Here is a 115,343-nt window from a genome sequence, read left to right as displayed (position 1 = left end):
TCCCGGATCTGGCGCGTCGCGCTCGGGAAGCTCTTCCCGGCGTACGACTGGACAACCTGTACGGCCCGACGGAGGCCGCGATCGACGTGACCGCGTACACCGTCGCCGACGTGGACCCCCGGTCCTCGGTCCCGATCGGAACGCCGTTGCACAACACAGGTATTCGCATTCTGGACTCCCACCTTCGGCCGGTTCCTCTCGGCGTGGCGGGAGATCTGTACATCGCCGGGATACAACTCGCGCAGGGATATCACCGTCGCCCGTCCCTCACCGCATCGCGATTCGTCGCCGACCCACACGGGTCGCCGGGAGATCGCCTCTACCGCACGGGTGACATCGCCCGGTGGCGGCGCAACGGGGACATCGAATTTCTCGGGCGAGCCGACGACCAGATCAAGATTCGCGGCCAGCGGGTGGAGCTCGGCGAGGTTGCCGCCGCCATCACCGACGAATGCCCCGACATCGAGTCCGCGGTAGCCGTGGTGCGCGACGGTTCGATCGTCGCGTACGTGGTAGCTCGCGTATCCGGCTCTCTGCCTGTCGATATCGACGATCGACTCCGGCAACGTCTGCCCGAGCACATGGTTCCGGCAGCGATCGTCCCGCTCGGTGCGATACCCGTCACCGTCAACGGCAAGCTCGACCGCCGCGCGCTTCCGGAGCCGGCCGTCGAAGCTCGTGATCATCGCGCACCCGATACCGATGCCGAACGCGCACTGCTGCACATTGCCGAGAACGATCTGGGCCTGCGTGTCGGCCTCGACGACGACTTCTTCCGATCGGGCGGAGACAGCATCAGCGCGGTTCTGCTCGCCGCCAAAGCAACTCGAACGGGTCTGACGTTCACCGTCCGCGATGTGTTCGAACTCCGCACCTTGGCCGACATCGCCCGGCGCAGTGCTGCATCCGCGCAGTACCGCTCCCCCGCACGCACAACGACGGCAGCGCCGGGTACCCCGGTGCCACTGCCCACCGGGGTACGCGCAGCGAAGAACGCCGGGATCGTCGAACACGTGCACACCGTCAGCACGCCCGTTGCCCGCCCGCTGTCCGCCGACGACCTCGTCGAGATCGAACGGTCGCTTCGGGAACGCAACGAAGGGCTGCGGTTGGCGATCGACACACGTCGAAAGACGTTGTGGCGCGCCCGTATCGTGCCGCCGGACGGACCATCGGCCGAACCTCTCGACACGTCCTCGGGACGGGGATACCGCATCGACTCGGTGGCCTCGTCCGACGGCCCACACGTCGAGGTGACGGTCCACGCACTGATCGGCGACGACACCACAGCGCGCGACCTCGCCGCGGCCGTGGCGGCTGTTGCCGCCGGCCGGTCGCCCGAGGACATCCGCTCGCACCACCGCCCGACCTCCGACGAAGGAGCTCAACTCCGTGCATGACACCACCTACGCAGCTCGTTCGGTCGGCACGACACTGTCCGCCGCACAAACGGACATGTGGATTGCGCACCAGGCCGACCCGACCAGCGCCGCATTCAACATCGGCTTCGAGATCTCCTTCCCCTCGGACCTCGACGTCGACAGACTGCTCACGTCCATCGATTCGGTCCTCGACCGATACCGAGGCGGACGGTCCCGCTTCACCACCGATCACGACGGCAGGCCCGTCCGCATCTCGTCCGACGCTCGAATTGTCACCACGCTGGTCGACGGACGTGGACAGGATGCAGTAGCGACGACGGCGGTCCTCGCCGCGAAGGATCTGAGCACCCCGCTCGATCTCGAATTCGATCAGCTGATGAGCTCGGTACTGGTGTCGAGCGACAACGGTCACGTGTGGTATTTCCGCGCACACCACATCGTTCTCGACGCTGCGGGTGCGGTGCTGCTCGCGACCGCTGTCACCGACACGTACGTCCACGGCGACACGGACCGCAGCCCCTGGCTCGCCGACAGTGCGGTGGCCGAGGATGTTTCGTACCGGGAGTCCGAGCAGTTCCTGTGCGACCGCGAGTTCTGGCGCACGCGGCTCGCAGCGGCCGCACCTCCGATCACGTTGCTACCGATGCCTGCAGCCCCCACCGGGTCGGTGTACGAGAGAAGGACGGACCTGTCCGCCGACCTGGTCGGTGCGCTGGGCGGCCTCGCCGAATCCGCTGGGGTACGGCCGGCGCACGTCTATCTCGCCGTCTACGCGGCGTTCGTGCACCGCTGGTCGGGAGAACGAGACGTGACCCTGACGTTGCCCACCGCTGCACGGACCACGGACCTGTTGCGCTCCGAACCGTGCACCGTCTCGACGACTCATCCGTTGACGGTGCGTATCGAGCCGCTCGACAGCGTCGCCGACGTCGCAAGAAAGATCAGGAGTTCGCTGGCCGAATCGCATCCCCACCGCCGCTACCGCGGCGAGGACATGATCCGCGATCGCGCGCTCGGACAGCGGAGCACAGCCGGACGCTCGTTCGGTCCTGGCGCGAACATCATTGTCGGGGAGGTCGATTCGCACGGTATCGGCTGGTCGGGACAGGCACTGAGCGTAGGGCCGTTCAACGACCTCGAGTTCGTTCTGACCTGCATCGGGCCGTCCGCGCCCGTCACGGTTCAGATGCGAGGGGACCGCGCCAGTGCCTCCGATATCGACACGCGCTTCGACGCACTGGCCGTTCTGCTGGCCGCGATCGGCACCGCACCCGATCGGCCGATCAGCGAACTGACGTTGGTCGACGAACCGACCGGATCACGGATCGTCCACGCCTTCAACGACACCGACTCCGTGATCGACCGCACCCCGGTACCCGACATGTTCGCCGAGCGCGCGCGTGATCGTCCCGGCAGCATCGCCATCGTCGACGGTACGCGCCACATCACCTACGAGCGTGCCGCCACGATGGTCGCGCAGCTGGCGTCCACGCTCGTCGCGAACGGCCTTCGCGCCGAGGACGTCGTGGCCCTGAGCATGCCGCGCTCGGCGGAAATGGTGATCTCTCTGCTGGCCGTCCTGCGGGCAGGCGGCGCGTTCGTACCGTTGGACCCGTCCTGGCCACGGGACCGACGAGAACGAGTACTCACCGATTCCGGCACGCGAGTCGTTCTCTCGCATCCTGATTCGGCGCACCTCGACGATTCCTCCGTCGTGCCGAACGAGACGGTCGTGAACCTCGACGACTGGCAGTTCGATCACCCGGCGGTCCGCTGCGAATTCGAGACCATCTCGGCCGATCGGCTGGCCTACGTCATCTTCACGTCGGGATCCACCGGCCGACCCAAGGGTGCCATGATTCGACACGGTGCGATCTCCGAGCGCCTGAACTGGCAGCGGACGGACATCCTCGGTTTCGGCGCGGACGACGCCGCACTGTTCAAGGCACCGTTGGCATTCGACATCTCGATCAACGAGATCCTGCTGCCGCTGGTGTGCGGTGGCCGCGTCGTCGTCGCGAAGGACGGCGGCGAGCGGGACCCGTTCTATCTCCTCGACACCATCGCCCGCGAACGCGTGACGTTCGTCTACCTGGTGTCGTCGATGCTCGAGTCACTGCTGCACCTCGACACCGACAACGCCCTGTCCGGGTTGCGGCACGTCTGGTGCGGCGGAGAGGTTCTCACCCCTGACCTGTTCTCCCGCTTTCGGGATCGACTGGACACGACCCTCTACCACGGGTACGGGCCGGCCGAGGCGACCATCGGTGTCTCCCATGTGATCTACCACGACGCGGACGACCGAATCGCCACATCCATCGGTCGGCCGAACCCCAACACGCAACTCTACGTTCTCGATTCACGACTTCGCCCGGTCCCGATCGGATGCGGCGGCGAACTCTACGCAGCAGGGTCGCTGCTCGGACGCGGATACCGCAACGCGTCGGCGCTGACCGCGGCACGATTCGTGGGCAACCCGTTCGCAGCCGACGGCTCGGCGATGTACCGGACCGGCGACCTCGCGCGGTGGCGGTCGGACGGCTCACTCGACTTCCTCGGTCGGGCCGACAACCAGGTCAAGATTCGCGGCATGCGGTTGGAATTGGAAGACATCGAATCGGCACTGTCCGACCACCCCTCGGTGCGCTACGCCGCGGTCACCGTCCTGCACCGAGAGTCGGGAGACGTGCTGAGTGCGTACGCGATCCCGACGGATCGCGACGGCATCGATCGCGAACAGCTGCAGACGGTCCTGACGTCGTGGTTGCAGAGCAAGCTCCCCGAGTACATGGTCCCCACGTACATGACCATCCTCGACGACGTCCCCGTCACCGCGAACGGCAAGCTCGACCGCAGAGCGCTCCCGGAACCGACAGCGAACCCCGCGGGTCGCGACGCTCCTCGCACCGAGATCGAGAAGCGTCTGTGCCGGGTCTTCGCGGCGGTGCTGTCCGTGCCGAACATCGGTGTTTCCGACGACTTCTTCTCTCTCGGCGGTCATTCGCTGATGGCGCTACGCCTGGCGGTTGCACTGCACGCCGAGTTCGGTGTCCGCGTCGGTTTGCCCGTGTTGTTCGATCATCGAACGGTCGCCTCACTCGGCGCAGCAATCGATTTCACTGCAGGTGCTCAGGTCGGCAGGCCAGGTGACCATTCGGACGCCGACGGGGCACCCGTGTCGTTCGGGCAGGAACAACTACTGTTCCTGGAGAGCCTGTCCGGCCCGTCCACGGCGTATCTGCTCACGCTCGATCTCGAACCGGACGAGCCTCTCGACCCCGTCGCCCTGCACCGAGCCGGCGTGGAACTCGTTGCGCAACATCCCATTCTGCGCACGGTGTATCCGGCCGGTTCGGGCGACTGGACCCAACACGTTCTGTCGGTCGACGAGGCAGCCGACATGTTCCGCGTCGAACCGACAGTCACGGTGCCGACACCCATCGATCTGCAGTCCGAGCTGCCGATTCGGCTGTCCTGCGACGCGACCCGATTACGCATCACGCTGCACCACATCGCGTGCGATCAGGAGTCGGTGAAGATTCTGGTCGACGAGCTCGCCGCGGCGTACGGGCGCTCTCTCGGCAACGCCGCAGACCCACTGCCGTCGACGACGCACACCGCCGCGACGTACGCGCAGTTCGCGCGGTGGCAGCGTGAGACCGCAACCGATCGGTCCGACCTCGACTTCTGGGTCGAGCGGCTCGGCCACGTTCCGCCGGTCACTGCGCTCCCGCGCGACTTCGAGCGCAGGGCCGACGCCGGCGGCACCGGAGAACTGGTGACCGTCCCGTTGTCCGACGAACTGTCGGACGCCATCGATCGATCCACGAGCGAAAATGCGGTCACCCCACTCGTACTGCTGCACACTGCTGTCGCAATGGTGTTGCGAGCCAGAGGTTCCGGTGACATCGTCCCGATCGGCACCGCGGTGGACAGTCGCAATGATGCGCAGTTGGCAAGCACGGTGGGCTTTTTCGTCAATACGGTCGTCCTCTCGGCGTCGGTCGACGACGCACTGACGTTCACCGAGTTGGTCGATCGAGTGCGCTCGAGCGATCTGGAGGCGTACGACCACCGCGACGTGCCGTTCGAGGCAGTCGTCGCGACCCTCGACCCGCCGCGGATACCGGGTGTCAACCCGTTGTTCCAAGTCATGATCGCGGACGTCGACGATCGCCCGATCCGTCCGAACTTCGGAGACGTCGGCACCCGTTCGGCTTTCGGGGGCGGATCGCTGGCGGCGAAGTTCGACCTGACGTTCGGAATCGGGTTCACCGCCGACGGCCGACGCTCGCTCACCCTCGTGTACGACCGCGACCTCTTCACCGAGACGACCGCGCGGACGCTGCTCTCCGGGGTCCATGCCGTCCTCGTGCAGGGCACTCGTCATCCGCGACTCGTGGTGGCCGAGATCGCTGTACCGACCACCCCGGGATCGTCCGGCACCGCCCGGCTCGCACCGGCGCAGCTGAGGATGCTCGATGCCGGAATCTCGGACGACGCCTGTGTCGAATGGACGGTGCCGGGCGGGTCGCCGGCCACCGCCTACCGTCTGATGGCGGAATTCGACGCTCTGCGGATGACCCTCGTTCGCGACGGCGACGGTGGGCGGCACATCGCGATCGCCTCGGTGGACGATGCCATCGCACGCCCGCTCGATGGGACCGTCGACGTCGGCTCGAGACCGGTCACCGCAACCGAATCCGAGTCCGGCACCGTACTACGCGCCCATCCGTTGTTCGTCGATGGCGAGTCGTGGCCACCCGTCGCGGTGGACTCGACGCTCGATTTCGCGGACTACCTGCGCGAGTTGGATTCTCGTGCGACGGATCTCGGGATCGTCGAGCATGCAGAAGCCTGGCTGGACTTCGGCGACGACGTGCTGGCAACCACCGTCACCGAGTTCGCGGCCGGAGAACCTGGAACGGCCGATGCAGACGTGTGGGACACCGCGGATGCGCTGGACACCGCGGATGCGCTCGATACCGACCGCACCCGCGCTGCCGCCCTGATCGCCTTGGCGCGCACTCTCACCGATCTCGGTGCCGGCGAGGCGTGGCTGGTCGAGATCGACGAACCCGACCGGGATGGACACGCTCGTACGATCGGGCATCTGCGCAGAAGATATCCGTTCTCTCTGAGTTCGGCGGATGCTCAGAGGAGCATCGACGAATTCCTGAATGCGCACAGGGACGATCCGGACCCGTCGACCTACGACGTGGCCGCATACACGAGCGAACACACGGTCGGTGTGTTCGAGGAGATGCCACGAGCAACCGTCGTTCTCGTCATCGGCCGATCTCCACAGTTCACGGAGATGCGCAGCTCTGCACCGACGTTCGCGTTGACGACGGGCTCGTCGATCCGCGCTCGTGTGACGGCGGCAGACCGGGCTCTCGGCGGCCTACCGGTAGCGGATGCCGCTCGAACCTGGGCCCGACACTTGCGGACCGCGCTCACCGATGCGCGGCGCAACGGGGATTCGGCGGACCTCGTTCCACTGCTGTCGGACGTGGATGCGGCTCGGTTGCGGCGGAGTTTCGGAGCGGTGCGGCACGTGTGGCCGCTCTCGCCCCTCCAGACCGGCCTGTTGTTTCACCTGCTCGCCGGGAGCGAGGGCGAGGCGGACGTCTACGTCTCGCAGACCGTGGTCGAGCTGTCGGGACACATCGATCGAGACCGCCTCGCCGCGGCAGCAAGGGCATCGATCGACAAATTCCCCAACGTTGCAGTGGGTTTCGCCGAGATCGGTGATCGCGCGGTGCAGGTGGTTCCGGAGACGTTCGATGTTCCGTGGACGTACCGCACCGGCAGTGATGTCGACGGGTTCGCCCGCCAACAGGCGTCGATACCGTTCGACGCCTCGAACCCGCCGCTTCTTCGCTTCGGTCTTCTGTCCGACGGACCGACCCATCATCATCTCGTCTTCACGGCGGAGCACATTCTGCTCGACGGGTGGTCGATCTGGCGATTCCTGATGTCCGTCCTCGACAGCTACACCGACGAGGAGGTCGAACGCAGCAGATCCACAGCATCTTTCGGCACTTACCTGGCGTGGCTCTCTCGACAGGACCTGCCCGCCGCCGAGAGAGAATGGCAGAGATATCTCGGAGGGATAGACGAGCCCACCCTCGTCGCTCCGCGCCGCCGATCGCTCGGTGCGACGTCGTCGTCGAACTCTCGGGACCTACGCGTGACCGTGGATCCCGTGGTGTCCCAGGGTCTGCTCGAGGTCGCTGCCACCGCGGGCGTCACCCTCTCGACGGTGTTCGAGGCGGCGTGGGGAATGACACTGCGTCGCATTCTGGGCACCGACGACGTGCTCTTCGGATCGGTGGTGTCGGGACGCCCACCCGAGATCGACGGAATCGACACCACGATCGGGTTGCTGTTCAACACTCTTCCCACACGATTCACCTCGAACCCGTCGCACACGGTGACCGAGATGCTGCAGAAAGCCCAGCAGGACAAGCTACTTCATCTGACGCACCCGTACGTCACCCTGTCGGCGCTGCTGCAGATGTCGGGACACCGCGCACTGTTCGACACACTGTTCGTCTTCCAGAACACCCCGGTGATCTCACCGGAAACACCGTTCGGTCCGCCGGGCAGCCGGGTGCGCGTCGAGAACGTGACGCTGCGCGACGCGACGCACTACCCGCTGTCGATAGTCGTCGACCCGGACGCCGGGTCCACCTCGGCCCCGACTGCCGGGCTGCGGGTGATGTTCCAGGAGGACGTCGTCGACGAAGCGACGGTACGCGAGTGGATCGACACCTTCACCCGGACGCTCGACGCGATCACGAAGAACGTCGACGGTCTCGTCGCACGCTGCGACCCACTCACCGACGCGCAACGCGACCTGCTGGTGCACCGTTTCAACGACACGGCGCGTGCTGTCCCGGAGTTGTCCGTCTACGACCTTCTGCTGCGCCAGGCCGAGAGTTCTGCATCGTTTCCCGCGGTTCGTGCAGGCGACACCGTTCTGACCTATGCAGAGCTGGTCGAGCGAGCGAACCGAACCGCCCGGGTCCTGCTGTCGCTCGGAGCGGGGCCGGACCGTCGGGTCGCGTTGTTGCTCCCCCGATCCGAGGACATGGTGGTCGCGTTGTTCGCGGTGTTCGCGGCACACAGTGCGTACGTGCCGATCGACCCCGAACACCCGCAGGACCGGATCGGTCACATGCTCGCGGTGTCCGAACCCGCGGTGATCCTGACGGATTCGTCTCTCGTCGATCGGCTTCCCGAGCATCTTCGGACTGCGCCGAGCACGGTGCTGCTGGATCTGTCGCGTGAGGCGATCGACGACGCATCCGGCGCGGCCGTGACCGACGACGATCGCGGCGCACACACCGATCTCGACCAACTCGCCTACGTCATCTTCACGTCCGGCTCCACCGGGCGCCCCAAGGGTGTGGCCGTGCCGTACCGAGGTCTGACGAACATGTTCTACAACCACGAGGCCGCCATCTTCGAGCCGGTTCTTCTCCGTCAGGGCGGCCGACGGATCAGGATTGCGCACACCACGTCGTTCTCGTTCGACGCCTCCTGGGAGCAGCTGCTGTGGCTGCTCGCGGGCCACGAGGTGCACGTGATCGACGAGGATCTGCGACGCGACCCGGAACAACTGCTCGAGTACTACGACGAGCACCGGATCGATGCATTCGACGTGACGCCCACGTACGGAGAGCATCTCGTCGATCAAGGACTGCTGGACCGCGAGCGTTGCCGGGATTCGGCATCCGGGTCGGTCGATTCCGGAGCGACGGGCGTGGTGTTCGTCTCGCTCGGCGGGGAGGCCGTCGGAGACGGGCTGTGGGATGCGTTGCGCTCCGCCCGCGGTGTGGACGGCTACAACCTCTACGGGCCGACCGAATACACGATCAACGCACTCGGTGCCGATGTCGCCGACACCGCGCGGCCGAGCCTCGGGCGACCGATCGCGAACACCGCGGCGTACGTACTCGATTCCACACTGTCACCGGCACCCATCGGCGCTGTCGGCGAATTGTATTTGGCCGGAGCGGGATTGGCACGGGGATACTTCGCGATGCCGTCCATGACCTCGGACCGTTTCGTCGCCTGCCCGTTCGGTGCACCTGGTGCACGGATGTACCGGACCGGTGACCTGACGAGGCGTCGCCCCGACGGCACACTCGACTACCTCGGGCGAGCCGACGACCAGGTCAAGATTCGCGGTCATCGCATCGAGCCGGCCGAGATCGCGAACGTCTTGACCGCGCAGGATCGTGTCGCTCGCGCCGCGGTCGTCACCGTGACCGGATCGGCCGGAGATCGCGCACTGGCCGCGTACATCGTCCCCGAGAAGGGTGCCGCGATCGACGTTGCGATCGTCAAAGCCGCTCTGCGTCAGCAGCTTCCCGCGTACATGGTTCCGTCCGCCATCACGGTGGTCGACGATGTACCACTGACCGTCAACGGCAAGTTGGATACCCGTGCACTGCCTGCACCGGAGTGGGATGCCGCGGCGGCAGATTCGGCCGACGCGGAAAACGCACTCGAACAAGCGGTCGCAGACATCTTCGTCGAGATTCTCGGAACCACGCGGGTAGGCCGTGACGACGACTTCTTCGCGCTCGGCGGGCACTCGCTGCTCGTCGTCCGCCTGACGCGTCGACTCGAGTCCGTGCTCGGCCGATCCGTCGGAGTTCGAGACGTCTACGCCCGGCCGACGCCTGCCGCACTCGCCGAAACCGCCGCGTCGGGATCGGAATCCGGAACGATGCTCGATCCGGTGTTGCGGCTGCGCGACGCAGGGCCGAACACAGTGTTCTGCTTCCAGCCCGCAGGTGGCCTGGCGTGGTCGTACATGGGCCTGGTGCGTTTCCTTCCCGCTCCCACTTCGGTAGTGGCACTGCAGGATCCGTACCTGTCCGATGGCGAGATCGAACTCGACACGTTCGACGCCCTGGTCGACGACCAGTACCGCCGAATGCGCGAGGTGTCGCCCTCCGGCCCCTATCATCTGCTCGGGTGGTCGTTCGGCGGCCAGATCGCCCACGAGGTGGCCGCACGGCTCCACGCTGCGGGTGAGACCGTTGCGTCGCTCGTGCTGCTGGATTCGTTCATCGTTCCGTCCGACGCACCGGCGCAGGAGCAGCTGGAGTCCCAGCGCGAGGACATCGCGGCCTACGTACGCAGCGACTCGCTCCTCGGTGCGCTCGACGACACCACCAGAGAGCGACTCGTGTCGGCTCACGTACGCCACCTCCGGTTGACGGCCTCGGCAGACCCCGCACCGTTCGACGGCGACGCCCTCCTCGTGTCCGCCACCGAAGGGCTCGATCCCGACTTCGGTGCGCAACGAGAGACGTTGTGGCGGGAGCGAATCCGCGGTGAACTTCGGGTGGATCCCTATGATCTGCCGCACCTCGCACTCGGGCAGGCACGCGGATGGAATGCCATCGGCCCTGCCGTCGCCCAGTACATCCTCGAGAGGAGTAGATGACCCCCTTCGACACGTTCCACCATCCACTATCGACTACGAAAGCAGACACATGATCGACTCCCGAGCCCACACTTCGAGCAGATTCCGATCCGCACCCCGCGCCCTCACAGGAGGTATCGCGGTTCTCGTGCTCGCCGCTGCCGCTGCGTGCAGCAGTGGCACCGCCGACACCGACGATGCCGGCACCCAGGTCGTCGACCTGAATGCGAACCCGGCCGCGTGCAGCGAGAACGACCGCGTCGACTCAGTCGACCGAGCGTCCGGACCGTTCACGTACACCGACGGCCGCGGACGGACCATTTCGCTCGATTCACAACCGAGCAGAATCATCGCCGACGAGGAATCGGCCGCAGCGCTGATGTCGTACGGAATCAAGCCCATCGCCATCTGGTCGACGACTCCGATGAGCACCAGCCCCATTCTGAGCTGCTCCGATCTCACCGGCATCGAATCGGTCGGCGAGAGCTGGGGCACATTCGATTTCGAGAAAGCCGCCAGCCTCGAACCGGATCTGGTCATCGGTGAGTTCAACCCACGATTCGGCCAATTCGGCAAGCTGACCACCACGGCCGACTCGTCCAAGGCCGACACGATCGATCAGCTCGCTCCGACCCTCGGGGTCACCTTGGACACGACATCGACCGCCAAGACCATCGAGAACTACGCCGGACTCGCGTCCTCGCTCGGCGTCGACCTCGACACCCCGCAACTGGCAGACATCAAGGCCGACTACGACGCTGCCGTCGACAACTTCAAAAAGGTTGCCTCCGAACGCCAGGACCTCACCGGAGTCGGAGTCTGGCCCCTCGATGTCGCGTACGTCCTCGATCCGTCTGCGGATCCGGACTTCAGCGACTACGAAAGCTGGGGCTTGAAGATGTACACCCCTGACGGCACCGACGACGGATACTGGAAGAAGGTGTCCTGGGAGAACGTATCGAGTGTCGATGCCGATGTCGCATTCGTCTACCACGACGTTGCCAACGCAGCTGATGTGAAGCTTGCCGACATTCCGAGCCGCTACCCCGGTTTCGACACCATCGCCGCCGTCGACAAGCAACAGATGGTGCTGTGGGACTACGGCGCCAACAAGAGCTACAGCCGCTACACCAACACGATCAACGTCTACGCGGACGCACTGTCCAAGGCACAGAAGGTCACTGCCGAGTAATTCGGCGGACCGTGAGCTACGGGGTCACCGGCAGACATCTGCCGGTGACCCCGTACTTCGTCGAGGCGGCCTCTACAGCGCCGCTGCGATCTCTCCGGCCTGCCGGTCCAGTTCGGCTCGTTGCGGCGACGACGGCCGAGCACGGAGGCCGAAGCCGTCGCCGATCATGCGTGGGATGACGTGCAGGTGCACGTGGAAGATTTCCTGACCGGCCACCGTGCCGTCGGCGAGAAAGAAGTTGACGCCGGCGACACGCGGATTGCTGGCACGCACAGCGGCGGCCACCTTCTGCCCCACCACGAACAGGTGCGCGCCGATCTCCGGCGGCAACTCCGCCAGCGTCCGATACTGCTCCTTGGGCACCACCAACACATGTCCGCTGGTGAGCGGCCTGATGTCCATGAACGCAATCGCTGTCTCGTCCTCGTGGACGCGAGAAGCCTCGGCCGTCCCGGCAATGATCTCGGCGAAAATCGTGTAGGGGTTCACAGCCACCGAGCGTAGGCGCTCGATGCTCTGACGCTGCGGGGCCCGGACCCGGAGACTACTGTTTGCCGATGAGCATCGGCGGGGTTCTCTTCGACATCGACGGCGTCCTGGTGTCGTCGTGGCAGGCGGTGCCAGGGGCAGCGGCCACTCTGAAGTACCTGGACAGCAAGGACATTGCGCGCGCGTTCCTGACCAATACGACGTCGAAGACGCGTGAGCAGATCGCTACGGCACTGCGCGACGTGGGGCTGGACGTGCATTCGGACGAGATCGTCACGGCCGCGTCACTCACCGCCGATCATCTCCGGGAGAACTATCCGGATGCGCGAGTGGTCTTGATCAACAACGGCGAGATCGCAGGCGACATGCCGGGAATCGAGTTCGTCGACGAGACGTCCGAGGATCCCGATGTCGTGGTCGTCGGCGGAGCAGGCCCCGACTTCACCCACGAGCGACTCAGCCGCGTCTACGACTGGCTGTGCCGGGGCATACCCGTCGTCGCGATGCATCGCTCGCTGATGTGGAGCACCGGAGCCGGACTGCGCATCGACACGGGCATGTACCTCGGCGGCATGGAGCAGGCGTCGGGACACACCGCGAAGGCCATCGGCAAGCCGGCTCCGCTGGGATTCCGGACGGCGTCCGAGCGGATGGGTGTCGACCCGGACGACGTCGTCATGGTCGGCGACGACCTCGACAACGACGTCCTCGCCGCCCAGGTCGTCGGCATGACGGGAGTGCTCGTCCGCACCGGGAAGTTCCGTCAGGACGTGCTCGATCGACGCAGCACCGACGAGTTCGCGATGGAACCCGACCACGTGATCGACTCGGTCGCCGACCTGCCCGACGTCCTCGGCGACTAGAGAATCGGCGACGGCGTGTACGACGCTCCGGCCGGGAATTTCGCGATCAGACGCTCCACGGCCGAGACGACCGCAGCGACCTGAGCGTCGGCGGCACCGACGAAGGCCGTCTTGTCCGCCAGCGCCGCGTCGAGAGCGGCGCGATCGAGGGGAAGACGATCGTCGGCGGCCAGGCGGTCGAGCAGGTCCGGTTCGAGGCCTTGCTCACGCATTGCCAGCGCGACGGCGACGGCGTGTTCCTTGATCGCCTCGTGCGCCGTCTCACGTCCGACGCCCGCGCGCACGGCGGCCATCAGCACCTTGGTCGTCGCGAGGAACGGCAGGTATCGGTCGAGTTCCTTGGCGATGACGGCCGGGTAGGCACCGAATTCGTCGAGCACGGTCAGGAAGGTCTCGATGAGTCCGTCGATGGCGAAGAAGGCGTCGGGCAGCGCGACGCGACGCACGACGGAACAGAAGACGTCGCCCTCGTTCCACTGCGCTCCGGCGAGCTCGGCAGCCATCGAGCCGTAGCCGCGGAGTACCACCTGAAGGCCGTTGACGCGCTCGCACGAGCGGGTGTTCATCTTGTGCGGCATCGCCGACGAGCCGACCTGGCCCGCCTGGAAGCCCTCGGTGACGAGTTCGTGGCCGGCCATCAGGCGGACGGTGTGCGCGAACGACGACGGTCCGGCACCGATCTGGACCAGCGCGGAGACGACCTCGTGATCGAGCGAACGGGGATACACCTGGCCGACGCTGGTGAGTGTGTGCCGAAAACCGAGGTGATCGGCCACGATGCGCTCGAGCGCGACGAGCTTGGCGGAGTCGCCGCCGAACAGGTCGAGCATGTCCTGCGAGGTGCCCATCGGGCCCTTGATTCCGCGCAACGGGTAGCGGGCGATCAGTTCCTGCACCCTCGACAGCGCCAACAGCAGCTCGTCAGCGGCAGAGGCGAAACGCTTGCCCAGTGTGGTGGCCTGAGCTGCGACGTTGTGGCTGCGACCGGCCATGACCAGCGAGGAGTACTCGGCGGCGCGCTCGGCCAACCGCTTCGCGACGGCGACGCCGTGCGCGTGAACGTGTTCGAGTGAGCGCAGGATCTGCAGCTGCTCGACGTTCTCGGTGAGGTCGCGACTGGTGAGTCCCTTGTGGATGTGCTCGTGGCCGGCGAGGGCGTTGAACTCCTCGATGCGCGCCTTGACGTCGTGGCGGGTGACGCGCTCACGCTCGGCGATCGACGCGAGATCGACCTGGTCGACGACGGCTTCGTAGTCCGCGATGGCCGCGTTGGGGACGTCGACTCCGAGGGAGGACTGCGCACGCAGCACGGCGATCCACAGTTGACGTTCGAGGGCGATCTTGTGCTCCGGAGACCACAGCTCCACCAGTTCGGGGCTTGCGTAACGGGTGGCCAGGACATTCGGGATGCTCACGAGCGTCCAGCTTACGGGGCGCCGTTGTCGGTCTCGGAAGACGACTGCACTGTTTCGAGAGCGGACTGCACCACCGACCTCCCGCGTGCCGGCCCGCCGCGTGGAATAACCGCGGCGCATTCCGATGTTGCAGCCGCCGTGAGCCGAACAGTGAAGGTCGACATCTGGTCCGATATTGCGTGCCCGTGGTGCTTCGTCGGCAAGCGTCGTTTCGAGGCAGGCGCCGCGGAGTTCACCGCCGGGGGCGGAACTCTGGAGGTGGAGTTCCACTCGTTCGAGCTGGCACCCGACACACCTGTCGACTTCGACGGCAGCGAGGTCGACTTTCTCGTCTCTCACAAAGGAATGCCGGCCGCCCAGGTCACGCAGATGTTGGGGCAGATGACCGAGCTGGCTGCAGGCGAGGGGCTCGCATACGACTTCGACGCCGTGCAGCACACCAACACCGTCAAGGCGCACGAGCTCCTGCACTTCGCCAAGTCGAAGGGCAAGCAGGTCGAGATGAAGGAACGACTCCTGGCGGCCTATTTCGAGGAGGGCCGCCACGTCGGCCGCACCGATGACCTCGCCGACCTGGCCGCGGAGGTCGGCCTCGACCGTGACGAGGTGGTCGAGGCACTGAAGTCCGAGCAGTTCCTGCCGGCAGTGCGCGCGGACAAGGAACAGGCCATCGCCTACGGGATCAGCGGTGTGCCGTTCTTCGTGATCGACGGACGGCTCGGTGTGTCGGGCGCGCAGGCCCCGTCGGTATTCGCCGACGTCCTGCAGAAGGCCGCTGCCGACTCATGAGCGGTCCATTGGAGATGGTCGGCGACGACCACGGCCCCGTCTGCGAGGACGGTGTGTGCGAGGTGCCGCCGATCCGAGACGCAGAGTCCGGCGAGAACGACTAGCAGTCAGTCGGCCGGCACCTGTTCCGCCGGTGCCACTATGTCGATGACGGCCAAGAGCATGCTTCGGGCCATGTGGCGCGGGTCGGGGTCCACTTCGCTGAGCGCTCCGACGACGGCCCCGTCGACCACTGCCACGAGTCGTCTGAGTTGCTCTTCCTGCACGGTTCGGCCCGATCTGCGAAGCACGTCGGTGAGCAGGTCGTCGATCTGGGCGCGCAGCCGCAGTTGCACTTCTCGCAGTTCGGGATGCCGGGCCGAGGCGATGAAGCGTTCGTATCTCGCGATCAGCTGCTCGTGGCCGTCCTGGGGCCCGATGAGCAGGTCGACGATGAGATCGACCGTCGACTCCATTTCGTTCGAGCACTTTCCCTCGTCGTCGATGCGACCGCGCATCACGTCGATCTCGCGAGTCCCGACGACGTCGACCGCCGCGGCTACCAGGTCTCCGAGGGACTCGAAATAGTAGGTGGTCGACGCCAGCGGCAACCCCGCTCGTGCGGCCACCGATCGGTGCCGCACCGCGTCGAATCCGCCCTCGACGAGAAGGTCCGCAGCGGCCGACGCCAATGCCTGGCGGCGGCGCACCCCCTTCGGAGTCGCACCCGACACCTTGTGCTGCGACTCGGTCGGACCTGCGGACATTCAAGTCATCGTGCCAGCTCGAGGCCATTCGTCGGACTGCTTTCGCGCTATGGAATTGTCGTCACTCGTGGCACATCGAACGATCGACCTTCGCTCCGACACCATCACCCGACCCGATTCGGTCATGCGAAAAGCCATGGCCGACGCCGAAGTGGGCGACGACGTCCTCGATCACGATCCGACGATGGCGGCGCTGGAAGAAGCAGTGGCAGGGTTGCTCGGGTTCGAGTCGGCACTGTGGGTGCCGTCGGGCTCGATGGGCAACATCATCGCGCTGATGCTGCATCTGCAACGCGGCGATCGCTTCCTGGCACCCGAGCATGCGCACGTGCTGGGTTCCGAGCTCGGCACCGCCGCATGGCTGGCAGGCGGGATGCCCGACGCCCTCCCCCACGACGGCGGCCCCGGACGCCCCCTCGCGTCGACGGTGCGCGCCAAGGCCGGCGGCGCAGGGCCGTACTTCTCGCTGCGGACCACGCTGCTGTCGCTCGAGAACACCCACAACTTTGCCGGCGGTGCCGTGTTCGGCCCGGACGAATGGTCCGAACTCGTTGCCGCCGCCCGTGACTCGGGTCTGAAGATTCACCTGGACGGTGCGCGACTGTGGAATGCCGCTGTGGCCCTGGATGTTCCGATCGCGTCGTTGACTGCCGGTGCCGACACGGTGCAGGTTTGCCTGAGCAAGGGCCTCGGTGCACCCGTCGGCTCGATGTTGGTCTCGGACTCCGCACGTATCCACGAGGCGCGACGTGTCCGAAAGATGTTGGGCGGCGGCGTCCGTCAGGGTGGAGTGTTGGCCGCCGCCGGGCTCGTCGCATTGGGTCGCATCGGTGACCTGGCCGAGGATCACGCCAACGCGTCCGCACTCGCGTCCGGCCTGCGCGAGCGAGGCTGGGAGTTGGCGGAACCGGAGACGAACATCGTCCTCGCAACGGTTCCCGACCCGGCGACGACGGTCACCGAGCTGGCCGAGCTGGGCATCGCCGCGGTGACCGTCGCGGGCAAGGTGCGCTTCGTGACCCACCGCGACGTCGACGCCGCCGATATCTCCGAGGTACTGGAGCGGCTGCGCCGCACGTGAACGCAACTTCGTAGCCTGCTACGAGGCAGGAGTGGAGCCTGCGGAACGACCCCAAGGCACCTCACTCACATGCGACGAAGTCGCTCCAACGCCTCCTCGACGTCGGCGGTCGTGCCTGCGAACGAGAATCGCACCGTGTGGTTCCCGCGGACGGTGTCGAAGTCGACCCCGGGTGCCAACGCGACACCGGTCTCGGCCAGCACTCGGGCGCACCAACCACGCGAGTCGTCGGTGAGGTGCGCGATGTCGGCGTAGACGTAGAAGGCACCATCGGCCGGAGCCAGATCGGTGATACCCAACGCGGGCAAACCGTCGAGCAGAATTCGGCGGTTGACGGCATAGCGCTCGACGTGTGAATCCAGCTCTCGGCGTGATTCTTCGGTGAACGCCGCGATGGCGGCAACCTGAGAGATCGCCGGTGGGCAGACCGTCATGTTCGACGCCAATCGTTCGACGGCCCTGCGCAATCGGGTCGGCAGCAGCATCCACCCCAGCCGCCATCCCGTCATCGAGAAGTACTTCGACACCGATCCGATGGCGACGGATTCCGTGGAGGTCTCCCAGGCGCTCGACGTGCGCGCGTCCCCGTAGGCGATGCCGTGGTAGATCTCGTCGGAGATCAACAGGGTTCCGTGCTCGTCGCACCAGCGCGCGATCGCGGCCAGTTCGTCGGGGTCGATGATCGTGCCGGTGGGGTTGGCGGGGCTGGCGATGATCAGACCCGCGGGCGGCTCGGGTAGTTCGTCGAGCATGGCGACAGTCGGTTGGAACCGCGCCTCTTCCACGCAGTCCAGTTCGACGACGCGGCAGCCCAACGCGGCCAACGTGTTTCGATACGCCGGATAGCCAGGGCTCGCCATGACGACGGTGTCGCCGGCGTCGAACGCAGCGAGGAACAGCAACGTGAACGCGCCCGACGAGCCGGTGGTGATCACCACGTCCGCGGCGTCGACGGTGATGCCGTACCGCGCGCTGTGGTACTCGGCGATCGCGCGACGCAGCGGCAGAATCCCGAGCGTCTCGGTGTACCCGAGCAGGTGCGCATCCAGGGCCTCGCGGGTAGCGCGCAAGACCGGCTCGGGTGCCCGGGTGGAGGGTTGACCTGCAGCAAGTGAGAGCACGTCGCCGTGAGTGCGCGCCCGCTCGGCCGCCGCGGCGAACACATCCATCACATGGAACGGCTCGACCTTCGATCGCTGCGATTCACTGTGCATTGTTTCGACCCTACCGACGTCGATTCGCTCGGTACCTCGAGCCGTAGCAAACGCGCGCGCATTTGCCATGTGCGCGCAAAACCGCGTCGTTTCGGAGGCGATTCTGCGCGCATCCGACGAATTCGCGCGCGTTTGCCCCCGACGACCGGCCTCGACAAACCCGGCCGACGCAGCGCACCTAAAGCGCGATTCGACCCTCCACCGCAGCCAGGCCGATGTCCGTGCGAAAGTGGCTGCCCGGCAATCGGATTCCCGCGATACGGGAGTAGGCATCGTCTCGGGCGGCGGTGAGGTCGAATCCGGTGCCGACCACGCTCAGCACGCGTCCGCCCGCGGAGACGACCGCGCCGTCCTTCACGGCGGTGCCGGCATGCAGGACGCCTGCGCCCTCGGAGCCGAGGATTTCGTCACCGGTGCGCGGTCGACCGGGATAGTTCTCGGCGGCGATGACGACGGTGACGGCAGCACCGTCCTTCCAACGCAAAGGCGGAAGTGACGCAAGCGTGCCGGTTGCGGTCGCGTTCAACACCTCACCGATGGGTGAGTCGAGCAGCGCGAGCACCGCCTGGGTCTCGGGATCGCCGAAGCGGCAGTTGAATTCGACGACCGCCGGGCCGTCGGCACCCATCGCCAAACCGGCGTACAGCAGACCGGAGAACGGCACGCCGCGCTGCACCATCTCGACTGCAACGGGCTTCACGACATCGCGGACGATCTCCTCGACGGCACCCTCGGGCAACCACGGCAGCGGGGTGTACGCACCCATGCCACCGGTGTTGGGTCCGGTGTCCCCGTCGCCGACGCGTTTGTGGTCCTGCGCGGGCAGCAGCGGCACCACGGACTCGCCGTCGACGAGGCAGAACAGGGACACCTCGGGGCCGTCGAGGAACGACTCGAGCAGAACCGGGTGGCCGTTCTCGAGGAGCTCCGCCGCGTGATCGCGAGCGACGAGGCGATCGGTGGTGACGACGACGCCCTTGCCTGCGGCCAGGCCGTCGTCCTTGACCACCCAGTTGGGGCCGAAACGGTCGAGGGCTGCGTCGAGCAGGGCGGGCGAGTCGACGATTTCACTGTGCGCGGTCCGCACACCGGCCGCGGCCATGACGTCCTTGGCGAATGCCTTGGACCCTTCGATGCGGGCGGCCTCGGCGGAGGGACCGAACACGGCGATGCCGGCCTGACGGAGGGCGTCGGCCACGCCGAGGACCAGCGGAACCTCCGGTCCGATGACGACGAGATCGGCTTCGATCTTCTTTGCCAACGCGGTCACCGCCTCACCGGAGGCGACATCGACCGCGTGCTGCTCGGCGAGCTTCGCGGTACCTGCGTTGCCGGGAGCCACGAAGAGCTTCTCGACCGACGGATCGGCCTTCAACGCAAGAAGGAGGGCGTGCTCACGAGCACCGGAACCTATGACTAGTACGCGCACAGTGCATCAGACTATCTGCTCGACGCGAAAGCGCCCCGCACCTGTCACGGCGCGGGGCTCTTTCGTGGTGGTCCGGTGTTACTGGGTGAGGTCGTAGAACGTCACGTTGTCGACCGTGGTCGCGGTGAAGTTCTCGGTGACCCAGGCGGAAATTTCCGCCGAGGTACCCGACTCCATGCCCGGCATGCCGCCGCCTCCGATGAAGTAGTGGATCTCTCCGTCGGCGACGTACTGCTGGAATTGGGCGAGGGTCGGCGAGGGGTCGGTGCCGTTGAATCCACCGATCGGCATGACGGGATCCTCGGTGGCCAGTTGGTAGCCCGCCGCGGTGTTGGCTCCGATGGCCGCTGCCACCCAGGTGTAGGAGTCGGCGTCCTGCTCGAGCATCTCGGTGATGGCCGCAGTCGGTGCACTGCCTTCGAGCAGACCACCCATACCGCCGCCCATACCCCGAGCCGTCCCGCCCATCTCGGCCCCGCCGTCGCCGCCGGCAGCCCCCGCCTGACCCGGGAAACCCGCAGGCGGTTGCATTCCGGCAGGCAACTGAACCCCGGCAGGCAGCTGTATACCGCCGGGCATTCCGCCCGGGCCGCCCCGACCTTCGCCCATACCGCCGAATCCGCGCATACCGGTGTTCGGACCGGCCGAGACGATGGCACCGGTGTGCGGAGTATCGATCGTGTCGACCGCGTAGGCCGTCGGCCCGGCGAGTCCGGCGAACATCACCGCCAGGATCGACGCCGCAGCCAGCCTGCCGCGGGTCAGCGCGGGAACGAGCAGTGCTACCGCTGCCACAGCTCCGACGACGAGAATCGCCCACTTCAGCCACGGCACGAAACTTTCACTGCGACCGAGCAACACCCACGCCGTCACGACGGTCGACGCCACCGCGACGGCCATCGCGATGCGTACCCAGTACGTGTCGCGTCGACGCCACAGCACCACACTGCCGATGCCGATCAGCGCGGCGACGGCGGGTGCGAGCGCAACGGTGTAGTACGCGTGGAAGATTCCGGCCATGAAGCTGAACGTCAGACCGGTGACGAGAAGCCAGGATCCCCAGACGATCAGCGACGCGCGTTGCCCGTCGGTTCGAGGTGACCTGCCGCGCAACACGAGTCCGACGACGAGCAGGATCAACGCAGCCGGGATCAGCCAGGCGATCTGGCCACCCTGGGAGGAGTCGAACATGCGGAAGATTCCGGTTTCTCCCCAGATCCCACCGGGCATCCCGCCCGCCATTCCGCCGGGCATGTCCGCGCCCATACCGCCGCGCCCGGGGGTGACACTTCCGGTCTCGTCGCCACTGAGGCGACCGAATCCGTTGTACCCGAGCGTGAGTTCCAGAATCGAATTGTTCTGCGAGCCACCGACCCACGGCCGGGAGGACGCCGGCCAGAATTCCACGATCAGAATCCACCATCCCGCCGAGACGAGCATCGCGCCCAGCGCGCCGAAGAGCTGCCACAGCCGGGTGAGGAACTTCGGCGGCCCGGCGATCAGGTAGGTCAGAGCCAGCGGCGGTACGACGAGCATCACCTGGAGTTGCTTGGTGAGGAAGCCGAATCCGACGAACATGCCGGTGATCAACAGCCACTTGGTCTTTCCGGTCTCGACGCCTCGCAGCAACGCCCAGACCGAGGCGATCATCAGCAGCACCAGCAACGCGTCGGGATTGTTGAACCGGAACATCAGTGCGGCAACCGGAGTCACGGCCAGTACCAGGCCGGCGAGCAGACCGGCCGATCCGCCGAAGCGCCGCTTGACGGTCGCTCGCAGCAGTGCCACGGAGGCGACACCGAGGAGCGCCTGCGGCACCAGCATCGCCCAGGTGTTGAGTCCGAAGATGCGCACCGACAACGACATCAACCACAGCGACATCGGGGGCTTGTCGACGGTGATCGAATTGGCCGCGTCGGAGGAGCCGAAGAAGAAGGCCTTCCACGACACCGAACCCGCCTGTATCGCAGCGGAATAGAAGGAGTTGGCCCAGCCCGACGCGCCGAGTCCCCAGATGTAGGCAACGCCGGTTCCGAAGAGCAGAGCCACCAGCCCGATCAGTTCCCAACGTGGGGACGTCACCGGTGTGGAATCGGCAGCCGCGGAGGGCCGCTCGATCGTCGTCGTCACAGGCTCTTCTCCGAAATCGCGGACTCCGAGCCTGCGTCGGAGGAGCTACGGAAGACCCACCGCAGGGCGACGAATCGGCACACGGTGGCAACGAGATTGGCGACGATGAGGACGGCGAGTTCGACGTGCCGGGACACATCGGGTGCCCACGAGTGCAGTACCGCGAGCGATCCACTGGTGACGAGCAGGGCGAAGCCGAAGATGGCCAGTCCCTGCAGTTGGTGCTTGCCTGCGCCGTCCGATCCTCGGACGCCGAAGGTGAAGGCGCGGTTGGCCGCGGTGTTGAGCACCGCGGTGATCAGCAGTCCGAAGAAGTTCGCGGCCTGCGCGCCGATCAACGAGTGCAGCACGAGATACAGCAGCGCGTAGGCGATGGTGCTGGCGATGCCGATGATGCCGAATCGCACCATCTGGCTGATCATTCCGTGCGGTACTCCGGGCACGAGCGGCTCCCGTCCCAGGCTTCGACGCAGTTCGGCGACGGGCAACACTCCGGTGGCCAGGGCGCGGCCGACGCGCCAGCATCCCTGCAGGTCCTTGACGGCGGTATCGACGATGTTGACGCTGCTGTTCGGATCGTCGACCCAGTCCACCGGGACCTCGTGGATACGCAGGCCGACTTTCTCGGCGATGACGAGCAGTTCGGTGTCGAAGAACCATCCGGTGTCTTCGACGAGCGGCAGCAGTTGCCGGGCCACATCGGTTCGCATGGCCTTGAAGCCACACTGCGCATCGGAGAATCGTGCTCGCAGCGAGGTCCGCAGAATGAGATTGTAACTGCGCGAGATGAATTCACGCTTCGCACCGCGGACCACCCGGGACGATCGGTTGAGCCGAGATCCGATGGCGAGGTCCGAGTGACCGGACATCAGCGGCGCGATCAAGGGCATCAGAGCGTTGAGGTCGGTGGAGAGGTCGACGTCCATGTAGGCCACGACATCGGCGTCCGATGCCAGCCAGACGGCCTTGAGTGCTCGTCCGCGACCCTTCTCGTCCAGGTGATGGACCTGAACTCCCTCGATCTCGTCGGCGAGCCGATGTGCCACCGCGAGGGTGCTGTCGGTACTGGCGTTGTCGGCGATGGTGATTCGCGACCGGAACGGGATCCGCTCTTCCAGATGCTCGTGCAGACGACGAATGCACTGTTCGAGATCCGCCTCTTCGTTGTATACCGGAATGACCACCTCGAGAGTGGCCGTGGCGTTCGAGCCGGGCCGCTGGCCTGCTGCTCGTGCGAGGGAATTCGTTGTCATGACGACAACGATCGGGCCCGGACCTTGAATCGCCCTGCGACCGACCTGGCAATTACCTGGGAGCCACGACCACTGGTACGGCCCCGGTCGAGTCGGGTAGGGCATCCTGTTCCCATGGCTTCCATTTTCAGCAAGATCATCGCCGGTGAGATTCCCGGACGTTTCGTCTGGCAGGACGACGACGTGGTTGCGTTTCTGACGATCGCGCCGGTCACGCAGGGGCACACGCTGGTGGTTCCGCGTGAGGCGATCGACCAGTGGCAGGACGTCGACGGTGCCGCGTTCGCCAAGATCACCGCCGTCGCGCAGATCATCGGCCAGGCCGTCCGGACCGCGTTCGACGCACCGCGCGCCGGTCTGCTGATCGCCGGGCTGGAGGTTCCGCACCTGCACCTGCACGTGTTCCCGGCGTACGACATGGGGAACTTCGACATTTCGGGTGCCGATCCGAATCCGTCGGCGGAGTCGCAGGACGAGGCCGCGGCCAAGCTCCGAGCAGCGTTACGCCACCTCGGGCACGAGGCTCACGTCCCGAACTGAACCATCTCGCTCACCGCAGCGGCACCAACAGCCGTCGACGCGTCCTGAGCTGCATGGACACGTCGTCCGATCGGGTGTCGGGATCGTAACCAGGGCCGATGTCGGTGTCGATGTCGTGCGGTCCCGGCGCGAGTCCGCATTCGGGGCACATCCCCAGTAGTCCGAGGTCGGTACCGCAGGGCGCGTGGATGAATCGTCGACGCTTCCCTGCGGGTTTCGCGGTCTGTTCCTCACCCCAGTAGCTCAGGGCGAAGACGGCGGGCCAGAGTCCTTCGAGGGCGGCGGTCGGAACGTAGTTCTCGCGTCCGCCCTCCGATACACGAAGTCGTTCGAGCAACCCGGCGTCGACCAATGCGCCGAGTCGCTGAGCGAGGACGGCCTTGGAGATGTCGAGGTGGACCTGGAAATCACCGAAGCGTCGAACGCCGAAGAAGCAGTCGCGAACGATGAGCATGGTCCATCGCTCGCCGACGAGTTCGAGGGCACGGGCCAGGGAGCAGTCCTGGCGGGCGTAGTCGATTCCGAGTGCCATGCCGCGATAGTACAGTCTGTTGACCGAACCAAGTCGGGCGTTTACAGTTCGATCACCAGACCACAAGGACAACGATGACCGATACTGCCCCCTCGCCCGCCGGCACTGCGAACAGCACCCGTGCACTCACCATCGCAGCGCTCGGCACCCTGCTGACTCTGATGGCGTTCACCGCACCGCTCGCGACCATCAACAGCACCGCGGCAGACCTGATGTCCGACGCCGCAGGACGCACCTGGATTCTCAGCTCCATGAGCATCGGCCTCGCCGCGGCCCTGCTCACCACCGGCACCGTCGCCGACGACTTCGGCCGTCGACGCACGTTCGCAGTCGGTGCAGCCGTCCTCGCCGTCGGCGCGATCGCTTGCGCAGTCTCGCCGAACACGCTGATCTTCGTCGTGGCGCGCATCGTGCAGGGCCTCGGCGGCGCGGCCGTCATCGCGTCGAGTCTCGGCATCATCGCCCACACCCACCCGGCCGGTCCGGTGCGCGCGAAGGCCAGCGGCGTGTGGGGCGCGAGCGTGGGTGCCGGAATCGCTCTCGGGCCCTTGCTCGCCGCAGTATTGGATCGCTGGGCAAGTTGGCGTGAGGCCTACGTGGTGCTCACGATCGCCACGCTCGCGCTGGCCGTCGCCGCACACCTGCTCGTCGAAGAATCCAGGTCCGACGCCCCGCGTGGCCTCGATCCGATCGGCGCGCTGCTGTTGGCGACGGGCATCGCCGCGTTGCTGGCCGCGCTGGTCGAGGGCAGGCAGGGCTGGACAGCCGTCACTCCGATCGTTCTGTTCGTCCTCGCGGCCCTGTTGCTGGCCGCTTTTGTGGTCCTCGAATTACGCAGCGCAACAGCGATGCTGGATCTCGCCCTCTTCCGACACCCCCCGTTTCTGGCCGCCACGGTCGCCGCGCTGGCCACCGGCGGCGGAATCATCGCTCTGATGTCGTACATGCCCGGATTTCTCGGAACCGTACTGGGAATCGATGCGCTCGGTGCCGCTCTGCTGCTGTTCGGCTGGTCTGCCACGTCCGTCGTCACCGCTCTGCTTGCCCGCAGGCTGCCGGCGTCGCTGAGCGGTCGAGCGCAACTCGCCGTCGGTCTGGTGGGCGTCGCGATCGGCATGGTGATGCTCACGGGGTTGTCCGAGACCGCATCCTGGCCGCGACTGTTGCCGGGACTGCTGGTGGCAGGCGTTGCCAGTGGGGTACTCAACGCCGCTCTCGGACGCGAGGCCGTGGCCAGTGTTCCCGCCGGGCGCGGCGGCATGGGCAGCGGGGCGAACAACACTGCGCGCTACGTCGGATCCGCCATCGGGGTCACCGTCGTTGCGGTGGTTGCCGTTCCGGCCGGGAGTGGAGCCCGCGGAATGACCCAATCGATGAGCGACCACAGCGCGACTGCTCTGACCCAAGGCTGGAACACGGCCGCTCTGGTCACTGCTTCGATCTCGGTTCTCGGGGCCGTGGTCGTGGCGGCCTCACGCTCCCGGCGGTAGCGAGTACTCCTGCTCCGGCCTCCCGGTCGATCCGTAGCGCAGCTGCATGCGCAGTCGCCCCTTGGACACCAGGGTTGCCAGATAGCGCTGGGCCGTCGCGCGTGAAATGCCGATGGCCGCAGCAACTTCACCCGCGGACATCGGCTCGGCCGTCGTGCGCACCGCGTCGAGCACCAGATCACGGGTGACGGACTGCGAGGACGGCAGCGGTGCCGCAGCGCGCGGACGGAGCGCATCGAGTCCGCTGTCGATGTCGGCCTGGCTCAGCTCGTCCGAACGGTCGAGTGCGCCGCGGTACGTCAGGTATCCGGTGAGGCGATCGACCAATGCCGAGCGCGGAAACGGTTTGATCAGATACGTCCAGGCACCCGCGGTCATCGCCGAGCGAACCGTCTGCTGATCCGCCGCAGCAGAGAGCACCACTGCGTCGCACTCGAGTTCGCGCACCAGGTCGATTCCCGATCCGTCGGGCAGATAGACATCGACCAGCGCCAGATCGAACGACTGCGTCGATGCCAGCTCCCGAGCCTGGGCGATACTCGTCGCCACCGCGGCCACCTCGTAGTTGTCGAGCGAATTCACCAGTGCGGCATGCAGATCCGCGACCCGGAAATCGTCGTCCACGACCAGTACTCTCATTGCGACACCTCGTCAGTCAGTAGTGCATCCGGGATCGACGCGATGAACACTGCGCCTCCTCGTTCGTTCTCCTCGGTGATCTGCCCACCGACATCGGCCAGCGTCACGTCGCCACCGCGGGTGCGCGCGATCTGCCGGCTCAGCGCCAGTCCCACTCCCCGACCGCCGGGCGAGTCGGCCGTCGACTTGGTCGAGACTCCCTCCACGAACACCTGATCGAGCTCCAGATTCACCCCGTCGCCGGAATCGACGACCACGATGTGCAGGGTCGAACCGTCCTGCACCAGTTCCACTTCCACCTCGGCCGGCCGCCTGACTCCCAGCCTGGCAGCGTCGATCGCGTTGTCGACGAGATTGCCCAGCACAGTCGTCACGTCGACCGGAACGGCCACCTCTCTCCCGACCCAGGTGTTCTCGCCCAACACCATTCGGACTCCGCTCTCGCGGGCGTGCGCGGCTTTGGCCGTCAGGAACGACCGCAGATAGGCGTCGGCCACGGCATCGATACCCTCGACGGTTTCCGATCTCGGCCCCACCCCGAGAATCTCGTCGATGTATTGCGACGCACGGTCCGGGTGACCTTCGTGCAGCAGTCCGCTGACCAGGTGCATCCGGTTCGCGAACTCGTGGCGTTGGGCCCGCAGCACCGCCGACATGGACTGCACCGCGTCGAGCTGACGCGTCAGTGTCTCCACGTCGGTCCGGTCACGCACGGTCAGCACCGTGCCCAGATTGCGATTGTCACGCAGCACTTTTCGGGCGGAGGCGATGACGACCACCTCGTCCACGGCGGCGAGTACCGGCTCGGACGTCGGGGATTCGATGACTTCGAGCAGCCTCGGGGTCAGGCCGATGTCCTCGATGCGCATCCCCGGCTTACCATCGATCGAGAGCAGGGTGCGCGCCTCGTCGTTGACGACCGTGACGACTCCGTCGGGGTCGATGGCGACCACACCCTCGCCGATGCCGTGCAGCACCGCTTCCTGTTCACGGACCAGTTCGGCGAGCTCCTCCGGCTCGAGCCCCAGCGTCAGCCGCTTCCACCTGCGCGCAAGCAGAGTCGAGCCGATCAGCCCGAGCAGCAGCACGGCACCGGTCACCAACGCGCCGTTGATCAGATCCTTCACCAGCTCGGTGCGCACGGCCGTGGTCGAGATACCGACACTCACTTCGCCGATCACCAGGTCGGTCGAACCGAGCGCCAGCACAGGCACTTTCGCGCGTACGGAGTCGCCCAGGGTGCCGCGCTCCTGTTCGACCACCTCGTTGCCGGCCAACGCCCCCGACGGATCGGTGCTCACCCGCTGACCGAGCACCGTCGGATCGGGGTGCGCCAACCGCAGACCCCGATCATCGGTGATGACGACGAACAGCGCGTCGGTGCGATTTCGGGCTCCCTCGGCCGCACGCTGCAATGCCCCGCCGGCCAACACTCCCGCGGGCGCGGCATCGGTGCCCGCGGTGTCGACCGCCGAGAACTGCTCGACGAGCGAGCGCACCTCCGGGTCCGACGCCACCGTCCGGGCGACCGCGAGCGCACGTTCGCCGTACTCCTCGCTCGCCTGCCTGCCACTGCTGATCGCGAACACCCCGAACGCCACTGCCAGGGCCACCGCCACCAGCGCTGCCTGCAACAACAGCACCTGGGTCCTCAATCGCACCCACCCAGGCTATGCGTCGGGCGGGCTCGAGCACAATGCGCAAAAGGCTCTTTACGTTGCTTGCGCGGGTAGTGCGCACAACAGCGACCCTGTGATGCCGGTTACGTAACTTCAGTCACACACGCAGTCCAACCGGACCCACCTCACACATTCGAGAAGGAGTGCACGATGTTGGTGATACTCGGCTTCCTCATGGTAGCCGCCTTCATGTTCTTGATCTTGACCAAGAGAGCCACGCCCGTCGTCGCACTCACCCTCGTACCCGTCATCTTCGGCCTGCTGGCAGGCGCTGGGCTCGGCATCGGTGACATGATCACCGACGGCATCAAGTCCCTGGCCCCCACCGCGGCGCTGCTGTTCTTCGCCATCATCTTCTTCGGAATCATGATCGACGTCGGACTGTTCGACCCACTGGTGCGCGGCATTCTGCGCCTGGTACGCAACGACCCGATGAAACTCGTTGTCGGAACTGCCATTCTGGCCATGGTCGTCTCGCTGGACGGCGACGGCTCCACGACGTTCATCATCGTGACGTCCGCCCTGCTGCCGCTCTATCTCAAACTCGGTGTCAGCCCGGTGATCCTGACGGTCGTTGCCGGTCTCGCCAACGGCACGATGAACATCATTCCGTGGGGCGGCCCGACGGTTCGCGCTGCTTCCGCTCTCGGCATCTCCCCCTCCGACGTCTTCGTTCCCATGGTCCCCTCGATGATCGTCGGCCTGATCATCGTGCTCCTGTTCGCCGTTCACCTGGGCATCATGGAGCGCCGTCGTATCGGCAAGCTGATCTACGAACCCGAACTGGTGGCCTCCGGTGGCGGCGGCAGTATCCGTAAGGGCGGCAAGGGCGGCAATGGCTCCGGCACCGGCGGATCGAACGACTCCGGCGAATCGGGTCAGTTCTTCGACGGCCTCGACCCCAATCGCGACACCCTGCGTCCGAAGTTGCTGTGGTTCAACGCTGCTCTGACGGTCATCCTGCTCGTCATCCTCGTCATGGACATCCTGCCCATCCCGGTGCTGTTCATGATCGCCGCCTCCATCGCGCTGACGGTCAACTTCCCCAAGGTCAAGGAGCAGGGCGACGCGATCGCCCGGCACTCGTCCTCCATCGTCTCGGTGGTCGCCATGGTGCTCGCCGCGGCAATTCTGACGGGCGTGTTCCAGGGCACCGGCATGGTCGAGGCCATGGCCGAGTGGCTGCTCAACGTCATCCCGTCCGGCATGGGCCCGTACCTGGCCGTCATCACCGGCATCCTGAGCATTCCGCTGACGTTCTTCATGACCAACGACGCCTTCTACTTCGGCATCCTCCCGGTGTTGACCGAGACGGCGAGCAAGTACGGCATCGACCCGGTCGAGATGGCCCGTGCATCGATCACCGGTCAGCCCGTCCACCTGCAGAGCCCGCTGGTTCCGGCCATCCTGCTGCTCGTCACCCTCGCCGGAGTGTCGCTGGCCGATCACCACAAGAAGGTCCTGTGGCGAGCGGTGGTCGTCTCCCTCGCGATGCTGGCCGTCGGCATCGTCCTCGGCCAGATCCCGTTCGGCTGATCCCCCACCCCACCTCGCGTAGGAGAAATCGTCATGACTGTCGGCGTACTGCACAACAATTCACCCGAGGGCCGCGCAGCACTGGCGGCCGCCGTTCGAGAAGCACGCATTCGTGAGACGGACCTCGTCGTCCTGCACGCGCTGTCGGGATCGGCCGAACCGTCCGCCGAGGCGGCCGAGACGCAGGCAGTATCCACGTCGGTGGAGACCGCTCTGGCCGACATCGACCATGCCGACACCGTCAGCTGGACCGTGGCGGTGGGCAGGCCCGATCCCGATGCCGTCAACACCCTGCTGACACTGGTCGAGGAGCAGAAGTCCGAGATCCTGGTCGTCGGGTCGCGCCACCGTTCGGCCGTCGGCAAGTTCCTGATGGGACAGACGATTCAGCGTCTGCTGCTCGAGATCCCGGTCCCGGTTCTGCTCGTCAAGTCCGGGGCGTGAGCGTCTCCGACCGAGCTACGACAGTGTTGCGGCACAGCCTCCGATGGATCGGCCTCGCGGCCGTATCTGTCGGGGGCTGGGCCCTTTTCGCGTCGCTGGGACTCACGGCACCGTCACTGTTCGCGGCTCTCGTCGTCGCCGTGATCTTCGCGCTCACCGGCCTCGGACCCGCGGCCGTCCCCCGTCCGTTGTCGATGGCTGCGCAGGGGACCCTGGCGGTGACGATCGGTCTGATGCTCGACACCGAAACACTCGGTGCGTTGGGCGAGAACTGGATTCCCGCCGTTCTCGTCGGCGCGGGGACGCTGGTCGTCAGCGCCGGCTGTGGTGCTCTGCTGGCTCTTCATCGCGATGTCGACCCGGTCACCGGAGCCTTGTCCCTGATCGCCGGTGGCGCAACGGGTCTGGTCTCCATCGCCCGTGAACTCGGCGGCGACGAGCGGATCGTCGCAGTGGTCCAATACCTGCGTGTCGCACTCGTGGTGGTCACGATGCCCCTGATCGTCACGTTCGCCTTCCACACCGACACCGGCGGTGCGACCGACTCGACGGAGCAATCGACGACGCCGTGGTATCTCGGTACGGCATTTCTGCTCGGAGCCGTTGTCGTCGGAATCGTGCTCGCGCGTCTGATCAGACTCCCGGCACCGGCGACACTCGGACCGCTGATCGTGGCGGGCGCATGCGAACTGCTCGGGTGGCCCGTGGACATCTCGGTGCCCACGGTCCTGCTGCCGGTGGCGTTCATCGTCATCGGATGGCAAGCGGGACTTGCCTTCACGACCGCGAGCCTGCGCGCGATCGGTCGCATCTTTCCGTGGGCGGCGCTGTTGGTTCTCTCGATCGGCCTGGTGTGCGCGCTGTTCGGTTGGGCGCTCTCCGCCATCACCGGCGTGAGCATGCTGACCGGTTACCTGGCCACAACACCCGGCGGGCTGGCCGCCGTGCTCGCGGTGTCTGCGACAACCGGATCGGACGTCACCTTCGTGGCCTGCGTTCAGGTGATTCGGCTCGTGTCGATGCTCGTCGCCGCTCCACTCGCGGCAGCCGCGTACACGAAGCTGGCCGAACGCAAGAAGGCCAGGACGACCAGTGAATCAACCGTCGGAGCGGGGTAATTCGACCCGGAAGGTCGCGCCCTGCCCGGGGACGCTCTGCACGCGTACGGTGCCGCGGTGAGCAGCGACCAGCGCCGCGACGATCGACAGGCCGAGTCCGCTGCCGCCGCTCTCTCTGGTCCGCGAGGAATCGGCTCGATAGAAGCGCTCGAAGACGTGCGCAGCCTCCTCCTCTCGCAGACCCGGTCCGGTGTCCTGCACCTCGAGCAGCACCGAAGACTGGGTGGTCCCGACACACACGGTGATCGACGCGGATTCGGGCGTGTGCCGAACTGCGTTTCCGACGAGGTTCGCGAGTACCTGCCGCAGCCGGGCATCGTCACCGTCGACCTCGGGAATCCCCGGTCCCGCCAACACTTTCAACGAGATGTCTCGCTGGGGTGAGACCGCCTTCGCGTCGTGCACGGCATCGGCGGCGATGGTGAGCAGATCGACTCGGCGGACCTCGAGGGGTCGTTGGGCGTCGAGGCGCGCGAGCATCAGCAGGTCTTCGACGAGCAGTCCCATGCGCGCCGACTCGCCCTCGATTCGGTTCATCAGCAAGGCGATGTCGCTCATCGCACCTTGTCGGTACAGCTCGGCGAACCCGCGGATGGTCGTCAGCGGCGTCCGTAGTTCGTGACTGGCGTCGGCGACGAAGCGGCGCATCCGATCCTCGGACGCACGTGCCGCCTCCTCCGAGGCCGCGGTTGCGGCGAAGGCCCGCTGGATCTGCGAGAGCATGCCGTTCAGGGCCGCCGACAGTCGGCCCACCTCGGTCTTCTCACTCCATTCGGGCACTCGGCGATGCAGATCCCCGGCAGCGATGGCCGCAGCAGTCGTCTCCACCTCCCGCAACGGTCGCAGACTGCGCCGCACCACGAAGTAGGCGATCACGGCCAGGGCGAGCAAGACCGCCGCGCCGATGTAGAACTGAAGTACCACGAGCCTGCTGACGGTCTGCTGGTTGGCGTTGAGCGACATTCCCACGGTGGTGGAGCCCTCGTTGTTGGTCACCGTGATCACCCGCCACTCCTTCGCCGGGTCACCCTCGGAACCGACGGTCGTCGGGACTGCCGACGGAGTACCCGACAGATCCGGAACATCCTCGGCCACATCGTTGATCGGGCCGCGGACGGTACCGTCGTTGGCCACCGAGCGAACGAAGAAGTTGGACGGCGGACGACCGGGGTTCGGCTCGTCCACGGGTGGGAGCGGGCGGGCGTCGGGTTGCGCCCAACCACGGGACGCCTCGATCAGTTGACTGTCCAGGCGACGCATCAGTGACGTCTCGAGCGACGACGTCACCGCCACTCCCGACGCCAACAGACCCAGCCCGACCAGGAGCAGCAACGCTGCCACCAAGGTGAAACGCAGCGGCAGACTTCGAATCCGACCTCGAATGGCCGTCACCGCGGCTGGCGCATCACGTAGCCGACTCCCCGCAGCGTGTGGATCAACCGGGTGTCACCCGTGTCGACCTTGCGACGCAGATACGACACGTACGACTCCACCACTCCCACTTCACCGCCGAAGTCGTAGTGCCACACGTGATCGAGAATGCGCGGCTTGCTCAGCACGGTGCCCGCATTGACCATGAAGTACCGCAGCAACGTGAATTCGGTGGGCGAGAGCGAGACCGGCTCGCCCGCCTTCCACACCTCGTGAGTGTCGTCGTCGAGTTCGATGTCCGCGAACGCAACTCGTGACGGCTGCATGTCCTCGCTCTTGCCCGATCGACGCAGGATGACCCGGAGCCGGGCCACCACCTCTTCGAGCGAGAACGGCTTGGTGACGTAGTCGTCCGCACCGAGGGTCAGTCCGGTCACCTTGTCCTCCACCGAGTCTCGCGCGGTCAGGAACAGGGCGGGCGCATCGATTCCGTCCGCCCGCAGCCGGCGAAGCAGACCGAAGCCGTCCATGCCGGGCATCATCACGTCGAGGATGAGAGCCTCGGGCCTGAAGTTGCGCGCCTTGTCGAGTGCCTCGGGACCGGACGACGCCGTCGCCACCTCGAATCCCTGGTACCTCAGGCTGACCGACAACAGCTCGACGATGGTCGGTTCGTCGTCGACGATCAGGACTCGGGCCTCGGGTGTCTCGCTCACGGTGTCCATCATCGCGCGAAAGGCTGCTCGATCGCTGCACTCTCGCTGTGAGGTTGCTGTGAGCCACCGATGAGGGGGCATGATGGCAGAGATGCTCGACGCGAAGACGGACGGCCGAATCAGGACTCGGCCTCCGGTGTCATCCATGCACGTATTCGCAACTCTGCTCGTGTTGGGCATCGTCTTCGGCGCCGACGTCGCCCGGTGGGTCGACTCGTCCCCCGCCCTGCAGACCGGAGCGACGGTGTTCACCGGGATCTTCGTGCAGGCCACACCGTTCCTGGTGCTCGGTGTACTCGTCAGCGGAAGTATCGCCGCGTTCGTCTCGCCCGGTGTGCTGCGGAAGTTGGTGCCGAAGAACGCCACCGCTGCTGTCGGAGTGAGCGGTCTCGCGGGAATGGCGTTGCCCGGTTGTGAGTGCGGTGCCGTTCCCGTCTCGCGGCGGCTGATGGATCAGGGTGTTCCGACGTCGGCAGCTCTGGCGTTTCTGTTGTCTGCACCGGCGATCAACCCCGTCGTCCTGGTGTCCACCGCTGTGGCCTTTCCCGGTGAACCGGCGATGGTTCTCGCACGGTTCATCGGCTCGCTCGCCACCGCCCTGGTGATGGGCTGGCTGTGGACCAGGTTCGGCAAGGCCGAGTGGATCACCGCTCGACTCGTCGATCGCGGACACGACCATGGTCACTCGAAGTGGGTGACGTTCCGCGAATCGGCGCGTGCGGACCTGCTCCAGGCCGGTGCCTTCCTCGTGTTCGGTGCCGCGGCCGCCGCGCTGCTGCACCTGGTGGTTCCCGACTGGGTGTTCGCCCATCTCGCCGGGCAGTTGCTGCTGTCGATCCTGGTGATGGCCGTCCTCGCGGTGATCCTGGCACTGTGCTCGGAGGCCGACGCATTCGTCGCGGCGAGCATGTCGATGCTGCCGCTGCTGCCGCGGTTGGTCTTCCTGGTGGTCGGACCTGCCGTCGACGTGAAGCTGATGGCGATGCAGGCGGGCAGTTTCGGACGCGGGTTCGTCGCACGCTTCGCCCCGCTGACCTTCGTCGTCGCGATCGTGTGCGCCTCGGTGAGCGGCTACGTGTTCCTGGGTGCGCGATGAAGCGCGAGGTGCAGAATCTGCTGCTACTCCTCCTCGGCGGAGCCATGGTCAAGATCTCGTGGGACGGCAGCTTTGTGCGATACGTCAAACCGTCGCTGCATCCCTATCTACTGACCGCCGGGGTGCTGATCGTCGCCCTGGCGATCGCGTCGATCGTTGCCGACATCCGCCGCGGTGGGCCCGGCGACGACGGTCATGATCACGATTCGCGTCCGTACTGGCTGCTCTTGGTCCCGCTCGCGGTCATCCTGTTCGTCGCACCGCCCGCGCTTGGGGTCTCGGCAGTGGGCGATCGTTCCGTCACGTCGGCGGCCGATCGTCAGAGGACAGCGTTTCCACCCCTGCCGGACGAGCGCGCGCCCGAGGTTCCACTGCTCGATGTCGTACAACGCGCGGTCAGGGACACCGAAGGCAGCCTCGACGGGCGGGAGATTCGCGTCACCGGATTCGCGGTCGCCACCGCGAACGGAGGCTCGCCGCGGGCCGACGGCACGAGAGACGGCCTCGACCTCGCCCGCATTCTGATCATCTGTTGCGCGGCCGACGCCAGGTCCGTCCGAATCCATCTCGACGCAGGTAGCGCAGTTCTCGACGACATTCCGGACGGCACGTGGCTGCAGATCTCGGGAACCGTCGATGCTGCCACGGCGACCGAGGACACCGCATTCACACCCACGATGACCGTGTCGACGGTCGAGCGAATCGAGGCACCGGCGAACACGTACGCCTACTGACAAACCCGAAACCCGTGGCCACCACCGGCCGAAATTGGTACGATCGTACAAGTCACTTCCGACAATCGGACGAGCGCACCGTACCCGAACAGCGACAAGACGGTGCAAGGAGCGATCTCTCATGGCTTGGCTCATTCTCGTCGTCTCCGGCGTCCTCGAAGCGGTCTGGGCGACAGCGCTCGGTAAGTCCGAGGGCTTCACCAAACTCGGACCGTCCGTCGTCTTCGGAGTCACGGTGGTGCTCAGCATGATCGGACTCGCGATCGCGATGCGATCGCTGCCCACCGGCACCGCCTACGCCGTCTGGGTGGGAATCGGCGCCACCCTCACCGTCACGTACGCCATGATCACCGGGGCCGAATCCGCCTCGCTGCTCAAGGTTGCGCTTCTGGTCGGCATCGTCGGATGCGTCGTCGGACTGAAGGTTCTTCACTGATTTTCCGAGCTACGAGCAGTTACAGTAAAACGATGAACTGGGTGTCAGCGATCACACTGCCTGCGCGCGCCGGAATTGCCATCGCCGAGCAGGCGATCGGCGTGGCGGAGGTCGCGTTGGCGACCACCAGGATGGCGTTGGCCACCGGCGCGTCCGGCACCGCAGGTGTCGCCTCGCTCGCCAACCCGCGCGGCGGAACGATGCAACTGCTCACCCAGCTCGGCCAGCTCACCTCCGACGACCGCGCCCTGGGCAACGCACTCAAGGAAGGCGGTCCGCTCGATCGCCTGCTCGCCCAGGGAGGCGTCGTCGATCGCCTCACGTCCGAGGACGGCACTCTCGAGCGACTGCTGTCCCCGGGCGGGCCGGTCGAGCGCATCCTGGCTCCCGGCGGGCCGTTGGACCGACTACTCGCCGAGGACGGCCCGCTCGAACGACTGCTCGCCGAAGGTGGTCTGCTGGACCGCATCACCGCCACCAACGGACCGCTCGAACGACTGACGGCCAAGGACGGTCCGCTCGAGGTGCTCACGCGTCAGGACGGACTCATCGAGCGGGCCATCGCCGAGGAGGGCATCCTCGAAACACTTCTCGCCGAGGACGGTGCCATCGAGCGACTGACGGCCAAGGGCGGTCCGCTCGATCAGTTGGTCAAGCTGTCGGAAACGCTGACGTCGGTGGCACCGAACATCGAGCGGATGAGCATCTCGATCGACATTCTGCAGGATTCCGTCGAGATCCTCTCGGCTGCGGTTCACCCGCTGGGAGAGTTGGTCGGACGGCTTCCGAGTCGTTGGCTCAAGAGCGGTAAGCAGTCGGTTCACGAACTGCACTGACGTCCCCGCCGGTCCTCCGAGATCGCGCCCTCTCGGGCTCGTGGAGGCGCCGCATTGTTAGCGCTCACACTGGTGAGCGGGGTTGCGGAAAATAATCTTTGACATTGCCGATGTTATCGCTCACACTTTCGTCTTGATGTGATGTGAGGCACAGACGAGGTCTCTCTCCACCACTTTCGAGATCTGATTTCACCGAGCAGGGAGAAACGATGAAGTTTCGACATCTACCCATGGCCGCGGCCGCGGTGGCACTGGCCATCACGGTCACCGCATGCGGATCGAGCACCAAGACTGCAGACGTCGAGCCGGCAGACGGAGGGAGCACGGCGGGCGCGCTGATCGGCGTGACGATGCCGACGAAGTCCTCGGCTCGATGGATCGCCGACGGCGACAACCTCAAGAGCGCGCTCGAGGGCCAGGGTTACAAGGTCGACCTGCAGTACGCAGAGAACGACATCCCCACTCAGGTCAACCAGATCGAGAACCAGATCACCCAGGGCGCAAAGCTTCTCATCGTGGCCTCGGTGGACGGCACGGCCATCACCACGCAGTTGCAGGAAGCCAAGGACAACGGCATCGGCGTCATCGCGTACGACCGCCTCATCCGTAACTCGCCCAACGTCGACTACTACGCGACGTTCGACAACTACAAGGTCGGCGTCGATCAGGCCACGTCGCTTCTCGTCGGTCTCGGCCTCAAGAACGAGGACGGCACCGACAAGGCCGACGCCCCCGCGGGCCCGCTGAACATCGAGGTCTTCGCCGGTTCGCCGGACGACAACAACGCCACCTTCTTCTTCGACGGTGCCATGGAAACCCTGAAGCCGTACCTGGACAAGGGAACTCTGAAGATCGGCAGTGGCGAGTCCGATTTCGAGACGGCTGCAACACTGCGCTGGGATCCGGCTACCGCCCAGAAGCGCATGGAGGACCTGCTCACCAAGACGTACTCCTCGGGCCAGAAGGTGCAGGGCGTGCTCTCGCCGTACGACGGCCTGTCGATCGGAATCCTCTCCGCGCTCAAGAGCAACGGCTACGGAACGGCCGGTCAGCCCTACCCGATCGTCACCGGCCAGGACGCCGAGGTGCCCTCGGTGAAGTCCATCATCGCCGACGAGCAGTACTCCACGATCTACAAGGACACCCGTGAGCTGGCCGCAGTCACGATCTCGATGGCTCAGTCCATGCTCGACGGTCAGACGCCGGAGACGAACAACACGACGGACTACGACAACGGCGAGAAGGTCGTTCCCGCGTACCTACTGCAGCCGGAGATCGTCAACAAGGGCAACTACGAGCAGCTGCTGGTCGAAGGCGGCTACTACACCGACGATCAATTGAAGTGAGTTCTGCGATGACGAGCCAGATTCTGGAGATGCACGGCATCACCAAGACGTTTCCCGGAGTGAAGGCGCTCCAGGACGTCACGCTCACGGTGGAGCGCGGCGAGATCCATGCGATCTGCGGTGAGAACGGCGCTGGAAAGTCGACTCTCATGAAGGTGCTGTCGGGTGTGTATCCGCACGGAACTTTCGACGGAGAGATCGTGTTCGACGGTCAGCCGTGCGCGTTCTCCGATATCAGGAGCAGCGAATCCAAGGGCATCGTCATCATTCACCAGGAACTCGCGCTGAGTCCGCATCTGTCCATCGCCGAGAACATCTTCCTCGGCAACGAGCGGTCCAGGCGCGGGTTCATCGACTGGAACCGCACCAACTCCGAGGCCGCAGCCCTACTGAACCGGGTAGGGCTGCGGGAGAACCCCGTCTCCGTCGTGGGCGATCTCGGCGTCGGCAAGCAGCAACTCGTCGAGATCGCGAAGGCACTGTCGAAAGACGTGACGCTGCTGATCCTCGACGAACCGACTGCGGCACTGAACGATTCGGACTCGTCTCATCTTCTCGACCTGCTACGCGGTCTTCGAGACGAGGGAATCACGTGCGTGATCATCTCGCACAAGCTCAACGAGATCGCGGCCATCGCAGACCGGACGACGATCATTCGCGACGGCCGAACCATCGAGACGTTGGACATGCGCAACCCGGAGGTCACCGAGGATCGCATCATCTCACTGATGGTCGGCCGCGATCTCGAGCACAGGTTCCCGCCCCACGAATCCACTGTGGGAGAGGAAGTTCTACGCATCGAGGACTGGACCGTACACAGCCCGACCCAGCACGGCCGGACCGTGGTGGACGGGGCGAATCTGACGCTGCGCCGTGGTGAGATCGTCGGGCTGGCGGGCCTGATGGGTGCCGGACGCACCGAGTTGGCCATGAGTGTCTTCGGACGCAGTTACGGCATCGACATCTCGGGGCGTCTGTACAAGTACGGCAAGGAAATTCACGTCAAGTCCGTCAGCGATGCCATCCATCACGGGATCGCGTATGCGACCGAGGACCGAAAGCGGTACGGCCTCAACCTGATCGACGACATCAAGCGCAACATCTCCACTGCGGCCCTCGACAAACTGGTGACCGGCGGTTTCGTCGACGACAACCAGGAATACAAGGTTGCCGAGGGCTTCCGGAAGAGCATGAACATCAAGGCACCGAACGTCTCCGCCGTGGTCGGCAAGCTCTCCGGCGGCAATCAGCAGAAAGTCGTGCTGAGCAAGTGGATCTTCAGTGATCCCGATGTGCTAATTCTCGACGAACCGACGCGCGGTATCGACGTCGGCGCGAAGTTCGAAATCTATTCGATCATCAACGGTCTCGCCGACGCGGGCAAGGCAGTTCTGGTGATCTCCTCCGAGCTACCGGAACTGCTCGGGCTGTGCGACCGGATCTACGCGCTGTCCGCAGGCCGGATCACCGGCGAGGTGACTCGCGAGGACGCGACACAGGAATCCCTCATGCACCTCATGACCCGTGGAACAGGAGTACTTCGATGAATCAGCTGTCGACCGTCCGGGGGCTGCTCACGCGAAACCTCCGCCAGAGCGGGATATTCATCGCGTTCGCGTTGATCATCCTGCTGTTCACCGTTCTGACCGGCGGCCAACTGTTGGTCCCCCAGAACATCAGCAACATGGTGGTCCAGAACTCGTACATCCTCATCCTGGCCATCGGCATGGTCGTGATCATCATCGCGGGCCACATCGACCTGTCCGTCGGATCGGTCGTCGCGGCAACAGGAGCGATCTCCGGTGTGCTGATGGTCCAGCAGAACGTGCCGTGGCCGCTCGCGGTGCTCATCACGCTGATCATCGGCGGTCTGATCGGAGCGTGGCAGGGCTATTGGGTTGCGTACTTCGGCATTCCGGCGTTCATCGTGACCCTGGCAGGCATGCTCATCTTCCGCGCCGTCACCCTCATCGTTCTCGGTAACCAGGGCATCGGACCGTTCCCCGGGCCCGTACGTACTCTCTCCAACGGCTTCCTCCCGGGCTTCATGGGCAACGTGGGCCTCGGGCCGCTCGGCGGCGCGGACATCTTCACCCTGCTCGTCGCGATCCTCGCCGTTGCCGGAATCGTGTTCACTCAGTGGCGTTCTCGGACGGGTCGGCAGAAGTACGGGCAGACCGTCGACGCGATGCCACTGTTTCTGACCAAGATGATTCTGGCCGGCGGCCTGGTTCTCGCCATCGCCGTACAGCTGGCGCGCTTCAAGAACCTGCCGTACGTGCTGATCCTTCTCGCCGTACTGGTGATGGGCTATTCGACGCTGGCAGGCCGGACGGTGTTCGGTCGGCACGTGTACGCCATCGGCGGAAACATCCACGCCGCATCGCTGTCCGGCATCAAGGTCAAGCCGGTCACCTTCTGGATCTTCGTGAACATGGGCGTGCTGTCCGCCCTCGCCGGAATCATCTTCGCCGGCCGCCTCAATCAGGCGGGCCCCACCGCAGGCAACGGCTTCGAGCTCGACGCGATCGCGGCGGCATTCATCGGCGGTGCAGCAGTGCAGGGCGGCGTCGGCCGCATCGTCGGCGCGCTCACCGGTGGACTCATCATCGCCGTGATCAACAGCGGAATGTCCCTCATCGGTTCGCCCAGCGAGCGCGTTCAGCTGGTCAAGGGCCTGGTACTCCTCGCCGCGGTGGCGTTCGACATCTGGACCAAGCGCCGAGCAGCGAGCGGCAAGGGCAACAAGGGTGACAAGGCTGCGCCTCCGAGCAGCTATCTGGGGGTGCCCGTGCCTGCCGAGATGTTCTCCGGTGCCGAGCCCGGTAAGCCTGCGCCCACCACGACCGGTTCTGCGGTGACCACACCCACGTAATCGACACGGTCGCGGGCACCGCAGGACCGGGCATGCTGTGATTGTCTTCGACCAGGAAGGGAGGCTCGGCAAAGATGACACCGACTCGCGGACCCGCCATGACCGACGTCGCCCGGCTCGCAGGCGTGTCTCATCAAACCGTCTCCCGCGTCATCAACGGTCATCCCAACGTGACCGAAGCGACGAGAAACAAGGTGGCTCAGGCGATCTCGGAGCTCGGGTACCGACCGAACACTGCTGCACGCGCTCTGGTCACCGGCCGCAGCAAGACCATCGGAATCGTGGGGACCGGAAACGCTCTCTACGGTCCGGTGTCGACGCTCTACAGCGTCGAGTACGCAGCCCGTCACGCCGGCTACTCCGTGGTGGTCGGCGTGCCCACCTCGTTCGACGAGTCGGCGATCATCACCTGTGTGCGCCGGTTGCAGAAGCAGGGTGTCGACGGCGTCGTCGTCATCGCGCCTCTGCGAACCGACGGCGGTGACATAGCCGATCTGGCCGGAGAGCTCCCGCTGGTCGCCGTCGAGGGCTCGCCTGCCGGTGATCTGGCCGTCGTCTCGGTGGACCAGATCGCCGGAGCCAGAGCCGCAACCGAACATCTGCTCTCGCTCGGACACAGCGCCGTGTGGCACGTTGCCGGCCCACTGGGGTGGTACGAGGCAGCCGACCGCGTCACCGGATGGCGGATGGCCCACGAGGATGCCGGCGTGGAACCACCGGCCACCCTCAGCGGCGACTGGACCGCAAAATCGGGCTTTCTGGCCGGCAGCGAACTGGCCCGGAACGCCGACGTCACCGCAGTGTTCGCAGGCAACGACTCCATGGCGCTCGGGGTGCTACGCGCACTGAACGTCCACGGAAAGCGAGTGCCGCAGGACGTCAGCGTGGTCGGCTTCGACGATGTTCCCGACGCGGAATTCTTCTCGCCGCCCCTGACCACCATCCGCCAGGAGTTCACCGACGTCGGCGTGCGAAGCGTCGAAATTCTGCTCGACCAGATCGACACCGGAAACCGAAGCACGAGGCGTTCGAGCATCGAACCGACCCTGGTGATCCGAGCGAGCACCGGCGGCGCTCACATACGCAGCTGAATCTCGACGAGGAGACGTGCGTCGGAATCGGTGAGATCGAGATCGAGAATCTGCTCGACGCGTCGAATGCGGTAGCGCAGGGTGTTCGGGTGAATGTGCAGTCGCTCGGCGGCAGCCCGAACGTCGCCGAAGCACGCCAGATACGACTCGAGACTCTCGCGCATTCTGGAGTCGTTGGTGGCGTCGTAGCGGTCGAGGGCGGTGATGCGTGGGTCTCGCAGCTGGTCGTGATTGGTGATCAGTTCCAGGATTTCTCCCAGCAACACCGAGGTTCTCGACTCTTCCAGCGTCGTGACGCGCACCTCGCCGGTGGTGCCGTCGAGCACTCGGTCCACCTCGAATCTGGCCACGGCCACCCCGTCGAGATCGGCGATCGGCGCAGCGACCGCGGCGCGCAGCGCCAGCGAGGTACGCGCCTCGATCCGCCCGACGGCATCGGCGGTCCACGCCGCGATCCCCGTGCCCGACGCCACCCCGGGAAACAGTGCGTAGATTCTCTCACCGATGATGGTGACCAACGAGTCTCGTCGAAAAGCGCTGGCATGCAATCGAATGGACGGTGCCAGGGCGCTGATCTCGAATTCTCCGCAGGCAGCGAATCCGACGACCGCCGCGGATCCCGAGGTGGGTATCGACAGCGCCGACGCCAGCGACGGGACGTCGACACCGCCGCCCCTGGCCCCGAGCAGGCGCTGAATCTGCAGGGCCTCGTTGGTCGGGGCGTTCGCGATGCGGGTGATCAGTCGGGCAGCGACGGCCGAGGCACCGCGAAGTACCGCGTCGGCGTCGGCGGCGAGTGGGGCGGAGCCCTCCTGTATCCAGATCGTCCCGAGAGTCGTTGCGCTGCCTGAGCTTCGGCGTATACCGACGGCGAGCCGTCTACGAATGCCCAGTTCGGCATCGGCCGGTACGTCGATCACGTCGTCGGTGCGGCGGAGTCGATCGAACACCCCTCGCTCGTGCAGTCTGCGCAGGTAGTCGGCCGGACCTTCACGTCCGAGGATAGACAGGGTCCGCAGTTCGTCGGCCGCGTCGTCGGATGCCGAGTAGGCCAACACATGTGAGCGCTCGTCCTCGATGCTCACCATGCCCTTCGTCAGTGACGCCACCGTCTGCGCGAGTTCGTAGAGGTCGGTGTCGGCTCCGAACAATCCGTCGTTGGGGCTCTGGGCGCGCACCTGGTCCAGGACTCCGCGCATCATCGACAGCAGGAGCTCCCACCGTGTCTGCTGGTGCACCGCGACCAATGCGATACCCGTCTCCCGCGCACCGTGGGACAGCGCAGTCGAGGTGGCGACTTTGGTCAGCACCGCGAGCGGTCGGTCTGCGACGGGGCGCAACGCGAGATCGTCGAACCACCGCACCACATCGGCCTCGGTCACGCCGACCAGCAGCGTCAGGTCGGACGCAGTTCCCGGAGGCAGCCGCAGGTCGTCGCCATCGAGCAGCGCGACGGACTCGACCGCCATGTCCGTTCCCGCGGGCGCGAGGACGAGTTCGACGACGGCGCTGTGCAGAGAGGTCAGCATCGAACGCAGCGACACCGTATTGGCCATACGGACAAGTAGATCACGAATTCTTTGGCCGACGGGCTGATTGAACGGCGAGCCGATCGGACTTCAATGAGCAGCACACGCCGAAGACGAGGAGCAGCCATGGACGCCGTCACATCCGTACCGACCCCCACCAACGAACCGGTCAACACCTACGCCCCGGGTAGCCCGGAACGGGCCCGCTTGCACAGCCGCCTGAGCGAACTCCGTTCCTCCCCCGTGGAGATCCGTCAGGTCATCGGCGGGGTTCACCGCCGGGCCGACGGCCCGGTCGAGAACGTCGTCGAACCGCACAAGCACTCGTCGATCATCGGCAGCTTCACCGGGGCCACCCCCCAGGATGTGCGCGACGCCATCGACGCCGCGACGACGGCAGCCCCCGCATGGCGCGATCTCCCCTTCGACGAGCGCGCCGCGGTGTTCCTGCGGGCCGCGGATCTGCTGTCCGGTCCGTGGCGCGAAAGAATCGCTGCTGCAACGATGCTCGGTCAGTCCAAGTCGGCCTACCAGGCTGAGATCGACGCACCCTGCGAGCTGATCGACTTCTGGCGGTTCAACGTCACGTTCGCCCGGCAGATTCTCGCCGAGCAGCCCGTATCGGCACCGGGAGTGTGGAATCGCGTCGAATACCGTCCACTCGAGGGCTTCGTCTACGCCATCACCCCGTTCAACTTCACCGCCATCGCAGGCAACCTACCCACCGCGCCCGCGCTGATGGGCAACACCGTGCTGTGGAAGCCCTCGCCCACCCAGGCAGTGGCCGCGTATCTGACGCTCCAGTTGCTCGAAGCCGCAGGTCTGCCACCGGGGGTCATCAACCTCGTCCTCGGCGACGGGCCGATGGTGTCCGACGTGGCCCTCGCCGATCCGCGTCTGGCCGGAATCCATTTCACCGGGTCCACCGCGACGTTCCAGACGCTCTGGCGCGAGGTGGGCAACAACATCTCGAACTACCACTCGTATCCACGGCTCGTCGGCGAGACCGGCGGCAAGGACTTCATCGTCGCGCACAGCTCTGCCGATCCGGATGTGCTGACCACCGCCATGATTCGCGGTGCGTTCGACTTCCAGGGACAGAAGTGCTCGGCAGCGTCCCGGGCGTTCGTACCGAAATCTCTGTGGGCCTCGATGGGCGATACGTTCATCGAGCAGGTCTCGGCGTTGAAGTACGGTGACGTGACCGACCTGTCCAACTACGGCGGAGCCGTCATCGACCGAAAGGCGTTCGACCGCAACGCAGCTGCTCTCGACCGAGCCAAGTCCGTCTCGAGCCTGACCATCGCCGCCGGCGGTAGCTGCGACGACACGGAGGGGTACTTCGTCTCCCCCACGGTGCTTCTCGGCGACGACCCCACCGACGAGGCCTTCACCACCGAGTACTTCGGCCCGATCCTCGCCGTGCACGTCTACGACGACGCCAGGCCCGACGCCTATGCCGAGACACTGCGCGCCGTCGACTCCGGATCGAAGTACGCGCTGACCGGAGCCGTCATCGCCACCGACCGCACCGCCGTCGAACAGGCCCATGCGGCACTGCGATTCGCCGCAGGCAACTTCTACGTCAACGACAAACCCACCGGCGCAGTGGTGGGACAGCAGCCGTTCGGCGGAGCCCGCGCGTCGGGAACCAACGACAAGGCCGGCTCGCCGCAGAACCTGCTGCGGTGGACCTCGGCCCGCACCGTGAAGGAAACGTTCGTTCCGCCGACCACCCACGGCTACCCACACCAGGAAGGCGAGGGCACGCGATGACCACGCTACTGAGCAATCCGCTGCGGCCTGCCCTGCTGGCGGCGGCACGTTCACCGAAACTGCAGGCGACGGTGACGCGGCTACGCGCCACCCGATCCCTCGTCGACCGTTTCGTGGCAGGCGAATCCGAGCCTGCGGCCGTCACTGCAGTGGACGCCCTGCTGGCGTCGGGCCGGTTCGTCTCGGTGGACTACCTCGGTGAGGACACCACCGACCGAGGCCAGGCGAGGGCAACCGTGGACGCGTACCTCTCCCTGATACAACGCTTTTCGACTCGCCGGGCCGATGCGACAGCACTGGAGATCTCGCTCAAGCTGTCCGCGCTCGGCCAAGGAATCGACCGAACCCTGGCGCTGGAGAACGCACGAACGATCTGCACCGCTGCCACTGCGGCCGGGGTGTGGGTGACGGTGGATGCCGAGGACCACACCACCACCGATTCGACCCTGTCGATCGTCCGCGAACTGCGCGTGGACTTTCCGGATCTGGGCACGGTGCTGCAGGCATACCTGCGGCGCACCGAAGCGGACTGCCAGGACCTGTCCGGGCCGCGATCTCGAATCCGACTGTGCAAAGGTGCGTACAACGAACCGTCGTCGGTGGCGTTTCAGGGTGCACGGGAGGTCTCCGACTCCTACCTCCGGTGCCTGACGATCCTGATGAACGGCCGCGGTTACCCCATGGTGGCCTCGCACGACCCGGAGATGATCGAGGCGGCAGACAGGTTGGCGGCGGCCGCAGGACGGTCGTCCGAGGAGTTCGAGTTCCAGATGCTCTACGGAATCCGTGATCCCGAGCAGCGTCGACTCGTGGACGCCGGGCGCAACGTACGCGTGTACGTCCCGTACGGATCGCAGTGGTACGGCTACTTCATGCGCAGACTGGCCGAGCGTCCGGCGAATCTGATGTTCTTCGCGCGATCGGTGCTCTCGCGTACGTAGCGGGTTCACCGAAGTACTCGATTCCCGCACCCAGGAGTCGGCCGCCGCTTCCTCTCGGCGTTCTGGCGTGGATTAGGTTCTGCGACATCGGGGCACCCTGGCTGCATGGCAAATTACAGAGTTATCGATCCGCACGGAACCGTTGTCGAGACCAAGGACATCTCCAGTTCCGAGGACGCGCACGCCTGGTTCAAGGACAGCCGCGCCGACAACGAGGAGTTGGGGTGGCGACTCGAGGTCGAGCACGACGGCGAGTGGGCGTTCTTCAGCGACTCCGAAGGAACCAAGGACTAGTTCGCCTGAGCCGAAACACTTTCGGACGATCCTGAGCCACGGCCATACCGTCGAGCAGGGTCGTCCGTTGTGGAATCGGGGTTCGAACGAACAGTGGGCAGCCCCGGTACCGGAGCTGCCCACCTCTTGTCGCGGCGATGAACGCCGGGGTACTACTGGTCGTTCGTAGGACGAGCCGTCGGAATCGTGGACTCGAGATCGGCGACCTGGAGCAGACGCGAAACAGAGCGTCCGGCGACGATCGACCATGATGCGCCGATGCCGGCCGTGTAGTCACGGACTGCATCGAAGACTGTGAGACCTGCGATGCCGAAGAATTCGACATTGTGCAGATCGAGGGTGACATGCCGTTTGCTGGACACGCGGCTGCAGACGAAATCGGAGAACATCGGCGCGCTGCGCATGTCGATGTCGCCGTGGACGGCGACGACGAGTGAGCCGTCGGGGCCGTCGTGCGCAGTGAAGATTGCTCCGGTTGCTGCGACGGACACGGACTTCTCCGCGACTGTCACCGGGGTGGTTCGAACTTTGTTGCCTGAAGATTCAACACTCATGGCAGATCCCATCGATCGGTCGAACTGAGGGGGAAACCGATTGACGCAGCGGGAGCAGAATGTTGCCTGACCCGGACGCCGACTTCGCTGCGTTTCCCCGTGACCGGCTGTTAGCTCAACCAGGGCCAACCCTACGTCACAGGCAGCCTCAGCGTCCAGCATCGGTTCTGCACAGGCCGCCCACCAGCAGTTCGAACACCGCGCCGCGCAGGCACCTTACGCGCGACCGCTGTTTCCCAGGTCGGCATGGTGTTCTCGCATGGCTCCGATGAGCGCTTCGAACACCCGATGCGCGGCGGCGAGATCATCATCGGGCAGGTCTGCCAACGCGGTGCTCGTGCGCTTGCCGAGGGGGCCGAAGAACCCGCGAGCGACCTCCATCCCGTGCTCGTCGTATCGCAGAATGACTTTGCGTCGATCGGATGCGTCGGATTCGCGGCGGATGTGACCGGAGGTGATCATCCGCTCGACGAGGTAGGTCATCGCCGCCGACGACAGCCCCAACATCGTGCCCAGTTCCCCCGCCGTCAGCGGCGCACCCTCGACGTCGGCGACCATGACGTGAAGAAGCGCACGAAAGTCGTTGGGCCGCAGGCTGTGTAGAGCACCGAACACTTGGCCGATCTGTTCGGAGACCGACGACAGCGCTCGTAGATCCGCGGAAATCGCGGATTCGAGGTGGTTTCGGTCGGCCATGTCGGTGGTAACTCCTTCGCTGCGGTCATCGTCAGACTACTGCCCGCAAGAGATTCAGTTGCTTAATATCTAAGTAAATGAGATTGTTTGACCGTGGACAGCACTCGAACCGAGAACAAGACCGTCTGGGACCGTGTCGCGGACGCAGCCACCGGGCGTAGATCCGGTGCCTTGGCGGCAGCGATCGTCATCCTCGCGGTCGCCGTGATGGGATTGGTCGGCAGCAACGATTCCGCCGACCAATCGCCGAACTCGTTGCCGACGTCGGCCGAGTCCTTCCAGGTGGACGAGCTGCTCTCCCAGTTCTCGGACTCCGACACCGCACCCGTGATCCTGGTTCTGAGCCGCGCCGATGGCGGCGACCTGACACCAACCGACATCGAGAGCGCAGCTGCCGCGCAGAGCAGGCTCCTCGCCGTCGATCGCTCGGTGCCGGACGAGCCCGGCCCGCCCCCGATCGTCGCACCCGACGGCAAAGCTGCGATTGCGCTGGTCCAGGTCGATTCCGAGTTGTCGGGCTTCACGCTCAACGAACTGATCACCGAACTGCGGTCCGCTGCGAGCGACGGCCTGTCACCCGATCTCGATGCTCAGGTCACCGGCGGACCCGCCTTCGGTGCCGACATCGCGAACTCGTTCTCCGGTGCCAACTTCACACTTCTCGCCGTCACCGCACTCGTGGTGGCCGTCCTCCTCATCGTCACCTATAGATCGCCCATCCTCTGGCTGGTGCCGTTGGCCGTCATCGGTTTCGCCGACCGATTCGCCACCACCGTCGGCACCGTGCTCGCCCAGGCCACCGGCCTCTCCTTCGACGGTTCGACCTCCGGAATCACCAGTGTGCTGGTGTTCGGCGCAGGCACGAACTACGCACTGCTGCTCATCTCTCGATACCGCGAGGAGCTGCGTCGCGAGCCCGATCATCGCCTCGCCCTGCACCGCGCTGTTCGCCAGGCCGGGCCCGCCATCCTCGCCAGCAACGCAACCGTCGTGCTGGCACTGCTGACCTTGCTCCTCGCGATGCTGCCGAGCACCCGCAGCCTGGGGGCGCTGGCCGCGGCCGGCCTCGTCGTCGCAGCAGTGTTCGTGCTGTTCGTACTGCCGCCCCTGCTGAAACTGTGCGGTCCGAAGCTGTTCTGGCCCTTCGTTCCCAAGGAATCGGACCGGGACACCACCACGGAAGGCGTCTGGCACTCGATCGCCGCAGGCGTTGCCCGACGCCCCGTCGCCACCGCCTCGGTCACGATCGTTGCGCTGCTGGCCTGCTGCGGCGCATTGTTCGGGACTCAGATCGGACTCTCACAAACCGAGCAGTTCCGCGTCACCGCCGAATCCGTCGAAGGCTTCGACACTCTCTCCCAGCACTTCCCGGCCGGATCAGCCGATCCGATGACGGTCCTCGCTCCCACCGCAGACATCGACGGAGTCATCAGCACCGCCGAGGGCATCGACGGCGTCGTCTCGGTCGATCGCGTCGCGGATTCCGACACCGGACTCACCCGGCTCTCGGTCGTCACCGATGCGGCCCCCGCATCCGACGAGTCGTTCGCCGTCGTCGGCGATCTCCGCGCCGCACTCACCGGTGTGGACCGTGCATTGGTGGGCGGCAGCGACGCCAAAGCACTCGACACCAGCGACGCAGCGGCCCGCGATCGCCTCGTGGTCATTCCCGCGATCCTTGCGGTCGTGCTCGCCGTGCTCCTGGTACTGCTGCGCGCCCTCGTTGCACCCGTGATCCTGGTTGCCACAACGGTATTGAGCGCCGTGGCCGCCATCGGAGTCGGCAGCTGGGTGAGCCTGCACGTCTTCGGATTCCCCGCCCTCGACGACAACACTCCGCTGTTCGCGTTCCTGTTCCTGGTCGCGCTCGGAGTGGACTACACCATCTTCCTGGTCACTCGCACCCGCGAGGAGACGCCTCGGCACGGCACCAGGTCTGCCATCGTGCGGGCGGTCTCGGCTACCGGAGGTGTCATCACGAGCGCCGGAATCGTTCTGGCAGCAGTCTTCTGCGTGCTCGGCGTCCTACCGCTGATCACCCTGACCCAACTCGGCATCATCGTCGGACTCGGCATTCTGCTCGATACCTTCGTGGTACGCACCGTGGTGATTCCCGCCCTGTTCACCCTCATCGGCCCGGGGATCTGGTGGCCGAACAGGATCGACTCGAGCACGACCACAACCGCAACTCAAGGAGCGAACACATGAAGATCCGCAACGCATTCGGCCGCACCGCACTCGTCGGTGCCCTCGCCGCGGGTGCACTGCTGACCGCGGCCCCGGCTCAGGCACAGCCGGTCGGACCGCTGGGATCGGTCGGCCTCGAGCCACTGGCTCCGATCCCGTCGCTCGATGTCGAGCGTTACCTGGGCACCTGGAACCAGGTTGCCGCGGTACCGCAGCCGTTCAACCTGATCTGCGCCCGAGACACCCAGGCGAACTACCAGATGATCGACGCGTCCAACATTCGCGTCGAGAACACCTGCACCACCTGGACGGGCCAGGAGAACCGCATCGTCGGCAACGCACGAGTCAACGACACCGTCACCAATGCCCAACTGCACGTGAGCTTCCCGGGCGTCCCCACACAGGAGAGCCAGGAGGGGCCGACCAACTACATCGTGGCCTACATCGCCGACGACTACTCGTGGGCGTTCGTCGGAAGCCCCACCCGCACGTCCGGATTTGTGCTCAAGCGCACGCCCGACGTCAGCGTCGAGCAGTTCCGTGAGATCCGCAGCGTCGTCGAAACGCTGGGTTACGACTCGAACTTCATCACCACGACGCCCACCCCGGGCGGCGCGACGACGATTCAGCAGCTCTCGACGGTGTAACTGCGGCGGAGCCGCAGTGGCGCGGTTGAGTGCCCCAGGGGGGACTCAACCGCGCCACTGTGCGGACCGCACTCAGCTCGCGGACAGGATCGAGATCGCAAAGATCAAGCTGTCGCCCGGCTCGATTCCAGCTGCCGGATTGCCGCTCGCATAGCCGTCGGCCGAGGTGACCGCCACGGCGACGGTCGAGCCGACGGTCTGTCCGGCGATGGCCTTCTGGAAGCCGGCGACGACTCCGTCGAGTGGGAATTCGACCGGCGCGCCCCGCTCGAAGCTGCTGTCGAACGTTTCGCCGGTGCGTCCGTTGACGCCCATGTAGCAGACGGACACCTCGGCGTCGGCTGCGATGACCGGCCCGTCCCCCGCCGTCAGAGTTTCGACCTGCGTCTCGGCGACGGTGAACGGCGTCTCGACGGTGACCGCGGGCGCGGCCGTGTCGGTTGATCCGACGACGGCGATGCTGCCGGAGTCCCCGGCCAGCGTCCATCCGGGGGTGGCTGCGGCGTCGGGTGTCGCCGTGGGGCAGGTGCTCGAGGCGGCCGCGGCACCGGCGTCGGACGACGCCGAGGAGGTGGAGGTCGCCGCGGACGAGGTGTCGGAGTCCGAGCTGCACGCACCCGTCAGCAGGGCGAGCGAGACGGAGGCGGCCAGGAACACGGTGCGGGTGTAGGAGTGATTCACCGCGCCCACGCTACAAGTACCGCCCCCGGTGCCCGTCACACAGCGGCGCGGAGTACGTCTGCGACCGGGGTGGATGCACGACCGATCAGGGTTTGCAGGTCTCCGGAATCGGTATCCAGCTCGCCACGAGCGATTCCTGCGTCCGCGCTGGCCAACATGGTTGCCACGAAGTCGGGCAGTCCCGCGCCCTGAAGAATTGCGGCGTACTCGGACTCGGTGACGTCCTTGTAGACGATCGACTTGCCGGAGAGCTCGCCGATGACGGCCGCAAGCTCGGCGTAGGTGAGGCGTTCGTCGCCGCCGAGCTCGTAGATCTTTCCACCTTGATCGTCGAGTGTCAGTACGGCTGCGGCCGCGGCGGCGAAGTCGACGCGAGACGCGGCGGCGAGCTTGCCGTTGCCTGCCGCGCCGAGGAGCACCCCGCCCTCGATGGTCTGTGCGAGCGAACCGAGGTAGTTCTCCCAGTACCAGCCGTTGCGGAGAAATACCGCCGGAATGTCGGACGCGGCGAGGCGTTCCTCGGTGGCCTTGTGCTCGGGCGCGAGGCTCACTCCCGACGTGTCGGCGGCGAGCAGGCTGGTGTAGGCGATGAGGCCCACTCCGGCGGCCTCCGCTGCCTCGATCACGTTGATGTGCTGCGCAATTCGCTGGCCTACCTCCGAGCCCGAGACGAGCAGCAGCTTGTCGACGCCCGCGAGAGCCGCCGTCATCGCGGCGGAATCGGAGTAGTCGGCGACCCGAACCACGACGCCGCGCTCGGCCAGCGACGAGGCCTTGTCTGCGTTTCGGACGACCGCCACGATGTCGGCGGGTGCGACGCCACGCTCGATGAGTGCGTCGACGACGAGTCCGCCGAGGTTGCCCGTTGCTCCGGTTACCGCTGTGGTCATGATCGAACTCCTGAGGTTGAGGTTTCAAGTACTCACTCACTATGCACTTACCTTTCGTGCAGTGCAACCCTTCACATCATCACTCACTCTTTTGCATGCGCTAGCATGGCGATATGCCAGAGCCCACGGAATCACTCGAAGCATCCGTCTTCGCGCGTGACTGTGCGTCGAGGCAGACATTGCAGAACGCCACCAGCAGGTGGGGTGTGCTCGCGCTCGCCGCCCTCACCGAGGGCGACTACCGATTCAATGCGTTACGCCGACGGGTCGACGGCGTCAGCGAGCGCATGCTCTCGCAGACCCTGCAGACCCTCGAGCGGGACGGCCTCGTGGTGCGCACCGTGCAGGGAACCATCCCACCGAAGGTGGAGTACAGCCTCACTCCGCTGGGCCGCGACGTCGGCACCCGATTGACCGGTCTCATCGAACTCATCGAGGGCAACATGCCTGCCGTTCTCGAATCACGCGCCGAACACGACGCCCGCTGATCGGCCGGGCTCACGCGGGAGGCGTCACCAGGCACCACTCGTTGCCTTCGGGGTCGTGGAGCACCTGAAAGGTTCCCGCCGCGTCGGAGTGTCGGTCGCCGAGCACCCTCGCGCCCAGTGCCACAGCCTGCCCGACGGCACGGTCGATATCCGATACATCGACGTCGAGATGGAGCCGGTTCTTGCCGGCCTTGCCCTCCGGGACTCGCTGAAATGCCAACCGAGTGAACCCTGGGACGTCGACGAAATGCCACGACTCGTCGCGCACCCTCGGCTCTCGGCAGTCGAAAACGACCTCGTCGATGCGTCCGATCATGGCCTCATCGTAGGGACCGAGAACATCACCCGGTTGCGTTATCTCAGCGTTACTTTACCGAGACGCTTTCGAGATCCTGATGAACCCGCGCCGCGCCCGGGCAGGTCGAGACTCGAAGCCAGGACGTGCGGGCCGTCCGCAACCTCGGCCCGGCGACCGACACGCTCGGCACACCGGTGCCGACGCACTGATCTGGGGAGGCATTCACCATGTTCCACACCAAGAGGATTGTCGGCGGAGCGGCAGCATTCGGATTCGCCTGCGCGTTCGCAGCACTGGTACCCGGCACCGCATCCGCAGCACCGGTCGCCTGCACCACCGCACCCGGAGGGGCCGACGTCGCTGCGCTCGTCGGAGGATCGCAGTGCGACAGCTCCGCGGACGTCGCAAGTGCTGCGGCCGGCCTCGGCCTCGAGGGGTGGGGTTCGGCCGAGGCGATGAACAACGCAGCCGCCCTGGCACTCGGACTGAACGGTGGAACCGCAGTCAGCAACGGCAGTTTCGGTGGTGCGCCTGCAGCGATCGCCTTCGGCCCCGGTGCCGTCGCGCAGAACACCGCAGCCGGCCTCGGGCTCTCCATCGCGGTGGCAGCACCGGGCTCCACCATCACCCTCACCCCGACCGGCGCGGTGTGCGACGGTGCCGGAATTGCCGGCAGCTTCACCACTCTGCAGGGCTGCATCGGCTGACGCGCGCTACGGGGGGGCTCCGCGCAACGGAGTGCGCCGAGTGGGCGATATGGGTGTCACCGAAGGCCGCGTGATCTACAGTCTCAATGACCTACAGTCTCGGTCACCCACAGTCTCGGAACGCGGGCCGGCAACGACCCGCTGAACAAGGAGTTCGACGGCAATGATGTCCTACCTGCTCTACGACGTTCTGCTCCCCCAACTCGGCCACGACGTCGCGTCGTACTGGGCGCACCTGCTCGTTGTCGCCCCGGTCTGAGTTCTGAGGCCGGACACGACAAAGGCATCCCCGCTCGGCCACGCAGGCCGGGCGGGGATGCCTCGTTCGAAACCGGAATCGAATCAGACCGGTTGGGGCAACAGTCGGGTCAGCACATCGGAGAGAGTCACGACGCCGACGCTGCGCGCCGGATCGTCCGCCGCCGCCGAACCGTCGACCACCAGGGCCAGATGATGCCGGGTCTCGCGCATCGACTGCAGGGCAACGTATACCGGCGTCGTCGCCTCGAGCGTGTATGCCGGACGCGTGATCTCGGCGAGAGTCTGCGGAGCGGTCAACGTATCGCGCACGTGCACCACTCCCTTGACCACGTCGGCGTCGCTGACCAGGATCCGCAGATGCCCCGAGCGACGCGAGGCTTCGCGCACGTCGTCGATGGTGGCCGTCGACGGTACCGACGTGGGCTTGCCGAACTGGCGCACCAGGTCGCCGACGGTCAGTTCCTGCAGTTCGAGCGCACTCGAGATCTGCGCCTGGTAGCTGGCGTCGAGAGCACCGACGTTCACCGAATGCTCCACCAGCTGACGTAGATCGTCGGCGTTCTGGCCGGTACCCACGGTGTCGGCCGGCTCGACGCCGACCCGCCGCAGGCACCAGTTCGCCATGTTGTTCAGTGCCGTCAGAACCGGACGGGTGAGAAACATGAACCCGCGCATCGGGATTGCGAGCATCGTCGCCGACTTCTCCGGATGGGCGATGGCCCAGGACTTCGGAGCCATCTCACCGACCACCAGGTGCAGGAAGGTGACGACGATCAGCGCGAGCACGAAGCCGAGAACGTCGGCGAACCAGTACGGCAGGCCGCCGCTCTCGAACAGCGGAGTGAGCCAGTAGTGCACGGCCGGCTTCGTCGTTGCGCCGAGGCCGAGGGTGCAGACCGTGATGCCGAGTTGTGAGCCGGCGAGCAGGACGGTCAGCTCGGACGAGCTGCGCAGCGCGGCACGCGCAGAGCGCGAATTGGGAGCCGCGTCTTCGAGCCGATGCCGCTTGGCGGCCAACAGCGCGAACTCGACGGCCACGAAGAACGCACTGGCAGCGATGAGGCCGATCGTGACGGCCAGGAAGACCCAGATGTTGCTCATCGGTGCACACTTTCCTTCGTCTCGGCCGACTCGTCGTCGTGCTCGGGGTCACGCTCGCCGAGCGTCAGAGTCAGCAGGGACGGGACGTGGCTGTCGATCTCCTCGATCTCGAGGATCACGAAGCGAACGGGACTCTCCTCGTCGTTCGCCAGATCGGCGTTGTCCGGTGGTAGGTCCACTTCGATCCGTTCCCCGACGTCGGGGAGAGATCCGTTGTGCGCGATGGCAAAACCGGCGATGGTCTCGTAATCGCCCTCGGGCAGATCGATACCGATGGCGCGTTCGACCTCGTCGACGTGCACCTCACCGGCCATGGTCCAGCTGCCGTCGTCGGCACTGACCGGGCTCGGGTCGGACAGGTCGTCGTCGTGCTCGTCGGTGATCTCGCCGACCAGTTCCTCGGCCAGGTCCTCGATCGTGATGACGCCGGTCAGACCGCCGTATTCGTCGATCACACAAGCCAATTGGTTCCTCGTCGAGCGCAACTCGCGCATCGCGTCGGGCAGGCTCTGGATCTCCGGGAGGATCAGCGCGTCACGCGTGAGCTCGGAGATCGGCGTGGAACCCGGCACCGTCGCGGACAGGACGTCCGCGAGATGCACGACGCCGACGATGCCGTCGTCCTCGTCGAGCACCGGGTACCGGGAATGCTCCTGACCCATCAGTGCCGCGACCTCGGCGAGAGTGTCGGTGTCTCGGACCGTGGCCGAACGCGAGCGCGGGATCATCGCGTGTTCGACTGTGCGCGTGGGGAAGTCGAGGATGCGGTCGAGCAGTGTCGACAGCTCGTCGGGCAGATCACCGGTCTCGCGCGAGTCCGAGACGATGTGCTCGAGGTCGCGCAGGCTGGCCGAATGCTCCACATCGTGCACCGGTTCGATCTTGAGCGCCTTGAGCAACAGGTTCGACGACTGGTCGAAAATGGTGATCAACCAGCCGAAGAGCTTGAGATAGATGGTCGTCGACAGCGACAACCATCGAGCCACCGGCTCGGGCCGGGCGATGGCGAAGTTCTTCGGGAACAGTTCACCGAAGAGCATCTGCACGAACGTCGCGAACGTGATCGCCAGAACGGCACCCAGGCCGACACCGACGGCCGTCGGCACTCCGACGCCGCCCAGTATCGCGCCGAACGACTGACCGATCAGCGGTTCGGCGACGTAGCCGACCAGCAGGCCGGTGACCGTGATGCCCAGCTGAGCACCGGACAGCATGAACGACGTGCGTTTGGTGACGGTCAACGTACGAGCTGCGACGGCGTCACCGGCCTCGGCGCGAGCCTTGAGCCGGGACCGGTCGACGGTCATGTACGCGAATTCCTGGGCTACGAAGTAGCCGGTCGCGACGGTGATGAGGAAAACGACGAGCAGGCCGAGCAGAAGAGTGAGCAGAACGCTCATTCGCCGGACACCGCCTCGCACGTAGTAGCTGTGGTGCGGGGGGCCGTGTCCGGCCCGGGTTTATCGCTGTCCATGATTCCTCGGGGTCGTATGGAGTGAAGTTTGTCCGATACTACCGGGTCACGGCGCCTTCACGACGAGTACGGGAACCGGGCAGTCCAGGAGCACCCGCTGCACGGTGCTGCCCATCAGAAACTTGCCCACCGCGGAACGACGCTTGGAGCCGATCACGACCATGCCCGCACCGACGTCTGCGACGAGGTCGACCAGAGCGCCGGCCGGGTCGCCGCCGTCGGGTTCGACGCGCACGGTGGTCGCGATCCCCGGCAGTGTTCGCTCGACCTCCGCCTGCGCCGAATTGCGATCGTCCGCGGACACCGAATCTCGGTCCACCACGGACAACACGATCAACGGGGCCTGACGCAGCTCGGCCTCGGCGGCACCGCGGCGCAACGCTTCCTGACCCTCCGGTGTGTTGCTCATCGCTACTGCCACTGCGCTCGCTACCGACACGTTCTCTCCCGTTGCTCGTTGCTCGTATCCACCGAGGATCACCCTCGGAGAGTTGTGAACTGGACTAATCGGACAAACTGTATCTAACCTGACGCTGTGACACACCACACGAAAGGTCTCTGATGGCGATACCGCCCACGTTGCTTCGAACAGTCGGTGCCCTGGCGGTGGTGGGAGCGGTGACCGTGGCGGGAATCGACGCCGCTCGCAGTGCCAGCGGCTCCGATGCCCGAGCCAAACTGACACTGATCGCTCCGGCTGCCGCGGGCGGCGGCTGGGATCTGGTCGCCCGTGAATCGCAGCAGGCGCTGCGCAGCGACGGCATCGTCAACAACGCCCAGGTCGTCAACGTTCCCGGTGCAGGCGGCACCATCGGCCTGAGCCAACTCGAGAACCTCAGCGGGCAGCCCACCACCGTCATGATCACCGGCACCGTCATGCTCGGCGGTATCGCGATCAACAACTCCGAGACCACCCTTGCCGACACCGTCCCGATCGCCAAACTCGCCGAGGACTTCGAAGTGTTCGTCGTCCCGAAGGACTCGCCGATCCAGAACCTCGAGGACATGATCGAGGCCTGGCGCGCCAACCCCGGAGGCCTCCCGATCGGCGGCGGTTCACTCGGCGGCATCGACCACATCGTGGCCGGCCAGTTGGCACAGGAAGCCGACATCGACCCGGCCGCAATCAATTACATCGCCTACTCCGGCGGCGGCGAGGTACTGACGTCGCTGCTGTCGAACACCGTCGGCGTCGCGGTCAGTGGGTTCAACGACTTCCGCGACCAGATCGAGGCGGGCAACGTGCGTGCACTCGCAGTGGCCGCGCCCGAGCCGCTCGAGGGATTCGACGTGGACACGTTCATCGAACAGGGTTACAACGTCGACCTCGTCAACTGGCGCGGAATCGTTGCGCCCCCGGGGATCTCGGACGAGGACCGACAGACGCTCGTCGACATCGTCACCGAGATGGTCGAGACCGAGCAATGGGCGACGGCCGTCGAGCGCAACCGCTGGAAGGAATCCGTTCTGACCGGAGACGAATTCGGAGAATTCCTCGACGTCGAGCAGACACGCATCACCGGAATTCTCGAGGAGTTGGGGCTGGTATGACAACAACGACCACCGACACGGACACCGGTACGTCCCGATCGTTCTGGACGGGCCGTAGCGGATTGATCGTTCCGGCACTTCTCGTCGCACTCGGAGCCTTCCTGGTATACGGAACCGTCACGATGCAGGTTCCACCCACCGCCACATCACCTGGCCCGCAGGTCTTTCCGGCCATCGTTGCAGGCGGCTGCTTCATCGTCGCCCTACTGGTCACCATTCAACTGTTGATCAAGCCCGACGCCGTCGACCGCGGTGTCGACGCCGACGGCGTGCCGCACACCGGCACCGTCAGCAACTGGCGCACACTGTCGATCACCGTCGGATCGGTGGCCCTGTTCATCGCCCTGCTCGACCCGCTCGGCTGGGTACTTGCCGGAGCGTTGCTGTTCTGGGGCGTCTCGATCGGATTGGGTGGTCGCCGTTACGTGTTCGACGCGGCAGTCGCACTGCTGGTCTCGAGCACCGTCCAGATCGTATTCTCCGCGGGCCTCGGCCTGACCTTGCCCGGCGGCGTTCTCGCCCAGATCTTCTGACGGAGCTGAATTTCCGATGGATTCATTGAGTAATCTTCTCGACGGGTTCGGCACCGCGCTGACTCCGATGAACCTGGTGTGGGTATTCGTCGGCGCGTTGCTCGGCACCGCTGTGGGCGTGCTGCCCGGTCTCGGCTCTGCCATGGCGGTGGCCCTGCTGCTGCCGGTCACCTTCACTCTCGACCCCACCGCTGCCCTGATCATGTTCGCCGGAGTGTATTTCGGCGGCCTGTTCGGCGATTCCATCTCGGGCATCCTGATGAACACCCCCGGCAACAGCACCGCCATCGCCGGTACGTTCGAGGGACATCGAATGGCCAAGAACGGCCGCGCCCCACAGGCTTTGGCGACTTCGGCCATCGCGTCGTTCATCGGTGGCATGATCGCCACGACCCTGGTCGTGTTCTTCGCCCCGACGCTTGCGGCGCTGGCGACCAACTTCGGACCCGCCGAATATCTCGCACTCGCGGTGTTCGCGTTCATCGCCACCTCGGCGGTGGTCTCGGATTCCGCCCTCAAAGGTCTGACCGCCCTGCTCATCGGCCTCACCCTCGCGGTGATCGGTATCGACGGACCCTCGGGCGCTTCACGATTCACCTTCGAGGTGCCGGCCCTGTTCGACGGCATCCACATCGTCGTCATCACCGTGGCGATGCTCGCTCTCGGTGAGGTCATCCACATCGCGTCGAAGATCGGCCGGCCCGAGGATCGTTCGTTGATCAAGTCGCAGGGACGACCGTGGCTGAGCAAGGCGGAGTTCCGCGAAGCACTCCCGGCCTGGCTGCGCGGGACGGCATTCGGCGTGCCGTTCGGCGTCATACCAGCGGGCGGCGCCGAGGTGCCGAGCTTCCTGGCCTACGGCACCGAGCGTCGGCTCGATCGTAAACGCGAGAAGCCGATGTTCGGCAAGGGCGCCATTCGTGGCGTGGCAGGACCCGAGGCGGCCGGAAACTCCACGGCCGGTACGGCCATGGGCGCATTGCTGGCGTTGGGTCTACCGACGTCTGCCACGGCGGCGATCATGCTCGCAGCGTTCCAGCAGTACGGTATGCAACCCGGACCGCTCCTGTTCGAGCGCAGCGGCGACATCGTCTGGGCCCTGCTGGCCAGCCTCTTCCTGGCGATGATCGTGTTGCTGATCCTCAACCTGCCGTTCGCACCGTTGTGGGCCCAGCTGCTGAAGATCCCGAAGAACTACCTCTACGCAGGCATCTCGGTGTTCGCCGCCCTCGGCGTCTACGCGTCGAGTGCGTCGATCGTGGACCTGATGTTCATGCTCGGGCTCGGCATCATCGGATTCATGATGCGGCGCTACGAGATTCCGCTCGCACCGGTGCTGATCGCCGTGATCCTCGGCCCGCTCGCCGAGGAATCGCTTCGACGCGCACTGGCCGTCAGCGAGGGCGACCCGTCGATCCTCGTCAGCAGCGGCATCACCATCGTGCTGTACGCACTGATGATCATCGCCGTGGTGTTCTCGATCGTCAGCAAGGTCCGCGCCCGCAAGACCGCTGACTTCTGAGTGCGCTCCGCGCAGTGGTGTGGCTAAGTGCCCTCCGGGGCACGTGAACCACACCACTGCGAAGCACTCTCAGTGCTGCAGAGCCGGGTAATCCGTGTAGCCCTTGGCACCATCGGTGTAGAAAGTGCTCGGATCCGGCTCGTTCAGGGGCAGATCCTCGCGCCAGCGGTAGGCAAGATCGGGGTTGGCGATCGCCGGACGGCCGACGACGACTGCGTCACCGATGCCGTTGTCGAGCAGCGACAGCGCCTCGTCGCGGTTGGTGATCTCACCGAAGCCACTGTTGACCAGTACGGCACCACCGAAGGCCTGCCGCAGGTCCTGAACCAGCTCGCCGGCCGGATCCTTGTGCAACACGCTCAGATACGCCAGCCCCAACGGTGCGATTCGGTCGACCAACGCACGGTAGGTGGCACGCACGTCGTCGGAATCCGTCTCCAGCGCATCCTGAATGTTGTGCGCCGGTGAGATTCGAATGCCCACCTTGCCTGCGCCCAGGGCTGCGACCACTGCCTCGACGACCTCGGCGACGAAACGCGCCCGGTTCTCGGGCGAGCCGCCGTACTTGTCGTCGCGCTGGTTCGATGCGGGCGAGAGGAACTCGTGCAACAGGTATCCGTTGGCACCGTGAATCTCGACGCCGTCCATGCCGGCCGCGATCGCGTTCTTCGACGCCTGCACGAAGTCCTCGATCACCGACGGCAACTCGTCCTCACGCAACGCGCGCGGGGTGGGGTACGCCTTCTTGCCCTCGTACGTGTGGGTCTCGCCGTCGATGGCAATCGCACTGGGTCCGACGACCTCACGGCCACCCGTCGTCGCCTCGTGCGTGACCCGACCCGCGTGCATGACCTGCGCGACGATCAGTCCGCCGTCGGCATGCACCGCGTCGGCGACGTTGCGCCAACCCTCGATCTGCTCGTCCGTGACCAGACCGGGCTGACCGGGGAAGCCCTGGCCTGCATGGCTCGGGTAGGTGCCCTCGCTGACGATCAGGCCGAGGGACGCGCGCTGCTTGTAGTGCTCGACCACCAGTGGGCCCGGCACGCCGTCCTGACCGGACCGAACCCGCGTGAGCGGGGCCATCACCAAACGGTTGTCGAGCTTCAGGTCACCGAGCTCCAACGGGGAAAACAACTTCATGGATCTCTCTCCTCACGAGTGCGTGCACAGTCTTTGCCACTGTCCACTCCGAACCCGAAAGATCCACCTAGCTATTCCGCCTCGAGATATTGCTCACGCCGAAAACAACAGTGGTGTGGATAAGTGCCGCCTGAGGCACTTATCCACACCACTGCCGAAGGCACTCAGAGGATGTAGAGCATCTCCTGATAAGTAGGCAGCGGCCAGAGATCGTCCGCCACCATTGCTTCCAGGGTGTCCGCTGCGGAACGAACGGCGGCCATCGCAGGCAGCAGCTCGTCCTTGGCGTGGGTGGCCTCCGCGAGGGCCTCGCCGCCGGGGTCGGCTTCGAGAGCGGCTTTCAACGTCGCCAACGCTGCGCGCAGCTCCGACAGTGGAGCCGACACAGCCTGCAGCGCAGTCATGTCCACGTCGTCGACGCCTGCGCCCTTGAGCGCACTGACGTTCTGCGCCAACTCGGTCTGGTAGCGCACCGCAGCGGGCAGGATGGACGTCTGACCCATCTCCAGCGTCAGACGCGCCTCGACGAACACGGTCAGCGCGTACTGCTCGAGCCCGATCTCGTAGCGGGAGTGCATCTCTCGGTGGTTGAAGACCTTGTACTTCTCGAACAGTTCCATAGCCGAATCCGAGATCAGCTCGGGCAATGCGTCGAGCGTCGTACGCAGGTTCGGTAGGCCGCGTGCCTCGGCCTCGATCTGCCAGTTGTCGGAGTAGCCGTCGCCGTTGAACACCACCGCGCCGTGTTCGGTGATGATCTCCGTCAACAGGTTCTGCACGGCCGTGTCGAAATCGGTGCCGTCGGCGACGGCCGCTTCGAGGTTGGTCGCCATGTAGTCGAGAGCCTCGGCCATGATCGTGTTGATCGTGACCATCGGGCCGTTGACCGTCTGCATCGAACCGGGGGCGCGGAACTCGAACCTGTTGCCGGTGAAGGCGAACGGGCTGGTTCGGTTGCGGTCGCCGGGATCGGTCGGCAGCACGGGCAGGGTGTCGGCACCGATCATCATGGTGCCCTTGCCCTTCGACGACGTGGCCGCACCCTTGGCGATCTGGTCGAACACGTCGGCGAGCTGATCGCCGAGGAAGATCGAGATGATCGCGGGCGGAGCCTCGTTGGCACCGAGGCGGTGATCGTTGGTCGCCGACGCCACCGAGGCGCGCAGCAGACCGCCGTACTTGTGCACCGCGCGGATGACGGCGGCACAGAAGACGAGGAACTGCGCGTTGTCGTGTGGGTTGTCGCCGGGAACCAGCAGCGATCCCAGGTCGGAGTTACCGAGGGAGAAGTTGACGTGCTTGCCGGAGCCGTTGACACCCTCGAAGGGCTTCTCGTGGAACAGGCACTCCATGCCGTGTTTCTTGGCGATGGTCTTGAACGTCGTCATCAACAGTTGCTGGTGATCGGCTGCGATGTTTCCGCGCTCGAACATCGGGGCGATCTCGAACTGTCCTGGTGCGACCTCGTTGTGCCGGGTCTTGGCCGGGATGCCGAGCTTGAACAGCTCGCGTTCGGTGTCCATCATGAAGCCGAGGACACGCTCGGGGATGGCTCCGAAATAGTGGTCGTCGAATTCCTGACCCTTGGGCGGCTTCGAGCCGAACAGGGTGCGACCGGCGTTGAGCAGGTCGGGACGGGCAAGGAAGAAGTGTCGGTCGACGAGGAAGTACTCCTGCTCCGGACCACAGAACGAGACGATGTTCTCGATGTTCTCGTGCCCGAACAACTTCAGTATGCGCTCGGCATGTCCGCCCATCGCCTGCTGCGAACGCAACAACGGCGTCTTGTGGTCGAGGGCCTCACCGGTCATCGAGACGAACACCGTCGGGATGCACAGGGTGTTGCCGTTCGGGTTCTCGAGCACGTACGCCGGGCTGGTGACGTCCCAACCGGTGTATCCGCGCGCCTCGAACGTGTTGCGCAGGCCGCCGTTGGGGAAGCTCGAGGCGTCGGGCTCGCCCTGGATCAACGTCTTGCCCGCGAATTCGGCGAGCGCGCTGCCGTCACCGACCGGATCGAAGAAGCTGTCGTGCTTCTCGGCCGTCAGTCCGGTGAGCGGGTAGAAGACGTGCGCGTAGTGCGTCGCACCCTTCTCGAGAGCCCAGTCCTTCATCGCGGACGCGACCGCGTCGGCGACCATGGGATCGAGCTTCTTGCCCTTGTCGATCGTCGCCATCACGGACTTGAAGACCGATTTGGGCAGACGCTTCTGCATGACGACCTTGCTGAAGACGTTCTCACCGAAGATCTCGCCCGGCTTCTCGTCTCCGACGAAGCTGACCGCAGGCGGCACATACGCCTCGACGTCTTTGATCGCCTGCAGGCGTACGGTATTTCCACTCATGGCTACCCCTTGACAAGGTGCTGCTCCACAGCTGGATTTTGCGGAGTCCGACCCGGCGACTGTACGAACGCGACGTGGCGGTCGTGTTTCGTCGTTGTGTCCACTGCGAGGCAAAAACGGCGATCGGAGTTTCTTTCCCCGCAGACGGGGGTAACTCCATAGCCAGCATAAACAACTGAAAGGCGTGTTCCATGACCGACGAGTTGACCGTTCGGCGCGTGATCGACGCTCCCCCCGCCTCCGTGTTCACCGCCCTCGCCAACCCCGAGGTCCAGGCAGCAGTCGACGGCTCGGAAATGCTGCGTGGGGCGATCGACCCGACGCCGCTGAGTGCGGTGGGCGATACCTTCGCGATGGACATGTATCAGCCGGAAATCGGCGAGTACGTCATGGAGAACACCTTGTTCGTGTTCGAGCAGGATCGACGCATCGGTTGGATTCCCAATCGCCAGGGCATGGAACCTCGTGGCACGCGGTGGTCCTGGGAGCTCGAGGAGGTCGCCGACGACCGGACAGCGCTCACGCAGGTGTACGACTGGTCGCGCGTCACCGACCCCGAGTTCCGCAAGATGGCCGGGTTTCCGCGGGTGACCGAGGACCAGATCGTCGGCACCATGCGCCGGCTCGCCGACCATCTCGGCGTTCCACTCGAAGACTGAACCTCAACGGCAGGAAAGAACTCTCATGGTCGACGTCACCCGCACCTTCACCGCCGCTGTTCCGTTGGAGAAGGCGGCCGCGTTTCTTCGCGACTTCTCCAATGCGCCGTCGTGGGATCCCGGAACCCAGAGCTGCACCCAGATTTCGGACGGACCGGTCGCCGTCGGAACGCAGTGGCACAACGTCTCGAAGCTGTTCGGTATCACCACTGAGCTGACCTACACGTTGGTCACGGACGAGCCTGGCCACATCGTGCTCGAAGGCGAGAACAAAACGGCCACCAGCGTCGACGACATCACGCTGACGGCGGAAGGTGACCAATCGACGCGGATCGACTACCACGCGCAGATCGAGTTCAACGGTGCTGCCAAGGTGGCCGGCCCGTTCCTGAAGGCGGGCTTCGAGGCGAAAGTCGCGCCGGACACCGTGGAGAAGATGACCGAGGCGCTCGAGCGACTGAGCTGACGCCCTACGTACGTGCGACGACGGTGAAGTTGTCCGCCGAGCTCGCCTGGACGTCGGGTGCCACGATCGAACCGTCGTCGGCGAAGATCTCGGAGATGGTGAACCCGGCATCGGTCACCAGTCGTCGCACGTCCGCCACAGTGGTGAAGTGCATGAACGGAGCGAAGTCGTGCGCGGCGAGCGGAGCGACCGCCCACGTTCCGCGATCGACTACTCGAGAACGCGCAGACCACCAATTGGCAACGCTGCGAACGACTCCGGTGGGATCGAGCAGTCGCCTACCGATGGCCGTCACGACGCGTCGGGGTGAGAACGTGAACCGTTGGGTCGGTCTGCTCAACTGAAACGGCGTCTCCCCGAACGACGGTCCGTTGCGGTTGAGAGTGGAGAACACCAGGATTCCGGACTCACCGAGAACTCGGCGAAACTCTTTCAGTACCCGAACTCGTTCGTCGTGGGTCACGGTGTCGATTCCGTTGTTGCTGAACACGATCAGACCGAATTCGCCGTCGGAGAAGTCCGCCAGATCACGCGCGTCGGCCACGTGCGCCTGCAGGTCGGGGAAATTCCGACGAAAGGCGTCGACCATGGTGGGTGCGTAGTCGATGGCAACGTAGCGGTCGCTGATCAGCCGTAGTAACGCCGTGGTTCGGCCACTGCCGACCCCCACGTCCAGTACCGGCGTTCCGCGAGCAACCGACGCAGCCGCGACCAGGGCGGCCGCCTCCCCACGGTCGAGAAACCCATCGGTCGGACCCGCATACTCCACATACGCAGCGGTCACCCGTGCGCTGTCGAACACGTCTCGATTGTGGTCTATGGACACGCGATCACCTCCGCTTCCCACACCGCTGACACAAGCGTCCCGCCCCTGTGCCCAGACGGTACCGGCGAACCCTGAGGTGCGCCTGAGGTCCCGTGCGTCCGCCACACCCCCATCCGGGGGTATTCGTGGGGTGACTCGGATCACTACCGTTCCTCGCATTCGGTATCGCACATTCGCCCGATACCCGACAAAACGGAGGAACCATGACCACTGTCTCACCCGACGACCCGGGTGTGTCCGCACCGACGCCACCTGCGGTGCAGACCAAGACCAGTGTTCGACGGGTCGCTGTCGCCAGTGGCATCGGCACGACGATCGAGTTCTACGACTTCTTCATCTACGGCACCGCAGCCGCGCTGGTCTTCCCGACGATCTTCTTTCCGGCCCTCGGCTCCACCGCGGGCACTGTGGCCTCGTTCGCGACGTTCGCGGTCGCGTTCATCGCCAGGCCCGTCGGTGCAGTCCTGTTCGGACACTTCGGTGACCGCATCGGTCGCAAGAAGACCCTGATCTCGACGCTGCTGCTGATGGGGGTGTCCACGTTCGCCATCGGTCTGCTGCCCGGCGCGGAGACGATCGGCGTGGCCGCGCCGATCATCCTGGTACTGCTCAGGTTCGGGCAAGGGTTCGCGGTCGGTGGCGAATGGGCGGGCGCAACCCTGCTCACGGCCGAATACGCACCGCCCGGCAAACGCGGCTTCTACGCGATGTTCCCCCAGCTGGGACCGTCGGCTGCCTTCATCTTCTCCAGCGCGACGTTCCTCGCGACGGGACTGCTGCTCGGCGATACCAACGAGACGTTCCTGAACTACGGTTGGCGAATCCCGTTCCTGCTCAGCGCCGTCCTGGTGCTCATCGGCCTCTACATGCGGTTGGCCATCGAGGAGACCCCGGTCTTTCGGGCCAACAAGCTCGCCGAGGAGCAGGCACCGGCGAACGCGGCACCGACGAAACTGCCGATCTTCGACGCCTGGCGCATCCAGAAGCGCGAAATCATCACTGCCGCAGGCGCATTGGCATCGCTGTTCGCCTTCTTCTACATGGGGACCGCGTATCTGACGAGCTATGGCACCAAGACACTCGGGTTCGACCGCCCCTTCGTGTTGATCACCGGAATCGGTGCCGCAGTCATCTTCGGCGTCGCCATCGCAGTCTCGGCAACCTACTCCGATCGTGTCGGCCGACGCCGAGTCATCATGGGGGCGTGCATCATCGCGGTACCGTGGTCGATCGCACTGTTCCCCGTCCTCGACACCGGATCACCCGCAGCATTCGTGATCGGCATGTGCGTCACGCTCGCCATCTTCGGAGTTGCCTACGGACCGACCGGAGCCCTGCTTCCCGAGCTGTTCCAGACCCGATTCCGTTACACCGGAGCAGGTTTGGGTTACAACCTCGCCGGAGTTCTCGGTGGCGCGATTCCGCCCATGCTCGCCGCGCCGCTCACGGCTGCATTCGGCAGCATCTCCATCGGCGTCATGCTGGCCCTGCTGTCGGTACTCAGTCTGGTGTGTACCAAGCGGTTGATCGAGACCAAGGACGTCGACATGACCTGATCCACCGCGAAAGAACCGCAACAACGACGAACCGCGGCCACCCGATGATCGGGTGGCCGCGGTTGCTCGTCGGTTGGGAGCGGACGATCTCTAGTCGTCGCCGCGGGGCGGCGGTTCGACATCGACGCCGCCGGAGTTGTGTTCCGGTCCGGCCGCGGGATGACTCGCAGGTACGCGGCCACGCGTCTTCGCGGCCTCGCTGTCCTTGGTTGCACCCTCGGCGAACTTGCGACGCCAGCTCTCCTCGGGACGGTAGGGGCCCGGCTTCGGCCGAACCTTGCCGCCCGGGAAGGCCAATCGCGCGATGGTCCGCTGGACCATGCCCCACTGCTGAAAGAACGGCCCGGTGTTGTACGGCAATTCGTAGCGCTCGCAGATGTCCTTGATCTTCGGCGCGACGTCCGAGTACCGAGTGCTGGGCATATCCGGGTACAGGTGGTGTTCCACCTGGTAGCTCAGGTTGCCGCTCATCAGGTGGAACAGTGGACCACCATCGATGTTCGCGGCTCCGACCAACTGACGGACGTACCATCCGCCGCGGGTCTCGTTCTCCACCTCTTCCTGACTGAAGGTATAGGCCTGGTCCGGAAAGTGACCGCAGAAGATGATGGCGTTCGACCAGACGTTACGAATGATGTTGGCGGTGAAGTTCGCGGCCACCGTCGACAGGAACGTGCTCTCGACACCACTGAACCGACTGTCCAGCAGCGCCGCCGTCTTACGGTTCTTGCCGAAGCGAGCCGACCCACGCAGCTTGGACGCCAGCCGAGACCTTTTGCTCTCCGGCACACGACCGCCCGACGCCAGCTGTGCCAACGCGAACGCTCCGGCACTGATCAGCGGCCAGCCCACGTAGTCCTTGACGAACTGCTTGCGTGCCTTGACTCCGATGCCCTTGAGATCCTCGACCAGATCCTTCACAGGCTTCTCGCCACGGCGGATCGCCTCGATGTCGAGATCGTGCAGGGCCACGCCCCACTCGAAGAACGCCATCAACAGCACGTTGTAGAACGGCTGGGCCAGGTAGACCGGGCTCCACTTCTGACGTGGGTCGATGCGCATGATCTCGTAGCCGAGGTCTTTGTCCTTGCCACGGATGTTCGTGTACGTGTGGTGCACGTAGTTGTGCGAGTGCTTCCACGAGTTGGCGGTGGACGCGGTGTCCCAGTCCCACACCGACGAGTGGATCTCCGGATCGTTCATCCAGTCCCACTGGCCGTGCATGACGTTGTGACCGATCTCCATGTTCTCGAGGATCTTCGCGATCCCGAGGCATGCGGTGCCGGCCAGCCACGCGGGCTTGCTGGTGGAACCGAGCAACAGCACGCGTCCAGCGACCAGCAGCTGACGCTGCGCGGCGATCACCGAGGTGATGTACTTGCGGTCCTTGTCACCGAGGCTGGCGTAGACCTCGTCGTGGATGGCGTCGAATTCCTTGGCGAGTTCGGCGATCGTCTCGTCACTCAGGTGCGCCAGCGGGTTCACCGGCTCATCCGTGTCGGTGACGCGCCTCGTGGTTTCGTCGATAGACATACATTCCCCTGTTCGAATGGAAGATCAGAGTTCGATTTCGATGTCGCCCTCAGCAGTATTGACACAGATCCGAACCGCTTGCCCCGTAGGTTCTGAGACATCCCCGTTACGTAGGTCACGTAAACGCCCCTTCTTCAGGGTACCTACACAGGTGTGACAGATGCCGATGCGACAACCGAACGTCAGATCCAGACCGGCATCCTCACCCGCAGCCAGAATCGTTGTGCCGCCGTCGCATTCGACGTCCTTCTTGCTGTTGAGGAACGTGACGGTGCCGCCTTCGCCGGCGTCGTCGCCACCGCCGATGACCGGCTGGAAACTTTCGTGATGGAATTTGTCGTAGTCGCCCTGGTCTTTCCAGTACGAGCGCAGATCGTCCAGATGTTCGCCAGGACCGGAGCAGAATGCTTCTCGGTCACGCCAATCCGGGACCAGTTCGTCCAGTTCCGATGCCTTCATCCGACCTTCGTCGCTGGTGATCCGGAGCTTCACCGTCAGTCCGTCGTGCTTGGTTTCGAGTTGGTCGAGAGTGTCGGCGAACATCAACTGCTCACGGTTGTGCACCGAGTGCACCACGACGACGTCGCGAACCTGATCGTGATGATCGAGGGACCGCAGCATGCTGATGATGGGCGTGATTCCGCTGCCCGCGCTGATGAACACCATCTTGTCCGGAATCGGGCTCGGCAGAGTGAACTCACCCTCCACCTCACTGAGGCGGACGATGTCGCCGGTTCTGATGCTGCCCACCAGATACGGAGAGACCGTGCCCGACGGCACCAGCTTGGGGCTGACGCTGACGAGACCGTCGGCAGGATCGGGATCGGACGTCAGCGAATACGCTCGCCAGTGGTAACGACCGTCGATGAGTACTCCGAGCCGGACGTACTGCCCGGGCGTGTGGCCCTGCCACTCGAAACCGGGACGGATGTACACCGACACGGCTTCCGAACCCTCCGGAGCAACCCGCTCGACCTTCCCCCGAAGTTCGCGCGTGGTCCACAGCGGATTGATCATCGACAGATAGTCGTCGGGCCGGAGTGGATTGAACAACGATCGGACTGCACGCAGCATCGTCCGTCGCACAAAAGAAACCTGGGGCTTGGCCCCCCGTTCAGCCATACTCAACGGTAACCCTGTACGCCGTGCTACACATCCGAATCGCTCAGACTCGAATGAGACTGCTACACAAGGTGAACAGAACCGGCCGATATCGGCCGGTCAGCGCGCTCTGGAAACGCGGTCCCCCAGGGCGGCACTGACTTTTCCGTACCACCCGAGCGGACGCGCGGGCCCGCGTGTCGGCACGTCCGCGAGCAACGCCTCGGCCGTTTCCTCGGCGTCGATCTTGTTGTCGCCGATGCCACCCGTGGCACCTCGCTTGGCCCATCCGACGACGTAACACCCCGGAACCGGAGTGCCGTCGGCAGCGGTGATGCGGCCACCGTCGTTGCGAATGGTGCCACTGATGTCGTCGAACGGAATTCCCGGTGACGGGGTTCCGCGGTAGCCGATGGCGAGCAGCACCAACTCCGTGGGTAACTCGACCGCATGCTCACCGACGCCGACCTCGATGGACTGCACCGAGCCGCTGCCGTGGAGAGCGGACGGAGCTCGGCCGAACGCGAAGACGATGCGGCGGTCTTGTGCCTGCGACCCCAGTTCGACTCGCGCCGCCCCGGCCAGAGCCGATGCGGGAGCGGACAACGGCAGGCGATCGATGGCGTCGACGATTCCGTCCGGTCCTGCCACCACGACGTCGACGTCCGGGCGGTCGACGAGGGCTTTGCACTCGGAACGGGTGAACGCCGCGAACTCGGGGCCGCGGCGCGCGAGAACGACGACCTCGGTGACGCGGTGGCGACGCAGCTCGGCCAGCGCATGCGGTGCGATCTCGGTCCCGACGAGCCGGTCCGGGTCGGCCGTGAGGATACGAGCCGCGTCGAGTGCGACGTTGCCGTTTCCGATGATGGTGACGCGGTCGACGCCGGTGAGATCGATGGCATCGGCTGGAACGTCGGGGTGGCCGGTGTACCAGCCCACCAGGGTGCGCGCGCTGACGGATCCATCGAGGTCGATCCCGGGAATCTCGAGGGCTCGGTCCTTGTCGGCACCGACTGCATAGACGACCGAATCGAACTTTCGGGCCAGTTCGACGTGGTCGACGTCCTTACCGACCTCGACGCCGAGCTTCATCGTCACTCGTGGATGCACGAAGATCCCACGGAAGTGCTCGCTGATGCGTCGGGTACCGAGGTGATCGGGAGCGACGCCGTAGCGGGCGAGACCGCCCGCGGTGGGCAGCCGGTCGTAGAACGTGACGTTGGTGCCGGGCACGCGCAGCAGCGCCTGGGCGGTGTAGCAGGCAGCCGGTCCGGTGCCGACGATGGCGATGTCGATCGGCGGTAGGTCGTTGACCGTCGCCACCGGGAACCGAGGCGCGCCCCACTCCGCCACGGCGGGCTTGTCCTTGTAGTAGTCGGCGTTGATGTCGGCGTAGATCTGCTGATCGGGCGTCAATCTCGAGACGCGAGTGATCGCGTCCACCGGACAGGCGTCGGCACAGGCACCGCAGTCGATGCACGAGCGCGGATCGATGTAGAGCAACTCGGTCTTGCCGAAATCCGGCTCGTCCGGCGTCGGATGTATGCAGTTGACGGGGCACACCGACAGGCAGGATGCGTCGTTGCAACAGTTCTGCGTGATCGCGAACGGCATTGTTCTCGGATGTCCTTCACGGCCTCGAAAAGAGTGGTCAGAGCATGTGCAGACGACGGTAGATCATCTCGGCCGGCTTGGTGACCAAACCGCAGTCGAGAAGAAATGCCATCAAGTGCTCGCTCGAGGTGCGCATCATCGTGTGGTGATGGGCGTTGTTCTTCGCTTCCTTCACTGCGCGGTCGACGTCGAGGCCCGCTGCTGCGTAGACCTCCTTGTTGACCATGTTGGACACGATCATGCGGGCGGCGATCGCGACGACGAGCGCGCTGGCCTTGCGGCGAGCCGGGCTCTTCTCGGCGATCTCCTCGCGCATCTGAGCGCGCGCGAACGTCATGTGCCGCGACTCTTCGACGACGTGGATCTTGCTGGTGGTGCGCACGAGTGGCAGCACGTTCTCGCCGCGCATCCAGTCGCGCTGCATGACGTCGAGCACCTCTTCGGCGACGAGGATGCCTCCGTAGGCGACCTCGGCGGACGCGAGAGCCTTGAAGCCACGGCCGAGTTCGATGCTCGATCGACGCGGCAGGTATGCCTTGATACCCATCTTCTGGCAGGCGCGGGCGAACATGATCGAGTGACGGCACTCGTCGGCGATCTCGGTGAGCGCGAACTGGAAGTCCGAGTTCGACGAGTCCTTGCAGTACTGATCACGCAGAACCATCTGCTGCAGGATCATCTCGAACCAGATTCCGGTGCTCATGATCGAGCAGACCTCGTGACGAGTGAGCGTGATGCGCTGCTCCTCGGTCATCTCGTCCCACAGCTTCGTGCCGTAGAGCGTGCTCCACTCCGGGTTGAGTCCGTAGAGGGAGGGATCGAGATCGGCTTCCCAATCGACCTCCTCGGACGGGTCGTACGACAGCTGGGCGGCGGAATCGAGCAAACGAGCGGAAACGTCCTCGGGCTCGAGAACGTCGTTCCTGGAGAGTGTGCTGGTCATCGCCGTGGTTCCTTCCATCGTCGAAAAGCTGTAGGTAACTGTTACTGAGATTACCAGGTACTCAGCGACACAGGTAGTCACTCCGGCAGAAAGTTCCAGATTCTTTTCGCTTGTCCCTACAGTTCGAGCGTGCAGGACACGGAGAGCGTGGCGGCGGTGTCGTGAACGAGTTCGAGGGCGAGACCGCACTGATGACCTTCGGCGCTCCGGGCTAGCACTCGCTCTGGAAGACGGGCGAGAGGGTCCCCGCCGACGTCCGAACCTCGGGCGAAAAATTCGAAGGTTTCCCGTTCGGTGCCGATGGGGCATACCCCCCGAACCAACTCACCCCATCGCGCATGCGCGAGACGTTGACTGGTACAACGTCTCTCGCTCCGAAAGGCAACCATGCCCGCAATTCTTTTCGGCTCGATCAGCACACTCGTCGACACGTCCGAACTGCAACGCCGCTCGTTCAACGAGGCCTTCGCAGCACACGATCTGAACTGGAACTGGTCCCGTGACGACTACCGGGCGATGCTCGGATCGAACGGTGGTGCCGACCGCATCAGCGAGTACGCGTCCGATACCGGCACCGAGGTGGACGCCGCCGCCGTGCATGCAACGAAGTCCGAGATCTTCCAGCGTCTGATCGGCGAATCCGATGTGAAGACGCGACCGGGCGTGGCCGACACGATCGACTCCGCGAAGGCGAACGGCCTGAAGGTCGGCTTCGTGACGACCACCTCGCGAGACAACATCGACGCACTGCTTGCTGCCCTGTCGCCCGAGCTCACCGCCGATTCGTTCGACGTCATCGTCGACGCATCCTCGGTGGACGCAGGCAAGCCCGACCCCGCATCCTACGAGTTCGCTTTGAAGACGTTGGGCGAGAACGCATCCGACAGCGTGGCCATCGAGGACAACGCCGGCGGCGTTGCGGCGGCATCGGCCGCGGGCATCACGTGCGTCGCATTCCCGAACGAGAACACCGCAGGCACCGAGTTCGGCTCGGCCACCGACACCGTCGATGCACTCGATCCCGAGCGCGTACGCGCTCTGATCGCAGCCTGACCCTTCATCCACCCCAGGAGTAATTGTGAGCAATCTTCAGGCCCAGGTCGTTGCCGGGGACAGGTCGTTTCGCGTCGAGGGATACGAGCGCATCGAGTACGACCTGATCTACGTCGACGGCGTGTTCGCAATCGAGAACACCGAACTGGCCGACAGCTACCGACCGTACGGTCGCGCGCTGATGGTCGTCGACGAGTCTGTGCACGAAATCTACGGTGACCGGATCAGCGCGTACTTCGACCACTACGACATCGACCTGACGGTGGTTCCGGTTCACATCGCGGAGACCGCGAAGTCGCTGGAGACGTTCGAGCGCATCGTGGGAGAGTTCGATGCGTTCGGTCTGGTCCGCACCGAGCCGGTGCTTGTGGTCGGTGGCGGATTGACCACGGACGTAGCAGGTTTCGCGTGCGCCAGCTACCGTCGCAACACCCCGTACATTCGCATTCCCACCACGCTGATCGGCCTGATCGACGCGAGTGTGTCCATCAAGGTGGCCGTCAATTACGGAAAGCACAAGAACCGCCTCGGCGCCTACCACGCGTCGCAGAAGGTGCTCTTGGACTTCTCGTTCCTCGGCACGCTGCCCGAGGATCAGGTGCGCAACGGCATGGCCGAGCTGATCAAGATCTCCGTCGTCGGCAATCTGGAGATCTTCGAGATGCTCGAACAGTACGGTCCCGAATTGCTGCGAACCCGATTCGGTCATCTGGACGGAACAGCGGAATTGCGTTCGGTCGCAGACAGACTGACCTACTCGGCGATCGCGACGATGCTCGAACTCGAAGCCCCCAATCTCCACGAGATCGACCTCGATCGTGTCATCGCCTTCGGCCACACCTGGAGCCCGACTCTCGAGCTGACCCCGCCTGCACCGTTCTTCCACGGCCACGCGATCAACATCGACATGGCGCTCTCGACGACCGTCGCCGAGCAGCGCGGGCACCTGTCCACGGCCGACCGCGACCGCGTACTCGGCGTGATGGCGAGTATCGGCCTGGCACTGGACAGCCCCTACCTGACACCCGAATTGCTCTCCGAGGCAACGGCATCGATCCTCAAGACTCGCGACGGTATTCTGCGGGCTGCGGTGCCGGATCCGATCGGTACGTGCCGCTTCCTCAACGACCTCGACCCAGCCGAGCTGGCCGATGTCCTGACGCTGCACAAGAAGATCTGCCTGGACTTTCCGCGGGCAGGCGAAGGCCTCGACATGTTCACCGCGCCGACGCCGTGACGAAGGCCCCGCGACCGGTGACCCCGACGACCATTCTGGCGCGTGAGCTGAGCGAGATAGCCGATCTGCTCGCCGCCGGCGTCGGGGTCACCGACGAGCTGACCACCCGTGTTCATCGAGCCCGCGATCTCGCAGCGGGACTCGACCCGTACCTCGACACCTGCACCACCTCCCAATCCGCAGCACTGGCGACACTGGCGTCGCGGACCCGCACCGAGGACTGGAGATCACGTGACGTCGTCTCCGGCTCGGGGCCCCTCGAGATGGAAATGCTCTCCGGCCACGTGGAGGGACGCTTCCTTGCGTTTCTCGTGCACATGACCCGAGCGAAGCGAGTGCTCGAGATCGGTATGTTCACCGGCTACTCGGCTCTGGCGATGGCCGAGGCCCTGCCCGCGGGCGGCGAAGTGGTCGCGTGCGAGGTGGATCCGTACGTGGCCGAGTTCGCGCAGTCCTGCTTCGCGGAATCACCTGCGGGCTCGTCCATCACGGTGGAGGTGGGGCCGGCACTGGACACCCTGCGCCGGTTGGACGGAACGTTCGATCTGGTCTTCGTCGACGCCGACAAGACCGGATACCGCGAATACGTGGAGCACTTGCTCGGTAGCGAGCTGCTGGCCGAGAACGCCGTGATCGCCGTCGACAACACCCTGCTGCAGGGCGAGCCGTACAGCGAACAGCCCACCGAGAACGGCCGAGCCGTCGCCGAATTCAACGATTACGTGGCGAACGACCCCCGCGTGGAGCAGGTACTGCTTCCTCTGCGCGACGGCGTGACGTTGATCCGTCGAACATGATTCGTACGGTTGCCGCGCTGTTCGGCCTCGCAGTCACCCTTCCCGCCGATCTCGCGGCGGCCGGGGTGGCTGTCGTTCGCGGCGAACGGCCCGCCACGCGCCGATCCGATTCACCCAAGACTGTCCTGATCAGCGGCGGGAAGATGACCAAGGCCCTGCAGCTCGCGCGGTCTTTCCACCTCGCCGGGCATCGCGTCGTCCTGGTGGAATCGGCCAAGTACCGCTTCACCGGGCATCGGTTCTCGCGGGCGGTCGACCGATTTCACTGCGTACCCGAGCCGACCGAACCCGGTTACGCCCGAGCACTTCTGGATGTCGTGCTCCGCGAGGGCGTCGACGTCTTCGTCCCCGTAGCAAGTCCCGCTGCAAGCATTCACGATGCCGACGCACGGGCGCTCCTCGATCCGCACTGCGAGGTGGTGCACGGTGACGGCGACACGGTCCGCATGCTCGACGACAAGTCCCGATTCTCCGAACGCGCTGCAGCGCTCGGCCTGCGCGTTCCCGATTGGCGGCGCATCACCGATGTGAAACAGATCGAGGAGTTCGACTTCCCACCGGGCCGCGAGTACATCCTCAAACGCATCTCCTACAACCCGGTCGGGCGAATGGACCTGACGCGGTTGACCCGCGACACGCCTGCCGACAACGTACGGTTCGCACGCGGTCTCGGGATCTCCGAGGACGATCCGTGGATTCTGCAGGAATTCATCGCCGGCCAGGAGTACTGCACCCACGGCACCGTCCGCGGAGGACGGTTGCAGGTGTACGGCTGCTGCGAATCGTCAGCGTTCCAGGTGAACTACGAGATGGTCGACAAGCCCGAGATACGTACCTGGGTCGAGACGTTCGTCGCCGACCTCGGAGTCACCGGCCAGCTGTCGTTCGACTTCATCGAGGATGCGGACGGTGCCGTCCATGCGATCGAGTGCAATCCGCGCACCCATTCGGCGATCACCATGTTCTACGACCACCCCGACGTCGCTGCGGCGTACCTCGAGGACGGACACCCCGAGATCGTGCCGCTCTCCTCGGCCCGCCCGACCTACTGGATCTACCACGAGGTGTGGCGACTGCTCACCGAGGGCAACCGAAAGGCGCGCCTGGGCAGCATCTTCCGCGGCAAGGACGCCATTCTGACGGGATGGGATCCAGTGCCGTACCTGCTGGTGCACCACCTCCAGATTCCGTCGCTGCTCGTGCGGAATCTGCTGGCACGACGCGGATGGTCTCGCATCGACTTCAACATCGGCAAGCTCGTGGAGAACGGAGGCGACTGATGGCCCTGTCGGTCCTGGTTTTGGTCGGATCGTCGGTGGACGAGTTCCATTGCGATCTGTCCCGGGTGTACGCGGGCGGATTCCTCGAGGCGCTCGGTGGTGATCCCGCCTACCGGTTCGAGGTGGCGTTCGTCTCCCCCGGTGGGCTCTGGAGCTTCCCCGGTGGCATCGATGCCGCCAGTGTGGCTGCGGCGCACCAGATGCCGTTGGCGCAGGCGGTGGAGGTCATCTCGTCGTGGCATTTCGACGTCATGGTGCCGCAGATGTTCTGCCTACCCGGCATGACGACATACCGCAGCCTGTTCGATCTGTTGGGTGTGCCGTACGTGGGCAACGGTCCGGACGTGATGGCGATGACGGCCGACAAGGCCCGTGCCCGAGCCGTCGTCGCGGCGGCCGGGGTCGCCGTTCCCGCCGGTGTCGTGGTGCGCTGCGGCGACGACATCGACGTCGATCTGCCGGTGGTCGTCAAGCCCGTGGACTCGGACAATTCGATGGGCGTCACGCTCGTTCGCGAATCCGACCGTCTGGCAACCGCAGTGAGCGAGGCGTTGACGTACTCGTCTGCGGCACTGGTGGAGTCGTACGTCCCGTTGGGCCGCGAAGTCCGCTGCGGCATCGTCGAACGCGGCGGTGAGCTGATCTGCCTACCGCTCGAGGAGTATGCCGTCGAGTCGATTCGTACCAGCGCCGACAAGTTGAATCGCACGTCGGACGGGGATCTGTATCTCGTCGCGAAGGAACAGACCAAGGCGTGGATGGTCGACGTCTCCGATCCGATCACCGAGAAGGTCTGGGCGGCAGCACGATCGTGCTATCGATCCCTCGGCTGCCGACACTACGGTCTCTTCGACTTCCGGATCGACCCCGCCGGTAGACCGTGGTTTCTCGAGGCCGGCCTGTACTGCTCGTACTCACCGTCGAGCGTGCTGGCGGTGATGGCCTCGGCGGCAGGCATCGCCGTGGACGAACTGTTCGCACGATCGCTCGACGAACTGTCGGTGAAGGAGATGTCCTCGTGACGCTGGGAATCGAGATCGACGAAGTGGACCTGAGCTCCACCGCGATCGAAGAACTGCGAACGTTGTTGGCCGAACACGGCGTGCTGATTCTGCGGAAGCAGCCCCTGGACGACGCACGCTTCCTGGCGTTCCTCCGACGGTTCGGCGACATGATGTTCACCGAGGGCGAGACGCCCGTGCCGGGCTTTCCCGATCTGAACGTCATCAGTAACGTCGGCCGAACCACACCGCCGAAATCGACCTTCCACGTGGACACCACGTACGTGGCGAATCCGCCTGCCTACACCGCATTACGCGCGGTCGAAGTACCGGAGTCGGGTGGCAGCACGTTGTTCAGCGACCAGTACGCGGCGTACGACACCTTGCCTGCCGACCGCAAAGCGGACCTGGCCGGAAGAACGGTGACGCACCGAGTCACCGGGGTGGCGTCGGACACCGATTCCTGTGCCGAACATCCCTTGTTCGCAGTGCATCCCGTGTCCGGGCGCACCGCATTGGCGTTGTCGGCACCCGCCCGGTGCGTGGCGATCAGCGGAATGTCCACCGAGCAGGCGCACGAGACCGTGCGATACCTGTTCGAGCACTCCACTCGCGAGACGAACCTGCTGACGCACTCGTGGGCACCGGACGATGTGGTGATGTGGGACAACCGATGTGTGATGCATCGAGCCGATCACAGCGCAGTGTCGGGAAACAGGGTGATGCACCGTGGAATGGTCGCGAATGGGGAACCTGCGTCGGTTGTGTGACCGACAACTCAAAGTCTTGCCGGTTCGCTTCAGGTCAGGAGAATCGAGTCATGACTTCCCCATTGACGATCAGCCGGGAGACAGCCGTCGGTGCCGAAGCTCGTCTGTCCTGGATTCTGTCCGGACTCGCGGGGATGGTGGGTGCAGTCGCCTTCCTGCATTCCGCCGGCTACTTCGTGACCTTCATGACCGGCAACACCGAACGTGCTGTGGTCGGGCACTTCGGGCACCCCGAGGGCAAGGAGGTCACCCCGGGGGCCTCACCGATCGCGGCTCTCTCGCTCATGGGGTCTTTTCTGGCCGGCGTGATCGTCTCGTCGATCTGCCGGCGTCGCTACTGGTCCAACCACCCACACGGAGCAACGGTGCTGACCACGATCGCGCTCGCCGGAGCTGGAGCGATCGACATCGCCATCTCCGGATGGTCGTCGGCCACCGTGAACTTCTACCCGATTCTGCTGGTGGCCTTCGCACTCGGTGCACTGAACACCGCGTTCACGAAGAAGGAGGAGACCTACATTCCCCTGAGCTATGTCACAGGCACCATGGTCAAACTCGGCCAGGGTATCGAGCGACACATGTTCGGCGGCGGGACGCGCTACGACTGGCTCTGCTACACAGCCCTTCTCGGATCCTTCGCATTGGGTGGTGCGATCGGTGCCTTCATCGGCGTCGTCATCACCGGCCCGCAGGTACTGCTCCTGACCGCACTGATCAGCTTGGGCGCGACGATCTTCACCTTCACCCACACCGAGCGTCGCACGTTGCTGGGGTGAAGCCACCGATCCGGTTCAGCCCTCGACCAGCGGCGAGGCCACGACGATCTTGCGCAACATCTGCTCCGTGAAGCTCGAGGACAGGCGCGATCCGATCAGCACTTGCCGCTGCACCAGACCTTCGATCATCACCACGAGGGTTTCGGCGTCGGACGGTGGATCCTCGGAGTTCAGCGAGGCGACGATCCACTGGGTGTACGTGACGAATGCTGCCCGCTGACTGTCGAACAACTCGCGGATCTCGTCGTCGTGCTGCGCCTCGCCGAGCATGATGTGGCGAGCGATCACCCGTTTGACGGCATCTCCCGACGTCATGGCGTCGATGAAATCGATGATGCGGGACACCACGACATCGGCGGTGAGTGGTTTGACGTCGACCAGGCTGCCGAACGTCGCTCCGGCCACCTCGAAGTCGCGGACGAACATTTGGCCGAGAGCCAGGTGAAGCAGCCGACTCCGGGTGGGCGCGTGGTAGTTCACCGACCCGGGACCGAGTCCTGCTGCCGCGTCCACCGCCCGGTGCGTCAAGCCGCGGAGCCCTTGGGTGGCGAGCACCTCGATAGCGGCGGTGGCGATCTCGTCGCGCCGACGCACTCTCGACTCATCGTCCTTGGGGTGTGCCGGACTCATACCGCGCAGTGTAGTGCCAGGCCATTGACATCCGCCGATTCCTGGCCCTAGCCTCAACGAATGTTGAGCAGGGTGGGGACATGAGCCGGGGGCCTTCCAGACGCCAGATCATGATCGGAGCAGCCGCCGCGGCCACCATCGCCGTCGTCGGCCCGGTAGCCAGGGCAGCAGCGGTGCCGGCGACCGGTTCGAGCGACGAGTGCGGCGAGCGCTATCAGGGCTATCGCGACGCCGATCGACATCTGCCGTACGCCCGATACATGGCGCAGCGAACGACACCCGCACCGACCGTCGTCGCGGACACCTGTGCGGGCCCCGCGCTCGCGCCCGATTCCATTCCCGGATTCGATTCGATCACAACCGATCTCGCGCCCACCGGCTACTCCACGACCGAAACCGGATACGGTCGACGCACCGACGGAGTGACGTTCGTGGCGGTCCGCACCGCGATGCCGCGCGTGACCGCGGCGATGTGGGACTGGTGGTTCGGCTGGCATTCCACCGAGGCCGCACGCTACAAACTGTGGCATCCCGACGCCCATCTACATGCCGCACTTGCCGAGGATCGCACCGCACTCGACATCCCCGACAAGGCCAAGTACATCGGCAACACGACGTTCGTCGACGAGTACGTCGGGCCGAAGCTGCAGCAGCTGGGTATCGCTTTTCGCGATCCGATTGCGCACGGATTCGACGTTCCCGCGGATCAGACGATCGTCTTCGGCCGAGTGGGCAGCTCCATCGCACCGGTGGACCTGGGCTGGCTGGCGCACCAGGTGCGCCCCGTCGACGGCGGTGCCGAGATGCGTAGCCGCTTCTTCCTGAACCTACGAGGGCTGCATGTTCCGGACCTGAAGCAGGCCGCGTGCGCCGTCCGCCGTGGGGCGTCGGTGGACCCGACGGACCTGGTTCTCGGACTCGACCTCGCCCGAGATCTCTTGCTGCACTGCGGACAGGAGATGAACCACCTCGCCGGCTTCCTACCGGAGCTGTACGAGGAGTTCGGGGGCTGATCGTTCTCGGCGGCTAGTGGCCGAAGAATACTTTCGCCAGCACGATGAGCGCGGCGACCGCGGCAGTGGCCAACCCACCCAGAATCGCGCGGAAGGTCAACGGGTTGCCACGAATTCGCTCCGTGACCAGCTGGATCGTGGCCATGCGCACCACGATGACGCCACCGGCCAGCAGTTCCGACCACTGCCCAGGAAGCACCGACAACCAACCGAGTGCCAACATCAGCGCGGGGATGGTGCCGGAGCTCAGGATGGGCACGGCGTCGCGCAGTTCCTCGAAGGCCTTGAACGTGCGCTGCTCGTCGGTCGCATCACCGTGCGCTTCGGGAATCTGACTGCTTGCGACGAAATCCGCGAACACGTGCGCCAGGAACGTCGTCACCGCAGTGGCCAGAACCAGAACAGCGGCCGTTCCGTGTTCGATCGAGCTGGGCGTCGATGCAGCGACCGCCGCGAGGACCAGGATGTTTCCGTAGACGTAAGCGGACAGCCTCCTGGCCGCCCGCGCCGGCTCCAGCGGGCCGTCGGCGCGGGTGACCAATCGGCGATACAGCCGTGTTCTGCGAATACGGGGTTCTGCGTCGCTCATGCAGGAGATCGTTGCACGGTGGGCGAGATCATTCGACGGGAACGCCGAGCCGACCGGCCTGGTAGTCCTCGAACGCCTGCAGCACTTCGGACTTGGTGTTCATGACGAACGGGCCTGCCATCGCGACGGGTTCCCTGATCGGCTTGCCGCCGAGAACGAACACCTCGAGCGACTCCCCCACCGCCGAGGCCGACATCTCGATGGTGTCGCCGCGGCCGAACAGCGCAGTCTGCCCCATCCTGATCGGACGCTTCTCCGCGCCTACCGTGCCCTCGCCCGCGAGAACGTAGACGAGTGCGTTGAATTCACGATTCCACGGCAGCGTCAGCGCCGCGCCCGGTGCGATCGTGCTGTGCGAGAGCGCAATCGGAGTGTATGTCGAACCCGGCCCCTGCATTCCTGCGATCTCGCCGGCAATGACGCGAACCAACGCACCACCGTCGGGACTCGACGCCAACGCGACCTTGCTACCGGTGATGTCCTGGTAACGCGGGTGCGCCATCTTGTTCTCACGCGGCAGATTGACCCAGAGCTGAACACCGTGGAACAGCCCGCCGGACATCACCAGATGCTCCGGCGGGGCCTCGATGTGCAGAATGCCACCGCCCGCCGTCATCCACTGAGTGTCGCCACCGCTGATGATTCCGCCGCCGCCGTGAGAGTCCTTGTGCTCCATGATGCCGTCGATCATGTAGGTCACCGTCTCGAATCCGCGGTGCGGATGCCACGGCGTTCCCTTCGGCTCACCGGGCGCGTAGTTCACCTCGCCCATCTGGTCCATGTGGATGAACGGATCCAGGGACGACATATCCAACCCGGCGAACGCTCGACGGACCGGAAAGCCTTCGCCCTCGTATCCCGTCGGTGCCGTCGTGACGGACCGGACCGGCCGAGGGACGGCGGTGGCGTCGGGCATGGGGATTCGGGGCAACGCGAGGATGTTGTCGACGGTCACTGCGGGCATGGGCGTCCCTTTCGGCAATGTAGTTGACTCTGCAACTACTATACCGACCTCAACCCGACGGTGTCCGACGGTATTCCCGCGGTCAGCCCTGCCGGTCGGCCAGCCATTGCCTGATCTCGTCGGTCGGCTGCTCGACGATGTCGTCGAATTCCGAGTGCTTGCCCACGAAGGCTGCAACCAGTTCGCAGATCGGCACGATGCGCTTGGCGTCGGCGCGGGTGGCGTCGAGCGCCTGTTGCACGAGAATCGTTGCCAGTCCACGTCCGCCGTAGGCCGCGTCGACCTCGGTATGGAAGAAGATCCGTCGCGCATCCTCGTCGTCGACGAACTCGGTGAAGCCGACCTGCGTGCCGTCGACCGAGACGGTGAAACGATCTGCCTGCTGGGTGATTTCGACCTGCGCACCCGTTTTGTCGACCGTCATGTCGCGCTCCTCGCTTTGCCAGGCGCATACCGCGCCGAATCATCGTCGATCATTCTCGTCGAAATTGCAGCCGTTCGAAGAACTCGACCGTACGGACACTCACGGCTCACCTCGAAGGTCGGGTTCGTCGCCTCGAATCGGCTCGGTCTCGAGCATCGCCAGATCACGGAGCAGTTCCGATGCCGCAATCACCGACAATTCGAGTCCGCTGTGAAAGACGTGGACGATCTTCTGTTCGCCCCACATTCTCGGATTCGACACATTGAAGCCGGGAAACGCCATGATCACCGCCGTCGTGGAATCCAGACGCTTGTTCAGCGAGATCTGGGCACCCTTGTCTTGCGGATCCTCACGCTTCCATCCTCTTTCACCCAGCGCGAGCAGCTGATCGGTAGTCGTCTTGCGACCCTCGAGTGCTGCCATCTCGGCGGCGACATCCGTCCTGAAGACCTCCCGTCGGACCTGCTCGAAAGCCTGTTCCGGCATGAAGGTCCAGCTGCCGAGCGAGTCGCCCATCGTTGCCGGGTGGGCCACGACAACAAGATCGCCGTCTGCGACCTCGATATCGCGGCCGTCCGGGCCCACGGGGCGACGCAGCTCGGAAAATCGGAAGTATCGTCCATCCGTCGTCGACCACACCAGAGCACTGCACAGATGCCAGGTCAACGGATGCCCGACGAGATGGGTCCGAACCTGCGACAGGGTCCAGCGCCGCTGGTTCACCATGGCTTTCTCGAACCGAGAAACGAGTTCGGTGCGCACCCCCTCGAGATCCTTCCTCAGGTCGGTGTACCGACGGTATTCCTCGCGCGCACCGTCGGAATCGGTGCGGCCGGGCCTCGGTACCCGGTCTCGGACCCTACCGTCGTTGTCTTCGACCACTATTCGAAGCTCGTGATCGAACGTGAGGGTGAAGGTTCGGTCTCCGTAATCGAAGGTCGTCGTACCGTCCGCATCGAGCCCCAAGTTCGGCACCAATCGGTCGGCAAGTTCGAGAGGCGTCAGATTCAGCTCGTCGGCGATTCGGTGAATCAGTTTGTCGGCCTTGGCGCGAAGAGCAGGAAACCGGAGCGACTGCGAGATCGACCACAGGTGTCCGAGCGCGGCGTCGCTCCCGATCATGGCGAGGGCCTCGAGTCCCATCGCCGCGCGTCGGTGCGCCGACTGAAGCGGCCAGGTCCTGATCAGCGGGGTCAATTGCCGCGCAGTGTCGTCGTCACCCACTATCCCGAGGGCGTCGAGAGTCCAGCTCTGCGCTTCCGGAGCGCCCGCCCGCAACCACCTCTCGAACATGTCCCAGACGAACTTCGCGAGTTCGGGATGGCCGACGAGTTCACGAACGATATCGACGCCGGCGTACACCTCGTCCATTCGTGACAGCGAGAACATGGTGCAGATCGTGCGGATCGCGTCGGACGGCAGCTGTGCGCGCTCTCCCTGCAACGTCAACGGGGGGAGCAACGCCGGGTCCAGCCAGTCCGGGATGACCGGAATGTGCCGCGGCAGGGCCAGAAGTGGATCTGCGTCGACGATATCTACTATCGCCGCACCAGCCGGCTCCCCGTACGACCGTCCAGCAGCGACCACGGCGTCTCGATGTCCGCGTCGCGCAAGAGTGCACAGTGCGCGTCGGGCAAGGGTTCGGCTCGGTCCGGTACGGCCGAGAGCAAGAGGAACCAGATCCGATGTTGCACTGTCGATGTGGCGATCGAACCATTCGAACGCGACCGGTCTGAGCGACTTCTTGCCGAGCCATTCGAGCATTGTCGTCGCCAGTTGTCCCCCGACGACGGGCAGTAACACCTGCGCCTGACCGGCCGGTGCAGCGAGGACGGCACGAAGCACGAAATCGAGTGCATCGCCTTCGAATCGGGCCAACAGTCGGCCCAACGAGATGGCACCTCGATACGCGTAACGCGGCGTCGGGGCGTACGACAGCACCGGACGCAGCAGATGCTCCGGAGCGTACGAGATCTCGTGCAACGACCAGAAACCTGTGCCTCGACCGAACGCGGCGACCACCTCCGGCCAATCCCGGCGCCCGAGATAGGGCACATAGACGTCGATGGCCTCGGCCCACTGTCGCTGCTCGTCTCCCCGCCATGCCACACGCAGCGGCGCTGGGGGACTTTCGAGACGAAATACCTGCTCTCGGACGTCTCCGCGATCCATGGATTCGGCGCGGTCGAGCCACGGTGGATCACGCAGCAGCGCAGGGACATCCGACGATTCGAGCGTTGTTCCGGATACCCGCTTGCGCATCGCGGACTCCGGGTGAACGTGCTCCAGATCCCGGCGCAGCCGCTCCGCCTCCGGCCCGGAGGCGTCGGCCAGCAACCGCGCGGCTCGCTCGGGCGATCGTGCTATCGCCTCGATCACGGCGGGCTCGATGTACTTGCTACCCAGCCGAGACACCAAGTGCTCGAATCCCGAGTCCGTGTCTATCTCACCGAGTATCCCGGCACACCATTTCTTGTGCTGGGCAGACAGGTTGCCCTCGAACAACTCGGCTACGAAGGGCTCGACACCCGGTCCGATATTCGCACACAGTGCGTATACGAAGTTCATGCTCATCCCGGTGGACCAGATCGCATGATCTCGGGTTTCTTCGAGCGCGAGAATTTTCTCGACCGACTCGACCGAGTCGACGCTGGCCAAGAGGTAATAGCAGTAGCTCCGGTAATAGCGGTGGACGGTCTGCGACCGCGCGATGTCCGCAGCAACCCACTCGTGCTGGGTCGGGAACAGGAACGACGTCAACAGATTGCACCCGATTCGCGCGCCACGCTGCGGCGCGAGCCTGTCCACCGCGTTCGCATAGTCGTCGGCGGGGAGGGCAGCCAACGCCGTGCGCACCCTGCTCGCCGAATCTCCGAACACGACATTGCGAAGGTCGTCGGGATCTCGCACGCCGAGTGAGTGCCGGGTACGCGATCGATCCGGTACGAGTTCGCGGGTCACCAACTCCACGCCTACGGCCTCGGCGAGCATCTCCGCAGCGAATACCGCGCCGAAGCGGCCGATGACGAAGTCCACGAATAGAACTCGCATCTTGTGCTCCGGCTGATCGGTGACGACCGTAAGAGTCACAGCAGCACCGGTAGGGGTCACACCGGTGCCCGAGAACCGTCCGTCGACGAAGGCGTGCGCGGCCGCCGACAGCTCCGAATTCGACTCGGGATGGTCGACTGTTTCGCCGAAACGTCCGGCGGTTCGAACAAGCAGGTCGTCGATAGCGGCTTCCTTCGCAGCCACCGCTGTGACTGCCGCCTTCGTGCTGGCTCTCGGCCGGGTGGATCGAGGTTGCGGACTCCGCCCGTGGAACGCCTCGCCGCGTCGCCACCACAAAGCGGGGACTTGCCATCCGGTCTGTCGCGCACCCACCCGACGACCATAGAACAGAACGCCTACGCCGGCGGGAAAGTCGGGAGGCTGATTCCGATACGACGTCGTCGCATAAGCCCAGTTCAACACCGCTCGGAATTGCCGACCAGCGCCTCTGTACGGTGGAGCGAAGGACCTCGACCGATGAATCATCCAGGGAAAGGAACTTCATGGCTCAGCCAGACAGGCTGGAGAAAGACCCGAACAAGGGTTTCGTGGCCCTGCTGGGGTGGAGTTTGGCCGCGGTGGAAGCACTGGACAAGTTCGATCGGCGCTACGTCGTCGTCGCCCCCGAGTGGGCCGAGGCGTACTGCACCGAGCACGACATTCCGTACCTCCCGTGGAACTTCGAGCGACTCAACGATCGCTCACTGGAAATCGCCGAAACCCTGCAGGCGAAGGGCGTCGACGTCGCTATACCGCTGTACGAGGAGACGGTCGAGTGGGCCGGAGCCATCAACTCGGTGTTGCTCGGCAACCCACGCCTTTTCGGTCAGGCAATGCTGTTGCGCGACAAGTCCTTGATGAAGCGCCGTGCTCAGCTCGGCGGTATCCGCGTCGGCATCTTCGAAGAAGCCCACGACCGTGAGGACGTCACTCGATTCCTCAAACGTGTCAACCAGACGCTACTCAAGCTCGACGGCGATCCCAACGACCCGATCCACGTCAAGGCCTTCGACAAGGCCGGTTGCCTCGGCCACCGCGTCATTCGTACCCCTGACGAGGTCGACTCCATTCCCGACGAGGAATTTCCGGCGCTGATGGAATCGCACCTCGACGGCTGGGAGTTCGCCGTCGAAGCATGGATTCACAACGGCAAGATCAAGTTTCTCAACATCTCGGAGTACGTCACCCTCGGATACTCGGTGTTCGTTCCTGCGACACCCGAGCTGGAAAAGTACCGCGAGCAGATCACGGTGCAGATCGAGAAGCTGATCAAGACCTTCGACATCGAGTTCGGTTTCATTCACCCCGAGTACTTCGTCACCAGCGACGGTGAAATGTACTTCGGTGAAGTGGCTTACCGCCCACCGGGTTTCAAGGTCTTCGAGTTGCTGGAGCGGGCCTACGGGTTCAACGCATACCAGGGCCTCGCGCTGGCGTTCGACCCGAAGACCACCGAGGAGGAGATCGACGCCTTCTTCCCGAAGGAGGTGGTGGACGCCACCGGTCACGCCGGATGCTTCGGCGTCTACCCGCGCCGACGCGTCGTCAGCGACCTCGTCATCCCTGAAGTCACCGCGGACGACGACTACTACGAGACCAACGACCTCTCGGCACCGGTCGAGGAAACTGTCACCAAGAGAACAGCATTCGGTACCCACTGGGGCTTGCTGTACTTCTTCGGCGACGATCCCTACCGGATGCGCGATTTGCTCAAGCAACAGGAAGAACTGGACTTCTACGTGTGAAGCAGCAACTCGGGGACGACACCAACCCACCGTCACAGACGATGCACGAGCCGGCACCGACCAACGCGACCACGGCCGTGGACAGAGCGTTGGCATCACGTTTGGCGCAGCTCGACCATGCGATGCACGCGTTGGCCGATGCACCCGAGTTCAGCAAGAACACCAAGGTGCGGCGAGTTCTCGATGCGTTGCATCGAGTCTTGTTGCAGCCCGGTGGTTGCGGTGCAATTCGCGAACGCGCCGAGATGCTCGAGAATGCGGGGCTGTTCGCGGGCACCGACTGGGCGCACCCGGACATTCTCGTTCCAGGGTTCGTGGGGCCCAGCCTGCGCAGCGGCAACGACGACACCTTCGTGCTCGAAGCGACCAGCGAACTGCGGATGGTCGCGATCGTTGCGGGCGAGTACGAGCATGCTGCGGTGACCGCCGAGGATGCCCGTCGGTTCCTTTCTCAGGTTCTCGCGGTCAATCTCGACGTGCTGTTCACACCCCCGTCCGAGTCGGAGCGAGTTCGCCTGGGTCGTACCGCGCATCTGATCCGTGATCTGTTCGGGTACGTGGCCGGGCAGATCGGTTACGACAGTGTGCTCGACGAGTTGGTCGAAGAAATCTGGCGGATCCTGCGGCAGCGCCCGATTCAGGTGGACACCATCAAGGACATGGTCACCCGCATCGCGATCTATCGTGACGATCCGACCGTCGACCTCGGCAACTCCGGGCAGGGCCTGGATCGGTTGATCACGGCCCTGTTCGGAACCACCGATGCGTGCCGAGAGGATCCGGGCGTCGAGGTGTACCGGTCGCGGCTCGAAGCGATGGACGTCGAGGCGTTGCAGTTCGAGGCCCGCGGATTCGCGCGAGCGATGCACGACACCGGACTGGTCTCGCCGTACCACGCGACGCTGACGCAGTATCTCGTCGACCATTACTCGTACGTTCTGCCCGAGGCCCTCGGTCTGTCCGACACCGGCCGGACCTGCCTGACGCGGTACCCCGAACTGGTCCATCGCCTCATCGAAGAAACGGTGTACCCCGAAACCGCGCAGTGCCTCTACGGTTTGGCGCTGCTGCTCGATCGCGGAATTCTGCATCAGCCGCCGATCGTGCCGTCGCTGTGGCGACAGATGTCGTTGAAACTCGCTCCTGCGGTGCGGGAACGACTGATCACGACGTTCGGGCCGGTCCCCGCGCCGGAGTCACGCTTGCTCGGCGGTTTGCTCTCGATGCTCGGGCAGCCCCTCGGCGTCGGTCAGGGCGACAACCCGACGTGTCAGTCGGCGCGGGCCTTGTCGATGTGGGCCTACAACGATCCCGACTACCTGCTGCAGATGGTGGTGTGGGCGGCGCGTGACGAGGAGATCGTCATGCACTTCGAGGGGCAGTCGATCTCGTCGACCGACAGTGTCAGCGGCGTCGCCACGTCCGATCCGGTGGACCTCGATCCCGCGTCGCTGTTGCTGGTTCCGCACCTCGACCGCATCTACGCCGAGATGGTCCGGCGTTGCGCCGATCGTCCCGGCGATCCGCACCGCTGGGTCAATCCCGAGTTCCACGGATGGTGGTCGGCGCGCGAGTTCCACATCGACGTCGATGTCGAGACCGGCAATCTCGTCGACCTGGACGCATTTCTGCGGCAGTTCTATGCCGCGTACCACCCGGAGTACAACGGGCACCAACCGTTGATCCATCCGCAACCGGCAGGTGTGGCCGTAACCGACAGTGCCGCACGGTATGTGGGGTGGCACGCCATCACGATCCTGCGCGTGAACACCGATCCCGACGGCGTCATGAGGGTGTACTTCTTCAACCCGAACAACGACAGCGGCCAGGACTGGGGTGACGGCGTCGTGGTGGGAACCGCGGGCAATGGCGAACGCGCAGGCGAGGGTTCGCTGCCGTTCGACCAGTTCGCCTCACGGCTGTACATATTCCACACCGATCCACTCGAGAACGGCGAGCCCGAGAGAATTCCCGCCGAGGAGATCGAGCGGATCCGGGGATACATCGAGCGGAGTTGGGGCGCAGAACGTTCGGTGCCCGAGGCTTGAGATGCACGATGCGCCCCGAGTCCGTGACTCGGGGCGCATCGCTGTTCGGTCGGGCGTCAGCCCTTCTTGTCGAGCGAGTCCGGCTTGTGCACCGCGTCCTTGCCCGACTTGTCACTCTCGACGCGGTACTGCGGCTCGTCCTTCGATGCCTTCACGGTGCGGCCCGCGGCTTCGGTCTCGGAGGTGATCTTCTCCACCACCGTTCCCTCGGTCGTGGTGCCGTGGGTCTTCCATTCGACCTTGTCGCCCTTGTGCAGCTCGTCTTTCGCCATGGTCAGGGTGTCCTTTCGCCGGTGATGTCTCACGTGCGCTTACCCGCGGGAGTGGCGGCGCAATCAGCTGGTTCCCAGAGCCGGTGCCAGCGTGGTGAACCAGGCTTCGCGCAGCTGATCCTCGAACAACGGCCAGGTGTGCGCGCCCTCCTCGCGCATGGAGACCGTTGCCGGCACATCGGCTCGGCGCAGGGCGTCGACGAAGATCGATGTGCAGTTGTTGACCATCGCTTCGACCGCCATTCCGCCGAACGGCGGGATCGCGCCCTCGGGGATGCGATCCACAGGTCCGGGGAGCCCTCGGGACGAGCTGACATACACCGCGGTTCCGCGTAGACGCTCGACGTTGAGCGACGGGTCGTGATCGCGCCACCCCTGGCTTCCCGGCAGGCCCCACATGTTGAAGGGATTGTTGAGTCCGCCGGCGATCATCGCCGAGATGCCAGCAGTGGCAAGCGGGTTGGAGGGTGCCGGACACCCACTGAACGACGCGGCCGCGTCGAACACATCCGGGGCCTGGATCGCCAGGTCGAGTGCGGGACCACCACTCATCGACAGCCCCGCCACGCCGCGCCTGCCGGTCGATCCGTAGGCCGCGTCGACAGCGGCGGGTAGCTCGCGGCTGAGGTAGGTCTGCCACATGTTGCTGCCGAGCACCGGATCCGTTGTCTGCCAGTCGGTGTAGAAGCTGAAGCGGCCGCCGATCGGTGCGACGACGGTGACGTTCTTGTCCAGGAAGAAATTCTCGACGCCGGAGTTGTTGAGCCACCCGACGCCGTCCTCGTTGCCGAGTGCGCCGTTGAGCAGCACCAGAGTGGGTGCGGGTCCACCGTCGGGGGAATGCAGCACCTCGTTGGAGATGACGCGATTCATGGACGGGGAGAACACGTTCAGCACAGCGCGAGTCGCCGACACCTGATGGATGCCGACCGCTCCGGCAGCCGCGTCGGCCGATCCCGAGTTCCCCGGCAGCGCCTGCGCCGTCGTTCCGGTCATCAGTATCGACGCCACCGCGGCGGCCGTCACGACCACAGCGGATCGAGTTCGCCTCTTTCTCTTCTGTCCCACACGCAACATCAGCACCAATCGAGGGTCGCACGAATTTCGCTTCCTACCGCTAACGATCGGATTACGAAACCGATCGGTCCGTTCGCTCGCGGCGGTCTCGGCCGGCCCGTAACCGCGCGGCCTGCAGCGTCAGATGGTGCCGCTCGGGGATCGACGACGCCTGCTCCGCCGCCTGCACGTACAGGTCGGCAGCACGCAGCAGATCACCGGCCTTCTCGCACAGGTACGCGGCCACCGCCGTGTGCCGCGGGACGGCCGGATCGACCTCGCCGAGTGCCTCGAGCCCCGCCGCCGGACCGTCGGCCTCCCCGATCGCCACCGCTCGATTGAGTCGCACGACGGAACTGTCGGTGAGAGCGAGCAACTCGTCGTACCACTCGACGATCTGCGGCCAGTCGGTCTCGTTCACAGTCGGCGCATCGGCGTGCAGGGCGGCAATGGCCGCCTGCGTCTGGAACTCGCCCAACCGATCCTGCGCGAGCGCTGCCTGCAGAATCCACACTCCCTCCGCTATCAACGTTGTGTCCCAACGAGATCGGTCCTGCTCCGCGAGCGGGATGACGTGGCCGTCGGATCCGGTCCTGGCCGAACGGCGTGCGTGGTGCAGAAGCATCAGCGCCAACAGCCCGGATGTTTCCTCGTCGTCGGACAGTTTGGCCAACTGCCGGGTCAACCGGATCGCCTCGGCCGCCAGATCGACGTCGCCGGTGTACCCCTCGTTGAAGACGAGATACAGCACCCGTCGCACTGTCCCGACATCCCCGGGCGCGTCGAAACGCACGTCGCGCACTGTGCGTTTGGCTCGGCTGATGCGTTGCGCCATGGTCTTCTCCGGAACCAGGTACGCCTGCGCGATCTGCCGCGTCGTCAATCCCCCGACGGCACGCAGCGTCAGCGCCACCGCTGCCGCCGGACCGAGCGACGGATGCGCGCACAGAAAGAACAACTGCAACGTGTCGTCGACGCCGCCCACGCTGGCGGGATCCGGTTGCGCAGCGACTCGATCCTCGCGGGCTCGTCGCGCCTTCTCGGAGCGTTGCGCGTCGAGAAACTGTCGCCACGCGACGGTCACCAGCCAACCCTTCGGGTCTGTCGGCTCGGCGTCGACCCACGTCGAGTTCGCCTGTACCAATGCCTCCTGCACGGCGTCCTCGGCCGACGCGAAATCTGCTCCGCGGTGGACGAGGACGCCGATCACTGCGGGTGTCAATGCCCGCAGCACCTGGGGGTCCATGGTGATCGTCAGTCGGCGATGGTGGGAGGAGCCTCCATGAACGGGCGCAACTCGAGCCACTCGTCGATCGGTTTGCCCCCTGCGCCCGGCGCAGCCGACAGCTGTCCGGCCAGCTCGAGCGCGCGATCGTAGGAGTCGACGTCGATGACCATCCAGCCTGCGATCAGGTCCTTGGTCTCCGCGAACGGACCGTCGGTGACGGGTGGTTTCCCTTCCCCGTCCGAGCGCACCCACGTTCCCTCGGGGGCCAGGGCCTGCGCATCGACGAACTCTCCGGTCTTCTCGAGCTCGGCGGCGAAATCTCGCATGAACTGGATGTGGTCGTTCACTTCGGCAGGGGTCCACCGGTCCATGGGAACCCAGTCGGCCGGCTCGGGGGCTCCGCGGTAGTGCTTGAGCATGAGGTACTTCGCCATGGTGTCTCCTGACAGTCGGTGCGGCCATTCTTGCCGCATTCGACCCTGGGACGAAGCCGGTCCGCCGATTTCTACACGCTCGACGGAAATTGATCAGTGCATCGTGCGCCCTGCCGAGCCGAGCATCTGTGTCGCCTCGACCACCCGAGCCGCCATCGCCGTCTCGGCCGGCTTGCCCCAGGATCGGGGGTCGTAGGCCTTCTTGTTTCCGTACTCGCCGTCGACCTTGAGAACCTGGTCGTACTTGCTCAGCATGTGACCCGCGATGGATCTGGTGAACGCGTACTGGGTGTCGGTGTCGATGTTCATCTTGATCACCCCGCTGGCGACGGCGGAGGCGATGTCTTCTGCGCTGGATCCCGATCCACCGTGGAACACCAGATCGAACGGGTTGTCCCTACCGGTCTCGGCTCCGACGACGGCCTGGATCTCGGCAAGAATTTCCGGGCGTAGGTGCACCGAAGCAGGGTTGTAGACACCGTGTACGTTGCCGAAGGTCAGGGCAGTCATGTATCGACCGCGCTCCCCTGCGCCGAGCGCGGCGATCGTGGCGCGCGCATCGTCGACAGTCGAGTACAACTGTTCGTTGATCTCGTGTGAGACGCCGTCCTCTTCCCCGCCGATCACGCCCACTTCGATTTCGAGGATCGTGTTCGCCTGCACCGACAGATCGAGCAATTCGCGAGCGACACGCAGATTCTCGTCGAGCGGCACGGCCGATCCGTCCCACATGTGCGATTGATACAGCGGGTCGAGTCCGCGTCCGCGTCGGTCGATGGCGTCGGCCAACAGTGGCCGCACCCAGTCGTCCAGATTCTCGGCGGGGCAGTGATCGGTGTGCAGCGCCACCGAGATCGAATAGTGCTGCGCCACTTCGTGGGCGTACTGCGCGAGCGCCTTGGACCCGGCGAAGCGGTTCTGCACGGCGTTGCCGGACAGATAGAGCGCGGTACCGACCGATACCTGAATGATGCCGTCGCTCTCGGCCTCGGCGAATCCTTGCAGAGCTGCGTTGAGAGTCTGCGAGCCGGTGACGTTGATCGACGGGTAGGCGAATCCACCCTCCTTGGCGCGATCCAGCATGGCGGCATACTGGTCCGGACTGGCAATCGGCATGAGCTGTCCTATCTTTCGGGTGCGGCCGGCATGTCGACTGATGGTGCCGTACAGCCGCAGGAATTTCGGTGGGTGAAGGTGGTCGGTACGCGGATCGATCGGGGCGCGTCCTCGCGCCCCTCGATGCGGCCGAGGAGTAGGTCGGCTGCGGTTCTGCCGATCGTTTGCACGTCCTGAGCCGCGGCCGTGAGCCGGGGCTCGAACAGATCCGACCACTCGAAGTCGTCGTAGCACACGAAGGCGAGGTCGGCCGGAATCGACAAACCCAGGCCACGAACGGCTTTCAGTGATCCGATGGTCATCGAATTGTTCATCGACACCAGAGCCGTCGGCCGATCCGGACCCGACATCAGCCCACGCACCCGAGACTCGGCCACCTCGACACTGGACCGACCGTCGAGGATCAACCGGGGATCCAACTCGATTCCTCGATCGGCCAGTGCGCGGGTATAGCCGTCGAATCGCTCTGTGGTGGAGGAGATCCCCTCGATGCCGCGAACGATCGCGATGCGGCGATGTCCGGCGTCGAGAAGGTGGGTCGTGAGTTCGTACGCCGACACGTCGTTCTCCGGGCCCACCTGATCACACGCGACGTCGAGCATCCGGTCGATCAGCACCAGAGGCGTTCCGCTACGCACGATCTCGGGAATCGTGGAAAACTCCGAGCCCGCTGCAGGCGCGAGAATCATGCCGTCGACCTGGCGGTCCAGCAACGAGTCCGTCACCCTGCGCTCGGAACGCGGCTCATCGTGCGAATCACCGAGGATCAGCACGTAACCGGCCTCGGACAACCGCTCCTCGACGGCATGGACCAGGCTGCCGAAGTAGGGGTTGGTCAATGCGGCGATGGACAGTCCCACGGTGTGAGTCCGACCTGCCGCGAGCGATCGAGCGACGACGTTGCGTCGGTAGCCGATCTCGAGAATCGCCGCGTCGACGCGTTGCCTGGTGGCGGGATTGACGTTGCGGGTGCCGTTGAGCACATGTGAGACAGTCGATACCGATACCCCGGCCAGGCGGGCGACATCGTCCATCGTGGGCATGTCAGACGGCCCAGCGCTGTCGGGTCTCGTGGCCTTGTGGAATCGTCATGTCAGCCGCAGGATTCGATCGGCGCGGCGCGCAGTCGACCCGATCAGTTCCGCGTTGCGCTCGTCCGATCCGAGAGCCCAGAACTCCGCATCCTCGTGCGACTTTCCGTAGGCCTCGTGCCGAGCCACCAGCCGTTGGTGCCGAACCTCGGTGTGCGGAGCCAGGAACCAGACCTCGTCGATCATCGCCCGCGCCGACGGCCACGCGTCGGACTCCATCAGCAGGTAGTTGCCCTCGGTGATGACGAGCGGGACAGTCGACGGCACCGGGATCGAGGACCCGATCGATTCCTCGATCTCTCGGCGAAATCTCGGCGCGTACACGACGGGACCACCTGGTTGCTGATCGTGCACGGCCGCGATGAGCCGCGCGTAACCACCGTCGTCGAACGTGTCGTGGGCACCCTTGCGATCGAGCCGGCCCAGCTCGATCAATACCTCGTTGGCAAGGTGGAATCCGTCCATCGGAACCAGTACCGCCAGTTCCGGCCCGAGCCCGTCGACGAGTTGCTGTGCCACAGTGGACTTTCCGGCACCCGGTGCACCGGTCAGGCCGAGTATGCGTCGCTCGCCGGACACTGCCAGCTTTCGTGCCAGCTCCACGAGTTCTTCGAGGGTGGCTTCCTGTACGTCCTGGTCAATGCTCACCGTTGTCGCTTTCGAGTCCGCGGATGGGAAGTTCGTGTAGCCACACTCTGGGGCCGATCACCGAGCAGCGCAGTGCGGCAACCCGAGCCGACCTGTCGATGCGCTCGGAAAGAGAGCCTGGCTGCGTGGAGTAGTAGGCATACGCGCCGTGGAACGCATCCCCGGCACCCAGAGTATCGACCACTGCGACCGGCTTCACCTCGACCGATCCCGACGATCCCTCGGACCACCATTCGACGGGCTCGCCGCCGTGGGTGGTGACGACGGTTCGTACGCCGGATCCGACGAGCGCCGCGGCAGAGTCCGCTGTGTCCGAGGTGCCGGGGGCGCGAAAGTCCGCCGAGCACACCATGTCCGTGGCATGCGGAATCAACTCGCTCATCACCGGTTTCCAACGACCGGCGTCCACGACCAACGTGGTGACCCGCGCCGCCGCATGTTCCGCGGCGGCGCAGGCGATCAGGGGGTGGTGCCCGTCGACGAGAACGACGTCGGCACCGGCAACGACGGCCTCTAGACCCTCCGGCGGCGAGGCGTCGGAGTTGACGGCGTCGGCCGAGACGACCGACCGGTCACCGGTCGATTCGATCACCGTCACCGCCGAGACGGGAACGGACCTGGTGGAGCCCTCGGCCGCGTCGATCACCTGCACTCCGAATTCCGCCAGGTCGGCCTTGACCAGCGCTGCCACCGGGTCGTCTCCGAGCGCGGTGACGAGCACAGCCGTCCCGCCCAGCGCAGCGAATGTCACTGCCGCGTTGGCGGCAGGACCTCCCGCCGCGACGAACTGGGCACTCGAGGTGATCTTCTGGTTGGGTGCCGGCGCTGCCGACACTCGATGAATGATGTCGAGTGTCGCCAGCCCGACGAAAACACCGACCGGACTTGTCGATTCAGAGTCCGGCACGTTCATCGTCGGTCGGCTCCTCCGCGCCGGTCATGAGCGCGACGACCTCGGACATGGTGCGGTTCTTCGGATCCACGACGCCCGCCCGCTTGCCGAGACGGTGGATGTGAATCCGGTCGGCGACCTCGAACACGTGCGGCATGTCGTGGCTGATGAGCACCACCGGAATGCCTCGGTCGCGGATCGTGCGGATCAGATCGATCACCATGCCCGACTCCCGCACGCCGAGTGCGGCCGTCGGCTCGTCCATGATGATCACTCCGCGTCCGAACGCTGCCGCCCGGGCAACTGCAACGCCCTGACGCTGACCGCCGGAGAGCGTCTCGACCGCCTGATTGACCGACTTGATGCCGATCTTGAGATCCTGCAGGTGCTTCGAGGATTCCTCGCGCATCCGCGGCATGTCGAGTCGACGAAAAAGACTGCCGCTGATGCCTTTACGCTTGATCTCGCGTCCCAGATAGACGTTCGACGCGATGTCGAGAGCCGGAATGACGGCCAGGTCCTGATAGACCGTCTCGATGCCTGCCGCTCGTGCGTCGCGCGTGTTCTTGAACGACACCGGCGAGCCGTTCATCAGGATCTCACCCGAATCCGGAATGACAGCCCCGGCCAAAGCCTTGATGAGACTGGACTTTCCGGCACCGTTGTCGCCGATCACCGCCAGCACCTCACCGGCCCGTAACTCGAAGTCTGCACCGTTGATGGCCGTGACGCTGCCGTAGGTCTTGACCAGACCACGCGCTTCCAGAGCGAGGGTGGCACTCACTGTGACCTCCTACGTGCGAATTGATCGACGGCCACCGCGACGATGACGAGAATGCCGGTCGCGACGTTCTGGTACAGGCTGTCGACGCCTGCCTGTGTGAGCCCGTTGCGGAGCACACCGACGATCAGAGTTCCGATGAGAGTGCCGATGACGGTGCCGCGGCCACCGAACAGGCTGGTTCCACCGATGACGACCGCGGTGATCGTTTCGAGGTTGGCGTTCTGATAGGCGTTCGGATCGGCGTTGGGGATCCGTCCGAGCGCTGCCCATGCCGCGATCGCCGCGATGACACCGGTCACGATGTAGACCGAGAACAGCACGCGTCCGGACTTGATGCCGGAGCGGTCCGAGGCCTGCGGGCTACCGCCGACTGCGTAAATATGTCTGCCCCAAGAGGTTTGGGACAACGCGTACCACATCACGGCGTACACCAGCAGCATAACCACCACGCCGTAGGTCGTGGAGAAACTGCCGATCTTGAACGAGGTACCCAGCAGCGTCAGTGGTCCGCTCGGCACCTGGTAGGTCTCGGAGCCGGCCAGCAACCTGGTGGCTGCCTGGATCGCGGTGAACGTGCCGAGTGTGACGATGAACGGTGGCAGTCGCAGCATCGTCACCAATCCGCCGTTGATCGCACCGAACGCCACACACACGGCAAGCGTGGAACCCAGTGCGACCACCGGACCGTTCGCGCCTGCCGACTGCGCCATCACGATGGTGCCCATCACCGCCACCGCACCGATCGACAGATCGATACCGGAGGTCAGGATGATCAGCGTCTGGCCGACAGCGAGAATGCCGACGACCACCGACTGCTGCAGAATCAGAGAGACGTTCTGCGGGTTGAGAAACGAGCTCGAGATCGAGCTGAAGACGATGACGGCGATGAGGAGCGCGGCCATCGGTCCGAGCAGCGGTTCACGCAGGATGGTTCCCACGTTGAACCGGCTCGGAGCCTTGGGAGGCGCAGCGGTGTCGGTACTCACGAATCAGATCCCTGTGTTCGCCGGTGCGTCGCGATCAGCCCCAGCAATTCGCTTCGCCCCATGCGGTGTCCTGGGATTCGATGCCGGCTACCGGCTTGTCGGTGACGAGCTGCGAGCCGGTGTCGTTGAAGCCGCTGGGCTTGGTGCCGTCCTGGGCGAACTTGACGACCGCGTCGACGCCCTGCTCGGCCATCTTCGCCGGGAACTGGAGCACCGTCGCGCCGATGATGCCGGACTTGACGTTCGCGATGCCGGTGCAGCTACCGTCAATGGAGCCGATGGTGATCTGATCGGCGCGGCCGGCGGACTGAATCGCCTGGTACGCACCCGCCGCGGCGGGCTCGTTGATCGTGTAGAGCGCGTTGACGCCCGGTGCGCGCTGCAGCAGGTTCTCCATGGCCGTCTGCGCCTTGGTCTGGTCGCCGTTGGTGTTCTCCTGGCCGACGATCTCCGACGAGCTGTCGGTCAGGCCCATGCCTTCGAGGAAGCCGTCGTGACGGAAGGTGTCGACCGTGCCGCCCGCGGTGCCGTCGAGCATGATGACCTGGGGTGCAGTGGTTCCGAGCGTGCCCTTGACCCATTCACCCTGGCTGACGCCTGCGGCCTTGTTGTCGGTCGCGAACGTGGCGTCGACCGCGTCCTCGGGATCGGTTGCGGTGTCGAGGGCGATGACGACAACGCCGGCGTCACGTGCCTTCTTGATCGCGTCCAGGACTCCGGTGGACGAGTTCGGGGTGATCAGAATCCCCTTCACACCCTGCCCCACCAGGTTCTCGATGGCTGCGACCTGACCCTCGTTGTCACCGTCGAATGCGCCGGCCAGAGCCACCAGCTCGGCTCCGCTGGAATCCGCCTGCGCCTGCGCTGCCTCGCGCAGCTTCACGAAGTACGGATTGGAATCCGTCTTGGTGATGAGCCCGACCTTGACGCTGTCCGAGTCCGAGCTGCTGCACGCGGTGAGGCCGAAGACGAGCGAACCGGCCATGAGCACGGTCCCGATCGTCAGCGCAGACTTCCGACGGTTATTGAACATGTGGACTCCCTTGTCCCCTAGCCACGCGGTCGCGTCGCTCGATTGCAGGAGCCTAAAACCGATACAAGCGCTTGCGCATGCGCTTTCGCGAAACAAACTCGGAGTCTTTTTCTGACCGACCGGCTGACCGGTTCGTGACGGGGGTCACGCAATCGTCGAGTCCCGCCCCGCGCAGCTCCCCGGGCCCCCGCACACGCGCGATCGTCTGGCCTTGGACGCCGCCCGGCACCGCCCCAGTCCCCGCAAATGCGCGCGCGTTTGCCATCCGCGCGCGATTTCGCGCCCGATCACCTCGCTACTCCGCGCGCACCCAACGAATGCGCGCGCGTTTGCCTCACCCCGATCCCCGATAGACCGGAGAACCGGCCGACGCGGTCGGCTCACTTACTCGGCGAGTCCTCTTCCGTCACCGAATCCGGCTCCTCGTACGTGACGGTGATGTCCTGAAATCCCTTGTTGCGCTGCGCTTCTGCCTGGCCGGTGTAGGAGTTCTTGTCACCCTCGGTGAGTTCGACGTTGTCGGTGAACGGTGTCAACAGCGCCCGGGGATGTAGGTGGTCGACGCGTACGGCGTTGATTTCGATGCACAGCACGATCAGCACAGACGAGACGTAGAGAAAACCGAGCAGACCGAGGACTATCGCGAAGATACCGTTGCTGGCGCTGGCATTGCCGACGACATAGCGAATGTAGATGCCGCCGAACGATTGCAGCGCCTGCCAGATCACGGCTGCGATCGCCGCACCGGGCAGAACCTCGCGCACACTCAGGGCGCGAGCGGTCCCGATTCGGAACGCAGCGGTGAAGACCACGGCGTTGACCACGACCGCTCCGACGAGTGCCAGTGCACCGCCGGCAAACCCGAACACGCCAGAGGATGCGACTCCGTTGAGAACGGTCAGGCCGATGATGGCGGTGCCGACGGTACTGAGCAGCAGCAGCCCCCGCAGCCGACCCTTGATCGGATCCGGTTGTTCGTTTCGCGGGACGGACCACGCGGTGTTCATCGCGTACTGCGCGGCGAGTGACACTCCGAGTCCGCCGTACAGCGACCCCACCACGCCGATGACGATGGCCGTTGTTCCGCCGCTGAGTCGATCCGGCTGACCGAGTTGATCACCGATGACGGGGATCTGGCTCATTGCCGAGTCGATGATGCGGGTCTGCAGTTCCGGGTCACCGGCCAGAACGATTCCCAGCACGGTGGTGAAGAGCAGCAACAACGGAAACAACGACAGGAACGAGTAGTACGCGATGAGAGCCGCGAGATATCCACCTCGGTCGTCGAGAAACTTGTACAGAACCGCGAGCGGGAAACCCGCCGACGGGTGTCTGCGCTGAAAGCTGTCCACCTTGCCGACCATCATCGATCGAATGTATCCGCCGCGCCGCTGCTGGAAACGTTGCCCGCGCACGTATCCGGTGTGACCCAGATCTCAGCGACCCGGCGTGCGCTTTTCGGTTCGAGCCTCGACCAATTTCTGACACCGCACGAAACGAGAAGGGAACTCACATGAGCTTCATCGACAAGGCCAAGAACGCTGCAGAAGATGCCATCGGCAAGGCCAAGGAAGTTGTGGGCGACGCCACCGACAACAAGGACCTCGAGGCCGAGGGCAAGAAGGACCAGGGTTCGGCAGGCGTGAAGAAGGTCGGCGAGAACATCAAGGACACCTTCAAGTAGGTCGCATTCGCGAGGGCCGTCGATCTCCGGATCGACGGCCCTCGCTGCATTCTCGGGTGTCGCTGCCGATGCACTTCGGTTCTAGGTACAACCTCCTGATGACAACGTATAAAGTGCACGGAGTCGACATTGTCGGCCGATACGGGCGTCCAGCAGAAGGCGTGTTCGTGGATCTCTCCGGCGAAAGGCGGCGGAGGTCTTGTGCGAGAGGACTCTCTGAATGTCGCAACCATCGACCGGTGTACAGCTTCCCGGGTCTTCCCCCGCATCGTCGCTCGCCGAATTCGCGCGCTCCCTGCGCGACACCCGTCGGTCGATGCCGGAGACGGTGAGCGAGATTCTGCGCACAGCGATCCGGCTCATCCCGGGCGCGACCGTGGGATGTGTCACCACGGTGCGCAAAGGCGTGCGCACCGTCGTAGCGTCCACCGACCCCCTTGCCGAGAAGCTGTGTCGGCTTCAGTACGAGCTCGACGAAGGCCCGATTCCCACCGAGGTTCGCCACTTCGACGTCGTCGTATCGCACGACCTCACGGCGGAACCGAGATGGCCGGAGTTCGCGGTTCTGGCCGTGAAAGAGGGCTTCAAGTCCTTGGCGGCGTTTCAGCTCTTCAGCAATGCCGATGACCTCGGTGCGTTGATTTTCTACAGCGACGAGCAGGGAGCCTTCGACACCGACGCGGTCGAGATCGGTGAAGCCCTCGCAGCGCATGCCGCCATCGCGATGCTCAGCGCCCGCGACAACGAACAGTTCCGGACCGGCCTGGCCAGTCGAGACATCATCGGCCAGGCCAAGGGCATGATCATGGAGCGCTACGACCTGGACGCGGTGCAGGCGTTCGATCTTCTGGCCAAGCTGTCACAGCAACAGAATCTCCCTCTGCACCGTGTGGCTCGTGACCTGGTGGAGACCGATCACCCGACGAACTCGACCTTCTGACGACCCGACGGGTTTCGATTCTCTGCTCACGAGGAATGGCTGTCAGTGGTATCGGCAGACAACACGCGATACCCGCGGGCGGTTATGTCGTTGAGACAACAGCGATCGACCGCTCGTCGCTACCGCTCCGGTTGGCACCTCGGACACCACCATGTTCGACGCCGATCGGGGTCACCGGGAACCTCCGCGACCACCCGAATCGACGTTCCACACCGCAGACACGGCTTGCCGGCTCGACCGGCGACCCAGTGCGCACGGCCCTTTCGAGTGTCTCCGGTGGTCACCTGCATCGCACCGGGAATTGTCGCCGAGTGACGCATCGCTCGCTCGAGTAACGCGACCGATCTCTGCGCGTCGACATCACCCGACGGCGTCCACGGCCACATCCCTCGGAGGAAGCAGAGCTCGTTCGCCCACAGATTTCCCGGACCGGCGATCACCCGCTGGTCCAGCAACGTCGCGATGATCGGCCGCCGTCCCTGGGCGGCAATGTTGGCACTTGCGCGCTCGGCGTCGAACGTCGGATGCAGCGGGTCCGGTCCGAGATGCGCGATCAGCGCGTTCATGTCCCGCGTGTGTCCGTAGTCGACGACCGGCAGCAGAATTCCGTACGCGGTGGGCCCGTCGACCGCGGCGAGCCGGACGCGCACGTCGGGTCGGATGCGCTGCGGAATCGAGCGACCGGCCCGCACGACCGTCCACGATCCGCTCATCCGCAGATGCGTGTGCAGCGTGGTGTCGTCGTCGAAATCGGTGAGCAGATGTTTGCCGTGCGTCCGATGCGCGACGACGGTTCGGCCGGCCAGATTCTCCACTGCGTGCGCGGGCACCTGAAGCCTTCCGGCCCGCAACGATGCGCCGTCCAGTGCTCGACGCAATCTCGCGGCCAATACGAACACGGTGTCACCTTCGGGCATGCGTGCTGTGTATCCCGGCTACGGAAAACGCAATCCGACGCCGCTCCTCACGGTGCAACCGACGACCGAAGGATGCCCGACGGCGTCGGCCGCAACACCGACGCGAGTTCCGCCAAGGGCACCGGTGCCTCGACGAGGGTCTCCCATGGATACTTCGCACCGGTGTCGTGCAGGAAGGCGACGGCCCGGTGGAGGTGACGGGGCTCGTAGTTGTGGATTCCGGTGATGGTCAGCCAGTTCCGCACCACTGCTTCGGGGTCGACGGCGATCGGTGCACCCGGCGCGACGGATCCGGCGAGCACGAGCCGCCCACCGATGTCGAGTCGCCCCAGGGCCGCCTGCACGGCCGAGGACGATCCGGAGAAGTCGATGGCCACATCCGTCCGTTCACCGTCGTCCTCCGCGGCCCCGAATACACGAGCTTGTCTCTGCCGCTCCGGGTCTCGATCGAGAACCGACACCGTTGCTCCTCGCTCGCTCGCCGCCGCGGCGGCGGTGACCCCCAGCATTCCTGCTCCGACGATCAGTACCCGTCGGCCGTCGACGACACCGGCGGCGTCGAGAGCGGCCATCACCGTCGCCGTCGCACACGCTGCGGGCGCGGCGACGGCGTCGGGCATGGTGTCGGGAATCCGGGCCACTGCGGTTCCGCGCGGGAGCACGATGTGTCGAGCGTAGGAGCCACTGAGAACCCATGCGCTCTCGGCAGACTCGTGACCCACCTTGCGCACGGACGAGCACTTGGCCGTGAAGCCGGACGCGCACCGGGGGCACCGGCCACACGGCACCGTCACCGACCAGACGATCCGATCCCCCACCTCCGCAGCCGACGTCGCGTCACCGACGGCAACCACACGACCGACGGCCTCGTGCCCGAGTACAGACGGGCGCGCACCGTGTCGTCGCCCGGACACGGTGTGCAGGTCGCTGCCGCACACCGTGGCGAGGTCGACTCGCACCAGCAGGCCTCCCGGCTCGAGAGCGGGAATTCCTATGTCCCACATCTCGATCCCGCTCCCCGTCCAGACAGCGGCCTGTGTCAGACCAACAGTGATCTGATCCATCCGGAGATCCTTTCCACGATGTACACGACGACGAAGATGACGAGAACGATTGCACCGGCGACGTCGAAGTTCAGGGTACGAATCGACTCGAAGAGCAGGAAGCCGATACCGCCTGCACCGACTATCCCCAGGATCGTGGAGGTCCGAATGTTCACGTCGAGCAGATACAGGCTCGAACCGACCATCGACGGAATGGCCTGAGGAACAACGGCACTCAGAGTCCGGTTCCACCACCCGCCACCGACCGACGCCACCGCGTCGAGGGGACCGGGGTCGATCTCCTCGATCGCATCGGCGACGAGCTTGCCCAGGAATCCGACGGATCCGATGGCCAGTGCGCAGGTTCCCGCCACCGGACCCAGTCCGAGCGCTGCAACGAACACAACGGCGAGGATGAGTTCGGGGACGGCGCGAACCAGGAGGATCCAGGATCTCGCGACCCAGTACACCGCGGGATGCGGAGTTGCGTTGCGCGCAGCCAGGACTCCGACGGGTATGGACAGTACGATTCCGATTGCGGTGGCCACGACTCCGATGGCGACGGTCTGCACGGCGGCGTCGAACAGGTCCGCACCCAGTGCGGAGAAATCCGGTGGGACCATTCGCCCGAACACCTCGACGGACGGTCCGATCCACGTCAGCAGCGACCGCGGATCCAGCTCGAGGACCACGAAGGACGCCACGACCGCGACGACGAGCACGGCCGACGCCCCGATTCGCATCAGTCGATCGCGCTGTGGGCCTACCGCGGACGGCACCAGCAGCATGCGGCGAAGAGCCATCGCCGCCAATTCCATCGCGGCGATGATCACCAGGATCACCAGCACGATTCCGAGAGCACGCGGGTAGATCAGTCCGCGCAGAGCGTCCTGAAGGGCGAAGCCGATACCGCCTGCCCCGACGAAGCCGAGGACCACCGACATGCGCAGGTTGATGTCGATTCGATAGACGAAGGCTCCGATCCAGGCCGGAACAACCTGCGGAACAACGGCGTTGATCATTTCCCGGTAGTAACCGGCGCCAGCGGCACGGAGCGCCTCTCGCGGTCCCACATCGGTCTCTTCGATGGCGTCGGCGAACAATTTGCCGAGCATGCCGATGGAATGCAGTGCGAGCGCGAGGATGCCGGGCAGCACACCGATTCCCAACGCCCTGACGAACAGCACCGCGAACAGCAGATCCGGCATCGCCCGGCAGAAGGTGATGACGGCGCGAGCGATGCTGTACAGGATCGGGTGCGGCGAGGTGTTCCGCGCCGCGAGAAACGCCAGCGGTACCGAGACGATCGCTGCGAGCACAGTGCCCAGTACCGCCATGAGCAGTGTGTCGAGTGCGAGGGAGACGATCCTGCCGGTGTCGTCGACGCGGGGCGGCAGCATCCGCTCGAGTAGGTTGCCGACATCCTCCAGACCGTCGATCAAGGTCGTAGGCGCAAAGTCGATGTAGCCCGCCGAGAGCACGGTGAGAACGAGGGTGGCGACACCCAGCGCCGGGAACAACCATCGACGTCGCCGCGGATGATCCTGTACTGCAACGTTCGTGGGCTTCGGTTCCACGGTGACGGTCATGTCGGTGCCACCGTGGTCATGTTCCCGGGGTCGGGCGCGATCCTCTGATAGATCGGCATGATGTCATCGCGCCGAAGACCGACGGCGGGGCGATCGAGCACCACCCGGCCGTCTCGCAGACCCACGAGGCGATGCGCCCAGCCGAGCGCGAGATCGACCTGATGCAGGGTGCACACCACGGTCAGCTTCTCTTCACTGCACACTCGCTGCAACAGGTCCATGACCACACCTGCGTTCTCGGGGTCGAGTGAGGCGACGGGCTCGTCCGCGAGCACGATCCGCGGACGCTGATTCAGGGTTCGCGCGATTGCCACCCGTTGCTGCTGACCACCGGACAGAGTGTCGGCGCGGCGTTCGGCGAAGTCCGCCAACCCGACTCGGTCGAGGCACGCCCTGGCTTCCTCCCGCATCGCTTTCGGGTAGGTGAGCGCGCCGTAGCGCGGAATCGACAGGCGGCCGATGCCACCCACGAGTACGTTCTCGAGGCAACTCAACCGGCCCACGAGATTGAAGTGTTGAAAGATGAACCCGACGTCTCGGCGCAGTTCGCGTACTCGGCGCCGGTTCGCGAGGTCGACGCGAATGTCGAGTGCAGTGACGCTCCCCGAGGTGACGGGATGCAGACCGTTGATGCATCGCAGCAGCGTCGACTTGCCGGAGCCGGAAAGCCCGAGCAGTACCAGCATTTCACTGCGGTGCACGTCGAGGTTCACGTCCTGCAGCGCGGTGGTCGACCCGAACGTCTTGGTGACGTTGCGGACGCTGACCACCACGTCGCGCGGGTCCATCGGTGCGGATTTCATCAGCCCTGGCACTTCTCGGAACCGGTGACCTCGCATACGTGGCGCACGCCGTCGTAGTCGCTGTCCTGTGCCGGCACGACGCCCCAGGCGTCCTCGTCGGTGATGCGGCATTCCTCGGCGCAGATGCCGTCGGCGATGAAGGCATCCGAGTTCATGCCCTCGCTGAACACGTCCTGGAGTTTCGCGATGGCCTCGCTGCCGAGGTCGTTGTTGGCCGCGAAGAGCGATCCGGCGATCATCTCGGACTTCCACACCGTCTTGAGCTCACCCGGTGCGAGCTCGCCGTTGTCGATCATCGTGCGGTCGACCATGGTGTCGAATGCGAACCCGGCGTCGCAGTCACCGGCCTTGACTCCAAGTGCCGATGCGTCGTGCCCGCCCGCGTAGATCGGGGTCATGGCGGCGGAGATGTCTGCCTCCGAACCCGAGGTGATGACATCGTCCTCGATCAGTCCCGCTGTCGGATAGAGGAACCCGGAGGTCGAGCTCGGGTCGACGAAGCAGACCTTCTTGCCTGCGTAGTCGGCGAGACCGTTCACCGAGGCATTGTCCGAACGGGCGATTCCGTAGGACTGGTATCCGGGCGGACTTGCCTCGTCCTGAACGACGGCACCCAGCGGCGTCATGTCGGCTCCGTTGATTCCGGCAACGACGTAGGCGAAGGGACCGAAGAACGCGATGTCGACGTTGCCCGCGATCAAGCCCTCGACCACACCGGCGTAGTCCGAGGCCTGGACGAAGTCGACGGTCGCTCCGGTCTCGTTCTCGAGCCGCTCGATGACCGGGTCGTAGCTGGCTTTCAGATCCGTCGAGTTCTCGGCGGGAATTGCAGCGAGCGTGATGGTTTCGGGGAATCCCTGCTCGGTGGTGGCTCCCTCGGAGGAGCCCGAGCAACCGGCTACGACCAGAGCCGCGGCAGAGAGCACGGCTGCGGCGGTTCCGGCACGACGGCGAGAGGTGGTGATCATGGCATGGTTTCCGTTCGGTGACGTTCGAGTGTGGTGGTTGTTCGGGGCAGAGCTGTTCAGGGCAGAAGGACGGGCGGAAGGTCGGCGACGCTGTCGAGCACGTGGGTGGCACCCGCCTCGCGCAGCTGATTCTCGGAGTGAGCTCCGGTGAGCACACCGATCAGCAGAGATGCGCCGGCGCGGCGGCCGGACAGGATGTCGCTGGAGGTGTCACCGACGACGGCGACGGCGGACATGTCGGTCACCTCGGCGAGCAGGGCGGCCGACAGGACGAGATCGGGGTACGGACGGCCGCGACCGGCGCTCCCGGGTGCGAGGAACGCGTCGGGCAGATCCCGCCAGCCGAGCGCGTCGATGATGCGGTTCTGGGTGGGTGCCGAGAATCCGGTCGTCAGAACGACGGCGACTCCGGATTCGCGAAGCTTCGTGATCGCTTGGGCCGCACCGGGTACGGGTGAGACCCCGTCGTCGATGCGAGCGTCGTACGCCGACTCGAAGGCACGGTTGGCGGCCTGAGCACGGTCCTCTGCTCCGAACAGTGCACGAAACACCTCGATCTTGGACTGGCCCATCGTGTCCAGGACATAGCGGCGGGCCTCGTCACGTTCGGGACCGGCGTCGGCGAGTCCGACGGCGGTGGCAGCGGCATCGAACGATTCGAGGACCAGACCGTCGTCGGTGACCGTGGTTCCGGCCATGTCCAGAACGACGAGTTCGAAGGCCGTGCGGGTGTTCGGGCTGGTGGAGTTCGGCATGAGGGAGACACTGCCGTTTGGTATAGACCAATACGTGGAACTCGGGTGAACAGGCCGTGAACGTCGTACGACGAATAGGTCTAGACCAATTGCTGCTATGGTTGGTCCATGGTCGTGGACACCGAACCTCGCGTACTCAAGCACCAGATCGTCCGCAGAAGTCTCGACGCCATGCTCGACGGCATGTCGGCGGGCGATGCGTTTCCTTCCGAGCGCGATCTCGCCGATCGATACGACGTGTCCCGCGAGACATTGCGTCAAGCCATCCGAGAACTGTTGGTAGCCGGTCGAATCGAACGACGGGGCCGTGCGACGGTTGTGGCCGAACCCAAAGTGGTGCTGCCGCTGGCCGTCGGCTCGTACACCGAGGCCGCGCGCGAGAAGGGTATGAGCGCTACCCGAATCCTGGTCGGTTGGGACGTGTTCCGAGCCGACGACGTTCTGGCGGAACTACTCGGCATCGAGACCGGTTCGGAGGTGGTCCAACTCGAACGCGTCTTCACCACGGGCGACGTCCGAGTCGGACTGGAGACGACTCGCATTCCCGCGTATCGGATTCCCGGGTTGCAGGACAGTTTCGATCACCGTTCCTCGCTGTACGCCGAATTGGCCGCACTGGGAATCGCTTTCGGACGCGTAGTCGACACCATCGAAACCGTCCTCCCCGATGCCCGAGAAGCCGCACTGCTCACCGTCGACACCCGGACACCGATGTTTCTGCTCGGCCGCGTCTCCTACGACACGGCCGGGGTTCCCATCGAACACCGACGATCGCTCTATCGCGGAGACCGGATGACCTTCACCGCTGTCATGGACGCCTGACATGACCTCTCGAGAAAGACGCCTGACATGACATCGACGTACGACGTCGTGGTCGTCGGGGCCGGCATCGTCGGTCTCGCACACGCTTATCACGCCCATCGGCGCGGACTCGCCGTGGCGGTGGTCGATCATGCCGATCGTGTCGCAGGTGCCTCGGTGCAGAATTTCGGACACGCCTGCATCACTGCGCAATCCGGCACTGCACTCGAATACGCTCGAGTCGGCCGCAGTCATTGGCTCGACCTTGCAGGCAAGGCCGGCTTCTGGGCTGCGGAAGCGGGGACGCATTGTGTTGCCCGGCACGAGGACGAATACACGGTGCTCGAGCAGTTCGCCGAACTGCGAGGGAAAGAGCAGGTACAACTGCTCGACCGCGCCGAGATATCGAGCCGACTGCCCATCGCGCACGCCGACGTCGTAGGCGGCATGTACATGCCGACCGATGTTCAGGTCGACCCGCGTGCCGCCGCACCTGCCATCGCGCGCTGGCTCGCCGACTCCGGGGTGGACTTCCACTGGCGCACCGCTGCAACGTCGTTCACCCCGGGCGTCGTCCACACCTCGCGCGGCGAGCTGCATGCCGGCACCACGTTCGTCACCGTCAACCACGACATCGATCGCCTGTTTCCCGACAGCGCCGAACGCGGCGGACTGGTGCGATGCAGGCTGCACATGCTGCGTGCCACGCTGCCGCTGCGTGCGCCGCTGCCCACCCCACTGTTCACCGGCTGGTCCCTGCTCCGGTACTCGGGTTTCGAGAACCTGCCGGCCGTCGCAGACGTCGCCGCCCGCCTGCAGGCCGAGCATCCCGAGTACGTCGAACTCGACCTGCACCAGATGTACACCCCGCAACCGGACGGCTCGATCCTGCTGGGCGACACACATGTTCGCGAGATCACCGCGTCGCCGTTCCAGAGCGAGCGCGGATTCGAGGTGTTGGTCACCGAAGCGAAGGCCCTGTTCGGGGTCGACCGCGTGGACGTCACGGAGCGGTGGCAGGGAACGTACTGCTCGGCACCGGGCTCGGAGTTCCTGCTGGAAGAACCGGTCGATCGCGTGTACGTCGCCACCGTCACCACCGGAATAGGCATGACGACCAGCATGGGCCTTGCGCTGTCCAACGTCGACAGCGCTCTGACCCCGGTCGCGCGGCGAGAGACCCGCCCTCGGCTCACCGCGCACAACTGAGCACATCTTCGTGTCAAGATGTAGCCATGCCGCCCGTCGTTCGTCCCTACAGAGGCGTCGCCGCCGACGAACGTCGACGTGAGCGACGCGAGAAGCTGCTCGATGCGTGCCTCGACGCCGTAGCGGAGTCCGGTGTCTCCACCGTCACGGTCGACGACATCTGTGCCCGCGCCGGCCTTTCCAAGCGCTACTTCTACGAGAGCTTCGGTGACCGCGACGCCATCCTCGTCTCTGCACTCGACGACGTGATCGATACCGTGGGAACCGCACTGAACGAGCTCGAGCAGGAACATGGATCGACGGAAGAACGCGTCGCACACACCGCCGCGGCCTTGGTGCGCGCTCTCACCGCCGATCCACGGTCCTCCCTGCTGTACACCGAGGCGTCGGCCAATCCCGCACTCGAGGACCGGCGCCGACAGATGGTCGACAGGTTCACCCCACTGCTGATGAAAGCAGTGCTCGACGCCGATCCTGCGGACCCCCGCGCCGAGGCAGCCACCGTGCTGATGATCGCCGGGACGACCGAACTTCTCGACCGATGGCTGCGCGGCACTCTGACATTCACCGAAGCCGAGTTCGTCGACACGTTGACCGCGCTCGGCGTCGCCCTGGCAACCTCGTTCTGAGTCGCGGGATCCGCACCTGTCGGCGCAGTCACCCGAGCAGGCTCTGACCCAGATAGCCGTCGTCGACCACTCCCGGCAGTATCGCGAACACCGCGGACCCGATCGGCGTCGTCCATTCGTTCAGTGCATCGAACTCGTCGAGGCGCTGCTGAATCGGTAGGAGCTGGGTCAGCACATCGCGCTGATAGCTCGCGAACAGCAGCCCGGAGTTCGACACCGAACCGGGAGCAGGTGGATCGTCGTAGTTGTACGCCCGCCGGAAGATTCGCTCGCCGTCGTGAAGGTGCCGTGCCCTCGCGATGTGCGAGGACGGCGGGATGACCGGAATGCCGAATCGATCCGTCACGTCGAAATCGGCCTCGTCGAACTCTGCGGTTCCGGTCAACGGGGCACCGGTGTCGAGAGTTCTCCCCACCGACAACTCCCGGCCCGGTCGGTCCAGTTCGTCCCAGGTGTCCATCTCGATTCGTATGCGACGCAACACCATCGACGTTCCGTGCTGCATCCAGGGCTGGTCGCTGCCGTCGTCCCAGACCAGGCCGTCGAAGTCGGTACTTCCGGCCTTCGGATTGACGGTACCGTCGACCTGCCCCATCAGATTGCGCATCGTGGTGCCCGATTCCTCGGTACCCCGCGAGCGCCGGAACCCGCGCTGCGTCCAGGCGATCGTCACCAACGAGCGAACGTTCTTGGTGAGTACCCGAAGGGCGTGTGCAACGGTGACAGGATCGTCCGAGCACACCTGCAGCAGCAGATCTCCACCGGTGAATTCCGGTTCCAGACGGTCGATTCCGAAGGCAGGAAGCGGTGCCAGCCACGACGGCCGCCGATCCGGCAGACCGATCGCATCGAACACGCCGGGGCCGAGTCCGACGGTCACCGTCAGGCGTGCGGGCCGAAGCGCCAGTTCGGCTTCGGTATCGGCCAGCGCGGGTGCACCGGCAGTGAGCCGTCCGATGTCCTCGGTCCAGACCTTCAGAATCCCGATCAGCTCGTCGCGCCCGACTCGATCGTGCAAGGTCAGCCCGACGAACGTCGAGTGCGCCTGTGGCGGAACCGTATCGATGCCCGCTTGATGCAGGCCACGCCACGGCACCGTGTCACCGCCGGTGGCCGTCTCCTCGGCCCGGTTGCCGATGATTCCGTAACCGGTCGCGGCTCCCACCCCCGCGACTCCGAGCGCGGCGACGCCTCCACCGAGGAGACGTCGCCGGCTCAGCGAGCGTGGTGACCGGTTGTCGTTGTCAGCCACCGGGTGTCGGGGCAGGGGTTGCCGACCCGTCCATGTCCATGTCCATGTCCATGTCCATGCTGCCCGGCTCGTAGTTCTCCTGGGCACCGGAGAAGTCACGAACCTGCGCGGTGAACGTCGTACTCGACGCATCCTCGAACTCGAGGGTGAACTCCGCGTCGGCTCCTGGAGTGAGCGGAGAGGTCACATCCATGAGCATCAAATGGTCGCCGCCCGCGGCGAGCACATGCGTTCCGCCCGCCGGAATGACGAAGCCGCCCTCCTTTGGACGCATCACCATCGCTCCGTCGGCCCCGGTTGCCATCTCGTGCAGTTCCATTGTGCTCGACGCCGGCGACGACGCACCGACCACGTGCACATCGGAGTCGCCGGTGTTCTGCAATTCGGCGAACGCCGCGGTCATACCGGAGTCGGCGGCTTTGACCCACTGCTCGCGGACGACAACGGAATCGGACTCCTTCGCCGCGGCGGCCGGCTCGTTGCTGGAACATCCGGTGAGGATCAGACCGGTGACCGACAGTGCGGCCAACAAGGTCGAGGTACGTCGGGAGAGTGTCATGCGAGTTCGCTTTCGTGTCGAGAGGCAGCAGCATTGGCGGTTCTGGTCCGTGCTCGACGGATCGAGCCGAGGACCACGTCGACGGCGAGGAACGCCACCAGGCTCAGCCCGAGGAGTGGGACGAACCAGCCGACAGCAACCGCGACGACCGTCAGTGCGACGACGGACATCGGTGAGATTCGGCGAATGCCGCCGCGCAGCGGGGGACGCCCCGCGGTGAGGCCGGTTGCCTTGGTGGGACGGCGTTTCCACCACATCATGTAACCGCGGACGATGACCGATGCCAGAGCGACCGCAAGTGCAAGCAGCGCAAGCTGATTGGCTACACCGAACAGAGTCCCCATGTGCAGTTGGATACCCCAGGCCGAGAGCTTGGCAGCAAGGGGCCAGTCGGAGAAGTACAGGGTGTCGATCACCGTGCCGGTACTGCCGTCGATCGAGATGGAGTTGTTCGACATCACCCAGGGCTGACGGGTCTCGGCGACGACGAACGCTGCGTCGTCCGACGCCGGGATCGACGCCTCCACCGCCCCGTCGATACCGTTGGCCTTCGCGATGCCGAGGACCGAATCGATGCGACCGACGTTGTCGTCGGTCATCGACGCGTCGGCCGACATGTCCATCGAATGACCGCCGTGACCGGAGTGGTCACCCGTCGTCGTCGCCTCGGAGGAACCGATGGTCTTGGTGATGGCGGGGGTGGTCCAGCTCAGCGCCGTGCGGAGGTCGGTGACGTTCTCGCCCGCGTAGGTGGACCACGTGAGTCCGGTGGCGGACAGGAAGATCAGACCCACAGCGATCCAGATTCCCGCCACTCCGTGCCAGTTCAAAGACCGATTGCGCCCCTTCGACTTTCGATCGAAAGTGAGCAGTCGTGCCTTGTCGCGGTTGCGTCGATAGCGCTCGAACCACAGGTAGAGGCCGCCGAGCGCGATCACCCACAGCCACGAGGCGGCGAGTTCGCTGTAGAGGCGACCGGGTTCACCCAGGTGCAGATGGCGATGCAGCTCGGAGATCCAGGTACGCACAGGCAATGAGCCGGACGAGCCGTACACCGTCAGCTCGCCCACGGACGTCGCGGTCGCGGGATCGACGAAGACGGCCAGCCGCTTCGATTCACCGAGGGTGGGGTCGGTGAACATCACTCGGGTGGTGTCGCCTGCTTCGGCTGCGGGGCGAACGGCGGCGACGGTGAGATCGGGTCGTTCGGCCTGCGCTGCGCGTATCTGATCCGCCACCGGCACGGCCGGGCCGGTGGCGTCGACGTGCAGGTAGTCCCGATACATGAGTTGTTCGATGGTCGGTGCGACGGCGTACAGCCCGCCGCTGATGGTGGCGATGAGAATGAACGGTGCAACGAGAATACCCGCATAGAAGTGCAGCCGCAGGATCAGCGGACGCCAGCTGCGAGGGCTTGTCGGACGGGTGGGCGGGGAAGGATCGGCGACGCGTTCCATTTCGGGTGTGGACACGAGGTCTCGTTTCGTGAAGAGATGAGTGGGCGCGCGGATGTGCGCGAGGTGGCATCGCCTACGGGACCGGGCCGCGCGGAGGCAGCGTGAATCACCGAGAGTGCGATGTGCGGTGTCGAATGCGGCAGCAACCCACTACCCGACGCCTGACGAGCAGGGCGGGCGAGACAGTGGGGTGTGCTCAGGCAGTCCGAGCCGGTGGTCCGCGGTTTCCGCAGCCCGAAAGGTCGAGAAGTCGTGGTGATCCCGGGATCCGGTACACCGGGAGTGGTGGGGCGATACGATTGTCGTCGACGACGAGCGCTGCCAGCATCGGCAGTGTTTCGCGGAGCGAGGTGACCGCGCGCCGGATTCCGTGCTCGGCTCCGCGGATGGCAAGTGCGCCGAACAGAACGGCAACGGCGTGCGCGGCGAGCATCTGCTGGGTGAGCATCGAACCGTGATGGTGACCGTCGACGGCGGTGAGCAGCAGGTGACCGATCGCCTGCGCCGTGGCCAGAACGACCAGCAGCTGCGCCCGGGGTGCTCCCGCTGTCGGTGCCACCGATGTCGCGTATCCGGCCGCCGCGCACACGAGCACCAGCAGCACTATCGCCGCGTCCGAGGGGAACATCCCACCGCCGAAGGTGTGTGCCGTGGCTGTGACCAGTGCGGACAGCGCGCCCACGGAGGCACCGCGCAGAGGCGCGAACCCATCCGTGGTGGCAGACATGAACGGGATACTACTACCAACTACTCGTCGTAGTAGCAGGGTGTTCACGCAACGGAACACCGACGACGCCTAATAGATTTTCGTTTTCATTATCAGTAAGGTCGGTTCATGGACCGGAATTCCCTTGATAGGAGGATCGCGCGGGTCCACGATGTGCACCGCCGCCTCTCCGATCGCGGCACCGGAGTGGACGTTCCGACCGTGCCCTCGGCAGACGGGACATACGTTCTGCCATCACCACCGCCACTCCCACCGATGCGTCTCGAAACAGCACTGCGCGACCGACGGTCTCACTACCGATTCGCAGCCATGGACGCGCTGCAGCTCTCGACTCTTCTCCGGTCGGCAGCGGGGCTCGGCCGGACGGTCGAGCGGCCGGACGGCACGCCGCACACTTTCCGGATGAATCCCACGGCCGGCGGTCTCGATTCGATCGATCTGCATGTCGTGGCTCTTCGCCCCACAGGTGAGATCGACTCGGGAACCTATCTTTTCGATCCACATCGCCACGTTCTGAGCAGAACAGGCACCGGACCATGTGTCGATGTGCTCGAATCATGCTTCGTGCAAGAACAATTCGCGCAGCGGGCACCTGTCGTCGTCGTTCTCGTCGGACGCCTCGACCGAACCCTCGTCAAATACGCCGAGCGCCACTATCGAACCCTTCATGTCGACGCAGGCATCGCAACCCAGAACCTCTATCTGGTGGCGACTGCACTCGAACTGGCCTGCTGCGCTATTTCCGGCTTCTACGACGAGGACATCTCCCAGTTGCTCGGTCTCGACCGGAACTCGGTTCCGCTAGTGGCGTTCGCGATCGGCGGACGCGGCGAGATCGGCAAGCAACGGTAGCCGGGGCACCC

Annotated in this window: 104 protein-coding genes, 1 pseudogene and 1 riboswitch (2 of these 106 cut by a window edge); of the genes and pseudogenes, 49 read left to right on the top strand and 56 right to left on the bottom strand. The window is 65.2% G+C overall.

All coding sequences use genetic code 11. The features are described 5' to 3' along the window. The 4 genes and pseudogenes from CH271_RS05920 to CH271_RS05910 form a co-directional block, all read left to right on the top strand. Positions 1 to 1,400: the 3' portion of a non-ribosomal peptide synthetase gene (locus CH271_RS05920; protein WP_094632992.1), read on the top strand. The gene continues 8,182 nt to the left of window position 1, outside the view; only the last 1,400 of its 9,582 coding nucleotides appear in the window; the start codon falls outside the window, past its left edge; it ends in the stop codon at positions 1,398 to 1,400. Continuing rightward, positions 1,393 to 4,497 (top strand): annotated as a pseudogene (locus CH271_RS29695) (non-ribosomal peptide synthetase); the annotation flags it as partial. The gene CH271_RS05920 and the pseudogene CH271_RS29695, both read left to right, overlap by 8 nt. Before the next feature lie 60 nt (positions 4,498 to 4,557). Continuing rightward, positions 4,558 to 10,851 (top strand): amino acid adenylation domain-containing protein, encoded by a 6,294-nt coding sequence (locus CH271_RS05915; RefSeq protein WP_441347149.1) that lies wholly within the window; start codon positions 4,558 to 4,560, stop codon positions 10,849 to 10,851. 49 nt (positions 10,852 to 10,900) lie between these two features. Then, positions 10,901 to 12,022 (top strand): ABC transporter substrate-binding protein, encoded by a 1,122-nt coding sequence (locus tag CH271_RS05910; protein WP_179274805.1) that lies wholly within the window; start codon positions 10,901 to 10,903, stop codon positions 12,020 to 12,022. A 72-nt stretch (positions 12,023 to 12,094) separates the two neighbouring features. Here the strand turns inward: CH271_RS05910 and CH271_RS05905 are convergent, their stop codons facing one another. After that, positions 12,095 to 12,511: an HIT family protein gene (locus CH271_RS05905; RefSeq protein WP_037194529.1), complete on the bottom strand. Its 417-nt coding sequence runs from the start codon at positions 12,509 to 12,511 to the stop codon at positions 12,095 to 12,097. Between the two features lie 68 nt (positions 12,512 to 12,579). Between CH271_RS05905 and CH271_RS05900 the strand changes: the two genes are divergently transcribed. Then, the gene (locus CH271_RS05900) at positions 12,580 to 13,374 is read left to right on the top strand and encodes an HAD-IIA family hydrolase (RefSeq protein WP_094632989.1); all 795 of its coding nucleotides are present in this window, start codon (positions 12,580 to 12,582) and stop codon (positions 13,372 to 13,374) included. Here the strand turns inward: CH271_RS05900 and purB are convergent. Beyond that, positions 13,371 to 14,789 carry an adenylosuccinate lyase gene (purB, locus tag CH271_RS05895; RefSeq protein WP_037194525.1) on the bottom strand — a complete coding sequence of 473 codons (1,419 nt, stop codon included), beginning with the start codon at positions 14,787 to 14,789 and terminating at the stop codon, positions 13,371 to 13,373. The genes CH271_RS05900 and purB overlap by 4 nt on opposite strands. Before the next feature lie 138 nt (positions 14,790 to 14,927). Between purB and CH271_RS05890 the strand changes: the two genes are divergently transcribed. Then, positions 14,928 to 15,578: a DsbA family oxidoreductase gene (locus tag CH271_RS05890; RefSeq protein ID WP_094632988.1), complete on the top strand. Its 651-nt coding sequence runs from the start codon at positions 14,928 to 14,930 to the stop codon at positions 15,576 to 15,578. Positions 15,579 to 15,685: 107 nt separating this feature from the next. Here CH271_RS05890 and CH271_RS05885 read toward each other — a convergent pair whose 3' ends face one another. Next, positions 15,686 to 16,324 carry a TetR/AcrR family transcriptional regulator gene (locus CH271_RS05885; RefSeq protein WP_052048002.1) on the bottom strand — a complete coding sequence of 213 codons (639 nt, stop codon included), beginning with the start codon at positions 16,322 to 16,324 and terminating at the stop codon, positions 15,686 to 15,688. 67 nt (positions 16,325 to 16,391) lie between these two features. Here CH271_RS05885 and CH271_RS05880 point away from each other — a divergent pair, with 67 nt between their 5' ends. Beyond that, positions 16,392 to 17,405, top strand: a complete 1,014-nt coding sequence (locus CH271_RS05880; RefSeq protein WP_256986286.1) for a GntG family PLP-dependent aldolase — start codon at positions 16,392 to 16,394, stop codon at positions 17,403 to 17,405. A 65-nt stretch (positions 17,406 to 17,470) separates the two neighbouring features. Here CH271_RS05880 and CH271_RS05875 read toward each other — a convergent pair whose 3' ends face one another. The 4 genes from CH271_RS05875 to CH271_RS05860 all read right to left on the bottom strand — a co-directional run bounded on the left by CH271_RS05875 (position 17,471) and on the right by CH271_RS05860 (position 23,431). After that, complete coding sequence (locus CH271_RS05875; protein WP_094632986.1) at positions 17,471 to 18,619, bottom strand: pyridoxal phosphate-dependent aminotransferase; 1,149 nt, start codon at positions 18,617 to 18,619, stop codon at positions 17,471 to 17,473. A 178-nt stretch (positions 18,620 to 18,797) separates the two neighbouring features. Further along, positions 18,798 to 20,048 carry a phosphoribosylamine--glycine ligase gene (gene purD / locus CH271_RS05870; RefSeq protein WP_094632985.1) on the bottom strand — a complete coding sequence of 417 codons (1,251 nt, stop codon included), beginning with the start codon at positions 20,046 to 20,048 and terminating at the stop codon, positions 18,798 to 18,800. A gap of 78 nt (positions 20,049 to 20,126) precedes the next feature. Continuing rightward, positions 20,127 to 22,178 (bottom strand): ArnT family glycosyltransferase, encoded by a 2,052-nt coding sequence (locus CH271_RS05865; RefSeq protein ID WP_094632984.1) that lies wholly within the window; start codon positions 22,176 to 22,178, stop codon positions 20,127 to 20,129. Beyond that, positions 22,175 to 23,431 (bottom strand): bifunctional glycosyltransferase family 2/GtrA family protein, encoded by a 1,257-nt coding sequence (locus CH271_RS05860; RefSeq protein ID WP_094632983.1) that lies wholly within the window; start codon positions 23,429 to 23,431, stop codon positions 22,175 to 22,177. Before CH271_RS05860 ends, CH271_RS05865 begins: the two co-directional genes overlap by 4 nt. A gap of 114 nt (positions 23,432 to 23,545) precedes the next feature. Here CH271_RS05860 and CH271_RS05855 point away from each other — a divergent pair, with 114 nt between their 5' ends. Further along, the gene (locus tag CH271_RS05855) at positions 23,546 to 23,971 is read left to right on the top strand and encodes an HIT family protein (protein WP_094632982.1); all 426 of its coding nucleotides are present in this window, start codon (positions 23,546 to 23,548) and stop codon (positions 23,969 to 23,971) included. Positions 23,972 to 23,981: 10 nt separating this feature from the next. Here CH271_RS05855 and CH271_RS05850 read toward each other — a convergent pair whose 3' ends face one another. Then, on the bottom strand, positions 23,982 to 24,503 hold the full coding sequence (locus CH271_RS05850) for a winged helix-turn-helix transcriptional regulator (protein ID WP_094632981.1): 522 nt from the start codon (positions 24,501 to 24,503) through the stop codon (positions 23,982 to 23,984). A 74-nt stretch (positions 24,504 to 24,577) separates the two neighbouring features. Between CH271_RS05850 and CH271_RS05845 the strand changes: the two genes are divergently transcribed. Further along, the gene (locus CH271_RS05845; protein ID WP_094632980.1) at positions 24,578 to 25,993 is read left to right on the top strand and encodes an MFS transporter; all 1,416 of its coding nucleotides are present in this window, start codon (positions 24,578 to 24,580) and stop codon (positions 25,991 to 25,993) included. On the opposite strand, the gene CH271_RS05840 is transcribed toward CH271_RS05845, so the two are convergent. Both CH271_RS05840 and CH271_RS05835 read right to left on the bottom strand, forming a co-directional pair. After that, complete coding sequence (locus CH271_RS05840; RefSeq protein WP_094632979.1) at positions 25,976 to 26,632, bottom strand: response regulator; 657 nt, start codon at positions 26,630 to 26,632, stop codon at positions 25,976 to 25,978. The genes CH271_RS05845 and CH271_RS05840 overlap by 18 nt on opposite strands. Further along, complete coding sequence (locus tag CH271_RS05835; RefSeq protein WP_094632978.1) at positions 26,629 to 28,293, bottom strand: sensor histidine kinase; 1,665 nt, start codon at positions 28,291 to 28,293, stop codon at positions 26,629 to 26,631. The genes CH271_RS05840 and CH271_RS05835 overlap by 4 nt, the downstream gene beginning before the upstream one ends. A 168-nt stretch (positions 28,294 to 28,461) precedes the next feature. Here CH271_RS05835 and CH271_RS05830 point away from each other — a divergent pair, with 168 nt between their 5' ends. From CH271_RS05830 to CH271_RS05820, 3 genes are read left to right on the top strand one after another with little or no spacing between them, the layout of a single operon-like run. Further along, positions 28,462 to 29,847 (top strand): CitMHS family transporter, encoded by a 1,386-nt coding sequence (locus tag CH271_RS05830; protein ID WP_094632977.1) that lies wholly within the window; start codon positions 28,462 to 28,464, stop codon positions 29,845 to 29,847. A gap of 33 nt (positions 29,848 to 29,880) precedes the next feature. Continuing rightward, positions 29,881 to 30,291 carry a universal stress protein gene (locus CH271_RS05825; RefSeq protein WP_094632976.1) on the top strand — a complete coding sequence of 137 codons (411 nt, stop codon included), beginning with the start codon at positions 29,881 to 29,883 and terminating at the stop codon, positions 30,289 to 30,291. Then, positions 30,288 to 31,409, top strand: a complete 1,122-nt coding sequence (locus tag CH271_RS05820) for an AbrB family transcriptional regulator (RefSeq protein WP_094632975.1) — start codon at positions 30,288 to 30,290, stop codon at positions 31,407 to 31,409. Before CH271_RS05825 ends, CH271_RS05820 begins: the two co-directional genes overlap by 4 nt. Here the strand turns inward: CH271_RS05820 and CH271_RS05815 are convergent. Both CH271_RS05815 and CH271_RS05810 read right to left on the bottom strand, forming a co-directional pair. Continuing rightward, positions 31,389 to 32,771: a sensor histidine kinase gene (locus CH271_RS05815; RefSeq protein WP_094633188.1), complete on the bottom strand. Its 1,383-nt coding sequence runs from the start codon at positions 32,769 to 32,771 to the stop codon at positions 31,389 to 31,391. The two genes, CH271_RS05820 and CH271_RS05815, sit on opposite strands and share 21 nt — an antisense overlap. 26 nt (positions 32,772 to 32,797) lie before the next feature. Continuing rightward, positions 32,798 to 33,505 carry a response regulator transcription factor gene (locus CH271_RS05810; RefSeq protein WP_037194723.1) on the bottom strand — a complete coding sequence of 236 codons (708 nt, stop codon included), beginning with the start codon at positions 33,503 to 33,505 and terminating at the stop codon, positions 32,798 to 32,800. An 82-nt stretch (positions 33,506 to 33,587) separates the two neighbouring features. Between CH271_RS05810 and CH271_RS05805 the strand changes: the two genes are divergently transcribed. From CH271_RS05805 to CH271_RS05770, 8 genes are all read left to right on the top strand, one after another. After that, on the top strand, positions 33,588 to 34,592 hold the full coding sequence (locus CH271_RS05805; RefSeq protein ID WP_094633187.1) for a permease: 1,005 nt from the start codon (positions 33,588 to 33,590) through the stop codon (positions 34,590 to 34,592). Beyond that, positions 34,589 to 35,326 (top strand): TIGR03943 family putative permease subunit, encoded by a 738-nt coding sequence (locus CH271_RS05800; RefSeq protein WP_094632974.1) that lies wholly within the window; start codon positions 34,589 to 34,591, stop codon positions 35,324 to 35,326. Before CH271_RS05805 ends, CH271_RS05800 begins: the two co-directional genes overlap by 4 nt. A 46-nt stretch (positions 35,327 to 35,372) precedes the next feature. Further along, positions 35,373 to 35,435: riboswitch (guanidine-III (ykkC-III) riboswitch) on the top strand. Positions 35,436 to 35,447: 12 nt separating this feature from the next. After that, positions 35,448 to 35,762 (top strand): DMT family transporter, encoded by a 315-nt coding sequence (locus CH271_RS05795; RefSeq protein WP_037194494.1) that lies wholly within the window; start codon positions 35,448 to 35,450, stop codon positions 35,760 to 35,762. Between the two features lie 32 nt (positions 35,763 to 35,794). Beyond that, on the top strand, positions 35,795 to 36,598 hold the full coding sequence (locus CH271_RS05790) for an ABC transporter (protein WP_094632973.1): 804 nt from the start codon (positions 35,795 to 35,797) through the stop codon (positions 36,596 to 36,598). 209 nt (positions 36,599 to 36,807) lie between these two features. Then, positions 36,808 to 37,944: a multiple monosaccharide ABC transporter substrate-binding protein gene (chvE, locus tag CH271_RS05785; RefSeq protein WP_037194490.1), complete on the top strand. Its 1,137-nt coding sequence runs from the start codon at positions 36,808 to 36,810 to the stop codon at positions 37,942 to 37,944. An 8-nt stretch (positions 37,945 to 37,952) separates the two neighbouring features. Continuing rightward, on the top strand, positions 37,953 to 39,491 hold the full coding sequence (gene mmsA / locus CH271_RS05780) for a multiple monosaccharide ABC transporter ATP-binding protein (protein ID WP_037194720.1): 1,539 nt from the start codon (positions 37,953 to 37,955) through the stop codon (positions 39,489 to 39,491). Next, complete coding sequence (gene mmsB / locus CH271_RS05775) at positions 39,488 to 40,819, top strand: multiple monosaccharide ABC transporter permease (protein WP_094632972.1); 1,332 nt, start codon at positions 39,488 to 39,490, stop codon at positions 40,817 to 40,819. The genes mmsA and mmsB overlap by 4 nt, the downstream gene beginning before the upstream one ends. A 74-nt stretch (positions 40,820 to 40,893) precedes the next feature. Next, complete coding sequence (locus CH271_RS05770; RefSeq protein WP_094632971.1) at positions 40,894 to 41,910, top strand: LacI family DNA-binding transcriptional regulator; 1,017 nt, start codon at positions 40,894 to 40,896, stop codon at positions 41,908 to 41,910. Here the strand turns inward: CH271_RS05770 and CH271_RS05765 are convergent. Further along, positions 41,895 to 43,466 (bottom strand): PucR family transcriptional regulator, encoded by a 1,572-nt coding sequence (locus CH271_RS05765; protein ID WP_094632970.1) that lies wholly within the window; start codon positions 43,464 to 43,466, stop codon positions 41,895 to 41,897. The two genes, CH271_RS05770 and CH271_RS05765, sit on opposite strands and share 16 nt — an antisense overlap. 99 nt (positions 43,467 to 43,565) lie before the next feature. Here CH271_RS05765 and pruA point away from each other — a divergent pair, with 99 nt between their 5' ends. From pruA to CH271_RS05750, 3 genes are all read left to right on the top strand, one after another. After that, positions 43,566 to 45,215 (top strand): L-glutamate gamma-semialdehyde dehydrogenase, encoded by a 1,650-nt coding sequence (pruA, locus tag CH271_RS05760; RefSeq protein WP_094632969.1) that lies wholly within the window; start codon positions 43,566 to 43,568, stop codon positions 45,213 to 45,215. Next, a complete protein-coding gene (locus CH271_RS05755) occupies positions 45,212 to 46,156 on the top strand; it encodes a proline dehydrogenase family protein (protein WP_037194481.1) in 945 nt (314 codons plus the stop codon). The genes pruA and CH271_RS05755 overlap by 4 nt, the downstream gene beginning before the upstream one ends. Positions 46,157 to 46,261: 105 nt before the next feature. Then, a complete protein-coding gene (locus CH271_RS05750) occupies positions 46,262 to 46,450 on the top strand; it encodes a hypothetical protein (protein WP_037194480.1) in 189 nt (62 codons plus the stop codon). A 152-nt stretch (positions 46,451 to 46,602) separates the two neighbouring features. Here CH271_RS05750 and CH271_RS05745 read toward each other — a convergent pair whose 3' ends face one another. Together CH271_RS05745 and CH271_RS05740 are read right to left on the bottom strand one after the other, a co-directional pair. Further along, on the bottom strand, positions 46,603 to 46,941 hold the full coding sequence (locus CH271_RS05745; protein ID WP_230596416.1) for an STAS domain-containing protein: 339 nt from the start codon (positions 46,939 to 46,941) through the stop codon (positions 46,603 to 46,605). Positions 46,942 to 47,220: 279 nt separating this feature from the next. Beyond that, a complete protein-coding gene (locus tag CH271_RS05740) occupies positions 47,221 to 47,700 on the bottom strand; it encodes a MarR family winged helix-turn-helix transcriptional regulator (protein ID WP_037194479.1) in 480 nt (159 codons plus the stop codon). 207 nt (positions 47,701 to 47,907) lie between these two features. Here CH271_RS05740 and CH271_RS05735 point away from each other — a divergent pair, with 207 nt between their 5' ends. Then, complete coding sequence (locus CH271_RS05735; protein WP_179274820.1) at positions 47,908 to 49,908, top strand: MMPL family transporter; 2,001 nt, start codon at positions 47,908 to 47,910, stop codon at positions 49,906 to 49,908. Next, positions 49,905 to 50,534 carry a lipocalin family protein gene (locus CH271_RS05730; protein WP_094632968.1) on the top strand — a complete coding sequence of 210 codons (630 nt, stop codon included), beginning with the start codon at positions 49,905 to 49,907 and terminating at the stop codon, positions 50,532 to 50,534. Before CH271_RS05735 ends, CH271_RS05730 begins: the two co-directional genes overlap by 4 nt. Before the next feature lie 72 nt (positions 50,535 to 50,606). On the opposite strand, the gene CH271_RS05725 is transcribed toward CH271_RS05730, so the two are convergent. Further along, a complete protein-coding gene (locus CH271_RS05725) occupies positions 50,607 to 51,224 on the bottom strand; it encodes an FKBP-type peptidyl-prolyl cis-trans isomerase (RefSeq protein ID WP_094632967.1) in 618 nt (205 codons plus the stop codon). Positions 51,225 to 51,250: 26 nt separating this feature from the next. Next, a complete protein-coding gene (locus CH271_RS05720; RefSeq protein WP_037194477.1) occupies positions 51,251 to 52,105 on the bottom strand; it encodes an SDR family oxidoreductase in 855 nt (284 codons plus the stop codon). A 113-nt stretch (positions 52,106 to 52,218) separates the two neighbouring features. On the opposite strand from CH271_RS05720, the gene CH271_RS05715 reads away from it, so the two are divergent. After that, a complete protein-coding gene (locus tag CH271_RS05715) occupies positions 52,219 to 52,593 on the top strand; it encodes a winged helix-turn-helix transcriptional regulator (protein WP_094632966.1) in 375 nt (124 codons plus the stop codon). A 10-nt stretch (positions 52,594 to 52,603) separates the two neighbouring features. On the opposite strand, the gene CH271_RS05710 is transcribed toward CH271_RS05715, so the two are convergent. Then, positions 52,604 to 52,909 (bottom strand): VOC family protein, encoded by a 306-nt coding sequence (locus CH271_RS05710; RefSeq protein WP_094632965.1) that lies wholly within the window; start codon positions 52,907 to 52,909, stop codon positions 52,604 to 52,606. A 209-nt stretch (positions 52,910 to 53,118) separates the two neighbouring features. Between CH271_RS05710 and CH271_RS05705 the strand changes: the two genes are divergently transcribed. Next, positions 53,119 to 53,598: a DUF6764 family protein gene (locus CH271_RS05705; RefSeq protein WP_037194474.1), complete on the top strand. Its 480-nt coding sequence runs from the start codon at positions 53,119 to 53,121 to the stop codon at positions 53,596 to 53,598. A 342-nt stretch (positions 53,599 to 53,940) separates the two neighbouring features. On the opposite strand, the gene CH271_RS05700 is transcribed toward CH271_RS05705, so the two are convergent. From CH271_RS05700 to CH271_RS05690, 3 genes are all read right to left on the bottom strand, one after another. Further along, on the bottom strand, positions 53,941 to 54,960 hold the full coding sequence (locus CH271_RS05700) for a hemolysin family protein (RefSeq protein ID WP_037194473.1): 1,020 nt from the start codon (positions 54,958 to 54,960) through the stop codon (positions 53,941 to 53,943). After that, the gene (locus CH271_RS05695; RefSeq protein WP_094632964.1) at positions 54,957 to 56,360 is read right to left on the bottom strand and encodes a hemolysin family protein; all 1,404 of its coding nucleotides are present in this window, start codon (positions 56,358 to 56,360) and stop codon (positions 54,957 to 54,959) included. The genes CH271_RS05700 and CH271_RS05695 overlap by 4 nt, the downstream gene beginning before the upstream one ends. A 120-nt stretch (positions 56,361 to 56,480) precedes the next feature. Further along, positions 56,481 to 56,915 carry a universal stress protein gene (locus tag CH271_RS05690; RefSeq protein ID WP_230596414.1) on the bottom strand — a complete coding sequence of 145 codons (435 nt, stop codon included), beginning with the start codon at positions 56,913 to 56,915 and terminating at the stop codon, positions 56,481 to 56,483. A gap of 80 nt (positions 56,916 to 56,995) precedes the next feature. On the opposite strand from CH271_RS05690, the gene CH271_RS05685 reads away from it, so the two are divergent. The 3 genes from CH271_RS05685 to CH271_RS05675 are packed head-to-tail and all read left to right on the top strand — an operon-like array spanning position 56,996 to position 60,040. Then, positions 56,996 to 57,985: a Bug family tripartite tricarboxylate transporter substrate binding protein gene (locus tag CH271_RS05685; protein WP_094632963.1), complete on the top strand. Its 990-nt coding sequence runs from the start codon at positions 56,996 to 56,998 to the stop codon at positions 57,983 to 57,985. Beyond that, positions 57,982 to 58,518 carry a tripartite tricarboxylate transporter TctB family protein gene (locus tag CH271_RS05680; RefSeq protein WP_094632962.1) on the top strand — a complete coding sequence of 179 codons (537 nt, stop codon included), beginning with the start codon at positions 57,982 to 57,984 and terminating at the stop codon, positions 58,516 to 58,518. The genes CH271_RS05685 and CH271_RS05680 overlap by 4 nt, the downstream gene beginning before the upstream one ends. 16 nt (positions 58,519 to 58,534) lie before the next feature. Further along, a complete protein-coding gene (locus tag CH271_RS05675) occupies positions 58,535 to 60,040 on the top strand; it encodes a tripartite tricarboxylate transporter permease (protein ID WP_094632961.1) in 1,506 nt (501 codons plus the stop codon). Positions 60,041 to 60,109: 69 nt separating this feature from the next. Here CH271_RS05675 and CH271_RS05670 read toward each other — a convergent pair whose 3' ends face one another. Beyond that, positions 60,110 to 61,183, bottom strand: coding sequence for an alkene reductase (locus CH271_RS05670; RefSeq protein ID WP_094632960.1), 1,074 nt, complete (start codon positions 61,181 to 61,183; stop codon positions 60,110 to 60,112). Between the two features lie 164 nt (positions 61,184 to 61,347). Then, positions 61,348 to 63,528: a glutamine synthetase III family protein gene (locus tag CH271_RS05665; protein WP_094632959.1), complete on the bottom strand. Its 2,181-nt coding sequence runs from the start codon at positions 63,526 to 63,528 to the stop codon at positions 61,348 to 61,350. Positions 63,529 to 63,719: 191 nt separating this feature from the next. On the opposite strand from CH271_RS05665, the gene CH271_RS05660 reads away from it, so the two are divergent. Together CH271_RS05660 and CH271_RS05655 are read left to right on the top strand one after the other, a co-directional pair. After that, positions 63,720 to 64,187, top strand: coding sequence for an SRPBCC domain-containing protein (locus tag CH271_RS05660; protein ID WP_037194464.1), 468 nt, complete (start codon positions 63,720 to 63,722; stop codon positions 64,185 to 64,187). Between the two features lie 25 nt (positions 64,188 to 64,212). Continuing rightward, on the top strand, positions 64,213 to 64,653 hold the full coding sequence (locus tag CH271_RS05655; RefSeq protein ID WP_094632958.1) for an SRPBCC family protein: 441 nt from the start codon (positions 64,213 to 64,215) through the stop codon (positions 64,651 to 64,653). A gap of 4 nt (positions 64,654 to 64,657) precedes the next feature. Here CH271_RS05655 and CH271_RS05650 read toward each other — a convergent pair whose 3' ends face one another. Beyond that, the gene (locus tag CH271_RS05650) at positions 64,658 to 65,479 is read right to left on the bottom strand and encodes a class I SAM-dependent methyltransferase (RefSeq protein WP_094633185.1); all 822 of its coding nucleotides are present in this window, start codon (positions 65,477 to 65,479) and stop codon (positions 64,658 to 64,660) included. A 203-nt stretch (positions 65,480 to 65,682) separates the two neighbouring features. Between CH271_RS05650 and CH271_RS05645 the strand changes: the two genes are divergently transcribed. Then, complete coding sequence (locus CH271_RS05645) at positions 65,683 to 67,035, top strand: MFS transporter (protein ID WP_094632957.1); 1,353 nt, start codon at positions 65,683 to 65,685, stop codon at positions 67,033 to 67,035. 90 nt (positions 67,036 to 67,125) lie between these two features. Here the strand turns inward: CH271_RS05645 and CH271_RS05640 are convergent, their stop codons facing one another. The 4 genes from CH271_RS05640 to CH271_RS05625 all read right to left on the bottom strand — a co-directional run bounded on the left by CH271_RS05640 (position 67,126) and on the right by CH271_RS05625 (position 72,229). Next, a complete protein-coding gene (locus CH271_RS05640) occupies positions 67,126 to 68,568 on the bottom strand; it encodes a fatty acid desaturase family protein (RefSeq protein ID WP_037194461.1) in 1,443 nt (480 codons plus the stop codon). A 24-nt stretch (positions 68,569 to 68,592) separates the two neighbouring features. Continuing rightward, positions 68,593 to 69,690: a ferredoxin reductase gene (locus CH271_RS05635; protein WP_179274806.1), complete on the bottom strand. Its 1,098-nt coding sequence runs from the start codon at positions 69,688 to 69,690 to the stop codon at positions 68,593 to 68,595. 99 nt (positions 69,691 to 69,789) lie between these two features. Further along, positions 69,790 to 71,286 (bottom strand): FAD-dependent oxidoreductase, encoded by a 1,497-nt coding sequence (locus tag CH271_RS05630; RefSeq protein ID WP_037194459.1) that lies wholly within the window; start codon positions 71,284 to 71,286, stop codon positions 69,790 to 69,792. A gap of 37 nt (positions 71,287 to 71,323) precedes the next feature. Continuing rightward, a complete protein-coding gene (locus CH271_RS05625; RefSeq protein ID WP_082323821.1) occupies positions 71,324 to 72,229 on the bottom strand; it encodes an AurF N-oxygenase family protein in 906 nt (301 codons plus the stop codon). 387 nt (positions 72,230 to 72,616) lie between these two features. Here CH271_RS05625 and CH271_RS05620 point away from each other — a divergent pair, with 387 nt between their 5' ends. The 7 genes from CH271_RS05620 to CH271_RS05590 are packed head-to-tail and all read left to right on the top strand — an operon-like array spanning position 72,617 to position 79,143. Continuing rightward, entirely contained in the window at positions 72,617 to 73,282 is a 666-nt protein-coding gene (locus CH271_RS05620) for an HAD-IA family hydrolase (RefSeq protein ID WP_037194457.1), read from the top strand. A 25-nt stretch (positions 73,283 to 73,307) separates the two neighbouring features. After that, the gene (locus CH271_RS05615; RefSeq protein ID WP_094632955.1) at positions 73,308 to 74,519 is read left to right on the top strand and encodes a sedoheptulose 7-phosphate cyclase; all 1,212 of its coding nucleotides are present in this window, start codon (positions 73,308 to 73,310) and stop codon (positions 74,517 to 74,519) included. Between the two features lie 17 nt (positions 74,520 to 74,536). Then, positions 74,537 to 75,316 carry an O-methyltransferase gene (locus tag CH271_RS05610; protein ID WP_094633184.1) on the top strand — a complete coding sequence of 260 codons (780 nt, stop codon included), beginning with the start codon at positions 74,537 to 74,539 and terminating at the stop codon, positions 75,314 to 75,316. Continuing rightward, a complete protein-coding gene (locus CH271_RS05605) occupies positions 75,313 to 76,596 on the top strand; it encodes an ATP-grasp enzyme (protein WP_037194455.1) in 1,284 nt (427 codons plus the stop codon). The genes CH271_RS05610 and CH271_RS05605 overlap by 4 nt, the downstream gene beginning before the upstream one ends. Continuing rightward, entirely contained in the window at positions 76,596 to 77,618 is a 1,023-nt protein-coding gene (locus CH271_RS05600; RefSeq protein ID WP_094632954.1) for a D-alanine--D-alanine ligase family protein, read from the top strand. Before CH271_RS05605 ends, CH271_RS05600 begins: the two co-directional genes overlap by 1 nt. Next, positions 77,615 to 78,367: a TauD/TfdA dioxygenase family protein gene (locus CH271_RS05595; RefSeq protein ID WP_094632953.1), complete on the top strand. Its 753-nt coding sequence runs from the start codon at positions 77,615 to 77,617 to the stop codon at positions 78,365 to 78,367. The genes CH271_RS05600 and CH271_RS05595 overlap by 4 nt, the downstream gene beginning before the upstream one ends. Positions 78,368 to 78,417: 50 nt before the next feature. Next, complete coding sequence (locus CH271_RS05590) at positions 78,418 to 79,143, top strand: YoaK family protein (protein WP_052047998.1); 726 nt, start codon at positions 78,418 to 78,420, stop codon at positions 79,141 to 79,143. Positions 79,144 to 79,158: 15 nt separating this feature from the next. Here the strand turns inward: CH271_RS05590 and CH271_RS05585 are convergent, their stop codons facing one another. After that, positions 79,159 to 79,773, bottom strand: coding sequence for a TetR/AcrR family transcriptional regulator (locus tag CH271_RS05585; protein ID WP_094632952.1), 615 nt, complete (start codon positions 79,771 to 79,773; stop codon positions 79,159 to 79,161). An 80-nt stretch (positions 79,774 to 79,853) separates the two neighbouring features. Here CH271_RS05585 and CH271_RS05580 point away from each other — a divergent pair, with 80 nt between their 5' ends. Next, positions 79,854 to 80,786: a DAPG hydrolase family protein gene (locus tag CH271_RS05580; protein WP_256986284.1), complete on the top strand. Its 933-nt coding sequence runs from the start codon at positions 79,854 to 79,856 to the stop codon at positions 80,784 to 80,786. Between the two features lie 13 nt (positions 80,787 to 80,799). Here the strand turns inward: CH271_RS05580 and CH271_RS05575 are convergent, their stop codons facing one another. The 4 genes from CH271_RS05575 to CH271_RS05560 all read right to left on the bottom strand — a co-directional run bounded on the left by CH271_RS05575 (position 80,800) and on the right by CH271_RS05560 (position 86,018). Next, positions 80,800 to 81,375 (bottom strand): hypothetical protein, encoded by a 576-nt coding sequence (locus CH271_RS05575; RefSeq protein ID WP_037194450.1) that lies wholly within the window; start codon positions 81,373 to 81,375, stop codon positions 80,800 to 80,802. A 28-nt stretch (positions 81,376 to 81,403) separates the two neighbouring features. Further along, complete coding sequence (locus tag CH271_RS05570) at positions 81,404 to 82,339, bottom strand: pirin family protein (protein ID WP_037194448.1); 936 nt, start codon at positions 82,337 to 82,339, stop codon at positions 81,404 to 81,406. Positions 82,340 to 82,421: 82 nt separating this feature from the next. Then, complete coding sequence (locus CH271_RS05565; RefSeq protein WP_094632951.1) at positions 82,422 to 82,763, bottom strand: GNAT family N-acetyltransferase; 342 nt, start codon at positions 82,761 to 82,763, stop codon at positions 82,422 to 82,424. Positions 82,764 to 82,862: 99 nt separating this feature from the next. Then, on the bottom strand, positions 82,863 to 86,018 hold the full coding sequence (locus tag CH271_RS05560; protein ID WP_179274808.1) for a DUF4132 domain-containing protein: 3,156 nt from the start codon (positions 86,016 to 86,018) through the stop codon (positions 82,863 to 82,865). Between the two features lie 299 nt (positions 86,019 to 86,317). On the opposite strand from CH271_RS05560, the gene CH271_RS05555 reads away from it, so the two are divergent. After that, on the top strand, positions 86,318 to 87,559 hold the full coding sequence (locus CH271_RS05555) for an ATP-grasp domain-containing protein (protein ID WP_037194443.1): 1,242 nt from the start codon (positions 86,318 to 86,320) through the stop codon (positions 87,557 to 87,559). A 41-nt stretch (positions 87,560 to 87,600) separates the two neighbouring features. Next, positions 87,601 to 89,607, top strand: coding sequence for a hypothetical protein (locus CH271_RS05550; RefSeq protein ID WP_094633182.1), 2,007 nt, complete (start codon positions 87,601 to 87,603; stop codon positions 89,605 to 89,607). Positions 89,608 to 89,663: 56 nt separating this feature from the next. Here CH271_RS05550 and CH271_RS05545 read toward each other — a convergent pair whose 3' ends face one another. The 12 genes from CH271_RS05545 to CH271_RS05490 all read right to left on the bottom strand — a co-directional run bounded on the left by CH271_RS05545 (position 89,664) and on the right by CH271_RS05490 (position 100,511). Next, on the bottom strand, positions 89,664 to 89,879 hold the full coding sequence (locus CH271_RS05545) for a DUF2945 domain-containing protein (protein ID WP_094632949.1): 216 nt from the start codon (positions 89,877 to 89,879) through the stop codon (positions 89,664 to 89,666). 63 nt (positions 89,880 to 89,942) lie between these two features. Continuing rightward, the gene (locus tag CH271_RS05540) at positions 89,943 to 90,905 is read right to left on the bottom strand and encodes an alpha/beta hydrolase (protein ID WP_256986283.1); all 963 of its coding nucleotides are present in this window, start codon (positions 90,903 to 90,905) and stop codon (positions 89,943 to 89,945) included. Positions 90,906 to 91,008: 103 nt separating this feature from the next. Beyond that, positions 91,009 to 92,181, bottom strand: coding sequence for an RNA polymerase sigma factor (locus CH271_RS05535; protein ID WP_094632948.1), 1,173 nt, complete (start codon positions 92,179 to 92,181; stop codon positions 91,009 to 91,011). Positions 92,182 to 92,189: 8 nt separating this feature from the next. Further along, complete coding sequence (locus CH271_RS05530; protein ID WP_037194437.1) at positions 92,190 to 92,597, bottom strand: YciI family protein; 408 nt, start codon at positions 92,595 to 92,597, stop codon at positions 92,190 to 92,192. A 93-nt stretch (positions 92,598 to 92,690) separates the two neighbouring features. Continuing rightward, a complete protein-coding gene (gene fbaA / locus CH271_RS05525; RefSeq protein WP_094632947.1) occupies positions 92,691 to 93,713 on the bottom strand; it encodes a class II fructose-bisphosphate aldolase in 1,023 nt (340 codons plus the stop codon). An 8-nt stretch (positions 93,714 to 93,721) separates the two neighbouring features. Continuing rightward, positions 93,722 to 94,756 carry a LacI family DNA-binding transcriptional regulator gene (locus tag CH271_RS05520; protein ID WP_037194431.1) on the bottom strand — a complete coding sequence of 345 codons (1,035 nt, stop codon included), beginning with the start codon at positions 94,754 to 94,756 and terminating at the stop codon, positions 93,722 to 93,724. Between the two features lie 45 nt (positions 94,757 to 94,801). Continuing rightward, entirely contained in the window at positions 94,802 to 95,452 is a 651-nt protein-coding gene (locus CH271_RS05515) for a nucleoside/nucleotide kinase family protein (RefSeq protein ID WP_094632946.1), read from the bottom strand. After that, on the bottom strand, positions 95,442 to 96,365 hold the full coding sequence (locus CH271_RS05510; RefSeq protein ID WP_094632945.1) for a PfkB family carbohydrate kinase: 924 nt from the start codon (positions 96,363 to 96,365) through the stop codon (positions 95,442 to 95,444). The genes CH271_RS05515 and CH271_RS05510 overlap by 11 nt, the downstream gene beginning before the upstream one ends. Beyond that, entirely contained in the window at positions 96,346 to 97,128 is a 783-nt protein-coding gene (locus CH271_RS05505) for an ATP-binding cassette domain-containing protein (protein ID WP_037194425.1), read from the bottom strand. Before CH271_RS05505 ends, CH271_RS05510 begins: the two co-directional genes overlap by 20 nt. Then, positions 97,125 to 98,114: an ABC transporter permease gene (locus tag CH271_RS05500; protein ID WP_037194422.1), complete on the bottom strand. Its 990-nt coding sequence runs from the start codon at positions 98,112 to 98,114 to the stop codon at positions 97,125 to 97,127. The genes CH271_RS05505 and CH271_RS05500 overlap by 4 nt, the downstream gene beginning before the upstream one ends. Positions 98,115 to 98,148: 34 nt before the next feature. Beyond that, positions 98,149 to 99,147 (bottom strand): substrate-binding domain-containing protein, encoded by a 999-nt coding sequence (locus CH271_RS05495; protein WP_094632944.1) that lies wholly within the window; start codon positions 99,145 to 99,147, stop codon positions 98,149 to 98,151. 380 nt (positions 99,148 to 99,527) lie between these two features. Continuing rightward, positions 99,528 to 100,511: a YihY/virulence factor BrkB family protein gene (locus CH271_RS05490; RefSeq protein WP_037194691.1), complete on the bottom strand. Its 984-nt coding sequence runs from the start codon at positions 100,509 to 100,511 to the stop codon at positions 99,528 to 99,530. Positions 100,512 to 100,660: 149 nt separating this feature from the next. Between CH271_RS05490 and CH271_RS05485 the strand changes: the two genes are divergently transcribed. Together CH271_RS05485 and CH271_RS05480 are read left to right on the top strand one after the other, a co-directional pair. Continuing rightward, the gene (locus CH271_RS05485) at positions 100,661 to 100,831 is read left to right on the top strand and encodes a CsbD family protein (RefSeq protein WP_008718579.1); all 171 of its coding nucleotides are present in this window, start codon (positions 100,661 to 100,663) and stop codon (positions 100,829 to 100,831) included. 220 nt (positions 100,832 to 101,051) lie between these two features. Beyond that, positions 101,052 to 101,771, top strand: a complete 720-nt coding sequence (locus CH271_RS05480) for a GAF and ANTAR domain-containing protein (RefSeq protein WP_037194418.1) — start codon at positions 101,052 to 101,054, stop codon at positions 101,769 to 101,771. A gap of 119 nt (positions 101,772 to 101,890) precedes the next feature. Here CH271_RS05480 and CH271_RS05475 read toward each other — a convergent pair whose 3' ends face one another. The 6 genes from CH271_RS05475 to CH271_RS05450 are packed head-to-tail and all read right to left on the bottom strand — an operon-like array spanning position 101,891 to position 107,846. After that, positions 101,891 to 102,688 (bottom strand): DNA-formamidopyrimidine glycosylase family protein, encoded by a 798-nt coding sequence (locus CH271_RS05475; protein WP_094632943.1) that lies wholly within the window; start codon positions 102,686 to 102,688, stop codon positions 101,891 to 101,893. Positions 102,689 to 102,735: 47 nt separating this feature from the next. Further along, entirely contained in the window at positions 102,736 to 103,752 is a 1,017-nt protein-coding gene (locus tag CH271_RS05470) for a zinc-binding dehydrogenase (protein ID WP_094632942.1), read from the bottom strand. Beyond that, the gene (gene phnE, locus CH271_RS05465) at positions 103,728 to 105,320 is read right to left on the bottom strand and encodes a phosphonate ABC transporter, permease protein PhnE (protein ID WP_094632941.1); all 1,593 of its coding nucleotides are present in this window, start codon (positions 105,318 to 105,320) and stop codon (positions 103,728 to 103,730) included. The genes CH271_RS05470 and phnE overlap by 25 nt, the downstream gene beginning before the upstream one ends. After that, entirely contained in the window at positions 105,317 to 106,123 is an 807-nt protein-coding gene (gene phnC, locus CH271_RS05460) for a phosphonate ABC transporter ATP-binding protein (protein ID WP_179274809.1), read from the bottom strand. The genes phnE and phnC overlap by 4 nt, the downstream gene beginning before the upstream one ends. Continuing rightward, positions 106,123 to 107,091 carry a phosphate/phosphite/phosphonate ABC transporter substrate-binding protein gene (locus tag CH271_RS05455; protein ID WP_037194408.1) on the bottom strand — a complete coding sequence of 323 codons (969 nt, stop codon included), beginning with the start codon at positions 107,089 to 107,091 and terminating at the stop codon, positions 106,123 to 106,125. The genes phnC and CH271_RS05455 overlap by 1 nt, the downstream gene beginning before the upstream one ends. Before the next feature lie 56 nt (positions 107,092 to 107,147). Further along, on the bottom strand, positions 107,148 to 107,846 hold the full coding sequence (locus CH271_RS05450) for a phosphonatase-like hydrolase (protein WP_037194405.1): 699 nt from the start codon (positions 107,844 to 107,846) through the stop codon (positions 107,148 to 107,150). A gap of 108 nt (positions 107,847 to 107,954) precedes the next feature. Here CH271_RS05450 and CH271_RS05445 point away from each other — a divergent pair, with 108 nt between their 5' ends. The 3 genes from CH271_RS05445 to CH271_RS05435 are packed head-to-tail and all read left to right on the top strand — an operon-like array spanning position 107,955 to position 110,485. Beyond that, on the top strand, positions 107,955 to 108,668 hold the full coding sequence (locus CH271_RS05445; protein ID WP_094632940.1) for a GntR family transcriptional regulator: 714 nt from the start codon (positions 107,955 to 107,957) through the stop codon (positions 108,666 to 108,668). 27 nt (positions 108,669 to 108,695) lie between these two features. Then, positions 108,696 to 109,856, top strand: a complete 1,161-nt coding sequence (locus tag CH271_RS05440) for a TIGR03364 family FAD-dependent oxidoreductase (protein WP_094632939.1) — start codon at positions 108,696 to 108,698, stop codon at positions 109,854 to 109,856. Positions 109,857 to 109,882: 26 nt separating this feature from the next. Then, entirely contained in the window at positions 109,883 to 110,485 is a 603-nt protein-coding gene (locus CH271_RS05435) for a TetR/AcrR family transcriptional regulator (protein WP_037194399.1), read from the top strand. A 28-nt stretch (positions 110,486 to 110,513) separates the two neighbouring features. Here the strand turns inward: CH271_RS05435 and CH271_RS05430 are convergent, their stop codons facing one another. The 4 genes from CH271_RS05430 to CH271_RS05415 all read right to left on the bottom strand — a co-directional run bounded on the left by CH271_RS05430 (position 110,514) and on the right by CH271_RS05415 (position 114,480). Further along, on the bottom strand, positions 110,514 to 111,737 hold the full coding sequence (locus tag CH271_RS05430) for a Dyp-type peroxidase (protein WP_094632938.1): 1,224 nt from the start codon (positions 111,735 to 111,737) through the stop codon (positions 110,514 to 110,516). After that, the gene (locus tag CH271_RS05425; protein WP_094632937.1) at positions 111,730 to 112,296 is read right to left on the bottom strand and encodes a copper chaperone PCu(A)C; all 567 of its coding nucleotides are present in this window, start codon (positions 112,294 to 112,296) and stop codon (positions 111,730 to 111,732) included. Before CH271_RS05425 ends, CH271_RS05430 begins: the two co-directional genes overlap by 8 nt. Further along, positions 112,293 to 113,768, bottom strand: a complete 1,476-nt coding sequence (locus CH271_RS05420) for a PepSY-associated TM helix domain-containing protein (protein WP_037194393.1) — start codon at positions 113,766 to 113,768, stop codon at positions 112,293 to 112,295. The genes CH271_RS05425 and CH271_RS05420 overlap by 4 nt, the downstream gene beginning before the upstream one ends. 181 nt (positions 113,769 to 113,949) lie before the next feature. Next, entirely contained in the window at positions 113,950 to 114,480 is a 531-nt protein-coding gene (locus CH271_RS05415; protein ID WP_037194391.1) for a hypothetical protein, read from the bottom strand. Positions 114,481 to 114,588: 108 nt separating this feature from the next. On the opposite strand from CH271_RS05415, the gene CH271_RS05410 reads away from it, so the two are divergent. After that, positions 114,589 to 115,332: a SagB family peptide dehydrogenase gene (locus CH271_RS05410; RefSeq protein WP_094632935.1), complete on the top strand. Its 744-nt coding sequence runs from the start codon at positions 114,589 to 114,591 to the stop codon at positions 115,330 to 115,332. Here the strand turns inward: CH271_RS05410 and CH271_RS05405 are convergent. Next, positions 115,282 to 115,343, bottom strand: the 3' end of a protein-coding gene (locus CH271_RS05405) for an MFS transporter (RefSeq protein ID WP_094632934.1). Its footprint extends 1,162 nt past the window's final position; only the last 62 of its 1,224 coding nucleotides appear in the window; the start codon falls outside the window, past its right edge — the gene reads right to left on this strand; its stop codon occupies positions 115,282 to 115,284. The two genes, CH271_RS05410 and CH271_RS05405, sit on opposite strands and share 51 nt — an antisense overlap.

Origin of the sequence: Rhodococcus sp. 05-340-2, from assembly GCF_002258915.1 — a bacterium.
GTDB lineage: Bacteria > Actinomycetota > Actinomycetes > Mycobacteriales > Mycobacteriaceae > Rhodococcoides.
Note: the sequence above shows the minus strand (reverse complement) of the source record. Positions and strands in the feature narration are given on the sequence as shown.

Bases quoted from the DNA above. Each gene is read 5' to 3' on its own strand.
- chvE (WP_037194490.1), top strand. From the start codon at position 36,808: ATGAAGTTTCGACATCTACCCATGGCCGCGGCCGCGGTGGCACTGGCC.
- CH271_RS05715 (WP_094632966.1), top strand. From the start codon at position 52,219: ATGCCAGAGCCCACGGAATCACTCGAAGCATCCGTCTTCGCGCGTGAC.
- CH271_RS05900 (WP_094632989.1), top strand. From the start codon at position 12,580: ATGAGCATCGGCGGGGTTCTCTTCGACATCGACGGCGTCCTGGTGTCG.
- CH271_RS05885 (WP_052048002.1), bottom strand. From the start codon at position 16,324: ATGTCCGCAGGTCCGACCGAGTCGCAGCACAAGGTGTCGGGTGCGACT.
- pruA (WP_094632969.1), top strand. From the start codon at position 43,566: ATGGACGCCGTCACATCCGTACCGACCCCCACCAACGAACCGGTCAAC.
- CH271_RS05850 (WP_094632981.1), bottom strand. From the start codon at position 24,503: ATGGCACTCGGAATCGACTACGCCCGCCAGGACTGCTCCCTGGCCCGT.
- CH271_RS05625 (WP_082323821.1), bottom strand. From the start codon at position 72,229: ATGACCAGCACACTCTCCAGGAACGACGTTCTCGAGCCCGAGGACGTT.
- CH271_RS05765 (WP_094632970.1), bottom strand. From the start codon at position 43,466: ATGGCCAATACGGTGTCGCTGCGTTCGATGCTGACCTCTCTGCACAGC.
- CH271_RS05660 (WP_037194464.1), top strand. From the start codon at position 63,720: ATGACCGACGAGTTGACCGTTCGGCGCGTGATCGACGCTCCCCCCGCC.
- CH271_RS05845 (WP_094632980.1), top strand. From the start codon at position 24,578: ATGACCGATACTGCCCCCTCGCCCGCCGGCACTGCGAACAGCACCCGT.
- CH271_RS05825 (WP_094632976.1), top strand. From the start codon at position 29,881: ATGACTGTCGGCGTACTGCACAACAATTCACCCGAGGGCCGCGCAGCA.
- CH271_RS05860 (WP_094632983.1), bottom strand. From the start codon at position 23,431: ATGACAACGAATTCCCTCGCACGAGCAGCAGGCCAGCGGCCCGGCTCG.
- CH271_RS05545 (WP_094632949.1), bottom strand. From the start codon at position 89,879: ATGGCGAAAGACGAGCTGCACAAGGGCGACAAGGTCGAATGGAAGACC.
- CH271_RS05655 (WP_094632958.1), top strand. From the start codon at position 64,213: ATGGTCGACGTCACCCGCACCTTCACCGCCGCTGTTCCGTTGGAGAAG.
- CH271_RS05755 (WP_037194481.1), top strand. From the start codon at position 45,212: ATGACCACGCTACTGAGCAATCCGCTGCGGCCTGCCCTGCTGGCGGCG.
- CH271_RS05485 (WP_008718579.1), top strand. From the start codon at position 100,661: ATGAGCTTCATCGACAAGGCCAAGAACGCTGCAGAAGATGCCATCGGC.
- CH271_RS05580 (WP_256986284.1), top strand. From the start codon at position 79,854: ATGAGCCGGGGGCCTTCCAGACGCCAGATCATGATCGGAGCAGCCGCC.
- CH271_RS05575 (WP_037194450.1), bottom strand. From the start codon at position 81,375: ATGAGCGACGCAGAACCCCGTATTCGCAGAACACGGCTGTATCGCCGA.
- phnC (WP_179274809.1), bottom strand. From the start codon at position 106,123: ATGAAATCCGCACCGATGGACCCGCGCGACGTGGTGGTCAGCGTCCGC.
- mmsA (WP_037194720.1), top strand. From the start codon at position 37,953: ATGACGAGCCAGATTCTGGAGATGCACGGCATCACCAAGACGTTTCCC.
- CH271_RS05555 (WP_037194443.1), top strand. From the start codon at position 86,318: ATGGCTCAGCCAGACAGGCTGGAGAAAGACCCGAACAAGGGTTTCGTG.
- CH271_RS05445 (WP_094632940.1), top strand. From the start codon at position 107,955: ATGGTCGTGGACACCGAACCTCGCGTACTCAAGCACCAGATCGTCCGC.
- CH271_RS05605 (WP_037194455.1), top strand. From the start codon at position 75,313: ATGATTCGTACGGTTGCCGCGCTGTTCGGCCTCGCAGTCACCCTTCCC.
- CH271_RS05415 (WP_037194391.1), bottom strand. From the start codon at position 114,480: ATGTCTGCCACCACGGATGGGTTCGCGCCTCTGCGCGGTGCCTCCGTG.
- CH271_RS05680 (WP_094632962.1), top strand. From the start codon at position 57,982: ATGACAACAACGACCACCGACACGGACACCGGTACGTCCCGATCGTTC.
- CH271_RS05875 (WP_094632986.1), bottom strand. From the start codon at position 18,619: ATGCACAGTGAATCGCAGCGATCGAAGGTCGAGCCGTTCCATGTGATG.
- CH271_RS05440 (WP_094632939.1), top strand. From the start codon at position 108,696: ATGACATCGACGTACGACGTCGTGGTCGTCGGGGCCGGCATCGTCGGT.
- CH271_RS05665 (WP_094632959.1), bottom strand. From the start codon at position 63,528: ATGAGTGGAAATACCGTACGCCTGCAGGCGATCAAAGACGTCGAGGCG.
- CH271_RS05630 (WP_037194459.1), bottom strand. From the start codon at position 71,286: ATGCCGTTCGCGATCACGCAGAACTGTTGCAACGACGCATCCTGCCTG.
- CH271_RS05740 (WP_037194479.1), bottom strand. From the start codon at position 47,700: ATGGCCGACCGAAACCACCTCGAATCCGCGATTTCCGCGGATCTACGA.
- phnE (WP_094632941.1), bottom strand. From the start codon at position 105,320: ATGACCGTCACCGTGGAACCGAAGCCCACGAACGTTGCAGTACAGGAT.
- CH271_RS05435 (WP_037194399.1), top strand. From the start codon at position 109,883: ATGCCGCCCGTCGTTCGTCCCTACAGAGGCGTCGCCGCCGACGAACGT.
- CH271_RS05830 (WP_094632977.1), top strand. From the start codon at position 28,462: ATGTTGGTGATACTCGGCTTCCTCATGGTAGCCGCCTTCATGTTCTTG.
- CH271_RS05450 (WP_037194405.1), bottom strand. From the start codon at position 107,846: ATGCCGAACTCCACCAGCCCGAACACCCGCACGGCCTTCGAACTCGTC.
- CH271_RS05710 (WP_094632965.1), bottom strand. From the start codon at position 52,909: ATGATCGGACGCATCGACGAGGTCGTTTTCGACTGCCGAGAGCCGAGG.
- CH271_RS05620 (WP_037194457.1), top strand. From the start codon at position 72,617: ATGCCCGCAATTCTTTTCGGCTCGATCAGCACACTCGTCGACACGTCC.
- CH271_RS05490 (WP_037194691.1), bottom strand. From the start codon at position 100,511: ATGGTCGGCAAGGTGGACAGCTTTCAGCGCAGACACCCGTCGGCGGGT.
- CH271_RS05735 (WP_179274820.1), top strand. From the start codon at position 47,908: ATGGGATTGGTCGGCAGCAACGATTCCGCCGACCAATCGCCGAACTCG.
- CH271_RS05720 (WP_037194477.1), bottom strand. From the start codon at position 52,105: ATGACCACAGCGGTAACCGGAGCAACGGGCAACCTCGGCGGACTCGTC.
- CH271_RS05590 (WP_052047998.1), top strand. From the start codon at position 78,418: ATGACTTCCCCATTGACGATCAGCCGGGAGACAGCCGTCGGTGCCGAA.
- CH271_RS05805 (WP_094633187.1), top strand. From the start codon at position 33,588: ATGCTCGACGCGAAGACGGACGGCCGAATCAGGACTCGGCCTCCGGTG.
- CH271_RS05645 (WP_094632957.1), top strand. From the start codon at position 65,683: ATGACCACTGTCTCACCCGACGACCCGGGTGTGTCCGCACCGACGCCA.
- CH271_RS05770 (WP_094632971.1), top strand. From the start codon at position 40,894: ATGACACCGACTCGCGGACCCGCCATGACCGACGTCGCCCGGCTCGCA.
- CH271_RS05855 (WP_094632982.1), top strand. From the start codon at position 23,546: ATGGCTTCCATTTTCAGCAAGATCATCGCCGGTGAGATTCCCGGACGT.
- CH271_RS05455 (WP_037194408.1), bottom strand. From the start codon at position 107,091: ATGATCACCACCTCTCGCCGTCGTGCCGGAACCGCCGCAGCCGTGCTC.
- CH271_RS05635 (WP_179274806.1), bottom strand. From the start codon at position 69,690: ATGGCTGAACGGGGGGCCAAGCCCCAGGTTTCTTTTGTGCGACGGACG.
- fbaA (WP_094632947.1), bottom strand. From the start codon at position 93,713: ATGCCGATTGCCAGTCCGGACCAGTATGCCGCCATGCTGGATCGCGCC.
- CH271_RS05510 (WP_094632945.1), bottom strand. From the start codon at position 96,365: ATGAACGTGCCGGACTCTGAATCGACAAGTCCGGTCGGTGTTTTCGTC.
- CH271_RS05640 (WP_037194461.1), bottom strand. From the start codon at position 68,568: ATGTCTATCGACGAAACCACGAGGCGCGTCACCGACACGGATGAGCCG.
- mmsB (WP_094632972.1), top strand. From the start codon at position 39,488: ATGAATCAGCTGTCGACCGTCCGGGGGCTGCTCACGCGAAACCTCCGC.
- CH271_RS05425 (WP_094632937.1), bottom strand. From the start codon at position 112,296: ATGACACTCTCCCGACGTACCTCGACCTTGTTGGCCGCACTGTCGGTC.
- CH271_RS05495 (WP_094632944.1), bottom strand. From the start codon at position 99,147: ATGTTCAATAACCGTCGGAAGTCTGCGCTGACGATCGGGACCGTGCTC.
- CH271_RS05535 (WP_094632948.1), bottom strand. From the start codon at position 92,181: ATGGACCCCCAGGTGCTGCGGGCATTGACACCCGCAGTGATCGGCGTC.
- CH271_RS05470 (WP_094632942.1), bottom strand. From the start codon at position 103,752: ATGGATCAGATCACTGTTGGTCTGACACAGGCCGCTGTCTGGACGGGG.
- CH271_RS05705 (WP_037194474.1), top strand. From the start codon at position 53,119: ATGTTCCACACCAAGAGGATTGTCGGCGGAGCGGCAGCATTCGGATTC.
- CH271_RS05790 (WP_094632973.1), top strand. From the start codon at position 35,795: ATGAACTGGGTGTCAGCGATCACACTGCCTGCGCGCGCCGGAATTGCC.
- CH271_RS05670 (WP_094632960.1), bottom strand. From the start codon at position 61,183: ATGAAGTTGTTTTCCCCGTTGGAGCTCGGTGACCTGAAGCTCGACAAC.
- CH271_RS05730 (WP_094632968.1), top strand. From the start codon at position 49,905: ATGAAGATCCGCAACGCATTCGGCCGCACCGCACTCGTCGGTGCCCTC.
- CH271_RS05585 (WP_094632952.1), bottom strand. From the start codon at position 79,773: ATGAGTCCGGCACACCCCAAGGACGATGAGTCGAGAGTGCGTCGGCGC.
- CH271_RS05700 (WP_037194473.1), bottom strand. From the start codon at position 54,960: ATGAGCAACATCTGGGTCTTCCTGGCCGTCACGATCGGCCTCATCGCT.
- CH271_RS05550 (WP_094633182.1), top strand. From the start codon at position 87,601: ATGCACGAGCCGGCACCGACCAACGCGACCACGGCCGTGGACAGAGCG.
- CH271_RS05480 (WP_037194418.1), top strand. From the start codon at position 101,052: ATGTCGCAACCATCGACCGGTGTACAGCTTCCCGGGTCTTCCCCCGCA.
- CH271_RS05810 (WP_037194723.1), bottom strand. From the start codon at position 33,505: ATGGACACCGTGAGCGAGACACCCGAGGCCCGAGTCCTGATCGTCGAC.
- CH271_RS05530 (WP_037194437.1), bottom strand. From the start codon at position 92,597: ATGGCGAAGTACCTCATGCTCAAGCACTACCGCGGAGCCCCCGAGCCG.
- CH271_RS05695 (WP_094632964.1), bottom strand. From the start codon at position 56,360: ATGAGCGTTCTGCTCACTCTTCTGCTCGGCCTGCTCGTCGTTTTCCTC.
- CH271_RS05800 (WP_094632974.1), top strand. From the start codon at position 34,589: ATGAAGCGCGAGGTGCAGAATCTGCTGCTACTCCTCCTCGGCGGAGCC.
- CH271_RS05520 (WP_037194431.1), bottom strand. From the start codon at position 94,756: ATGCCCACGATGGACGATGTCGCCCGCCTGGCCGGGGTATCGGTATCG.
- CH271_RS05600 (WP_094632954.1), top strand. From the start codon at position 76,596: ATGGCCCTGTCGGTCCTGGTTTTGGTCGGATCGTCGGTGGACGAGTTC.
- CH271_RS05750 (WP_037194480.1), top strand. From the start codon at position 46,262: ATGGCAAATTACAGAGTTATCGATCCGCACGGAACCGTTGTCGAGACC.
- CH271_RS05410 (WP_094632935.1), top strand. From the start codon at position 114,589: ATGGACCGGAATTCCCTTGATAGGAGGATCGCGCGGGTCCACGATGTG.
- CH271_RS05840 (WP_094632979.1), bottom strand. From the start codon at position 26,632: ATGAGAGTACTGGTCGTGGACGACGATTTCCGGGTCGCGGATCTGCAT.
- CH271_RS05565 (WP_094632951.1), bottom strand. From the start codon at position 82,763: ATGACGGTCGACAAAACGGGTGCGCAGGTCGAAATCACCCAGCAGGCA.
- CH271_RS05910 (WP_179274805.1), top strand. From the start codon at position 10,901: ATGATCGACTCCCGAGCCCACACTTCGAGCAGATTCCGATCCGCACCC.
- CH271_RS05675 (WP_094632961.1), top strand. From the start codon at position 58,535: ATGGATTCATTGAGTAATCTTCTCGACGGGTTCGGCACCGCGCTGACT.
- CH271_RS05685 (WP_094632963.1), top strand. From the start codon at position 56,996: ATGGCGATACCGCCCACGTTGCTTCGAACAGTCGGTGCCCTGGCGGTG.
- CH271_RS05570 (WP_037194448.1), bottom strand. From the start codon at position 82,339: ATGCCCGCAGTGACCGTCGACAACATCCTCGCGTTGCCCCGAATCCCC.
- CH271_RS05475 (WP_094632943.1), bottom strand. From the start codon at position 102,688: ATGCCCGAAGGTGACACCGTGTTCGTATTGGCCGCGAGATTGCGTCGA.
- CH271_RS05795 (WP_037194494.1), top strand. From the start codon at position 35,448: ATGGCTTGGCTCATTCTCGTCGTCTCCGGCGTCCTCGAAGCGGTCTGG.